The organism is Pseudomonas fluorescens (genome assembly GCF_000967965.1).
In the GTDB taxonomy this organism is placed as follows: Bacteria; Pseudomonadota; Gammaproteobacteria; order Pseudomonadales; family Pseudomonadaceae; genus Aquipseudomonas; species Aquipseudomonas grandcourensis.
Map to the genome: position 1 here is coordinate 1 of NZ_LACC01000003.1, position 93,069 is coordinate 93,069.

The 93,069-nt window shown below is 60.2% G+C and carries 90 protein-coding genes, 4 tRNA genes and 1 pseudogene; 17 read left to right on the top strand and 78 right to left on the bottom strand.

Annotation, left to right across the window (positions count from 1 at the left end; translation table 11 throughout):
• Window positions 1-51: 51 nt before the first annotated feature.
• The 10 genes from VC35_RS01885 to VC35_RS01930 form a co-directional block, all read right to left on the bottom strand.
• Window positions 52-2,145 (bottom strand): LTA synthase family protein, encoded by a 2,094-nt coding sequence (locus VC35_RS01885; protein WP_046037439.1) that lies wholly within the window; start codon window positions 2,143-2,145, stop codon window positions 52-54.
• 337 nt (window positions 2,146-2,482) lie between these two features.
• Window positions 2,483-3,088 (bottom strand): START domain-containing protein, encoded by a 606-nt coding sequence (locus VC35_RS01890; protein ID WP_008050362.1) that lies wholly within the window; start codon window positions 3,086-3,088, stop codon window positions 2,483-2,485.
• Between the two features lie 96 nt (window positions 3,089-3,184).
• Window positions 3,185-3,439 carry a YkgJ family cysteine cluster protein gene (locus VC35_RS01895; protein ID WP_046037440.1) on the bottom strand — a complete coding sequence of 85 codons (255 nt, stop codon included), beginning with the start codon at window positions 3,437-3,439 and terminating at the stop codon, window positions 3,185-3,187.
• 166 nt (window positions 3,440-3,605) lie between these two features.
• A complete protein-coding gene (locus VC35_RS01900) occupies window positions 3,606-4,088 on the bottom strand; it encodes a hypothetical protein (protein WP_046037441.1) in 483 nt (160 codons plus the stop codon).
• An 80-nt stretch (window positions 4,089-4,168) separates the two neighbouring features.
• Window positions 4,169-5,608 carry an aminotransferase-like domain-containing protein gene (locus VC35_RS01905; protein ID WP_046037442.1) on the bottom strand — a complete coding sequence of 480 codons (1,440 nt, stop codon included), beginning with the start codon at window positions 5,606-5,608 and terminating at the stop codon, window positions 4,169-4,171.
• A 200-nt stretch (window positions 5,609-5,808) separates the two neighbouring features.
• Window positions 5,809-6,621, bottom strand: a complete 813-nt coding sequence (locus VC35_RS01910) for an OmpA family protein (RefSeq protein WP_046037443.1) — start codon at window positions 6,619-6,621, stop codon at window positions 5,809-5,811.
• Window positions 6,618-6,974 (bottom strand): DUF4398 domain-containing protein, encoded by a 357-nt coding sequence (locus tag VC35_RS01915; RefSeq protein ID WP_046037444.1) that lies wholly within the window; start codon window positions 6,972-6,974, stop codon window positions 6,618-6,620. Before VC35_RS01915 ends, VC35_RS01910 begins: the two co-directional genes overlap by 4 nt.
• Before the next feature lie 9 nt (window positions 6,975-6,983).
• Window positions 6,984-7,823 (bottom strand): substrate-binding periplasmic protein, encoded by an 840-nt coding sequence (locus tag VC35_RS01920; RefSeq protein ID WP_046037445.1) that lies wholly within the window; start codon window positions 7,821-7,823, stop codon window positions 6,984-6,986.
• Between the two features lie 98 nt (window positions 7,824-7,921).
• The gene (locus VC35_RS01925; RefSeq protein ID WP_046037446.1) at window positions 7,922-8,866 is read right to left on the bottom strand and encodes an electron transfer flavoprotein subunit alpha/FixB family protein; all 945 of its coding nucleotides are present in this window, start codon (window positions 8,864-8,866) and stop codon (window positions 7,922-7,924) included.
• Window positions 8,867-8,868: 2 nt separating this feature from the next.
• Window positions 8,869-9,618, bottom strand: a complete 750-nt coding sequence (locus tag VC35_RS01930; protein ID WP_007945693.1) for an electron transfer flavoprotein subunit beta/FixA family protein — start codon at window positions 9,616-9,618, stop codon at window positions 8,869-8,871.
• Window positions 9,619-10,166: 548 nt separating this feature from the next.
• On the opposite strand from VC35_RS01930, the gene VC35_RS01935 reads away from it, so the two are divergent.
• Window positions 10,167-11,831, top strand: coding sequence for an electron transfer flavoprotein-ubiquinone oxidoreductase (locus VC35_RS01935; protein WP_046037447.1), 1,665 nt, complete (start codon window positions 10,167-10,169; stop codon window positions 11,829-11,831).
• 181 nt (window positions 11,832-12,012) lie between these two features.
• Here VC35_RS01935 and VC35_RS01940 read toward each other — a convergent pair whose 3' ends face one another.
• The gene (locus tag VC35_RS01940) at window positions 12,013-12,903 is read right to left on the bottom strand and encodes an AraC family transcriptional regulator (RefSeq protein ID WP_046037448.1); all 891 of its coding nucleotides are present in this window, start codon (window positions 12,901-12,903) and stop codon (window positions 12,013-12,015) included.
• A 203-nt stretch (window positions 12,904-13,106) separates the two neighbouring features.
• Here VC35_RS01940 and VC35_RS01945 point away from each other — a divergent pair, with 203 nt between their 5' ends.
• Entirely contained in the window at window positions 13,107-14,159 is a 1,053-nt protein-coding gene (locus VC35_RS01945) for an NAD(P)-dependent alcohol dehydrogenase (RefSeq protein ID WP_046037449.1), read from the top strand.
• On the opposite strand, the gene VC35_RS01950 is transcribed toward VC35_RS01945, so the two are convergent.
• The 6 genes from VC35_RS01950 to VC35_RS01975 all read right to left on the bottom strand — a co-directional run bounded on the left by VC35_RS01950 (window position 14,156) and on the right by VC35_RS01975 (window position 19,961).
• Window positions 14,156-14,959: an IclR family transcriptional regulator gene (locus VC35_RS01950; RefSeq protein WP_046037450.1), complete on the bottom strand. Its 804-nt coding sequence runs from the start codon at window positions 14,957-14,959 to the stop codon at window positions 14,156-14,158. The two genes, VC35_RS01945 and VC35_RS01950, sit on opposite strands and share 4 nt — an antisense overlap.
• A 60-nt stretch (window positions 14,960-15,019) precedes the next feature.
• Window positions 15,020-16,330 carry an MFS transporter gene (locus tag VC35_RS01955; protein WP_046037451.1) on the bottom strand — a complete coding sequence of 437 codons (1,311 nt, stop codon included), beginning with the start codon at window positions 16,328-16,330 and terminating at the stop codon, window positions 15,020-15,022.
• Window positions 16,331-16,503: 173 nt separating this feature from the next.
• Complete coding sequence (gene dgoD / locus VC35_RS01960) at window positions 16,504-17,652, bottom strand: galactonate dehydratase (protein WP_046037452.1); 1,149 nt, start codon at window positions 17,650-17,652, stop codon at window positions 16,504-16,506.
• Window positions 17,653-17,700: 48 nt separating this feature from the next.
• The gene (locus tag VC35_RS01965) at window positions 17,701-18,321 is read right to left on the bottom strand and encodes a 2-dehydro-3-deoxy-6-phosphogalactonate aldolase (protein WP_046037453.1); all 621 of its coding nucleotides are present in this window, start codon (window positions 18,319-18,321) and stop codon (window positions 17,701-17,703) included.
• A 19-nt stretch (window positions 18,322-18,340) separates the two neighbouring features.
• A complete protein-coding gene (locus tag VC35_RS01970) occupies window positions 18,341-19,333 on the bottom strand; it encodes a 2-dehydro-3-deoxygalactonokinase (protein ID WP_046037454.1) in 993 nt (330 codons plus the stop codon).
• A 145-nt stretch (window positions 19,334-19,478) separates the two neighbouring features.
• Window positions 19,479-19,961, bottom strand: coding sequence for a GNAT family N-acetyltransferase (locus tag VC35_RS01975; RefSeq protein WP_008047047.1), 483 nt, complete (start codon window positions 19,959-19,961; stop codon window positions 19,479-19,481).
• A 199-nt stretch (window positions 19,962-20,160) separates the two neighbouring features.
• Between VC35_RS01975 and VC35_RS01980 the strand changes: the two genes are divergently transcribed.
• Both VC35_RS01980 and VC35_RS01985 read left to right on the top strand, forming a co-directional pair.
• Entirely contained in the window at window positions 20,161-21,366 is a 1,206-nt protein-coding gene (locus VC35_RS01980; RefSeq protein ID WP_046037455.1) for an MFS transporter, read from the top strand.
• An 81-nt stretch (window positions 21,367-21,447) separates the two neighbouring features.
• Window positions 21,448-21,777 (top strand): hypothetical protein, encoded by a 330-nt coding sequence (locus VC35_RS01985; RefSeq protein ID WP_046037456.1) that lies wholly within the window; start codon window positions 21,448-21,450, stop codon window positions 21,775-21,777.
• Window positions 21,778-22,104: 327 nt separating this feature from the next.
• Here the strand turns inward: VC35_RS01985 and araH are convergent, their stop codons facing one another.
• From araH to VC35_RS02095, 22 genes are all read right to left on the bottom strand, one after another.
• Entirely contained in the window at window positions 22,105-23,073 is a 969-nt protein-coding gene (gene araH / locus VC35_RS01990) for an L-arabinose ABC transporter permease AraH (RefSeq protein WP_046037532.1), read from the bottom strand.
• Between the two features lie 12 nt (window positions 23,074-23,085).
• On the bottom strand, window positions 23,086-24,630 hold the full coding sequence (araG, locus tag VC35_RS01995) for an L-arabinose ABC transporter ATP-binding protein AraG (protein ID WP_046037457.1): 1,545 nt from the start codon (window positions 24,628-24,630) through the stop codon (window positions 23,086-23,088).
• Between the two features lie 64 nt (window positions 24,631-24,694).
• On the bottom strand, window positions 24,695-25,699 hold the full coding sequence (locus VC35_RS02000; protein WP_046037458.1) for a substrate-binding domain-containing protein: 1,005 nt from the start codon (window positions 25,697-25,699) through the stop codon (window positions 24,695-24,697).
• Between the two features lie 142 nt (window positions 25,700-25,841).
• The gene (locus tag VC35_RS02005) at window positions 25,842-26,660 is read right to left on the bottom strand and encodes an SDR family oxidoreductase (protein WP_046037459.1); all 819 of its coding nucleotides are present in this window, start codon (window positions 26,658-26,660) and stop codon (window positions 25,842-25,844) included.
• A 273-nt stretch (window positions 26,661-26,933) separates the two neighbouring features.
• The gene (locus tag VC35_RS02010) at window positions 26,934-27,809 is read right to left on the bottom strand and encodes an SMP-30/gluconolactonase/LRE family protein (protein WP_046037460.1); all 876 of its coding nucleotides are present in this window, start codon (window positions 27,807-27,809) and stop codon (window positions 26,934-26,936) included.
• A 45-nt stretch (window positions 27,810-27,854) separates the two neighbouring features.
• Window positions 27,855-28,571: a FadR/GntR family transcriptional regulator gene (locus VC35_RS02015; protein ID WP_046037461.1), complete on the bottom strand. Its 717-nt coding sequence runs from the start codon at window positions 28,569-28,571 to the stop codon at window positions 27,855-27,857.
• 102 nt (window positions 28,572-28,673) lie between these two features.
• Window positions 28,674-29,234, bottom strand: a complete 561-nt coding sequence (locus VC35_RS02020; RefSeq protein ID WP_046037462.1) for a DUF1285 domain-containing protein — start codon at window positions 29,232-29,234, stop codon at window positions 28,674-28,676.
• A gap of 16 nt (window positions 29,235-29,250) precedes the next feature.
• Window positions 29,251-29,859, bottom strand: a complete 609-nt coding sequence (locus VC35_RS02025; RefSeq protein WP_046037463.1) for a DUF4823 domain-containing protein — start codon at window positions 29,857-29,859, stop codon at window positions 29,251-29,253.
• Window positions 29,860-30,030: 171 nt separating this feature from the next.
• Window positions 30,031-30,999, bottom strand: a complete 969-nt coding sequence (locus tag VC35_RS02030; RefSeq protein ID WP_046037464.1) for a GTP 3',8-cyclase MoaA — start codon at window positions 30,997-30,999, stop codon at window positions 30,031-30,033.
• A 137-nt stretch (window positions 31,000-31,136) separates the two neighbouring features.
• Window positions 31,137-31,775, bottom strand: coding sequence for a TetR/AcrR family transcriptional regulator (locus VC35_RS02035; RefSeq protein ID WP_008050425.1), 639 nt, complete (start codon window positions 31,773-31,775; stop codon window positions 31,137-31,139).
• A gap of 343 nt (window positions 31,776-32,118) precedes the next feature.
• Complete coding sequence (locus VC35_RS02040; protein WP_046037465.1) at window positions 32,119-32,904, bottom strand: TatD family hydrolase; 786 nt, start codon at window positions 32,902-32,904, stop codon at window positions 32,119-32,121.
• 72 nt (window positions 32,905-32,976) lie between these two features.
• Window positions 32,977-33,963 carry a DNA polymerase III subunit delta' gene (locus tag VC35_RS02045; RefSeq protein WP_046037466.1) on the bottom strand — a complete coding sequence of 329 codons (987 nt, stop codon included), beginning with the start codon at window positions 33,961-33,963 and terminating at the stop codon, window positions 32,977-32,979.
• Window positions 33,956-34,588: a dTMP kinase gene (gene tmk / locus VC35_RS02050; protein WP_046037467.1), complete on the bottom strand. Its 633-nt coding sequence runs from the start codon at window positions 34,586-34,588 to the stop codon at window positions 33,956-33,958. Before tmk ends, VC35_RS02045 begins: the two co-directional genes overlap by 8 nt.
• Window positions 34,589-34,607: 19 nt before the next feature.
• Window positions 34,608-35,840: an endolytic transglycosylase MltG gene (gene mltG, locus VC35_RS02055; RefSeq protein ID WP_046037468.1), complete on the bottom strand. Its 1,233-nt coding sequence runs from the start codon at window positions 35,838-35,840 to the stop codon at window positions 34,608-34,610.
• 3 nt (window positions 35,841-35,843) lie between these two features.
• Window positions 35,844-36,659, bottom strand: coding sequence for an aminodeoxychorismate lyase (gene pabC, locus VC35_RS02060; RefSeq protein WP_046037469.1), 816 nt, complete (start codon window positions 36,657-36,659; stop codon window positions 35,844-35,846).
• A complete protein-coding gene (gene fabF, locus VC35_RS02065; RefSeq protein WP_046037470.1) occupies window positions 36,659-37,903 on the bottom strand; it encodes a beta-ketoacyl-ACP synthase II in 1,245 nt (414 codons plus the stop codon). Before fabF ends, pabC begins: the two co-directional genes overlap by 1 nt.
• Window positions 37,904-38,012: 109 nt before the next feature.
• Window positions 38,013-38,249, bottom strand: a complete 237-nt coding sequence (acpP, locus tag VC35_RS02070) for an acyl carrier protein (RefSeq protein ID WP_003175607.1) — start codon at window positions 38,247-38,249, stop codon at window positions 38,013-38,015.
• Between the two features lie 196 nt (window positions 38,250-38,445).
• The gene (fabG, locus tag VC35_RS02075) at window positions 38,446-39,186 is read right to left on the bottom strand and encodes a 3-oxoacyl-ACP reductase FabG (protein ID WP_007987168.1); all 741 of its coding nucleotides are present in this window, start codon (window positions 39,184-39,186) and stop codon (window positions 38,446-38,448) included.
• Between the two features lie 16 nt (window positions 39,187-39,202).
• Window positions 39,203-40,141: an ACP S-malonyltransferase gene (fabD, locus tag VC35_RS02080; protein ID WP_046037471.1), complete on the bottom strand. Its 939-nt coding sequence runs from the start codon at window positions 40,139-40,141 to the stop codon at window positions 39,203-39,205.
• A gap of 125 nt (window positions 40,142-40,266) precedes the next feature.
• Window positions 40,267-41,277: a phosphate acyltransferase PlsX gene (gene plsX, locus VC35_RS02085; RefSeq protein WP_080925235.1), complete on the bottom strand. Its 1,011-nt coding sequence runs from the start codon at window positions 41,275-41,277 to the stop codon at window positions 40,267-40,269.
• Window positions 41,278-41,281: 4 nt separating this feature from the next.
• Window positions 41,282-41,464 carry a 50S ribosomal protein L32 gene (gene rpmF / locus VC35_RS02090; RefSeq protein ID WP_003179396.1) on the bottom strand — a complete coding sequence of 61 codons (183 nt, stop codon included), beginning with the start codon at window positions 41,462-41,464 and terminating at the stop codon, window positions 41,282-41,284.
• A 13-nt stretch (window positions 41,465-41,477) separates the two neighbouring features.
• A complete protein-coding gene (locus VC35_RS02095; protein ID WP_008050439.1) occupies window positions 41,478-42,005 on the bottom strand; it encodes a YceD family protein in 528 nt (175 codons plus the stop codon).
• 105 nt (window positions 42,006-42,110) lie between these two features.
• On the opposite strand from VC35_RS02095, the gene VC35_RS02100 reads away from it, so the two are divergent.
• Window positions 42,111-42,689, top strand: a complete 579-nt coding sequence (locus VC35_RS02100; RefSeq protein WP_046037473.1) for a Maf family protein — start codon at window positions 42,111-42,113, stop codon at window positions 42,687-42,689.
• A 54-nt stretch (window positions 42,690-42,743) separates the two neighbouring features.
• Here the strand turns inward: VC35_RS02100 and VC35_RS02105 are convergent, their stop codons facing one another.
• From VC35_RS02105 to rluC, 3 genes are read right to left on the bottom strand one after another with little or no spacing between them, the layout of a single operon-like run.
• Window positions 42,744-43,733 (bottom strand): S49 family peptidase, encoded by a 990-nt coding sequence (locus VC35_RS02105; protein WP_046037474.1) that lies wholly within the window; start codon window positions 43,731-43,733, stop codon window positions 42,744-42,746.
• 24 nt (window positions 43,734-43,757) lie between these two features.
• Entirely contained in the window at window positions 43,758-44,420 is a 663-nt protein-coding gene (locus VC35_RS02110; RefSeq protein ID WP_046037475.1) for an HAD-IA family hydrolase, read from the bottom strand.
• On the bottom strand, window positions 44,407-45,369 hold the full coding sequence (gene rluC, locus VC35_RS02115) for a 23S rRNA pseudouridine(955/2504/2580) synthase RluC (protein WP_046037476.1): 963 nt from the start codon (window positions 45,367-45,369) through the stop codon (window positions 44,407-44,409). The genes VC35_RS02110 and rluC overlap by 14 nt, the downstream gene beginning before the upstream one ends.
• A gap of 702 nt (window positions 45,370-46,071) precedes the next feature.
• On the opposite strand from rluC, the gene rne reads away from it, so the two are divergent.
• A complete protein-coding gene (gene rne, locus VC35_RS02120; RefSeq protein ID WP_046037477.1) occupies window positions 46,072-49,332 on the top strand; it encodes a ribonuclease E in 3,261 nt (1,086 codons plus the stop codon).
• 173 nt (window positions 49,333-49,505) lie between these two features.
• Here rne and VC35_RS02125 read toward each other — a convergent pair whose 3' ends face one another.
• From VC35_RS02125 to VC35_RS02180, 12 genes are all read right to left on the bottom strand, one after another.
• Entirely contained in the window at window positions 49,506-50,102 is a 597-nt protein-coding gene (locus tag VC35_RS02125) for a nucleotidyltransferase family protein (protein ID WP_046037478.1), read from the bottom strand.
• Entirely contained in the window at window positions 50,099-51,082 is a 984-nt protein-coding gene (locus tag VC35_RS02130) for an XdhC family protein (protein WP_046037479.1), read from the bottom strand. Before VC35_RS02130 ends, VC35_RS02125 begins: the two co-directional genes overlap by 4 nt.
• Window positions 51,082-53,403, bottom strand: coding sequence for a xanthine dehydrogenase family protein molybdopterin-binding subunit (locus VC35_RS02135; RefSeq protein ID WP_046037480.1), 2,322 nt, complete (start codon window positions 53,401-53,403; stop codon window positions 51,082-51,084). The genes VC35_RS02130 and VC35_RS02135 overlap by 1 nt, the downstream gene beginning before the upstream one ends.
• Window positions 53,400-53,870, bottom strand: coding sequence for a (2Fe-2S)-binding protein (locus tag VC35_RS02140; RefSeq protein WP_046037481.1), 471 nt, complete (start codon window positions 53,868-53,870; stop codon window positions 53,400-53,402). The genes VC35_RS02135 and VC35_RS02140 overlap by 4 nt, the downstream gene beginning before the upstream one ends.
• A gap of 317 nt (window positions 53,871-54,187) precedes the next feature.
• Window positions 54,188-55,207, bottom strand: coding sequence for a UDP-N-acetylmuramate dehydrogenase (gene murB, locus VC35_RS02145; protein WP_046037482.1), 1,020 nt, complete (start codon window positions 55,205-55,207; stop codon window positions 54,188-54,190).
• Window positions 55,204-55,668 carry a low molecular weight protein-tyrosine-phosphatase gene (locus VC35_RS02150; protein WP_046037483.1) on the bottom strand — a complete coding sequence of 155 codons (465 nt, stop codon included), beginning with the start codon at window positions 55,666-55,668 and terminating at the stop codon, window positions 55,204-55,206. The genes murB and VC35_RS02150 overlap by 4 nt, the downstream gene beginning before the upstream one ends.
• Window positions 55,668-56,432, bottom strand: a complete 765-nt coding sequence (gene kdsB / locus VC35_RS02155; RefSeq protein WP_046037484.1) for a 3-deoxy-manno-octulosonate cytidylyltransferase — start codon at window positions 56,430-56,432, stop codon at window positions 55,668-55,670. The genes VC35_RS02150 and kdsB overlap by 1 nt, the downstream gene beginning before the upstream one ends.
• Window positions 56,429-56,614 (bottom strand): Trm112 family protein, encoded by a 186-nt coding sequence (locus tag VC35_RS02160; RefSeq protein WP_003179363.1) that lies wholly within the window; start codon window positions 56,612-56,614, stop codon window positions 56,429-56,431. The genes kdsB and VC35_RS02160 overlap by 4 nt, the downstream gene beginning before the upstream one ends.
• Window positions 56,615-56,638: 24 nt before the next feature.
• A complete protein-coding gene (gene lpxK / locus VC35_RS02165) occupies window positions 56,639-57,649 on the bottom strand; it encodes a tetraacyldisaccharide 4'-kinase (protein ID WP_046037485.1) in 1,011 nt (336 codons plus the stop codon).
• A complete protein-coding gene (locus VC35_RS02170; protein ID WP_046037486.1) occupies window positions 57,649-58,077 on the bottom strand; it encodes an ExbD/TolR family protein in 429 nt (142 codons plus the stop codon). Before VC35_RS02170 ends, lpxK begins: the two co-directional genes overlap by 1 nt.
• Window positions 58,074-58,709 (bottom strand): MotA/TolQ/ExbB proton channel family protein, encoded by a 636-nt coding sequence (locus VC35_RS02175; RefSeq protein WP_046037487.1) that lies wholly within the window; start codon window positions 58,707-58,709, stop codon window positions 58,074-58,076. Before VC35_RS02175 ends, VC35_RS02170 begins: the two co-directional genes overlap by 4 nt.
• Before the next feature lie 98 nt (window positions 58,710-58,807).
• Window positions 58,808-61,042: a DNA internalization-related competence protein ComEC/Rec2 gene (locus VC35_RS02180; protein WP_046037488.1), complete on the bottom strand. Its 2,235-nt coding sequence runs from the start codon at window positions 61,040-61,042 to the stop codon at window positions 58,808-58,810.
• Between the two features lie 134 nt (window positions 61,043-61,176).
• On the opposite strand from VC35_RS02180, the gene VC35_RS02185 reads away from it, so the two are divergent.
• Window positions 61,177-61,692, top strand: a complete 516-nt coding sequence (locus VC35_RS02185) for a DUF2062 domain-containing protein (RefSeq protein WP_046037489.1) — start codon at window positions 61,177-61,179, stop codon at window positions 61,690-61,692.
• 96 nt (window positions 61,693-61,788) lie between these two features.
• Here the strand turns inward: VC35_RS02185 and VC35_RS02190 are convergent, their stop codons facing one another.
• The 4 genes from VC35_RS02190 to VC35_RS02205 all read right to left on the bottom strand — a co-directional run bounded on the left by VC35_RS02190 (window position 61,789) and on the right by VC35_RS02205 (window position 64,956).
• Window positions 61,789-62,568, bottom strand: a complete 780-nt coding sequence (locus VC35_RS02190) for an ABC transporter permease (protein ID WP_046037490.1) — start codon at window positions 62,566-62,568, stop codon at window positions 61,789-61,791.
• The gene (locus VC35_RS02195) at window positions 62,565-63,497 is read right to left on the bottom strand and encodes an ABC transporter ATP-binding protein (protein WP_046037491.1); all 933 of its coding nucleotides are present in this window, start codon (window positions 63,495-63,497) and stop codon (window positions 62,565-62,567) included. The genes VC35_RS02190 and VC35_RS02195 overlap by 4 nt, the downstream gene beginning before the upstream one ends.
• 132 nt (window positions 63,498-63,629) lie before the next feature.
• Window positions 63,630-64,253 carry a glutathione S-transferase family protein gene (locus VC35_RS02200; RefSeq protein WP_046037492.1) on the bottom strand — a complete coding sequence of 208 codons (624 nt, stop codon included), beginning with the start codon at window positions 64,251-64,253 and terminating at the stop codon, window positions 63,630-63,632.
• 43 nt (window positions 64,254-64,296) lie between these two features.
• Window positions 64,297-64,956 (bottom strand): transglutaminase-like domain-containing protein, encoded by a 660-nt coding sequence (locus tag VC35_RS02205; RefSeq protein WP_046037493.1) that lies wholly within the window; start codon window positions 64,954-64,956, stop codon window positions 64,297-64,299.
• A 249-nt stretch (window positions 64,957-65,205) separates the two neighbouring features.
• On the opposite strand from VC35_RS02205, the gene VC35_RS02210 reads away from it, so the two are divergent.
• The 5 genes from VC35_RS02210 (at window position 65,206) to VC35_RS02230 (ending at window position 71,099) form a co-directional block, all read left to right on the top strand.
• Window positions 65,206-67,653 carry an acyl-CoA dehydrogenase gene (locus VC35_RS02210; protein ID WP_046037494.1) on the top strand — a complete coding sequence of 816 codons (2,448 nt, stop codon included), beginning with the start codon at window positions 65,206-65,208 and terminating at the stop codon, window positions 67,651-67,653.
• A gap of 74 nt (window positions 67,654-67,727) precedes the next feature.
• Window positions 67,728-68,135: a PA2817 family protein gene (locus tag VC35_RS02215; protein WP_007991629.1), complete on the top strand. Its 408-nt coding sequence runs from the start codon at window positions 67,728-67,730 to the stop codon at window positions 68,133-68,135.
• Window positions 68,136-68,754: 619 nt separating this feature from the next.
• Window positions 68,755-69,978 carry a type II and III secretion system protein family protein gene (locus tag VC35_RS02220; RefSeq protein ID WP_046037495.1) on the top strand — a complete coding sequence of 408 codons (1,224 nt, stop codon included), beginning with the start codon at window positions 68,755-68,757 and terminating at the stop codon, window positions 69,976-69,978.
• A gap of 119 nt (window positions 69,979-70,097) precedes the next feature.
• Window positions 70,098-70,811, top strand: coding sequence for a tetratricopeptide repeat protein (locus VC35_RS02225; protein ID WP_046037496.1), 714 nt, complete (start codon window positions 70,098-70,100; stop codon window positions 70,809-70,811).
• A gap of 18 nt (window positions 70,812-70,829) precedes the next feature.
• Window positions 70,830-71,099 (top strand): DUF3613 domain-containing protein, encoded by a 270-nt coding sequence (locus VC35_RS02230; RefSeq protein WP_046037497.1) that lies wholly within the window; start codon window positions 70,830-70,832, stop codon window positions 71,097-71,099.
• Window positions 71,100-71,313: 214 nt separating this feature from the next.
• On the opposite strand, the gene VC35_RS02235 is transcribed toward VC35_RS02230, so the two are convergent.
• From VC35_RS02235 to VC35_RS02285, 11 genes are all read right to left on the bottom strand, one after another.
• A complete protein-coding gene (locus VC35_RS02235) occupies window positions 71,314-72,276 on the bottom strand; it encodes a type II secretion system F family protein (protein ID WP_046037498.1) in 963 nt (320 codons plus the stop codon).
• 29 nt (window positions 72,277-72,305) lie between these two features.
• Window positions 72,306-73,292: a type II secretion system F family protein gene (locus VC35_RS02240; protein WP_046037499.1), complete on the bottom strand. Its 987-nt coding sequence runs from the start codon at window positions 73,290-73,292 to the stop codon at window positions 72,306-72,308.
• Complete coding sequence (locus tag VC35_RS02245; protein ID WP_046037500.1) at window positions 73,289-74,731, bottom strand: TadA family conjugal transfer-associated ATPase; 1,443 nt, start codon at window positions 74,729-74,731, stop codon at window positions 73,289-73,291. Before VC35_RS02245 ends, VC35_RS02240 begins: the two co-directional genes overlap by 4 nt.
• 3 nt (window positions 74,732-74,734) lie before the next feature.
• Entirely contained in the window at window positions 74,735-75,955 is a 1,221-nt protein-coding gene (locus tag VC35_RS02250) for an AAA family ATPase (protein WP_046037501.1), read from the bottom strand.
• Window positions 75,949-76,431 carry a TadE/TadG family type IV pilus assembly protein gene (locus VC35_RS02255; protein WP_046037502.1) on the bottom strand — a complete coding sequence of 161 codons (483 nt, stop codon included), beginning with the start codon at window positions 76,429-76,431 and terminating at the stop codon, window positions 75,949-75,951. Before VC35_RS02255 ends, VC35_RS02250 begins: the two co-directional genes overlap by 7 nt.
• On the bottom strand, window positions 76,431-76,910 hold the full coding sequence (locus tag VC35_RS02260; protein ID WP_046037503.1) for a TadE/TadG family type IV pilus assembly protein: 480 nt from the start codon (window positions 76,908-76,910) through the stop codon (window positions 76,431-76,433). Before VC35_RS02260 ends, VC35_RS02255 begins: the two co-directional genes overlap by 1 nt.
• Window positions 76,911-76,918: 8 nt before the next feature.
• Entirely contained in the window at window positions 76,919-78,268 is a 1,350-nt protein-coding gene (locus VC35_RS02265; protein WP_046037504.1) for a TadE/TadG family type IV pilus assembly protein, read from the bottom strand.
• A gap of 75 nt (window positions 78,269-78,343) precedes the next feature.
• Window positions 78,344-79,162 (bottom strand): Flp pilus assembly protein CpaB, encoded by an 819-nt coding sequence (gene cpaB, locus VC35_RS02270; RefSeq protein ID WP_046037506.1) that lies wholly within the window; start codon window positions 79,160-79,162, stop codon window positions 78,344-78,346.
• Window positions 79,163-79,177: 15 nt separating this feature from the next.
• Window positions 79,178-80,506: an ATPase AAA gene (locus VC35_RS02275; protein ID WP_046037508.1), complete on the bottom strand. Its 1,329-nt coding sequence runs from the start codon at window positions 80,504-80,506 to the stop codon at window positions 79,178-79,180.
• 2 nt (window positions 80,507-80,508) lie between these two features.
• The gene (locus tag VC35_RS02280; protein WP_046037510.1) at window positions 80,509-81,036 is read right to left on the bottom strand and encodes an A24 family peptidase; all 528 of its coding nucleotides are present in this window, start codon (window positions 81,034-81,036) and stop codon (window positions 80,509-80,511) included.
• Between the two features lie 193 nt (window positions 81,037-81,229).
• Window positions 81,230-81,439, bottom strand: a complete 210-nt coding sequence (locus VC35_RS02285; protein WP_046037512.1) for a Flp family type IVb pilin — start codon at window positions 81,437-81,439, stop codon at window positions 81,230-81,232.
• 404 nt (window positions 81,440-81,843) lie between these two features.
• Between VC35_RS02285 and VC35_RS02290 the strand changes: the two genes are divergently transcribed.
• Window positions 81,844-82,713, top strand: coding sequence for an AraC family transcriptional regulator (locus VC35_RS02290; RefSeq protein WP_046037514.1), 870 nt, complete (start codon window positions 81,844-81,846; stop codon window positions 82,711-82,713).
• 58 nt (window positions 82,714-82,771) lie between these two features.
• Here VC35_RS02290 and VC35_RS02295 read toward each other — a convergent pair.
• From VC35_RS02295 to VC35_RS02310, 4 genes are all read right to left on the bottom strand, one after another.
• Window positions 82,772-82,847 (bottom strand) — tRNA-Gly (locus VC35_RS02295).
• 3 nt (window positions 82,848-82,850) lie between these two features.
• Window positions 82,851-82,926 (bottom strand) — tRNA-Glu (locus VC35_RS02300).
• A gap of 104 nt (window positions 82,927-83,030) precedes the next feature.
• Window positions 83,031-83,106, bottom strand: a tRNA-Gly gene (locus VC35_RS02305).
• A 2-nt stretch (window positions 83,107-83,108) separates the two neighbouring features.
• Window positions 83,109-83,184: transfer RNA gene (locus VC35_RS02310), tRNA-Glu, on the bottom strand.
• A 385-nt stretch (window positions 83,185-83,569) separates the two neighbouring features.
• On the opposite strand from VC35_RS02310, the gene VC35_RS02315 reads away from it, so the two are divergent.
• The gene (locus VC35_RS02315; RefSeq protein WP_046037516.1) at window positions 83,570-84,328 is read left to right on the top strand and encodes a hypothetical protein; all 759 of its coding nucleotides are present in this window, start codon (window positions 83,570-83,572) and stop codon (window positions 84,326-84,328) included.
• A gap of 60 nt (window positions 84,329-84,388) precedes the next feature.
• Here the strand turns inward: VC35_RS02315 and VC35_RS30260 are convergent, their stop codons facing one another.
• From VC35_RS30260 to VC35_RS02330, 4 genes and pseudogenes are all read right to left on the bottom strand, one after another.
• Window positions 84,389-85,270 (bottom strand): methyl-accepting chemotaxis protein, encoded by an 882-nt coding sequence (locus VC35_RS30260; RefSeq protein ID WP_371918576.1) that lies wholly within the window; start codon window positions 85,268-85,270, stop codon window positions 84,389-84,391.
• A pseudogene (locus tag VC35_RS30265) lies at window positions 85,250-86,353 on the bottom strand (HAMP domain-containing protein); the annotation flags it as partial. The gene VC35_RS30260 and the pseudogene VC35_RS30265, both read right to left, overlap by 21 nt.
• 108 nt (window positions 86,354-86,461) lie before the next feature.
• Window positions 86,462-87,847, bottom strand: coding sequence for an aminotransferase-like domain-containing protein (locus tag VC35_RS02325; RefSeq protein ID WP_046037520.1), 1,386 nt, complete (start codon window positions 87,845-87,847; stop codon window positions 86,462-86,464).
• 201 nt (window positions 87,848-88,048) lie between these two features.
• Window positions 88,049-88,810, bottom strand: coding sequence for an SDR family oxidoreductase (locus tag VC35_RS02330; RefSeq protein WP_046037522.1), 762 nt, complete (start codon window positions 88,808-88,810; stop codon window positions 88,049-88,051).
• A 236-nt stretch (window positions 88,811-89,046) separates the two neighbouring features.
• Here VC35_RS02330 and VC35_RS02335 point away from each other — a divergent pair, with 236 nt between their 5' ends.
• Entirely contained in the window at window positions 89,047-90,051 is a 1,005-nt protein-coding gene (locus VC35_RS02335) for an NADP-dependent oxidoreductase (protein ID WP_046037524.1), read from the top strand.
• A gap of 141 nt (window positions 90,052-90,192) precedes the next feature.
• On the opposite strand, the gene pyrF is transcribed toward VC35_RS02335, so the two are convergent.
• A complete protein-coding gene (gene pyrF / locus VC35_RS02340; protein ID WP_008016546.1) occupies window positions 90,193-90,891 on the bottom strand; it encodes an orotidine-5'-phosphate decarboxylase in 699 nt (232 codons plus the stop codon).
• Window positions 90,892-91,187: 296 nt separating this feature from the next.
• Here pyrF and VC35_RS02345 point away from each other — a divergent pair, with 296 nt between their 5' ends.
• Together VC35_RS02345 and VC35_RS02350 are read left to right on the top strand one after the other, a co-directional pair.
• The gene (locus VC35_RS02345; RefSeq protein WP_046037528.1) at window positions 91,188-91,946 is read left to right on the top strand and encodes a response regulator; all 759 of its coding nucleotides are present in this window, start codon (window positions 91,188-91,190) and stop codon (window positions 91,944-91,946) included.
• On the top strand, window positions 91,946-92,995 hold the full coding sequence (locus VC35_RS02350) for a sensor histidine kinase (RefSeq protein ID WP_046037530.1): 1,050 nt from the start codon (window positions 91,946-91,948) through the stop codon (window positions 92,993-92,995). Before VC35_RS02345 ends, VC35_RS02350 begins: the two co-directional genes overlap by 1 nt.
• Window positions 92,996-93,069 lie beyond the last annotated feature (74 nt).

Consider the following 93,069-nt stretch of genomic DNA (forward strand, 5'->3'; position numbering starts at 1 on the left):
TTAACTGACTGGCATTACCCTTGAAGGGCCTCTTTACTATTGCGTCACAACTTAGTCCGGCTTGCCATCAACGACACCAGCGGTGTTGTCCAGCAGGCTCTTGGTCGCTGTTTGCAGGAACGCTTCGAGCTTGAGTTTCAACTCGGCGGTACGCGGCGCATCAGCAATGATTTCGGCGTGAGGGTTGGCACCCAATTCATACTGATACAACTTCGGCGCCATGTCCTTGTCCTTCGGCAGGACCAGAATCTGGTCTGCGGTGAGGATGGCCGTGGTCTGCTCGCTGCCCGACGGCTTGATCACACCAATACCGGCGTCGCCTTCCGGCAGGTTGAGCAGGTCGCGTCCCCAGCACTGATGACGCACTTCGCCACCGATGCGGCCCATGATGGTCGGCACGATGTCGATCTGAGTGCCCACAGTGTGGTCACGCTGGCCGAATTTTTCCTGGATGCCCGGCGCGATCATCAGCATCGGCACGTTGAAGCGACCCAGGTCCATTTCGGTGATCTGCTGTTCGTTACCAAAACCGTGGTCACCGACGATGACAAACAGGGTTTCCTTGAAGTAAGGCTCCTTGCGGGCCTTTTCAAAGAACTGGCCCAGCGCCCAGTCCGCGTAACGCATGGCGGTCAGGTGTTCGTTCAGGCTGCCACGATCGGTCACGCGCTCGACCGGCAATGGCGTCGGCAAGGCGTAAGGCGTGTGGTTGGACAGGGTTTGCAGCAAGGCATAGAACGGCTTGCCGTTTTCCCGCGCCTTGAGCTCGACCAGGCCACGGTCGAACATGTCCTGGTCGGACACGCCCCAGGTCGGATCAGAGAACACCGGATTCACGAAATCGTTACGACCGATGAAGTTGGTCATGCCCTGGTTGCTGAAGAAACCCGACTGGTTGTCCCAGGCGAAATCGCCGTTGTAGACATACACGTCGTCGAAGTCACGGGTGCTGAGCAACTGCGGCAGACCGGACAGCTTGTGGCTGCCTTCCGGGGTCTGCATCAGGTATTCGAAACCCGGCAGGTTCGGGAAGCAGGCCATGGTGGCGAACATGCCCTGGTGGGTATGGGTGCCGTTGGAGAAGAAGCGGTCGAACAGCAAGCCTTCCTTCGACAGTTTGTCGAGGTACGGCGTGATGTTGCCCGGCCCACCCAGCGCCCCCACCGAGTGACCGGCCATGCTTTCCATCAAGATCACGACGACGTTCTTGATCGGCAGGGTCTTGTCGGCTGGCGGGGTGTAATCGCGACGTACCGCCGCGGTGTCGGCATCCACCAGTTTTTCGGCCGGCAGCACCAGCATGTCACGCACCACTTGCTGGGCTTGTGGCTGTGGCAGGGTCGCCTTCCAGATATTGTCGCGTTCTTCGGACATCCGGCTCTTGGCTGCGGCTACCAGCGACAGCGTGCCGTTGAGGCCCAACTGGTTGGCGAAATTCGAGTCGGTGGTATAGACGTCACCCCAACGCAGCGGCGGGCCCTGACGCAGGGTGCCACGGGCGGCGACTACGCAAACCAGCAGGCACACCACAAACACCGCGATACGCGCGTACCACGGCGCAACCTGGCGTGTGCCGATGCTGCCGCCACTGAACGGGCCACGAGGACGGGTCGCACGGTCGGCGCCCTTGAATGCCAGGCTCAGGATCCAGGTGCCCACAGCCCATGCCAGCAGGTAACGGACCACCGGGAAACCGTACCAGAGCATGCTCATCACGGTTTTCGGATCTTCCTTGACGTACTGGAAGACCAGGCCGTTGAGGCGTTGGTGGAATTCACGATAGAAGTCCATCTCCATCAGGCCCAGGAACAGCGCAATGCTGGAGACCACCGTCAGCCAGAGACGGAACAGCCCGCGTGCCGCCATGGCCCGGGCGCTGAACAGTGCCAGCAGCAACGGAATGCTGAGATAGACCACCAGGCGCAGGTCGAAACGCAGACCGTTGGCGAATGCCTCGAGGAAGGTCGAGGCCGGCGTGTCGAGGATCATCGAGCGGTTGTAAACCAGCAGCGCGACGCGCAGCAGGCTGAACATGACCATCATGACCAGGGCACACAACAGCGTGTAGGACAGATGCGATTTGACGGTCGGTTGCAGCAGGCGACTAGAAGCTCGCTGCTGATTCAGGGCGTCCGGGATTGCCATGTCGTTTTAGGACCCATTGGAAGTTGAAGTTTCAAAAATACAGCTGCGCCTTGCCCTCTTTTCGGCCCGTACCAGGCCTGGGGGTTTGCGCGGTGCGCAAATGTTGCACGATCAACGGCAGCATTGCCATTGATAACTACCCTCATCCCGACTCTTTCATCCTGCATCCAGCAATACGCAACGCGTGACGGGAGAGCCGGCGAATTGTCTTGGAGACTTGGTGAAAATTTCGTGCAACGCATATCCGGAAACAAATTAAAGCCTGCGCACCGTTCAAAAACGCAAACGCCCCGATCGAGTCGGGGCGTTATGAAGTCATCTCAAAAGAGCGACACAGTTACTTCTCGGCGCGTTCCTTGAGGGCTTTCAAGGTATTGAACGGGGCATCCACCACGAACTTGTTGGCCACCATCGACGGCACGCTGCCGCCCGGCTCGGTGTGCACCTGATAGGTCACTTCGATCTGGTCGCCCTTGGGTACGAACTTCCAGAAACCGTCGACCTTGGCGACCCGGACGAAGCCTTTTTCTTCAGGAATGTATTTCGGTACGCCTTCGAGCTTGCGGGTCAGGCTGCCATCGGCGCCTTCGATGGTGGTGACGTGCAACACCGAATCTCGGGGAGTAACCGGCCACGGGGTGTTGAACTGAGTGTAGGTCCAGCTCTGGTCACCTTCGTGCTTGAGCAGCTTCTGGGTTTTGCATTCGTGAATCCAGGCGCAGGCTCCAGGCACGTCTTCCTGCAACGCACGCAGCTTGGCCATGGTGGTCTTCATCAGCGTGACGCCCTGATAGGCCTTGTAGTCGGAGCCGGCCACTTCACTCAGGGAGATCTTGATGCCGTCTTCGTCTTTCTTGACTTTCCAGTCTTCGGCCTGGGCCGTCGAGGTAGCCAGCACAACCGTCAAACCACACAGCACAGCCATACGATGCAGCGAACCCATAATTTTATTCCTTATTGTTGAAGTTCCGTTCGTTGGGCTTGCACCTCCGATCACCTTCAGGTTTTTCGGAGGTGATCGGAGGTGCAAGCCCACACATCACGCCGCCGTCATTTGCTCCCACCAGCCAATCAGCCGAATGGCTTCTTCGCTGCTGCTTCCGCACACCTCGGGGTCGGCCTCGAAGGCAGAACACACCGCCGGCCGTTCCGGCTGGCCGAAAATACTGCACAGGTTATCGGAGGAAAGTTGCAGGCAACGCTGCCCCGCGGCCTTGCCATTGGGCATACCGGGAATCGGTGAACTGATGGAAGGGGCTATGCAACAAGCGCCACAGCCCTCACGGCATTTCATGACGACAAGCTCCTCGCGACGAGCGATGTGTTAAAGGACGGGGCACAGAGTACCCGCTAAAACAGTTGTTTTAAATTACCTGCGAGCGGGTTTTTCAACTCAACCGAGCATGACCGAGCAGTCTCCGACAAAGCGTCTGGTCTGCGGTTCGCGGATCGGGATGAAGTTACTGCTTGAACTCGAAATCCAGTGCCGCACCTTCGACCTCGCGGCGCTCTTCATTTCGCAGTTGCAGCTGCATTTCATTGCTGATCAGCCGGCCGTTGAGCTGGAACTGGCTGCTATCGCTTTTGTCACCGAACATCTGGGGTAACAACGGCTCGCGCCTGACCAACGGCACCGTTCCGACCGGCTTCAGTTCCTGAACCATATCCTTGGGCAAGCTCAGGTCCAGCCTGGCAGATGGAAGCTCGGCCTTTACCACCTCGCTGGCCGGTTTCGATTTGGAGGCAATGGGCGGATGTTTTTTCACGGGCGCAGCCTGCTTACTGATCGCCGAGGCTTTTTTCGCAGGTGCGGCTTCTATCGGTGCGACATGGAAACTGCCGGTGGTCCGCTGATCCTGTTCGGTAGCGGCCACGACGGATGCCGGCTGAATACTCGCAATCAGGCAGAGCAAAAGCCAGGCGGCAGGAAAAGTCGGTTTCATGTATCCCACGGTGGGTGCAAACGGCAGAGATGCATATGCTCGCCTGTTGCAGCCCACAAGACAAGCGCAGTAGCAGCCCGTTACAAACCGCCAGCCATCTCCTGGCAGATTTGGGTGGCCAGCATGCCCAGGGTCATCAATGCGCGCTCGGCTTCACGGTTCCACGGGATGCCGCAGTTGAGCCGGATGCAGTGATTGAATTGCTCGGTATTACTGAAGATCAGTCCCGGCGCGATACTGATGCCCTGCTGCAATGCCCGCACGTGCAACTCTTGCGTGTTGACCCGCCCCGGCAGACTGACCCACAGAATGAAGCCGCCGGTAGGCCGGGTCATCTGCGTGCCTTCAGGGAAATACTGCTGCACGGCCAGCTGGAAGGCACTGAGGTTTTTCCGGTACTCCTGACGGATGAAGCGCAAATGCCGGTCATACCCGCCATTTTCCAGGTAAGCGGCAATGCCCATCTGGGTCACGCTGCACGCGGAATGCGTGCTGAAGGTCTGCAAGCGCTGGATCTCCTGCTGATACTTGCCGGCAATCATCCAGCCGATCCGCACGCCAGGCGACAGGGTTTTAGAGAAGCTTGAGCAATAGATCACCCGGTCCAGCCGATCGTAGGCCTTGAGGGACTTGGTGCGCCCCTGCTCGAACATCAGCTCACCGTAGATATCGTCTTCGACAATCTGGATATCGAAGTCCGACGCCAGGCGCAGCAATTGTTTCTGCCGCTCCTCTGGCATGGTACCGCCCAATGGATTGCTCAGACGGGTGGTCAACACCAACGCCTTGATCGACCATTGGTTGGCCGCCAGTTGCAGGGCTTCCAGGCTCATGCCCGTGGCAGGATCGCTGGGGATCTCGATAACCTTGAGGCCTAACAGATCGGCCAGTTGCAGCAACCCGTAATAGGTCGGCGACTCGGCCGCGATCAGATCGCCCGGACGGGTCAGCACACGCAAGGACATCTGCAGCGCATCGACGCAGCCGTGGGTGATCACCACTTCCGACGGATCGACCACCACGCCGGCATCGCGCATGCGGATCGCCACCTGTCGGCGCAACGGTTCGAAACCGGGGCTGAACATGTAGCTGAAGGCCCGCGGGCTATGGAAACGGGTGACCTTGGCCAATTGCTGATGCAGTGCCCGCACCGGCAAATAGTCGACACTCGGCACCGCAGCGCCCAGCGGAAAGACACCTTCACGACGGGATTCGACCAGGACTTGCTGAATGATGCTGCTGCGGGTGACCAGGCCGGGGCGCTCGACCCGGGCGATGTCCGGCGTCGGCGCGGTGAGTGCCGGCGTCTGGTGCACGTAGTAACCCGACTGCGGCCGGGCGCGGATCAGCCCCTGATCTTCGAGATTGGCATACGCCTGCAACACCGTCGCATGGCTGACATTGAGCTGCGAGCTCATCTTGCGCACCGAAGGCACGCGCTCTCCCGGTTGATAGACCCCACGGCGGATGTCTTCGGCCAGTTGTTGAGCAATACGTTGATAGAGCAAAAGATTGGTCATGACGCAGCACTCGATTTCACGGGCATTTTATTCTTGTGTGAAACAATACCGGAACAGTTTAGAAGTGTACGGGGACAGTTGCCACAATAGTCGACCGTACAGTGCGGTGTCAGCAAAATCTGTACTGTTTTGTGCGGTGATCGGCAGGCAAAAAAAACCCGGCGCTGCATGGCAGGCCGGGCTTTCCAGCGACGCAACCCTTAGCGGGCAGCGCCGAGCTGGCCCTTTTCGTCGGAAAACACAATTTCCACCCGACGATTCTGCGCCCGACCCCGTTCCGACGCATTCGCGTCCACCGGATACTCGTCGCCATAACCCTCGACCTGGATGCGCTTGTCGTCGATGCCCAGGTCCATCAGCACGTCAGCCACCGATTGTGCGCGGTCGCGGGACAGCTTGAGGTTTTCCTGCTTGCCCCCGGTACTGTCCGTATAACCTTCGATCCGCACCACACGCTTGGGGTTGAGTTGCAGGAACTGCACGATCTTCAACACCACACGGTTGGCGGACGGTTTCAATTCCGCTTCGCCCGTGTCGAACAGCATGTCGCCCAAGGTCATTACCAGCCCGCGGTCGGTCTGGCTGGTGGTCAACGCCAGGATCTGCTCTTCGAGCCATTTGCCTTGCTGCTGCACGCTGAACAGTTTGGATTCACGCAGTGCCAGTTGCAGACGCTGCCGTTCCAGTTCGAGTTTCGCCGCTTGCTCTTCGTTGAGCACCTGATTGGTGTGTTCCCGGGCAATGGCGCTATAGCGCTGGCTCAGGTAGGCGTAATGCACCACGTCCGAACCGCTGCCCCAATAGCTGGACAGGCGATCGGCACGGGCCAGGGACTCACCGGCGCGAATCACGTCCTTGGGGGCGATTCGCAGCACATTGGAGTCTTCCTTGACCTTCTGAAAGTCGGCACCGGCCTGCTGCAATGCAGTCTCGCTGTGCTGGCTGGCGCAGCCAAAGAGGCTCGCGCAGCCTGCCAGGATCAAACCGCCGAGGGCTTTGCTCTTGAGGTTCATTCGGCATCTCCCAGTTGCTTGCGCAGGCGGGCGATGCGGGTGTTGAGCACGTTCAACTGTTCCTCGCTCTTGGCCGTCAACACCTTGGCTTCAGCCAGGCGCGCATCGAGTTCGGCCTGTTCGGCCCGCATGCGTGCGTTTTTGAAGGATTGATCGGTCATGTTGCCCTTGGCGCGGTTGAACTTGTCTTCGGCCAGTTTCATTTCCGGCACATCGTCTGCCGTGGCGCCCACGGCCTTGGCCTGTTCGAGTGCCTGTTCGGTCAGGCGAATCTGTTCATTCGGCGCAGGATCGGTTGCACAACCCGCCAGGGCGGCAAAGGCCACGGCAGCGAAAAGAAGTCGAATACTCACTGAAAATCCTTACTGTTTTGGGGTACTGACGGGTTGTTGCGGGGGGATTGGCTGTGGTTGTGAGCGTTGTGATTTCCAGCGCTCGATATTGCGCATCAGCACGGCTTCCGTCAGTCCGGACGCGGGCAATTCTGTCATCTTTTTGGCCAACTGTCCGCGCAACCACGGATCGTTGCAGGCCGAGTCATGGGAAATCGCCAGGTACAGGCCAGGCTTGTCGACCGGTTGCGAGCGAGCGATCAGGTCAGCGGCCATGCCCAGTGTCTGTGCAGTCGCCATGCCCGAGTAACGCCCTGCCAGTACAAACTCGACCTCGCCCAACAAAAGCTTCTGAAAGGCCTGGGTCAGGTTGGACGTGTGCGTGAGGGTCAGTTGCTGTCCGGCAAAGGTGCTGAATTGCGGGGTCAATCGGGCCTTTTCCGACACGGCACCGGGATGGCCGTGCAGGTCCTGCACTTCGTTGTAGACCAGCGTCGAGTCCTTGCGAGTCCAGACCAGATAGTCGTTTTCCAGCAAGGCTGGATGGATGTAGTCCAGCGTCTCCAGTTCGCTGACGGTCAACGTCGCGTCCGCCAGCATGTCCATGCGCCCGCTGCCCACTTCGTCCAGGGCCTGGCTGCGTTTTCCGGCATAAAGCAGTTCGACCTTGAGCCCCAACTCCCCCGCCACTTGCTGCAGCAAATCGGCGCTGGCACCGATCAAGTATTTGGGATTCTGCGGGTCTTGCCACAGGTACGGCGGCGCGTCCGGGCTGCCGGTGACCACCAGGCGTTCGCATTTGCCTGCGGCGACAGACAGCGCCGGCAATAGCGTCAATCCCAGCAAGCTCCACACAAAGCGCAGATCCATGGCTACACACTCCACTCATACCCGGTTATGCCACCAGAAAAAACACAAAAAAAAAGCCCGACCAAAAGGCCGGGCTCTTTATAAGTGAAGCAGCCGGATTAGACCAGCTTCTCCAGCTCTGGGATGGCTTCGAACAGGTCCGCCACCAGGCCGTAATCGGCCACCTGGAAGATCGGCGCTTCTTCGTCCTTGTTGATCGCAACGATCACTTTGGAGTCTTTCATGCCGGCCAGGTGCTGGATCGCGCCGGAGATACCGACGGCGATGTACAGCTGTGGAGCAACGATCTTGCCGGTCTGACCGACCTGCATGTCGTTGGGAACAAAACCTGCGTCGACCGCGGCGCGCGATGCTCCGACGGCAGCGCCCAGCTTGTCGGCCAGGGCGTACAGGTGTTTGAAGTTGTCGCCGTTCTGCATGCCGCGGCCGCCGGAAACGACGATCTTGGCAGCGGTCAGTTCCGGACGATCGGACTTGGCCAGTTCTTCGCCAACGAAGCTGGAGATGCCAGCGTCGTGGGCAGCAGCAACGGCTTCAACGGCAGCGGAGCCACCTTCAGCGGCAACCGGGTCGAAACCGGTGGCACGCACGGTGATCACCTTGACCGCAGCGTTCGACTGAACGGTAGCGATGGCGTTACCGGCGTAGATCGGACGCTTGAAGGTGTCAGCGCTTTCTACCGAGATGATCTCGGAGATCTGGTCAACGTCCAGGGCAGCGGCAACGCGCGGCAGGATGTTTTTGCCGTTGGAAGTAGCAGCAGCCAGGATGTGGCTGTAGCCCGCAGCCCCTGCTTCCTGGGCAAGAGCTGCAACCAGAGGAGCGACGTTTTCCGGCAGCTGGTGCGCGTAGGCAGCGTTGTCAGCTACCAACACTTTGCTCACACCAGCGATTTTCGCAGCGGCTTCAGCCACGGCACCAACACCCTGGCCAGCAACCAGAACGTGGATGTCGCCACCGATTTTGGCGGCAGCAGCAACGGTGTTCAGGGTGGCAGGAGCCACAACCTTGTTGTCGTGCTCAGCGATTACCAAGATAGTCATGATTAGATTACCTTCGCTTCGTTTTTCAGTTTCTCGACCAGTTCAGCCACCGACTTGACCTTGATACCCGCGCTGCGTGCAGCCGGCGCTTCGACTTTCACGGTCTTGTTGGTGGAGGCGGTGGAAACGCCCAAAGCATCCGGAGTCAGCACTTCGAGAGGCTTCTTCTTGGCTTTCATGATGTTTGGCAGAGACGCGTAGCGCGGCTCGTTCAAACGCAGGTCGGTGGTGACGATGGCCGGCAGTTTCAGGGAAACTGTCTGCGCGCCGCCGTCGACTTCACGGGTAACAGCTACGCTGTCGCCGCTGATTTCGACTTTCGAAGCGAACGTGCCCTGACCGTAACCGCTCAATGCAGCAAGCATCTGGCCAGTCTGGTTGTTGTCGCTGTCGATGGCCTGTTTGCCAAGGATCACCAGCTGAGGCTGTTCCTTGTCGACAACAGCTTTCAACAGTTTGGCAACAGCCAGGGAAGTCAGATCTTCGGCGGACTCGACGAGGATGGCGCGGTCGGCACCCAGAGCCAGCGCGGTGCGCAGTTGCTCTTGAGCGGTAGACGGGCCTACGGAGACGACGACGATTTCAGTCGCAACACCCTTTTCTTTCAGGCGTACGGCTTCTTCCACGGCGATTTCGCAGAACGGGTTCATCGACATCTTGACGTTGGCAAGATCGACGCCGGAATTGTCCGCCTTGACGCGAACCTTGACGTTGTAATCCACAACGCGTTTGACAGCTACAAGAACCTTCATGGATTCCTCGTTACTCTCCGGTGAAAAGAAAGTCGCCTAGGCGAACCTGGCGGTTGATGCTCATCGGGCGCAAGGGCACCTCCAAAAACGCCGGCAAAGCTGTCAAGTGACCATCGCTCATGATCTGGATGACCGTTCGTCAGTGGTGACTGACGAGTCATTCAACATCGCGGCGTGTAAACTGCGTATCAAACCCGCGCAGCGCATCACTCTCTACTGCTATCGCCCTGTCTTTAGAGGTGCTCTTGAAGCCAACAGTCAGCCTACGGCGAGCGCAAAACCGCCCGTATCTTGACCGGAACGCCTATTCCGGTCAATACGCCAAAATGGCCGTTCATAAGGCGCGTGACTTTGATTTCTCTGGCTTTGAGCCAATTCAAACAAACGTTTGTATTGGACGCTGAGAGTGGTGTAGATATAATGCGCCACCAAAAGAGAAAGGTGGTCAATCGATTGTCCTCTTCCGGCGTTGCGCCGGGATTCATGGATGCGACACCCGACTTCCAAATTAGAAAAAAAACTGTTGAGCCTTGAGTAGGAGATAACCTGTGGAACGCGAATACATGGAATTCGACGTGGTCATCGTCGGTGCCGGCCCCGCTGGTCTTTCCGCCGCCTGCCGCTTGAAGCAGAAGGCCGCTGAAGCCGGTAAGGAAATCAGCGTCTGCGTGGTCGAAAAAGGCTCCGAAGTCGGTGCTCACATCCTGTCCGGCGCCGTGTTCGAACCACGGGCCCTGAACGAACTGTTCCCGAACTGGAAAGAACTCGGCGCGCCGCTGAACACCCCCGTCACCCGCGACGACATCTTCGTTCTGAAGAACGCTGAAAGCGCGCAAAAAATTCCAGACTTCTTTGTGCCCAAGACCATGCACAACGAAGGCAACTACATCATCTCCCTGGGCAACCTGTGCCGCTGGCTGGCCCAGCAGGCCGAGAACCTGGGCGTGGAAATCTACCCGGGTTTCGCCGCTCAGGAAGCGCTGATCGACGAAAACGGCGTGGTGCGCGGGATCATCACCGGCGACCTGGGCGTTGACCGCGAAGGCAACCCGAAGGAAGGCCTGTACACTCCTGGCATGGAACTGCGTGGCAAGTACACGCTGTTCGCCGAAGGTTGCCGTGGCCACATCGGCAAGCAGCTGATCAAGCGCTTCAACCTGGACACTGACGCTGATGCCCAGCACTACGGCATCGGCCTGAAAGAAATCTGGGAAGTCGACCCGGCCAAGCACCAGCCAGGCCTGGTGGTGCACACCGCCGGTTGGCCGATGGACATCATGGGCACCGAGAACACCGGTGGCTCGTTCCTCTATCACCTGGAAAACAACCAGGTGGTTGTCGGCCTGATCGTCGACCTGTCCTACAGCAACACCTACCTGTCGCCGTTCGACGAGTTCCAGCGCCTCAAGCATCACCCGGTGCTTGCTCAGTACCTGGAAGGCGGCAAGCGCATCAGCTACGGCGCACGTGCCATCTGCAAGGGCGGCCTGAACTCGCTGCCGAAAATGGTGTTCAAGGGCGGCGCGCTGATCGGTTGCGACCTCGGCACCCTGAACTTCGCCAAGATCAAAGGCAGCCACACCGCGATGAAGTCCGGCATGCTCGCCGCTGAATCCGTGGCTGACGCGCTGTTCGCCGAGAAGGACAGCAGCGAAGAGCTGACCACTTATGTGGACGCGTTCAAGAAGAGCTGGCTCTACGAAGAACTGTTCGCCAGCCGCAACTTCGGCCCGGCGATCCACAAGTTCGGCGCCATCGTCGGTGGCGGTTTCAACTGGCTCGACCAGAACATCTTCGGCGGCAAACTGCCGTTCACCCTGCACGACACCAAGCCGGATTACGCTTGCCTGAAACTGGCGGCCGACTGCAAGAAAATCGACTACCCGAAACCGGACGGCAAGATCAGCTTCGACAAATTGAGCTCGGTGTTCATCTCCGGTACCAACCACGAAGAAGAGCAACCGTGCCACCTGAAGCTGGCCGATCCGAGCATCCCGATCAGCAAGAACCTGCCGCTGTACGATGAGCCGGCACAGCGTTACTGCCCGGCTGGCGTGTATGAAGTGATCACCAAGGAAGACGGCGAGAAGCGCTTCCAGATCAACGCCCAGAACTGCGTGCACTGCAAGACCTGCGACATCAAGGACCCTGCACAGAACATCACCTGGGTGGCGCCGGAAGGTGCCGGCGGCCCGACTTACCCGAACATGTAAGCCGAACCGCGAACATCAAGGCTCCCGAAACGGGGGCCTTTTTGTTGCGTGCAATTCAGGACAAAACACTGCCCCCTGTAGGAGCGAGCCTGCTCGCGATAGCGGCCTGTCAGTCAGCTACGATGTCGGCTGATAAATCGCTATCGCGAGCAGGCTCACTCCTACAGGGTTTATCGGTATATCAGGCTGCGCGCTCGTCTCCGGGATTACGCTCAAAGTACCGCTTGTACTCGCGACTGAACTGCGACGTGCTCTGATACCCGACCCGATGCGCCACCTGCGCCACGCCCAATCCCTCGCCCAGCAACAACTGCTGCGCCCTGAGCAGACGCAATCGCTTCAAATACTGCACCGGCGACAACAAGGTGCTGCGCTTGAAATGCTCGTGAAAGGTCGACGCACTCATGTTCGCGCAACTGGCCAGGGTCTCGACGTTCAGCGGTTCGGCAAAATGCGCATGCAGATGGCTGAGGGACGCCGCGATCCGGGCGAACTGCCCCTGCTGCTCCACCAGCGCTCGCAACACATCGGCTTGCGGACCGCGCAAGGCGACGAACAGCAACTCGCGCAGGCGCGCTTGCCCCATGATCTGGCATTCCAGCGGATCGTGCAGGCAACGCAGCAGCCGCTCGACACAACCACGCATGGCGTCATCGAGCACTGCCGAGGTCATGGACTCAGGTGTTTGCGCCGGAATATGCCGCCCCGGTGCCAGGCCCATCGCCAACACCAGTTCACCCAGCATCACCCGATCAATCGCGACGGAAACACCCAGCATTGGCCCGTCCGGCGCGGCAAAGGTTTCACACTCGAAAGGCACCGGCAGCGCCTGAATCAGATAGTGCCCTGCGCCATATTCCAGGGTGCGCGGCCCCAGGTACGCCAGTTTGCTGCCCTGGGCGATGATCACCAGGCTCGGTTCATAGATCTGCGGCCCACGGGCCACATCGCAACTGGCCCGCAGAACCTGCACGCCCGACAACGAGGTGGGGACGAAGCCGTCGCGAGTGGACAGCGGCTCGATCAGCGAAACCAGGGTGGCATTGGCATCAAGGTGACGGGTTAACAGCATCGGGGGCTCTTCACAAAAAAAGTCACAAAAAAGTCACGGAAAAAGGGACGAAAGCATCATCGCAGATCCGCTGCCCAATACGACGGCTCGCACCCGCATGCCGGAGGAATAGGCATGACACCCGGAGGAATCGCCATGGCCGGTACAGGGTTCGGCGCCCAGAATGCGCCACCTCACCCGTCAGCGCTTTTGCGAGGTTCACCATGTACACCGCCATCGGATACGCCGCCCAGTCGGCCACCACTCCCCTTGCCCCCGTGAAATTCGAACGTCGCAGCCCAAGGCCTGACGACGTTGCCATCGAGATTCTCTACTGCGGCGTCTGCCATTCCGACATCCATCAGGCCCGCAACGAGTGGGGCATTGCCGTTTACCCGCTGATGCCTGGCCACGAAATCGTAGGCAAGGTGACCGCCGTCGGTGCGAAAGTCACCCAACACAAAGTCGGTGATCTGGTCGGTGTCGGCTGCATGGTCGACTCATGCCGCAGCTGCGAAGCCTGCCAGGCCAACCTGGAGCAATACTGCCTCGAAGGCCCGACCCTGACCTACGCCACCCCGGACCGGGTCGACGGTAGCAACACCATGGGCGGTTACTCCGACAGCATCGTGGTCAGCGAGCATTTCGTGGTGCGCATCCCTGAGAAACTGGCCCTGGCCAGCGCCGCGCCGATCCTGTGCGCCGGCATCACCACCTACTCGCCGCTCAAGCACTATGGCGTGAAGGCTGGTGACAAGGTCGGGATTCTCGGCATGGGTGGCCTGGGCCACATGGGCATCAAGTTCGCCAAGGCCATGGGCGCCGAAGTGACGCTGTTCACCCGTTCGGCAAGCAAGGCCGAAGAGGCGCGCCGCCAGGGTGCGGACCACGTGATCGTGTCCACCGATGACGCGCAGATGCAGGCCGCCGCCGGTCACTTCGATTTCCTGCTCGACACCATTCCGGTGCAGCACGACCTCAACCCATACCTCGATACGCTACGTTTCGACGGCGTGCATATCCTGGTGGGGTTGATCGAACCGGTGGAGCCGCCGGTGCATGCCGCCAAACTGGTGTTGGGGCGTCGTGTGCTCGCCGGCTCGCTGATCGGCGGCATCGCCGAAACCCAGGAAGTGCTGGATTTCTGCGCCGAGCACAACATCACCTGCGACATCGAAATGCTCGACATCCGCCAGATCAACGAGGCTTACGCCCGCATGATTGCCGGTGACGTGAAGTACCGCTTCGTCATCGACATGGCGACCCTCAAGGTTTAAACCTTGAGGCCAAGCTCCGCCGACAGCCGGGCCGTGACCCCTTTGATCAGGGGAATCAGCTCGGCCATTTTTTCCAGCGGCATGTAAGGCACGGTACTGGCAATGCTGATACCGGCGACGATGCGTTTGCTGGCATCACGAATCGGCGCGGCTACACAGCGGATCGATGGTTCATTGTCTTCCAGGTCGAAGGCATAACCGCCAGCTACGTACTCGACCATGCGCTGCTCGAACTGCTCCCAGGACTGCTCCAGGTGCTGAGGCCAGAACTGGTTTTTCCCACCCACCGGCAGGCTGACGTCGTACAGGCGCTGCCACTCTTGCGGCGAATCATCGAGCATCAGCGCCTTGCCGATCCCGGTACGCGCCAACGGCATGCGATGGCCGACCCGCGAACGCATTTCCGGGCCATTGCGCCCCGGATTCTTGTGCAGGTACAGCACTTCGTCGCCTTCACGAATCGCCAGGTGAATGGTGTCGCCGGTCAAGGCCGACAACTCATCCAGATACGGCCCGGCCAGGGTCACCAATGGCAACTCTTCACGGGCCTGAAAGCCCAACTCGATCAGTTTCGGCCCCAGCAGATAACCGACTTGCGGCACCACCCGCAGATAACGCTCGTCTACCAGGCAACTGGCCAGCCGATGGGTGGTGCTGCGCGTGGTACCGATCAGCCGGGCGATTTCCTTGAGATCCCGGGCGCCGCTGGCCACGGCGTGAACCACACCCAACCCGCGAAGCAGGGTCTGGGTGCCGGTCGGCGCGGCGTCCTTGGCGATTTTTGGGGCGTCTTCCTGCATATCCAGCCTTTACCGTTGAGCGAGTGAACGGGCGGCATTATGGTCGCCCGCGTGCCACGACTACAACTTGATACGCTCGACCTTGCCCACCAGCAAGATGTAGGACAGTGCGCCAATCAACGCCAGCACCGAGATGTAGGTAATTGCCGGGGCAAAAGAATCACCCGTCGCGAGGAAGCCGATCACGATAGGCGTGGCAATCGCCGACAGGTTGCCGATGAAGTTGAACACCCCGCCGGTCAGCCCGAGCAAGCGCGCAGGAGCCAAGGTCGATACCAGCGACCAGGTGATCGAAGCCAGGCCATTGCCGAAGAATGCCAGCGCGAGGAAGGCAATCACCAATGGCGTCGACTCGACGAAGTTGGCGCCGATGATCGAAGTGGAAATCAGCAGGCCGCTGATGATCGGCAACTTGCGTGCGAAACCAACCGTGTAACCGCGACGGATCAAAAAGTCCGAGAAGAAACCGGAACACAGCACACCGATAAACGCGGCGAGAAACGGCAGCGATGCCAACAGGCCGGACTTGATGAAGTCCATGCCGCGGTACTTCACCAAGTAGGTCGGGAACCATGTGAGGAAGAACCACAGCGTCGAATTGAGACAGAACTGCCCGAGATAAATGCCCCAGAGCTTGCGCTTGGTCAGGACGATACCCAGGTCGGTCCAGCTGAATTTGGCTTTGACCTTGGCCTGTTCGGCCTGGATATCCACCAGCCCGCCGCCCTCGCGGATCAAGTCGATTTCCGCGTCATTGGCACCTTTGAAATCCCGAGGCTCGCGATACACCGCGTACCAGATCACCGCCCACAGAATGCCCACCGCGCCCGTGGCGACAAACACCATGTGCCAGCCGAACTCGTGCTGCAGCCAGGCCAGCACCGGCGTCAGGAAAGCCAGGCCGACGAATTGCCCGGAGGTGTAGAAACCGATGGCCGTGGCGCGCTCGCGCTCCGGGAACCAGGTGGTGACCACGCGGCTGTTGATCGGATAGGCCGGCGCTTCCAGGGCACCGACGGCCATGCGCAACACGAACAGCGCGATGAAGCTGCCGGCGAAGCCGAGCATCACCGTGGCCACCGACCACAGCAGCAAGGCGACGCTGTACAGAATCCGTGGCGGCACACGGTCCACCAGCCAGCCGCCGGGGATCTGCATGGCAGCGTAGGTCCAGCCGAACGCGGAGAAAATAAGGCCGACGTGGATCGGGTCGATGCCCAGGTCACTGGTCAATGCCGGGGCGGCAATCGACAGGTTGCTGCGGTCCAGGTAGTTGATCACCACGGTGATGAACAACAGCACCATGATGAAAAAACGCTTGCGGCTGGGCGTCACCAACGACGCCTGCCCGGTGAGGGTTTGCGGTTGCATGGGGGGGGTGCCTCTTCTTATGGTTATTGAGGTCGTTCTAAAGACTGACGCAGCCCCCTTGTGGGAGTGAGCCTGCTCGCGATAGCGGTGTGTCATTCAGCATTGATGTCGACTGACACACCATCGCGAGCAGGCTCGCTCCTACAGGGGATTTGTGGTGGATCAGAGATCACTCACCACTCGGCAAAACTGCCATCGGCATGGCGCCAGATCGGGTTGCGCCAGCGGTGGCCGATGGCGGCGCGTTCGATCACGTATTCCTCGTTGATCTCGATGCCCAGGCCCGGGCCGTTCGGGATCTTCACGAAGCCTTTGTCGTAGTCGAACACCCGTGGGTCTTTGACGTAGTCGAGCAGGTCGTTGCTCTCGTTGTAATGGATGCCCAGGCTCTGCTCCTGGATGAACGCGTTGTAGCAGGCCGCGTCCAGTTGCAGGCACGCCGCCAGGGCAATCGGGCCCAGCGGGCAATGCAGCGCCAGCGCGACGTCGTAGGCTTCGGCCATGTTGGCGATCTTGCGGGTTTCGGTGATGCCGCCAGCGTGGGACGCATCCGGCTGGATGATGTCGACGTAACCTTCGCTGAGCACGCGCTTGAAATCCCAGCGCGAGAACAGCCGTTCGCCCAAGGCGATCGGCGTACTGGTCAGCGGCGCCAACTCTTTCAGCGCTTCGTAGTTTTCGCTCAGCACCGGCTCTTCGATGAACATCAGCTTGTACGGATCAAGCTCCTTCATCAGCACCTTGGCCATGGGCTTGTGCACCCGGCCATGGAAGTCCACGCCTATGCCAACGTTCGGGCCGACGGCATCGCGCACGGCGGCGACGTTGGCCAGAGCCTGGTCGACCTTGTCGAAGGTATCGAGGAATTGCAGTTCTTCGGTGCCGTTCATTTTCACTGCGGTGAAACCACGCTCGACCGCGTCTTTCGCCGCGCGCGCGGTGTCCGCCGGACGGTCGCCGCCGATCCACGAATACACACGAATCTTGTCCCGCACCTGGCCACCCAGCAGGTCGCTGACCGACACCCCCAGCGCCTTGCCCTTGATGTCCCACAGGGCCTGGTCGATACCGGCCAGGGCGCTCATGTGGATCGCGCCGCCACGGTAGAAGCCGCCGCGGTAGAGTACGGTCCAGATGTCTTCGATGTTGCGCGGGTCTTTGCCGATCAGGTAGTCGGACAATTCTTCAACGGCAGCCGCAACCGTGTGGGCGCGGCCTTCGACCACGGGCTCGCCCCAACCGGTGACGCCCTCGTCGGTTTCGACCTTGAGGAAGCACCAGCGCGGCGGAACGATGAAGGTGGTCAGTTTGATGATTTTCATCTTTTGGCTCTCTTATTAGATGCAGCGCGCTCGGCGCTCAAAGAAGTCTTAGCGAAGGGCTTTCCAGGCAGCGACGTAGGCCTTGGCATTGGCCGCCACTTGCGCGGGTGTCATGCCCGGTTTGAACAGACCGGAGCCGAGGCCGAAACCTTTGACGCCGGCGTCGATGAACGACTGCATGTTGTCCGGCGTGATCCCGCCGACCGGCGCCAGAAGGGTTCCGGCCGGCAGCACCGCGAGCCAGGCTTTGACGACTGCCGGGCCCATCTGCTCGGCCGGGAACATCTTCAGCACATCCGCGCCTTCAGCCAGTGCCGCGAAGGCTTCGGTCGGCGTGGCGACACCCGGCGACAGGTACAGCCCCGCCGCTTTCGCCGCGCGCAAGACCTTCGGATCGCTATGGGGCATGACAATCACCTGGCCGCCCGCGGCTTTCACCTGCTCGACCTGTTCCGGCGTCAGCACCGTGCCGGCACCGATCAGGCAATCGGCGGGCAAGGTACTGCGCAGGATGCGAATACTTTCGTACGGCTCAGGGGAATTGAGCGGCACTTCGATGACGCGAAATCCGGCGGCGTACAGGACTTCGCCGATGGCCACCGCTTCCTGCGGGCACAGGCCGCGCAGGATCGCGATCAGGCCGTTTTGCGCCAGGGCTTGTTTGAGCATGTCAGGACTCCAGTCAGGTTTAACGGGATGCGGTGCACGTGACCAGGCCGGCAGCCAGTGCCAGTTGCCACAATCCGCGTTCGGTGGCCTGTTCGGCCAGGGTCACCCGGGCAAAACCGCAGGCGTCGAGCGCACGGCTGTAGCGGGCACAGAGTTGGGGGTTGCCGATGAGGATGATCGAAGGCAGGTGCACGCTGTTGCGCCGGTGCCGCTGGACATTGGCCAGGGCCGCCAACTCATGGCCGATCAGCAGGCCGGACAGATAGTCCGCCTGGGCGGTGGCGCTCAAATCGCCGGTCAGCCCGAGACTGCGGGCACTGAACATCGTCGACAGCGGACCGATTTCACCGTCCGCCGACAACGCGACCTTCACGCCGCGATCAAACGCATCGCCATCGAAGGACCCGCCACATTGTTGGGTGCGTCCGAGAATGCTGTGTTGACTGAGCACAGCGAAGACTTCGCCAGTCATGAAAGTGTCGAAATGCATGATGCAGCCGTCGGCCACTTCCACCCATTTCGAATGGCTGCCCGGCAGGCCGATCAGCAGATCAGCGCCCGCCTCGCTCTCCAGGTTTTGCAGCACGCCGAGCACCTGGGTTTCTTCGCCGCGCATCACGTTCGGCAAAGGCGAACGCTCGATGACGCCGGGCACGATGTGCACATCGACGCCGCGCAGGCTGCGCACGGTTTGCAGGGAAGTACTGAGCGTGGCGACGTTTGCCGGGGTGTCGCGGTAGGCCGCTTCGCTCCAGCCCTGGGCGCTGCCGACCATGCCGCAGGCAATCACCGGCAAATCCGGCTGGGCATCGAGCCAGTCGCCGCAGGCCTCATCGAAGGCCAGTTCAAAACCATCGGCGCATTCCCGGCCGCCAATGATTCGCGGCGCTTTCGGCAGCTGCATGATCCCCGACGACAGCGAGCGCTGTTCGAGCACTTGGCCACCTTCAGCCAGTTTGTAAGCACGTAATGAGGTTGTCCCCCAGTCGAGCGCGATCAATTGCGCCTGCATCGCTTCACCTGTTTTGGTTTTTGGCAGTGAGTGAGCGGGACTATAAACCTTGGCGCTACAAAATCTCAATATATAAATATCAATCCCATATTATGAGACAAGACAAAAAAATCGCAGCCCGAAGTCTGCGATCTTTTAAAAGCGATCAGTTACCCGCTGCGAAATCCCGCAACACTGCCCCATCCATCCGATAGCGCACCCACTCCTCCTGCGGCTGCGCGCCCAGGGATTTGTAGAAATCGATGGCCGGCGTATTCCACTCCAGCACGCTCCACTCAAACCGCCCGCAATCATTGGCGCAGGCGATTTTCGCCAGATGCCGCAGCAGGGTCTTGCCCGCACCGCCGCCGCGCTGTTCCGGAGTGATGTAGAGGTCTTCGAGGTACAGGCAGTTGCTGCCAAGCCAAGTGGAATAGCTGAAGAAGAACACCGCGAAACCGATGGGTGCACCGTCGCGCAGGCAGATCAGGCCATGGGCGGTGGCGCCTTCGCTGAACAGGCTGCGCTCGATATCGGCAACGCTGGCGATGACTTCATGGCGGGCACGTTCGTAGTCGGCCAGTTCAGTGATGAACGCGAGGATTTGCGGTGCGTCACTGGGGGTCGCCGGGCGGATTTCGATCGTCATGGACGTGCCTTGTCAAAAGTGGAAAACGCCATACTAAGTCGGCGCGTGACGTGTGGCGAGAGAGCTTGCTCACTGGCCACAAATGCGCTCATTACTCCGGCCAACACTAACCCTGGAATCGATAACCTCAGACCTAACATTCGGTCACTGCGTGGTTAGATACCTGCGCTGCTCATTCAGCCGGTCAAGGAACCGCGTCATGTCTACCGCAACATCCCCAGTTTCAAGCAAGCTGTTCGGCCTGTTCTGCCTCGCCAGTTACCTGTTGTCGTTGTCCTACGGTTCGACCTTTTTGCTCTCATTGCTGATCGGTTCTCGCGGCGGTAACGAACACGACGCCGGAAGTGTGATTTCGGCGGCGATGCTCAGCACCTTTGCGGCGGTGATTGTTTCCGGTCATTTGTCCGACCTGCTCGGCGCCGCCCGATCGGTGGCGCTGTTCGGAGTGTTGCTGGTAGCAGCCAGCCTGGGCTTCGCCCTGACCCCGGGCTTCGGTCACCTGCTGTTGTTTTTCGGACTGCTGCTGGGCCTGGGCTGGGGCGTGTTCTACACCCTTGGGCCGATCATCGTGGCGAGCCTGGTGACACCCGCACAGCGCGCCAAGTACTTCGCCCTGCTGTCGGGCAGCATGATGACCGGGATCGGCAGCGGCCCGTTGCTCGGTCGTGCGGCGAGTGCGCTCGGTTATCCGGTGACGGCGGCGTTTTACCTGGCGGCGCTGGCCAGCCTGATCGGCGTATTGCTGTTCTGGCGCCTGGATCGACAACTGAAACAGACGCCCGCGCAATCTGGCAGCGTGTCGCGGATTTCCTGGCGTGCAGCAGCTCAGGTGCTGTCGTCCAGGGCCGTGCTCCCGATCATCATGGTCGGTCTCGGCGGCTGCGTGTTCGGTGGTCTGTCGAGCTTTCAAACCAGTTACGCGGCGGCGCACTCACTCGACTATTCGCTGTTCTTCCTCGGCTTCATGAGCGCGGCGATCAGCGGCCGCATGCTGGTTGCCGGGTTCGTGGTCAAGCGCGATCCATTCCGTACGTCGTGCGTGCTTTCGGGGTTGATGCTGGCATCGATCGTGATGTTCGGTTTTATCGTCGACAGCAGCTTCAGCTACGTACTCGCGGCGGTGATGCTCGGAATCGGTTATGGCCTGACCTACTCGGTGATCAACGGCCTGGCCGCCAACGAAGCGCCGAACGGCACCACCGCACAATCCTTGCTGTTGTTCAGCTTGTCGTACTTCATCGGCGTGTTCGGCTTTCCATTGCTGGCCGGGAAAATCATCGTCGAGCAAGGCATGCCCACACTGTTGCTCACGGTGTTGGCGGTTGCCTCGCTCAACTGGCTGATCACCGTGGGCCGACTGATCTGGCGTAGGGCCACAGCGGTTAGCGCATTGGAGCAGGCCTGAGCCGTTCGTCGCCAACAGTGCACCCATCCGGGTCGAGGGCGTACTAATCAGGTAAGGACTCTACTCGTTGGAGACACCGCCATGATCCTGTCCAGGTTGACCGCCCTCGCTCTCACTGCGCTTTTGTCCGCTGCCTCCTTCGCCGAAACCATCGGCCCGAGCACCGGCCCGACCAATCCGGTGGAAAAACCCAGGGCCCCCGCCATCAAGAGTGCCCCCGGCATGAATACCGATGGCACCACGATCGACCACAACCTGCCGCCCTCCACCGGCACTGCCCCGCGGGTTCAGGGCAATGACGCGGGACGTCAGGGCGGTATAAATTTGCCAGGCAGCAAAACACCCAGCAGCGGCGGACTCGGCTCGACCACTAGCGGCAGCTCGGGTGATGACGACGATGACAGTCAATAGTTGCCAATTTGAGGACAGAAGCTGGAACGAAGAATTTTGCGCTATCAGGAATGTGCAGGCAGGAATTGATTGAGGCGCTGCGCAAGGCAAGTGAGTGCCGGATCATGTGTTGAGTTTAAGGGCCTCTTCGCGGGCAAGCCCGCTCCCACAGGATCTGTGCCAGACCACAATTCGATGTGTGAATGCAGAACCCTGTGGGAGCGGACTTGCTCCGGGCGGCGATCCGACGAAGACATCAGCACATCCAACATCGATGTGACCGACAGATCGCATTCGCGAGCAAGCCCGCTCCCACAGGAGATCACCTGCACCGTCAGACTTCGGTGGTCAGCGTTGTTTCAGTCGGTCTATGACCACCGCCAACAACAAAATCGAACCCCGGATCACATACTGATAAAACGTATCGATGTTCTTCAGGTTCATCGCATTCTCGATGATCGCCAGAATCAACACCCCGGCGATCACATGCCGGATCATGCCGATCCCGCCACTCAACGACACCCCGCCCAGCACGCAGGCCGAGATCACCGTCAGCTCGAAACCCTGACCGATCATCGGTTGGCCGGAGGTCATGCGCGAAGCCAGGATCACCCCGGCCAACGCGCCGATCACGCCATGCACGGCGAAGATGATGATCTTGGTCCGGTCGACATTCACACCGGCCAGCAGCGCCGCTTCCTGGTTGCCGCCGATGGCCATGGTGTTGCGCCCGTAGGTGGTGTAGTTCAGCAGCCAGCCGAAGAACAGGAAGCAGACGATGGTGATCAGGATCGGCACCGGTACGCCGAACAGCTGGCCGTTACCGAACACAAAGAACGATTCCTGGGACACCCCCACCGCTTTGCCGTTGGCGAAGATGTAGGCCAGGCCACGCACGATCTGCATGGTCGCCAGCGTGGTGATCAGCGCGTTGACCCGCAGCTTGGCGATCACTATCCCGTTGATCAGCCCGACGATCAGGCCCATCACCAGCGCCGCACAGACACCGAGAAACACGCTGTTGGTGTCGCGCATCACCACCGCCGCGACTACCCCGGCGCAGGCAATCACCGAGCCCACCGACAAGTCGAAATGCCCGGACGCCAGGCAATACAACATGGTGCATGCAGCGATCCCGGTGGTGGAAATCGCCAGGCCCAGGCCACGCATGTTCAGCGGTGAAAGGAAGTTGTCGATCAGCAAGGTGCAGGCGATAAAGATGCCGACGGCCGCCAGCAGCATCACCCAGTCATCGAGGAAGCGTCGCAGGTCCAGCGGTTTGCGTGGGGTCGGCAGGGTGTTGTTTTGGGTTGTCATCATAGTCACCTCTCAGTTCGCCACGCCGTCGGCGCGTTGGCGCGGCAAAGCCAGTTGCAGCAGGTTGGATTCGTTGGCCTGTTCGCGGCTCAGCTCGCCACGCAGGGCGCCTTCGCACAGCACCAGGATGCGATCGGAAATGCCCATGACTTCCATCAAGTCGCTGGACACCACAATCACCGCGATCCCCTCGGCGGCCAGGTTATGGATGATCTGGTAGATCTCGGCCTTGGCACCGATGTCGATGCCACGGGTGGGTTCGTCGAGCAGCAGCACTTTCATCGGCATCGACAGCCAGCGGCCGAGAATGGCCTTCTGCTGATTGCCACCGGACAGGTACATGATTTTTTGCGCCGCGTTGGGCGTCTTCACTTTCAGCGCCTTGATCTGCTGCTCGGCATTGTCCTTCTCCCACAGGCCGCGCAACAGGCAACCGAAGGTGGAGTGAGCGCCGCGCGCGCTGATGTTGATGTTCTCGGCGACGCTGGCCAGCGGCAAGATGCCTTCCTTCTTGCGGTCCTCGGGGCACAACAGGATCCCGGCGGCAATCGCGTCCCGGGGTGAACGCAGCTTCAGTTCATGGCCACGAAGTTTCAGCTGTCCGGCGCTGTTGCGCGCCAGGCCGCTGAGCAGGCGCAACAGCTCGGTGCGACCGGCACCGACCAGCCCGAACAGCCCGAGGATTTCGCCTTTGTGCACCTCGAAGCTCACCGGCTCGCGCAACCCCGGCCCGAGCAGACCATCGACCTTGAGTGCCACCGCGCCGCGCTGGCGCGGGCGGTAATCGTAAATGTCCTGGATGTCGCGCCCGACCATGCAGGTGACCAGTTGATCGTGGGTCAGCTGGCTCATGTCGTCGAACGTGCGTACGTAACGCCCGTCCTTGAACACCGTCACCGCGTTGCAGATGCGGAACACTTCTTCCATGCGGTGGGACACGTAGAGCACCACTTTGCCCTCGTCCCGCAGCCGGCCGATGATCGCCATCAAGCGGTCGATCTCCCGCGCCGAAAGGCTGCTGGTGGGTTCGTCGAAGGCAATCACGTGGGCGCCACGGGACAACGCCTTGGCGATTTCCACCAATTGCCGCTGGCCAAGGGACAGGCGCCCGACTTTCTCCTGCGGGTCGATTTCATCGGCCAGGCCCTTGAGGCAGGCCAGTGCCTGCTGGCGCAGGGTACTGCGATTGATCAGGCCGAAACTGGCGGGCAGATGCCCGAGAAACAGGTTCTCGGCCACGGTCATTTCCGGCACCAGATGCAGCTCCTGGTGGATCACCGCGACACCACTGCCGATGCTGTCGGCGGTGGACTTGAAGTCCATCGTCCGCTCGCCGATCTGCAACGCACCGCTGCAAGGCGTGTAGGCCCCGCCGAGGATTTTCAGCAGCGTCGACTTGCCAGCGCCGTTCTCGCCCATCAAGGCGTGAACCTGCCCCGGATGGGCGACGAAGCTGATGTTGTCCAGCGCCCTCACACCGGGAAAGGTCTTGCCAATTCCGTTGAAGCGCAAGCTGCCGGTAAGGCTGTGTTCGTGTTGGATTGTTTGCGCGTGCATAACCACCTCTTCACACCGATCAGGCAACCCCGCCGCCGGGGCCGCCGCTGAAATCAAACGGCCGTCAGTTCCACAGGCCGATCTTTTCCAGCTCCTGCTTGAAGTTGTCACGGGTGATCAGCGTCACGTCGTCCATGGCGGTGAACTTTGCAGGTTCTTTGCCGGTGGTGACCCAGTCGTACATCATGCTGGCGGTGTTGTAGCCCTCGATGTGCGGGCTCGGCAGCATCGAACCGTAGAAGCCGCTGTCGGGTTTCTTCAGCTCGCCGATGGCGTCGGTACCGTTGATGCCGATGCCGATCACGTTGGCCGCGGCGAAACCGGCGCTCTCGGTGGCGCGCACACCGCCCAGGACGGTGTTGTCGTTCATGCCGCCGATGATCAGGTTCTTCGCCGCCCCCGGCAGTTTCACCAGGGCCGAGTTGGTGGCGTCCATGCTGCCCGGCACGTCGAGGGTCTTGAGGGCCGCGAACAGGATGTGGTCTTTCGGCATGCCGGCATCTTCCAGCGCTTTGACCGAACCGTCGGTGCGCTTCTTGCCGGTGTCGAGTTCGTTGTAGGTGTTGATTACCGCATAGGTATCTTTCCATTCCCAACCGCGTTTCTTCGCTTCGGTCGCCATGGCATTGCCTTGCTTCTGGCCGACTTCGAACGCAGCCATGCCGAGGTACGGCACGTCTTCCATGAACTTGCCGCCGGCATCGACGAAACGGTCATCGACGGCAATCACTTTCAACCCGTTGAGCTTGGCCTTGGCCATGATCGCAGGGCCGAGGGACACGTCCGGCGGGCAGATCACGAACCCCTTGGCGCCGTTGGCCGCGAGGCTGTCGATGGCCGAAAGGGTTTTCTCACCGTCCGGCACGGCGATCTTGATCAGGGTGAAGCCCTTCTCTTTCCCGGCCTTTTCGGCAAATGCCCACTCAGTCTGGAACCAGGGTTCTTCCGCCTGCTTGACCAAGAAACCGATCTTCACTTCCTCGGCTGCCAGCAGCGTGCTGTTCAGGCTGAACGCCGAGACCGCCAACGCGGCACAGCACAGGGAACGGATAGCATGACGACGATTCATAAGCTGACTCCTTGTTATTTTTCTTGAGCGTTCTTTGAAAGCGTTCTTTGTTAACCAGCGGGCGGTAAAAACATACTGCCAATAGTCATATCGTATGATGATTGGATTTCAGGCGTAGCAACGCGCCTGAAAACCCGATCACTCAGTCGTGGTACATCACCGAGCGCCCACCATCGATGGTGATGCACGAGGCATTGATGAACGGCGCTTCATCACTGGCCAGGAACACGGCGGTCATTGCCACTTCGATCGGCTGCCCGATACGGCGCGGCGGGTGCAGGTCAAACGCGCGCTGGCGTTCGGCGTGGGGGTCGGCAAAGCCGTTCCAGTAATCGACGTTCAACTGGGTTTCGATGTAGCCCGGCGCAATCGCGTTGACGCGCACACCCTTGGGCGCATATTCGATGCCCAGCGCGCGGGTCAGGCCGAGCAGGCCATGCTTGGCCACCGGGTAGGGGAAGCAGCCAGGGATGATGTGGGAGGAATGGGTGGACGCGATATTGATGATGCTGCCGATGCCCTGCTCGATCATCTGCGGCAGTACCGCCTTGCAACCGTACCAGGCGCCATCGAGGTCGATGGCGAAGCAGCGACGCCAGTCTTCCTCGGTCATTTCCAGCGGATCGCGGAACACGTTGACCCCGGCGCAGTTGACCAGCACATCGATCCGGCCGTGCAGGTCGATCGCCAGCCGGGCCATGGCGTGCAGATCCTGCTGACGCGACACGTCAGCCTTGATCGCCACCACATCGGCGCCCTGGTCCCGCCAGTGCGCCGCGACCTTCTCGATTTTTTCGGCCTGAATGTCGCTGATGATCAGCCTGGCCTGCTGGGACGCGAAGGCCGCCACAATCGCTTCGCCGATACCCTGGGCGGCACCGGTCAACAATACGACCTTGTTTTTCAGGCGTTCGCCCTTGGGCGGTTCCGGCACCGGTGGCAATGACAGTGGTTCAGCCATGGATCAAGACTCCTGTTCGAAGACACGACGAAAACCGGGCATCTGTCGATGTCCGGTCAAAAGGCGCTGGGTAGGAAACAGGTGAGTGCGAAAACGTTTCAGCTCGGAAACGTTCTGAGGCACAGGCTCCGCAAGGGAGCACGGGGGAACTTCGCTGCATCACTTCACCTGTTTTGTTTTTTTAAGTGTGAGTGCATGTAACTCGTGAGGCCGACTATAAACCCGGCTCGCGATAAATCTCAATATATATATTTACATCCCATATTTTGGGATTTATCCGGCAAAACGCGTGCAGTGCTTTCCAGGCACATCCACTGCAATCGACAACACAGCCCCATCCAATGGATGGCCCAGCGGACTCGCCGCGCTCGTGATGTACAGGGTTTTCAGGTCTGCACCGCCAAACACACAGCTGGTGGGGCGACTGACCGGCAGCTCGATGATCCGATCGACCTTGCCGTCCGGGCTCAACCTGAGCAGGCAGCTGCCGTCCCAACGGGCATTCCAGATAAAACCTTCGGCATCCATCGCCGAACCGTCCGGGCCGCCACGCCAATGCGGACCAAACCAGACCTGCGGCGTATCGAGAGCACCGTCGGTACGGATGAAATGCCGATACAAGGTGCCGTCGAGGCTGTCGCCGAAATACACGCTGGTGGCGTCATCGCTCCACAGCAGCGTGTTGGGAATGCCCAGATTGCGCAGCAACGGCGTAACCCGCCCGGCGCGATCGATGCGAAACAGTCCACCGCAACGGCGGACGATGGGCAGGTCTTCGCCGTGTTCTCCGATGTTGTTTTGCATGGTGCCGAGCCAAAGTCGGCCCTGGGCGTCGCAGCGGGCTTCGTTGGGGCGGTTGCCCGGTTGTGGATCGGCCACGCAGAGCAACGTCAGGCGCGGTTCCAGGCCAGGAGAGTCGAGGTCGAGGCGATACACCCCGCTGCTCAGTGTCACCAGCGCGTCGCCGCTTTCGCAGGGAATGAACGCCGACACGTGCTCCGGCATCTGCCAGATCTGCACGTTGGCGCCAATCAATCGCAGCGCCTGTTTACCGGCGATGTCCACCCAGTACAGGGCTTGGGTGGGCGCATCCCAGAACGGACCTTCGCCCAGTTGTGCCCGATGTCCGGTCACCGCAGTCCACGCCATGAAACCTCCTGCATTGTTCTTGTTTTTATGTGGGGATTTTCGTTGTCAGCTGGCCTTTTTATCGGCCATGACTTGCGGGTAGTAGCGCTTGATCGCCAGGTCCGCGTTATCGATCAGGGTCATGCAGGCCCAGACACCCCGGGCGGTATCACGGGCCGCGATAGCCTCGGCCAGGTCCCGGTGAATCGGCAAGGTGCGACGCAGTTCATCCGGGTCGGCGGCGGACACTTCAAAGGCCACCGCCAACAACGCGCCGAGAGCGGGAACCATTTGTTCGATGAATTGATTGTGGCTGGCAGCGAGAATGCACTCGTGGAAGAGCTGGTCGGCACGGTTGTAATCGATGCCGCTGTCCACCGCCCGTTCCAGCGCGTTGCAGGCCAACAGGATCGCATTTACCTGTTCGCCGGTTGCGCGCTCGCAGGCCCAGCGCACGGCCATCGGTTCGATGGTACGGCGCAGGTCGAGCAGATCGTCGACGAAGTTTTCCGGCAAGCCGCTGCGTGACAACCAGCCGACGACTTGTGGATCGAAGAGGTTCCAGCGCCGCACCGGCAACACCCGCGTGCCGACTTTCGGCCCGACCTCTAGCATGCCTTTGGCAACCAGGGTCTTGATGGCTTCACGGATGACCGTGCGGCTTACACCAAGCTGTTCGCCTAGGTCGGCTTCGACCTTGAGTGACTCACCCGGCTTGACCTGCCCCGTGGCGAGCCAGCAACCCAGCCAGTCAACCGTCGATGCATGAAAGCTGCTGGACATGGACACCTCAAAGCCGTTCGCATTGGAGGCCCACGCTAATCATCATATGATTGGAAGTCAATTTGATTCTTTGGGGAAAATCAGAAATCCAATGTGGGGGTGTCAGGGTTCGAGGCCGATGGGGAAAAACTCGCCGCCACTCCATACACCGAGCCAGCGCTGGCCGTCGATCTCGCGACTCACCGCCAGCTCCACCAATTGATAGAACACGTTGCGATGGATCAAGGCTTCAAGATTGCTGCGCACATGCACGTAAGGGGCTGGCTCCTGCGTTACCGGGTCGATGATCACGCGCACCGGATGATCGGCGCCGGCCTCGGTGGCTTCATCGACGTTGGTGGTAAAGCGCAACAGCTGCGCCTCGCCCTCACCTTCCACGTCCACTGCAATCGCCACGAACGGCGCATCGTCGACCTTGATGCCGACCTTTTCCACCGGAGTGATCAGGAAATAATCATCGCCGTCGCGGCGAATGATGGTGGAGAACAGTTTGACCATCGGTTTGCGCCCGATCGGCGTGCCCAGGTAAAACCATGTGCCGTCGCGGGCGATGCGCATGTCGATGTCGCCGCAGAAATCCGGATTCCACAGGTGCACCGGCGGCAAGCCTTTGGTCTTGGGGATTTGCCCCAGCAGGTCGTTGGCTTTTTGCGGGCCACTCATGGCGTTCTCCTTGGCATTACTGGTCGCTGAGGCCCAGCAGGCTGCGCGCATATTGTTCCAGCGGCGGGCCCATCAGGTCTTCGGGTTTTTTATCGTGGAACGTCAGTAAACCGCCACGACTCTTGATGGTTGCAGTATCAATCAAATACTGGGTGCTGGTCTCGATCAACATGATCTGAATCATACCGCTGTCGATGCCGAGACGATCCAGGGCTTCCTGGTCCAGCCACTCGTCCGAGTTGCCGATACGGTCGTCGGATTTGGCAAACCGGGTGTAGAGCAGATAGTGCGCACCGGCGGCACGGGCGTCGCCCATGGCCTGGTCGAGGCCTTCCGGCGTACGGGCACGGCGGACCATCGGGAAGTATTCGACGAAGCCATCGAACGCAACTTCGGCAATCACGTTGGGCCGCGGGTAAACGTCGCTGCCTGGCGGCATGAAAGCGCCCTGGGCGATGTAGACGAACGAGTCCGGCTGAATGCGCAGGTTGTTTGCGCGACGGCTATCACTGTGGTCGAGTAACCCCGCATCGCTCATATGGTAACGAGTCCCTTCGGCCATATCGCTGACGTTCATGCAGCCACCAAGTGCCAAAACGGCCAGCAGCAAAACCAGGCTACGCATCCTATCCTCCAGAGGCCGGTGTCGGAAAACCGGCGAATGGCCGTAGGATGCAGCTTCCGCGCCAGCTCAAGTTGCGCTTTGCCTGATCAAACGCAATCGCGGGCAAGCCACGCTCCCACAGGGTTTGGCGTAAACCCTGTGGGAGCGTGGCTTGCCCGCGATGAGGCCAGTTCAACCGCCGATAATTTTCATGACAGTCGCGCCACCGGAGAACGCCACTTCCTGCTTGTCCCCCAAGGCTTTCACCAGCAGTCGCTGCAAGGCTGGCAGCGCCTGATGGCGCGGCTTGTCCAGCAGGTCGCCGATGTAATGGCGATTGCTCGACGACAGGCAGCCATGCAGCCACCCGGTAGAGGACAAACGAAGGCGCGAGCAGGTACGGCAGAACGGCACACTTTCGTTGGCGATCACGCCGAAATGGCCTTGCCCCGGAATTTCATAGCGCACCGCTGTCGCATCGACGGGGGCGTCGGCTTGCAGATACTCGTAGCGCTCGCCGATCAGGCTCAGCAATTGCTGGAGGCTGACGAACTGTTGCAGAAAGGCATTGGAATCGTTGGCCAGGTGGCCCATGCGCATCAGCTCGATGAAACGCAGTTCATAACCGCGCTCCAGGCAGTAGTCGAGCAGCGGCATCACCTGATCAAGGTTCTGGCCGCGCAGCGGCACCATGTTGACCTTGATCTTCATGCCGGCCGCACTGGCCTCGTTCATGCCATTGAGCACGGTGGCCAGGTCGCCGCCCCGGGCAATGCCGCGGAACGCACTGGCGTCCAGGGTATCGAGGGAAACGTTGAGGCGCCGAATGCCCGCGTTCACCAGCAGCGGCAGTTTCTTCGCCAGCAACTGACCATTGGTGGTCAGGCTGATGTCTTCCAGGCCCATCTGACCGACCGCTGTCATGAACGCTTCGAGTTTCGGGCTGACCAGCGGCTCGCCGCCGGTAATGCGCAGACGCTCGATGCCCGCCGCTTCAATCAGGTAAGCCACGCCGCGCGCCATGGCTTCGGCCGACAATTCATCCTGCGCAGCCACCAGCCGCTTGCCATTGGGCACGCAGTAGGTACAGGCGTAATTGCAGGCTGAGGTCAGACTGATTCGCAAGTTGCGAAAACGCCTGCCTTGACGATCAACGATCATGGTCACTCCGGCGGAAGAATATCGGGCCGCTAAAACTTGACTCAGAAATCAAGTTTTAGCAAGTCCTCTACCTGAGTATATTCCTGCGGTACTGCGCCAAGTAGCGAAATCATGGCGCAATAAGGCAACTGAATGGCTCAGCTGCCGGAAGTGTCGGTGTCGCGCTTGCGCTTGTTGCCCATGCGCACGCCAATATCCATCAGGAACTGGAAGAAACCTTCCTGATCTTCCAGCACATTGCTCCAGAACGGCGAGTGATACAGCGCGACGGCACCGTGCACCAGCGCCCAGGATGCGCAGTAATGGAAGTAAGGTGGCACGTCTTCCAGCTTGCCTTCGCTGATCCGGCCCTTGATCAGCAGGGTCAGGCGTTCGAAGTTCGAGGCACGGATCTTGTGCAGCTCCTCGATCATCTCCGGTACCTGGTTGCCCTTGACCACTTTCTCTTCAAGGCGGTCGAACAGGCGATAGCGTTGAGGATCGCGCATGCGGAATTCGAAATAGGCACGGGACAGGGCTTCCTTGTCCTTGTCGACGTCGGCGGAGTGCAACAGCTCGTTCAAATCGCGCTCGTAGTCGAGCATCAGGCGCAGATAGATTTCCGCCTTGGATTTGAAGTGCTTGTAGATCGTGCCTTTGCCGATACCGACGGCATCAGCAATCATCTCGACGGTGACACTGTCTTCACCTTGTTCGAGGAACAGCTTGAGCGCGGTATCGAGAATTTCCTGCTCGCGGCGACGGAATTCACGGACCTTACGAGGTTCTTTATGCATAAGAAAAGGTCTGTCGGGGGTCAAAATTCGAAGCCGCGTATTATGCCTAACTTACGCAAAAATGCACGGATCATCCGACCATATCTGCGCTTTCTGGTCATTCCGCGTACGTTTACAGGGTGATGAGAACTCTTCCGAAGCGCACGTATTCCAAATTTGTTTAAAAACCCTGGCCGCTAAACTGGACGAGGCGCAATCCTGATCAATACTTGAACTGTCGGCGGGGCATCTCCCCCAAGTGTCACGCCGATATTGGTACCAACGGACCGTGTGCCATTGTTTTACTCCTAATGGTCTTAACCCGGATTCACCCCCCAGAACCCGGGTTTTTTTTGCCTGCGATTTAACCTTTTACATGTGCCAGCGGGAACAGCCGCTTGAAATTCGCCGTAGTTTGCTCGGCAAATCGCTCGTAGGACTCACCACGCAACATTGCCAGAAATTCCGCAACTTCACGCACGTACTGCGGCAGGTTTGGCTTGCCGCGATAGGGAATCGGTGCCAGATACGGCGAGTCGGTTTCCACCAGCAACCGGTCGGCCGGTACCTTGCTGGCCACATCGCGCAACGCGTCGGCATTGCGGAAAGTGACAATCCCGGACAGGGAAATGTAATAGCCCATGTCCAGCGCGGCCTTCGCCATCTCCCAGTCTTCGGTAAAGCAATGCAGCACCCCCGCCTGGGGCAGCGCCGCCTCACGCAGCAAGTCCAGGGTATCGGCGCGGGCGCCACGGGTATGGATGATCACCGGCTTGCCGGTCTGTTGCGCCGCTTGCAGGTGCAGGCGGAAGGACTCCTGCTGCAACTCTGCCGCTTCCGGCTCGTAGTGATAGTCCAGACCTGTTTCGCCAATCGCCACCACACGCGGGTGATTGAGCTCCCGCAACAGCCAGTCCAGCGCTGGCGCGGCGCCCGGCTGCACATCCAGAGGGTGCACGCCCACCGAGCAGTCGACGTCGTCATAACGTTCGGCCAGGGCTTTGACGTCGGCCGCGTTGTCCGCGCTGACACCGATACACAGAAAGTGCCCTACCCCGCGCTGCCGGGCCGCATCAAGGGCTGCATCCAGGGAGCCGTCGTGGACAGTCAGGTCGAGGCGATCAAGGTGACAATGGGAATCTACGAGCATAAAGGGCTGCAACTTGTATCGAATGGGTGGGACGGTCGGATGTTCTGATACTCAGAGTCTAGGCGCAGACAGTCATCGCTGGGTAGGCAACGACACCCATTGCACCAGCAATGCCTCCAGCAGCAAGGCCGGATTGAGGTTGGCCTTGCTCAAGACTTTCTGTCGCTGGGCGAGGATCCAGTCCTGAATATCAAGGACTTTGCCCTGGGCGCTTTTCTGCGCCAGGTATTGCACGACCTTGCGCATGTCGGTCAGGCCGAGGCCGGCTTCATCCTGGGTCAACTGATAACGCAGGATCAGGCTCGACCAATCGCAGAACCAGTCGAACAGGCGCAACATCGGAATGTTTTTCCATTCTTCGGCCAGTTGCGTCGGCGACTGCTGTTGCTTGAGGAGTTTCTTCACCCCCTCCACCACTTGCGCGCGCTGTTCACGCACGCCCTGGGCCTGGAGATTGACCGCCGCCAGTGGCGAACCAGCGGCCAGCGTCAGCAGTTCGACGCGCTCTTCTTCGGAGCACTCCGGCAACGCCCGGGCCAGCCACTTCAAGCTCATGGCCTCGCCCGGCAGCGGACAGGCCTGCTGCACGCAGCGACTCTTGATGGTTGGCAACAAACGGCTCGGCTGATGGCTGACCAGCAACAACACTGTATCGCCGGACGGTTCTTCAAGGCTTTTGAGCAAGGCGTTGGCGGCGTTGATGTTCATCGACTCGGCCGGCTCGATCAGCACCACCTTGCGACCGCCCAACTGCGCGGTCTGCACCACGAAACCGACCAGATCGCGAACCTGGTCGACCTTGATCGCCTTGTCGGCCTCTTCCGGCTCCAGGATGTAGTTATCCGGGTGGCTGCCAGCCTTGAGCAGCAGGCAGGACTTGCACTCTCCGCAGGCTTCCAGCGCGTTCGGGCGCTTGCACAGCAAGCTGGCCATCAAGCGCTCGGCCAGTGCCCGCTTGCCGATCCCGGCCGGGCCATGCAGCAGGTAGGCGTGGGCATGCTGGGCGCGACCGGCCAGTTGCTGCCAGAGGTTTTCCTGCCACGGATAGGCCTCAGCCACGGCTCAACTCCAGCAGGCGCGGCAGCAAGGTATCCAGTGATTGCTGAACCTGTGCCAACGGCTGGGCAGCATCGACCAGCACATAACGCGCCGGATCCGCCTCGGCCCGCTTGAGGAAGGCACTGCGCACGGCATCGAAAAAGGTCCGGCCTTCGAGCTCGAAGCGATCCAGACGACCACGAGCGCTGGCGCGGGCCAGGCCGACCTCGACAGGCAGATCGAAAATCAGCGTCAGGTCCGGGCGCAGATCGCCCTGGACGAAGGTTTCCAGAGTCGCGATGCGCTCCAGCGACAAGCCGCGACCGCCACCTTGGTAGGCGTATGTCGAATCGGTGAAACGATCACACAAGACCACGGCATCGCGAGCCAGCGCCGGGCGAATCACCTCGGCCAGGTGCTGGGCACGCGCCGCGAACACCAGCAGTAACTCGGTATCCGGGTTCATGACTTCATCGACCGGGGCCAGCAGCACTTCACGGATGCGCTCGGCCAACGGCGTGCCACCCGGCTCGCGGGTCAGCACCACCTCGATGCCGGCGGCGCGCAGGCGCTCGGCCAGGTATTCGCGATTGGTGCTCTTGCCGGCGCCTTCGGGGCCTTCCAGAGTAATAAACAAGCCGGTCACAGGCAGTCCTTAATCAGAGTCATTGCGAGCTTTTCGGTGCGTTGGCATCGAGTTCGGGCGTTTCAGGGGCTGGCGCAGGATCTTGCGCTGGCACTTGCGGCAGCGCCTCGGGAGCCGCGTTCGGCGAAGCGGCCGGGATCGGTGCCAGCTCCTGCGAGGCCTCGGCCTCCTGCGTACCGTTTTGTTCAGCCTGGGTCGGCGCTGTCTCTGGCGTGGTAGCGGGTGCCGGGCTGGAGCGGTAATCGGCGCGACGCTTGAGCTGGAACTCCTTCACGGCATTGTTATGGGCATCCAGGTCATCGGAGAACACGTGAGTGCCATCACCACGCGCCACGAAGTAAAGGCTGTTGCCCTCCACCGGATTGAGCGCTGCATGGATGGCTTCGCGACCGACCATGGAAATCGGGGTCGGCGGCAGGCCCGCATTCATGTAGGTGTTGTAGGGCGTCGATTCCTTGAGGTGAGCCCGGGTCAGCTTGCCGCTGTAGCGGTCGCCGAGGCCGTAGATCACCGTCGGGTCGGTCTGCAGCAGCATGCCTATCGCCATGCGGCGCACAAACACGCCGGCAATCTGCCCACGCTCCTGCGGTACGCCGGTTTCCTTTTCCACCAGCGAAGCCATGATCAGCGCCTGGTAGGGCTCGGTGTACGGCACATCGGAAGAGCGCTGCTCCCACTCCTTGGCCAGCACTTCGTCGAGGCGGTCGTAAGCGGTTTTCAGCAGCTCGACATCGGACATGCCCCGCACGTAACGGTAGGTGTCAGGGAAAAAGCGCCCTTCCGGAAAAATCCCGGTGTGGCCGAGCTTGTCCATGACCTGGCTGTCGCTCAAACCGTCGAGACTATGGTCGAGCCTCTCTTCCTTGGCCAGCGCTGCGCGGACCTGACGGAAATTCCAGCCTTCGACCAGGGTCAGGCTGTACTGAACCATGTCCCCGCGCTTCCACAGGTCGATCAGGCCTTCAACGGTCATGCCCGGTTTCATGCGGTATTCACCGCTGTGCAGGGGTTGTTTGGCGAGGTTGAAGCGCCAATATACCCGCAGCCAGAATGCGTCCTTGATGACGCCATTGGCTTCGAGTCGGTAGAAGGTGCGGGTCGGCGTGGTGCCCTTGGGCACATCCAGCAATTGTTCCTGGGCAATGTTCAGCGGCTGTACCAGCGCCGAATGAATTTTCCAGGCTGAAGCACCCAGCAGCAGCCCTGCCAGAACCACTCCGGTTTCCAGCAGCAGCAAGAGTTTACGTCTCACGTATCAAGCATCCAGTAGCACACGGGCAATGGTTTGGAGTTTACGGGTGAGCGGCCCAACCGGCCAGTGAAGAGCAGCATAGGCGCGCACCGGCCAAATACCATACACGCTGTTGCAGACAAAGACTTCGTTAGCCCATTGCAGCTGTTCGAGGGGGATATCGGTGATTTGCGTGGGGATTCCCAGCGACTTGGCCTGAAACAATATTTCGGCACGCATCACGCCTGCCACGCCGCAGCGCTTGAGGTCAGCGGTGATGAGCACGCCATCACGCACCAGGAACAAGTTGCTGAACACACCTTCAATCACGCGCCCGGCCTGATCGAGCATCAAGCCTTCGGCATGCTCGGTGTCCTGCCATTCGGCACGGGCGAGGACTTGTTCAAGACGATTCAGGTGCTTGAGGCCGGCCAGCAATGGCTGCCTGGACAATCGCGTGGTGCAAGGAAACAGGCGAACACCCTGCTCACCGTGCGCGGCAGGATAAGCCGCAGGTGGATTGCCTTGCAGAATGCGTCGGGCCTGGGCCGAAGGATCGGGGGCGTAACCGCGCAGACCATCGCCACGGGTGAGGATGAGCTTGAGCACCCCGTCACCCAGTGCCGCCGCATAGGCCAGCAACTCGCTGCGGACCAACTCATGATCGGCAGTAATTGCCAAACGCGAGCAGCCGTCCACCAGACGCGACAGATGCCGGTCCAGCAACACGGGCTGCCCGTTGCGCACGGCGATGGTCTCGAACAGGCCATCGCCATAAGCCAGGCCGCGATCCTTCAGCGACAAAGCGTCAGCCGGCTGACCGTCGACCCAGCTGTCCATCAGCCTGCGAACCGGCGGAACACCAGCGAGCCATTGGTGCCACCAAAACCGAAGGAGTTGGAAACGACCACATCGATATCCATGTTGCGCGCCGTGTGCGGCACGAAATCGAGGTCGCAGCCTTCATCCGGCTCATCGAGGTTGATGGTCGGCGGTGCTACCTGGCTGTTGATCGCCAGCACGCTGAAGATCGCCTCGACCGCGCCCGCCGCCCCCAGCAGGTGGCCGGTCATGGACTTGGTGGAACTGACAGCCAGCTTGTAGGCGTGCTCGCCGAACACCGACTTGATCGCATTGACTTCAGCCAGGTCGCCTGCCGAAGTCGACGTGCCGTGGGCATTGATGTACTGCACTTGATCGCCATTGATTTTGGCATCGCGTAGCGCATTGGTGATGCAGCGCGCAGCACCCGCGCCATCGACTGGCGGCGAAGTCATGTGGTAGGCGTCGCCACTGGTGCCGAAGCCGATCAGCTCGGCGTAGATGGTCGCGCCACGCGCCTTGGCGTGCTCGAGCTCTTCCAGTACCAGCGCACCGGCACCATTGGACAATACAAAGCCATCGCGGCCCTTGTCCCATGGACGGCTGGCGCGGGTCGGCTCGTCGTTGCGGGTCGACAGCGCGCGGGAAGCACCGAAGCCGCCCATGCCCAAACCGCAGGCCGCCATCTCGGCACCGCCGGCAATCATCACGTCGGCTTCGTCGTACATGATGTTGCGGGCTGCCATGCCAATGCAGTGTGTACCGGTGGTACAGGCCGTGGCGATGGCGTAGTTGGGTCCTTGTGCACCGAGGTGGATGGACAGGAAACCGGAAATCATATTGATGATCGAGCCTGGCACGAAGAACGGAGAGATCCGTCGTGGGCCGGTCTCGTGCAGCGTGCGGGCGGTTTCTTCGATATTGGTCAGACCGCCAATACCCGAGCCCATGGCCACGCCGATACGCTCACGGTTGGCGTCAGTGACTTCCAGACCGGAATTGCGTACCGCCTGAAACCCTGCGGCCAGACCGTATTGAATGAACAGGTCGAGCTTGCGGGCTTCCTTGACCGACAGGTATTCCTCGACATTGAAGTCCTTTACCGAGCCGCCAAAACGGGTGGAATAGGCAGAAAGGTCGGCGTGTTCGATCAGACCAATGCCACTGCGGCCAGCCAGAATGCCCTGCCAACTGCTCGGCACATCCGTGCCCAGTGGCGACAACATACCCATACCGGTGACTACGACGCGTCTACGCGACACAGCACTCTCCTTTTTTCAAATGACGACTTTGCATCAGGCCTAAAGAAAAAACCGCACGCCATGATGGCAGTGCGGTTTTTCCATGACAGCGAGCAACGATTACAAACTATTACGCCTGGTGGCTAGTAACGTAGTCGATTGCAGCTTGTACAGTAGTGATCTTCTCGGCTTCTTCGTCAGGGATTTCGGTCTCGAATTCCTCTTCCAGAGCCATCACCAGCTCAACGGTGTCAAGGGAGTCGGCACCCAGGTCTTCAACGAAGGAAGCAGTGTTGACCACTTCTTCTTCTTTAACGCCCAGTTGCTCAGCAACGATTTTCTTGACGCGCTCTTCGATGGTGCTCATACCTTGTTTTCACTCCTAATGGACAAATTCAGGCAGCTGGCCAGTGGGTAAGTGTATAGAAAGACTTTTCAGCTTTTCAACTGAAAGCTTCACTCCTCGAACCCGGTGACCCTCTGCCTATAAATAGATTGCAGCTTTATAACGGATTTTAGACAGCTCGTATGACATTTTTTTGAAGCAATCCGTCACATTTGAATTACATGTACATCCCGCCGTTCACCGGGATTGTAGCTCCGGTAACGTAAGCCGCACCGTCCGACGCAAGAAAAGCGACCACGGACGCGATCTCTTGAGCCTGCCCCAGGCGACCCAGCGGAATCTGCGTCTGCAAGGCTTCACGCTGCGCCTCGGGCAGTTCACGGGTCATATCGGTATCGATGAACCCAGGGGCCACCGAGTTTACCGTAATCGAACGCGAACCGACTTCACGCGCCAGTGCACGGCTGAAACCTTCCAGACCGGCCTTGGCGGCAGCGTAGTTTACTTGGCCTGCGTTGCCCATGGCACCCACAACCGAGCCAATACTGATAATTCGGCCCCAACGGGCTTTGGTCATGCCACGCAAAACGCCTTTGGACAGGCGGAACAGACTGTTCAGATTGGTATCGACAACGTCGTGCCACTCGTCGTCTTTCATGCGCATCATCAGGTTATCGCGGGTGATACCGGCATTATTGACCAGAATCGCCGGCGCACCGAACTGCTCCTGAATGCTCGCCAGAACACTTGCCACGGACTCGTCGCTGGTGACATTGAGTTCCAGGCCAGTGCCTTGAATACCGTTTTCCTTCAGGGTTGCGGCAATGCGTTCAGCACCCGACGCGGAGGTCGCGGTACCAACAACGATGGCGCCCTGACGACCCAGTTCCAGGGCGATGGCCTGGCCGATGCCACGGCTTGCACCGGTGACCAGTGCAACTTTACCTTGCAGACTCATGCAAGCTTCTCCTGATTCAGGCCAACGCTGCACGGGCGGCAGCGAAAGCGTCTGGGGTATTGAGGTTGGATGTCGACACGCCTTCGGCGCAACGCTTGTTCAGACCGGCCAGCACTTTGCCCGGACCACACTCGACCAGGTTGGTCGCACCCTTGGCGGCCAGCGCCTGGACCGATTCAACCCAGCGTACTGGCTTGTACAGTTGCTCGAGCAGATCGCGCTTGAGGGTTTCCAGATCGGCCGACACCTGGGCACTGACGTTCTGCACCACGGGAATCTGGGGCGCCTGCCAGTCGATCGCAGCGATCGATTCGGCGAAACGCTCGGCAGCCGGACGCATCAGCTCGCAGTGCGACGGAACGCTGACCGGCAACGGCATGGCGCGCTTGGCACCACGCGCCTTGCAGCCTTCGATGGCGCGCTCGACTGCAGCCTTGGCGCCAGCGATGACCACCTGGCCCGGCGAGTTGAAATTGACCGCGCTGACAACTTCGCCTTGCGCCGCTTCGGCACAGGCTGCCAGTACGTCGGCATCGTCCAGGCCCAGGATGGCAGCCATGCCGCCCTGACCGGCCGGAACGGCTTCCTGCATCAGTTGGCCACGACGCTCGACGAGCTTCACCGCATCGCCCAGGCTCAGACTGCCTGCCGCAACCAGCGCGCTGTATTCACCCAGGCTGTGCCCGGCAACGTAAGCCGGGCGCGCGCCACCTTCGGCCAGCCACAGACGCCACAGGGCGATAGAGGCGGTCAGAATGGCCGGCTGGGTTTTATCGGTTTGATTGAGTTGCTCTTCCGGCCCTTGCTGGGTCAGTGCCCACAGGTCGTAACCCAGTGCATCGGAAGCTTCTTTGAATGTTTCAAGGACAACCGGATGTTGCGCGCCCAGCTCGGCCAGCATGCCGAGGGACTGCGAACCCTGTCCTGGAAAGACAAATGCGAGGGAAGCAGACATGTAACAAGCCCCTAATGATCTTGTCGTCGGAGAGTTGGCGCCCCGCTCTGGGGACGCAAGAAACTGACAGTTGGATGGCCCATCGAACCAAGCGGTCACATTTAAGCATTGTCCGACGAAAACGCCTAAAGCAACAAATCCTCCAGACGACCGTGCAGGCGCTCGGGAAGATTCTCCTGAATCTCGATCAAGGCGCGCGCAATGGCACTCTGAAACCCCTGGACCCCGGCAGAACCGTGGCTTTTCACCACAATGCCCTGCAAGCCGAGAAAGCTCGCGCCGTTGTGCCGTGCAGGCGCCAGATCCGCCTGCAGACGCTTCATCAAGGGCAGCGCCAGCGCGCCAACCACGCGAGTGGCCATGTTCTTCCTGAACAACGCCTCGATGCGCCCGGCAATCATGATCGCCAGACCTTCACTGGATTTGAGCAGGATGTTGCCGACAAAACCGTCACACACCACCACATCCGCTTCGCCACGGTACAAGCCGTCTCCCTCGATAAAGCCGATGTAATTGATGCCACGGGCGCCTTGCAACAAAGTCGCTGCCAACTTGACCTGCTGATTACCCTTGATGTCTTCGGTGCCGATGTTCAGCAACGCCACCCGAGGACGCGCTATGCCCAGGGTTTCAGCCGCAACCGACCCCATGACCGCAAACTGCAACAGATGCTCGGCACTGCAATCGACGTTGGCGCCCAGGTCGAGCAATTGGCAGTAACCCCTCTGCGTCGGAATCGCCGCCACCATGGCCGGACGGTCAATGCCCGGCAGGGTCTTGAGCACGAAGCGCGACAACGCCATCAGCGCGCCGGTATTACCAGCACTGACACAGGCCTGGACCTTGCCGTCACGCAACAACTCAAGCGCCACGCGCATCGACGAGTCGGGTTTGCCACGCAGGGCCTGGGCGGGCTTTTCGTCCATGGTGATGACTTCGGACGCCGGCGTAATCGACAGGCGCGCGCGATCCACAGCCGTATGGCCAGCGATCAATTCTTCAAGTAGGGAGGGTTGACCGACGAGGGTCAGGTGCAACGAGGGTGTAGCAGACAGGCAAGCAAGGCTGGCCTGTACAATGCTGCGGGGACCGAAGTCCCCGCCCATTGCGTCAATCGCGATGACTTGAGCGGACAAGTGATTACTCGTCAGCGCCCTTGTCGATCACTTTACGGCCACGGTATACGCCTTCTGGCGATACGTGGTGACGCAGGTGAACTTCACCGGTGGTTTTTTCTACAGACAGGGTGCTAGCCTCGAGAGCGTCGTGCGAACGGCGCATGTCACGGGCAGAGCGGGATTTTTTGTTCTGCTGAACAGCCATAATTGATTAACTCCTAAACGTTTGGGTCACGCTTTAACTGCGCCAATACACTGAACGGGTTGGACCGCGTTACCTCGTCCTCGCTCGGTTCGGGCTCATCGAGACCCGCCGGCTGCTGGCATTCTTCCGGATGATGAGCAGGCACAATGGGCAAGGCGAGCAGAAGCTCCTCCTCGATCAGTGACTGCAGATCCAAAGGATCTTCGCCCAGTTCCAGCACGTCATAACCTTTCGGCAACGACTGGGTATTCGCACCCTCCTTCACCACAGCGTAACTGCATTCGCTATGGATCGGCAGGGTGACCAGCTCAAGACAACGCTGGCAAACCATTTTGACTTCAGTGTCGATAAAGCTGTGGATGACCACAGATTTACGTTCATCTCGTTCAAAAACGAATTTAGCCTGCACCGTACCGACATTGTCGGAAAGCGGGTCGCAGAGTCTCTCCAAATCGGCCAGCAGCATTTCACCTTGAAGGGTGGTGCCACGATCAGCCAATTTGCGCGGGTCAACGTGAGGTGGAATCGGGTCATTCAACATAGGCGCAGCATTATAGGGATGCCCCCGCCCATGTCAAAGGAAATTCAGCCCTGTCCGTCACTTGGAAGCCTCGCTAGAATTCGCACACGCCTTATGGAGTTGCGCATGCTGCCTTTATTACTCGCTTCCAGCTCGGCCTATCGCCGGGAATTGCTGACCCGCCTGCAGCTGCCTTTCACTTGCAGCTCGCCGGATATCGACGAAAGCCATCGCCCAGGTGAGTCCGCCATCGAGCTGGTCAAACGCCTCGCCGAAGAGAAAGCGCGCGCCCTGGCCGACAGCCATACCGCTCATCTGATAATCGGCTCCGACCAGGTCGCCGTGCTGGGAGACCGGATTATCGGCAAGCCCCACACGTTCGAAAAGGCCCGCGAACAGCTGCTGGCGGCCAGCGGTGCCAGCGTGACATTCCTGACCGGCTTGGCCCTGCTCAACAGCCAGACCGGGCACTGCCAGGTCGATTGCGTGCCATTCACCGTACACATGCGCACACTCGACGCGCCCCGCATCGAACGCTACTTGCACGCCGAGCAACCCTACGACTGCGCAGGCAGCTTCAAGGCCGAAGGCCTGGGGGTCAGCCTGTTTCGCAGCACCGAGGGGCCCGACGCCACCAGCCTGATCGGCCTGCCGCTGATTCGCCTGATCGACATGTTACTGGCAGAAGACGTACAGATTCCTTGAATCTCAATACTAAAAAACCGGCCACGCAGGCCGGTTTTTCATGCCATTTCAGAATCAGCGCAGCGACGGACCGTTAAAGCCCATCCACATCGCCAAATGCTCAGCCACACTGGCACCGAGTTTTTTCGAGAAGCGATCGAATGGCGACTCCTGAACGGTGAAGTCCACCAGTTCTTTCTCGCCGATCACATCCCGCGCAACCGAACTGGCATTGCCCAGCCCATCGACCAACCCCAACGGCAGTGCCTGCTCGCCAGACCAGACCAGGCCGGAAAACAGCTCCGGATGCTCCTTGTCCTTCAGGCGATCGCCACGCCCTTGCTTGACGCTATTGATGAACTGCTGGTGGGTCGTATCGAGCACGCCCTGCCAGAAGGCGGTTTCTTCCGCCTTCTGTGGCTGGAACGGATCGAGGAACGACTTGTGCTCGCCAGAGGTATAGGTGCGACGCTCGACACCCAGCTTCTCCATGGTGCCGACAAAACCATAGCCGGCCGCCGTCACACCGATGGAGCCGACCAGGCTAGCCTTATCGGCGTAGATCTGATCTGCCGCGCTGGCGATGTAGTAAGCGCCGGAAGCCCCCAGGTCGGAAATGACCGCATACAGCTTGATGTCCGGGTGCAGGCCGCGCAGACGGCGGATCTCGTCATAGACATACCCCGACTGCACCGGACTGCCGCCCGGGCTGTTGATGCGCAGGATGACGCCCTTGACCTTCTTGTCCTCGAACGCCGCGCGCAGGCTGCCAACGATATTGTCTGCGCTGGCCGGCTCCTTGTCGGCAATCATGCCTGTCACATCGATCAACGCCGTGTAATTGGCACTGAGGGTAGCTGCCTTTTCCATATCCATCAGCGGCGAAAACAGGGCAATTGCGCCGAACAGATACACAAAAGTCAGTGATTTGAAGAATATCCCCCAGCGACGGGACCGGCGCTGTTCCTGTATACCGGCCAGCAGCGTCTTTTCCAGCAGCTTCCAGCTTCTGTCGTCACCGCTCTCTGCGCTCGCCTTGGCGGGCGCCTTCCATTCGTCGGTCATACCATCCACCCCAAAAACAACCGGTTAAGCCTGCTGACTCAGCCAGGCATACAATTCTGAAAAATGGTCGATGGCCAGTCGCGGCTCATACAACTTCAACGCATCGATCGATTGAGCGCCATAACTGACGGCCACCGAGCCCATGCCGGCGTTGCGCGCCATCTGCAAATCGAAAGACGAATCACCGACCATCAACGCCTGCTCCGGGCGAACCTCGCAATGCGCGAGTATCTGCTCGAGCATCAGCGGATGGGGCTTGCTGGCGGTCTCGTCGGCGGCGCGGGTGATATCGAAGTAATTCTCCCAGCCATGGGACTTCAACACCCGATCCAGCCCGCGACGGGCCTTGCCGGTCGCAACAGCCAGATGATAGCCCTCGGCACGAAACGCCTCGAGCGACTCGACCACACCCTCGAACAGCGGCGAAGGCACAACCTCTGACGCAATGTAATGCTCAGCATAGTGCTCGCGGAAGGCAAACAGCTCGGCGTCGCCGATTTCGGGGTACAGGGTGCGGATCGCTTCCGGCAAGCCCAGGCCGATGATGCCCTTGACGGCCAGATCATCGCGCAACTCAAAACCGGAACGCTGCGAGGCAACGTGCATCGCCTCGACAATCCGGCCAATGGAATCGGCCAGGGTGCCGTCCCAATCAAAGATCAGCAGCTTGTAATCAGATGGGCGCACTCAATCGCTCCACGGTTTTTGCCCACATTTCGTCGACCGGCGCCTGCAGCTTCAGCTCACCGCCATCGGGAAGCGGCACGGTCAGCATGTAGGCGTGCAGGAACAGGCGCTTGCCACCCAGATCGCGGATTTCCTTACTGAAATCGTCATCGCCGTACTTGGTGTCGCCGGCAATGCAGTGCCCGGCGTGCAACGTGTGGACGCGGATCTGGTGAGTGCGGCCGGTGATCGGCTTGGCTTCAATCAGGGTGGCAAAGTCGCCAAAGCGACGCAGGACCTTGAACACGGTCACAGACTCCTTGCCCTCCTCCTCGTCGACCTCGACCATACGCTCACCGGAGCGCAGATTGCTCTTGCCGAGCGACGCTCGAACTTGCTTGATCGAGGATGCCCAGTTACCGCGAACCAGCGCCATATAGCGCTTGTCAACGCCATCACCGCGCAAGGCAGTGTGCAAGTGACGCAGCATGCTGCGCTTCTTGGCGATCATCAGCAGGCCGGAGGTGTCACGGTCGAGACGATGAACCAGTTCGAGTTCCTTGCAATCGGGACGCAACTGACGAAAGGCTTCGATGACTCCGTAATTCAAGCCGCTGCCGCCGTGAACGGCGATGCCGCAAGGCTTGTTGATCACGATCAGCGCCTTGTCTTCGAAGACAATCGAGGCTTCGAGCCGCTGCAGCAGGCCTTGTGCCAGCGGTACCGGCTCGTCACGCTCAGGCACCCGAACCGGCGGCACGCGCACGATATCGCCCGCCTGCAGCTTGTACTCGGGCTTGATCCGACCTTTGTTCACACGCACTTCGCCCTTGCGCAAAATGCGGTAAATCAAGGTCTTGGGCACGCCTTTGAGTCGGGCGAGAAGGAAATTATCAATACGTTGGCCGGCATATTCCGGCGAGACCTCAAGCAGTTGTACGCTTGGAGTCGGGGGGGTAGTCGTCGTCATGGCGCGGATGATAACAATTTTTTATGGAATTGAAGCACTTAATCATTGCTGCTATAGTCGCGAACGTCGCCAAAAGCGGCCTGGACAGCGGACCAACGGTCAAAAACCGGCCCTGACCAACGCAATTCACCAGGACGCGAGGCCGTCCTACGGGGCTTTCGCTACGTAACGGTGGAGTTTGCAGGTGTAACGAGCGCAGGTGACATGAGGCCTGAATCACGCCACAAAGCAGAGTTTTCCACTCGTTTTGCGCGCCATATTCACGGCCAGTTCACAAAGTGCAGTCAGCTGCGAATGACCCCGAGCGAAGGCATCGGAAACAACGCCTAAATTAGCCATGATGCGTGACCTCCCCTTTCGGAGCTCACGGTAAATGCCAACCCGCTGCGGATTCTGCGCGCGGCAGCACCCGAATTATCAGGGATACGTGTAGGGTGGAGATGCACAACCGCCGGACTGTGTAGCAACAGGCTTACTCAAGACGCTTCATCTCGTCCACAGCCGCTGGTTGATTCCTCCTCCTGACTGAGTGCTTAAGTAGCCACAGCAAGCAGGACGCGTACGTCGCGATGAAGGCCCACATTGGCCGGACTTCGCTGGACACGGGAATTGGCCAACCACTCCCGACGCACCTGACACCGACCGTGAGAAGTCGTGTGTGCCGAACGCCGTTTCCGGCAGCCCGGAAACCGACGGTACTACATGAAAAGAATGCTGATTAACGCAACTCAACCCGAAGAGTTGCGCGTTGCACTGGTAGATGGCCAGCGCCTCTACGACCTGGACATCGAATCCGGTGCACGCGAGCAGAAGAAGGCCAACATCTATAAAGGCCGGATTACTCGCATCGAACCAAGCCTCGAGGCTGCCTTTGTCGATTTCGGCTCTGAGCGCCACGGCTTCCTGCCCCTCAAAGAAATCTCCCGCGAATACTTCAAGAAAGCCCCGGAAGGTCGCGTCAACATCAAGGACGTCCTGAGCGAAGGCCAGGAAGTCATCGTTCAGGTCGAAAAAGAAGAACGTGGCAACAAGGGCGCCGCCCTGACCACCTTCATCAGCCTGGCCGGTCGTTACCTGGTACTGATGCCGAACAACCCGCGTGCCGGCGGTATCTCCCGTCGCATCGAAGGCGAAGAGCGCAACGAACTGCGTGAAGCCCTGAACGGCCTGGTTGCCCCGGCCGACATGGGCCTGATCGTGCGCACTGCCGGCCTGGGCCGCAGCAGCGAGGAAATGCAGTGGGACCTCGACTACCTGCTGCAACTCTGGACCGCTATCAAGGAAGCTTCGCTGGATCGTTCCGCGCCGTTCCTGATCTACCAGGAAAGCAACGTGATCATCCGCGCGATCCGCGACTACCTGCGCCAGGACATCGGCGAAGTGCTGATCGACAGCGTTGAAGCCCAGGACGAAGCCCTGACCTTCATCCGCCAGGTGATGCCGCAGTACGCCAGCAAGATCAAGCTGTACGAAGACAGCGTTCCGCTGTTCAACCGCTTCCAGATCGAAAGCCAGATCGAAACCGCCTTCCAGCGCGTCGTCGAACTGCCTTCCGGCGGCTCCATCGTTATCGATCCGACCGAAGCCCTGGTGTCCATCGACATCAACTCGGCGCGCGCCACCAAAGGCAGCGACATCGAAGAAACCGCACTGCAGACCAACCTTGAAGCGGCCGAAGAAATCGCCCGTCAGTTGCGCCTGCGTGACATCGGCGGCCTGATCGTCATCGACTTCATCGACATGACTCCTGCCAAGAACCAGCGCGCCGTGGAAGAGAAAGTCCGCGAATGCCTGGAAGCCGACCGCGCTCGCGTGCAAGTCGGTCGTATCTCGCGCTTCGGCCTGCTGGAAATGTCCCGTCAGCGCCTGCGTCCGTCCCTGGGCGAAAGCAGCGGCATCGTCTGCCCGCGTTGCAACGGCACCGGCATCATCCGTGACGTTGAATCGCTGTCCCTGGCGATCCTGCGCCTGATCGAAGAAGAAGCCCTGAAAGACCGTACCGCCGAAGTTCGTGCACAAGTGCCGATCCCGGTGGCCGCGTTCCTGCTCAACGAAAAACGCAACTCGATCACCAAGATCGAACTGCGCACCCGTGCCCGCATCGTCATCCTGCCGAACGATCACCTCGAAACGCCGCACTTCGAAGTGCAGCGCCTGCGTGATGACAGCCCGGAAGCCGCGACCAACCAGTCCAGCTACGAAATCGCCGCTGCCGCTGCCGAAGTCGAAGAAGTCCAGCCAGCCGCTGCGACCCGCACCCTGGTTCGCCAGGAAGCTGCGGTCAAGACGGCCCCGGCCCGCGCCAACGCTCCGGTTCCGACCGAAGTGGCCGCTCCGGCCCCTGCCCCGGTCGCCGTACCGGAGCCAAGCCTGTTCAAAGGCCTGGTGAAGTCGCTGGTGAGCCTGTTCGCCACCAAGGAAGAGCCTGTTGCTCCGGCCGTGGTTGAAAAGCCTGCGACCACCGAGCGTCCGGCCCGCAACGAAGAGCGTCGCAACGGTCGCCAGCAGACCCGCAACCGTAACGGTCGCCGCGATGAAGAGCGTAAGCCTCGCGAAGAGCGTGCACCGCGTGAAGAACGCGCACCACGTGAGCCGCGTGAAGAGCGTCAGCCACGGGAAGTGCGCGAACCTCGCGAAACCCGTGAGGAAACTCCAGCGGTAGCCCGCGAAGAACGCGCACCACGCGCGCCTCGTGAAGAACGTGCACCGCGCGCTCCGCGTGAAGATCGCAAGCCACGTGGCGAGCGTGAAGAACGCGTTCGTGAACTGCGCGAGCCTCTGGATGCCGCTCCGGCTGTTCCGGCTGTTCCGGCCGCCGCTGCTACCGCTGAAGAGCGTCCAGCTCGCCAGCCACGTGAAGAGCGCGCTCCACGCCCACCGCGTGAAGAACGTCAGCCACGTGCCGAACAAGCCGCTGCTGCCGCAACTGAAGAAGAACTGGTCACCAACGAAGAGCAACTGCCGGAAGACGGTCAGGAAGGCGCCGAAGGCGATCGTCCACGCCGCCGCTCCCGTGGCCAGCGTCGTCGCAGCAACCGTCGCGAGCGTCAGCGTGACGCCAACGGCAACGTGATCGAAGGTTCGGAGGAGTCCGAGTCCGGCGAAAACGCTGAAGCGCCAAGCACTGCCGATCTGGCCGCCGGCCTGGCTGTCACTGCAGCCGTTGCCAGCAGCGTGATCAGCGCTCCAGCCGAAGCTGAAGCCAATGTGCAAGCCGAACGCGCCACTGCCGCGACCCTGGAAGCAGCTCCGGTTGAAGCGCCAGTCGTTGAAGCGACCACACCGGTCGAAGTCACCGCCTCGCCGGAAATCGAAGTAGCGCCAGCGCCAGAAGCTCAGCCAGCTGTTGAAGCGGCTGCCGAGCCAGCGCCAGTGGTGGAAGCACCTGCCGTGGTTGCAGAAGCGGTTGTTGAAACCGTGACTGAAACCGTGCGTGAAGTTCGCGAAGAGCAAACCGCATTCAACTGGGTTGCCGAGCCAGCCGTCGCTGAAGTCGCTGCACCTGCCGCTGAGACCCCAGTGGCTGAAGCCATGGTTTCCGAGCCGGTGGTTGCCGCCGCAGAACCGGCTCCAGCGCCTGTGGTTGAAGCGCCAGCCGTTGAAGCTCCGGTCGTTGCCGAAGCACCTGCTCCGGTAGTCGAAGCTGCTCCTGCCAGCGCCCTGACGCCAAGTGGCCGTGCGCCTAACGACCCGCGTGAAGTGCGTCGTCGCAAGCGTGAAGCCGAGCGTCTGCAGAAGGAAGCTGAACTGGCTGCTTCTGCGGCTCCAGCTGAAGCAGCTGTCGCTGCCGAGCCTGCACCGGTTGTTGCTGAAGTGGTTGAGGCAGCTCCTGCCCCAGCCGCTGAAGTGACTGCCGAGCCGGTTGAGTCGGTGATCCACGAAGCGCCGCGCTCCGTTCAGGAAGCGGTAGAGCAACACGAGCAAGCCCAGGAAAAAGAACACGAGCCTAAACCTCTCGTCTGATTCCATCGGCCACTAAAAAGCCCCGCCTGGTGAACCCAGGCGGGGCTTTTTTACATCTATGAAATCACACCAGTCCCCTGTGGGAGCGAGCCTGCTCGCGATAGCGGAATGACATTCAACATTGGTGCTAGCTAATCCACCGCTATCGCGAGCAAGCTCGCTCCCACAAGGATCTATGTTGGTCTGAAGGTTAGTGCCTCAGGCACATCCACATCCCAGACCACACCGGGATCATCCACGGTCACTTCAACCACCCGCCCCTGAGCAAACAGCGGTTTGGCGCCGCGATCCCCCGATAACGCCATCAACCCCGCCGAGAAGTCCCGTCCGAACCCGACCGGATGCCCATACTCGCCGCTCTGCACGGGCACGCTGATACTGTCACCGCCAATGCCCGCCACCACTTGCCCGATACTGGATGGCAGGATGAACGGCATATCCCCCAGCACCATCAGCCAGCCATCGAGTTGCTTGCAGGCAGCGACTCCCGCGGCAATGCTGTCACCCATTCCCGTCGACTCGATCAATACAATCTCGCAGCCATAGGCCTGAGCCATGCGAATCACTTGCGGGCGGTCAGCAGTGGTCACCAGCACGCGTTTGTCCAGCGCCGCCGGCAGGTTGACCAACGTGTGCTCGATGACGAACCGCACCACGCCGTCACGCCCGGTGCAATCGGCCACCAATTTATCCTTTTCGGCGCCCGCAACCTCACGAAACCGGCTGCCCTGCCCCGCCGCCAGTACGACGACGCCAATGGACTCGCTCATACGCTCTCCCGCAAGACTTTCTTCTGCTTCAGTTCGATGCCATTTTTGACCGCCACGATTTCCGCCATGAGCGACAAGGCAATTTCCGCTGGATTATGACTGCCGATGTGCAAACCGATCGGACCATGCAAGCGGTCAATCGCCGGTTGCGACAAACCCAGTTGAGCCAGGTTTTCCCGGCGCTTCTGGCTGTTGACCCGCGACCCCAGCGCCCCGACGTAGAAAGCCCTGGAATCCAGGGCCGTGAGCAGCGCCATGTCGTCCAGACGCGGATCATGGGTCAAAGCCACGATGGCCGTGCGTTCATCGGTCTGGATGTTCAATACCGCCTCATCCGGCATGCCCGAAACGAATCGTCCATGCTGCTCCTCCCAGCCATAGACGAACTCGCTACGCGGATCGCAAATCAGCACCTCGAAATCCAGTAGCCGGGCCATTTCCGCCACATAGCGCGACAGCTGCCCCGCGCCGATCAGCAGCAAGCGCCAGCGCGGGCCATAGATCGCCCGCAAGGTCTGTCCGTCGAACGTCAACACGTCAGCTTTACTGGCCGGCTGCAAAAGCACCTCGCCGGTGGTCAGGTTCAGTTCACGGGCAACGATTTCATGGGCCTCGCAACGCACAAGCAATTGCTCGACCCAATCCCCATCGTCGATGCGCTCCTCGGTCAAGCGCAAGGTGCCTCCGCAGGGCAAGCCGAAACGTGAAGCTTCCTCGCGGGTCACGCCGTAGGTGATCAGTTGCACCGGCGGCCCGTCAAGCTCAAACCGCCCGTCGTGCAGCCGGGCGATCAAGTCATCTTCGACACATCCGCCGGAAACCGAACCAATCACCATGCCGTCCTCGCGCAAGGCCAGCATGGCGCCGGGTGCCCGGGGCGCAGTGCCCCAGGTTTCGACCACGCTGTACAACACCACCCGCTGACCGGCGCGATGCCATTGCAACACACTGCGCAGGACGTTCAGATCGGCGCTGTCCATCAGGCGCCAGCCTTCTGCCAGCCCGACAGCTGATAACGAACCGGTAGGTTGCGGATGCGTTTGCCGGTGGCAGCAAAGATCGCATTGCACAGTGCCGGCGCAATCGGTGGTACGCCTGGTTCACCCACACCGCCCAACGGCACGTTGCCCGGCGGCGTCACCAGATGCACGGCCACTTCTTTCGGTGCCAGGGACATGCGCGCCACTTCGTACATGTGGAAGTTATCCTGCTGGACCTTGCCGTCCTTGAAACTGATCTCCCCCAGCACCGCATTACCCAGGCCCATGACGCAGGCACCCTCGAACTGCGCGCGAATCCGCTCGGGATTGATCTGCGGTCCGCAATCGACGGCAATGTCAGCCTTGTGCACTACCAACGTACCGTCGTCCTTGACCTCCACCTCGATCACCGCCGCCACATAGGTCACGAAGCTGTAATGCACCGCCAGGCCCAGGCCGCGCCCCTTGGGCAACTCACGCCCCCAACCGGCAGCTTTGGCGGCGGTCTCCAGTACCGTGCGCAGGCGCGCGGTATCGATCGGATAACGCTCCGGGGATTCACCGTAGTTCCACTCTTCACTCAAGGTGCGCGGATCGATCTGACGGTCCGGGCCGAGCAATCTGATCTGGTACTTCAGCGGATCCTGCCCGGCCTTGTGCGCCAGTTCATCGATAAAACTCTGGATCGCAAAACCATGGGGAATGTTCGACACCGAGCGATACCAACCCACCCGGGTATGCACCGTTGCCTCGGGGTTTTCCAGGCGAATGTTGGGGATCGCATACGCCATGTTGGTGAAGCCCATGCCCAGCTCGAACGCCGCCTCATGGTTCATGCCCAGCGCAAACAACGCGGTGATGCTCGGCGCCACCGTACGGTGCAACCAGCCGGACGGCAGGCCGTCCTTGTTCAGGCTGGCCTTGAGGTATTCGGCCGACACGGTGTGGAAGTAGGAACAGTGGATGTCGTCTTCACGGGTCCATTGCACCCGCACCGCTTTGCCGGGGAACTCCTTGGCGAGGATGGCGGCCTCGATGATGAAGTCAGGCTTGGACTTGCGCCCGAATCCGCCCCCGAGCAGGGTCACGTTGAACGTGACGTTGTCGAACGGCAGGCCAAGGCGCTCGCCTATCCGTTCCCGGGTGACCTGCGGTGCCTGGCTTGGCCCCCAGGCTTCGCACGCACCGTCCTTGAACCGCGCAATGGCGACCATCGGTTCCATCGGCGACTGTGACAGATGCGGCAAATAGTAGGAGGCTTCCAGGGTGCTATCGGCGCTGGCCATGGCCTTTTCGAGGTTGCCGGTATTGCGCACCACCTTGCCGGGCTTGAGCGAGGCCGCTTCAAGTTCCTTGCGATAGGCAATCGAGTCGTAGCTGGCGTTGGGGCCGTCGTCCCACTCGATTTTCAGTGCCTCGCGGCCCTTGATCGCCGCCCAGGTATTGCTCGCCACCACGGCGATACCGCCGAGCGGTTGAAATTCTGAGGGCAACGGACGACTTTCGATCTGTACCACTTTGACCACGCCGGGGACTTTCATCGCCGCGCTGCCATCGAAGCTTTTGACTTTGCCGCCATACACCGCGGGCCGCGCGATGGTCGCGTACAGCATGCCGTCGAAATGCACGTCGGCGCCGTACACGGCGCGACCGTTGACGATGTCCTCCCCATCGATGGCCTTGGTGCCTTCCTTGCCGATGTAACGGAACTCAGCGGGTTGCTTGAGCTTCAGGCTGTCGCGGGTCGGAACCGGCAACGCGCCTGCGGCGGAGGCCAGGGCGCCATATCCGAGCTCGCGGCCGGACGGCTCATGGACAACCTTGTGCAATTGCGCATGGCATTCACCAACCGGCACTTTCCATTGCGCGGCGGCAGCCTGTTCTAGCATGGTCCGCGCGGCGGCACCGCAGCGACGCATCGGCTCGTACCAGTGACGCATGCTGCGTGAGCCGTCAGTGTCCTGGTTGCCGAAGCGCACTTCATCGCCGGGGGCCTGCTGCACCTTGACCAGAGCCCAATCGGCTTCCAGTTCATCGGCCACCACCATGGTCAAGCTGGTGCGCACGCCCTGGCCCATCTCCGAGCGGTTGCAGATCACGGTCACTGTGCCATCAGCGGCGATGCTGACATACACCTTGGGATCATCAACCCAGCCGTGAGGCATGCCGTCGGCGCCGAACTTCTTCTCTTTCTCGTCGGCAAACGCGTCCTGCCAGCCCCAACTCGCGGCAACCACCAGCGCACCGGTCGCCCCCACGCCCTTGAGAAAACCACGGCGACTGAGGTTGCTCAGGGCGAAATCATTCGGTAACCGGCTCATGCCTTGACCTCCTTCAGGTGAGTGGAGGCCTGGCGGATCGCGGTCTTGATGCGGTTGTAGGTGCCGCAGCGGCAGATGTTGCCAACCATCGCTTCTTCGATCTGCTCGTCGCTCGGATTCGGATTGGTCTTGAGCAGCGCCGTCGCCGACATGATCTGCCCGCCCTGGCAGAAGCCGCATTGGGCGACTGCCGTGTCGAGCCAGGCTTGCTGCACGACTTTGCCGATCGGGTCGGCATGCAGGTTGTCGATGGTGCTGACATTCTGCCCGGCGACTGAACCGATGGGCGTGATGCAACTGCGTGCCGGAGCCCCTTCGATATGAATGGTGCAGGCGCCGCACAGGCCCATGCCGCAGCCGAATTTGGTGCCGTTGTAACCGGCCACGTCGCGGATCGCCCAGAGCAGCGGCATGTCCTCGGTGACGTCGAGTTGATGGTCTTGACCATTGAGTTTCAGGGTAATCATGGGCACGCCCGCATAGGTCTTGAGTTATGGGGTCGAGCAATCTGCCGCTGGATCTCGGTGGGTCGCACGCAGATCGACTCAGGCTAATGGGCTCTCTTGTGCGGACGCAAACGGTCTGCACCGGGCCTTTGGTGGAGCAAGAGTGTGCATCGTTAGCTGACTAAGTTAACCGAGCATTAACAAAAAAGCCCTGCTGAGACAGGGCTTTTTAGCTGCAAGCTTTAAGCTGCAAGCTTCAAGTAGAAGCAAAACAGCGAAAAACCTGAATTTAAGGATTGTAGCTTGCCGCTTGAAGCTTGTAGCTTGCGGCTGCTTCATCAATACCGGTTCGGCTCCATTTCCAGATCGACATGGAAACGCTCGAAAATGTCTTTCTGGATACGCTGCGCCAGGTTCAGCAATTGCAGACCCGTCGCGCCGCCATAGTTGACCAGTACCAGCGCCTGCAATTTATGCACGCCAGCATCAGCCTCGCGGAAACCTTTCCACCCTGCCCGCTCGATCAGCCATCCGGCGGCCAGCTTCATCTGCCCGTCGGGTTGCGCATAGGCCACCAGGTCCGGGTATTCGCCCTTGAGCCGTGCAGCCAGCACCGTCGATACCAAAGGGTTCTTGAAAAAGCTGCCGGCATTGCCGAGTACGGCCGGGTCCGGGAGTTTTTCGTTGCGGATGCTGCAAATGGCCTGACTGACATCGCTGGCGGTCGGATGCTCGATACCCTGCTCGGTCAGGCGCTGGCGCACCGGGCCGTACTCCAGGTGCAGATGCGCGGCGCGGTCGAGGGCGAAACGCACACGCAGGATCAACCAACGCCCCAGCTCCTGCTTGAACAGGCTGTCGCGGTAGGCGAAGTTGCACTCTTGCAATGTGAAGTCACGCAGTTCGCCGGTCTGGCGATCGAGGGCGGTCAGGCCGGCGAACACGTCCTTGATTTCGACACCATAAGCGCCAATGTTTTGCATCGGTGCCGCACCGACGGTGCCGGGAATAAGACTGAGGTTTTCCAGGCCGGACAACCCCTGGGACAGTGTGTGTTGCACAAAAGGATGCCAGGGCTCGCCCGCCTCGGCCTCGATCACCACTTTGCCGCCTTCATCGCTCAGCACGCGAATCCCGCGCGTGGCCATGCGCAGCACCAGCGAATCGATGTCCGCCGTCAGCAGCAGGTTGCTGCCGCCGCCGATCACCAGCACCGGGACCTTGTGTTCCAGCCCGTAGGCCAGGGCTTCGCGCACATCGGCGTCGCTATGGGCCTCGGCAAACAACCGGGCCTGGACATCCACGCCAAAGCTGTTGAACGGCTTGAGCGAAACCTGCGATTGAACCTGCAAACTCATAACCGTCCCTTCAATTCGATCACCAGCAAATCGCTGGCGTGCTCGATCAGGTCGAGCACCTGCTCGAAGCCTTGCTCGCCGTCGTAGTACGGATCCGGCACTTCATCGACCGGCGACTGGTAGCGACGCAGGAACAGGTCGAGTTCGGCCTTGCCCTTGGCCGGTTGCAAGGCCTTGAGGTTGCGCAGGTTGCTGTTGTCCATCGCCAGGATCAGGTCGTAGGTGGCGAAATCGGCACGGCTGACTTGCTGGGCGCGCTGGGTGGACAAGTCATAACCGCGCAGCTTCGCCGCGGCCTGACTGCGCTTGTCCGGCGCCTTGCCGACATGCCAGTCGCCGGTGCCGGCGGAGGCCACTTCAACCTGATCGGCCAAGCCGGCCTCGCGCAGCTTATGCCGCAGCACGCCTTCGGCCGTGGGTGACCGGCAGATGTTGCCCAGGCAGACAAACAGAACCCGCATCACGCCTCCAGCAGGCGACGAACGCGCTCAAGGTCTTCAACGGTATCGACACCGGCTGGCGGCGCGATCAGAGCGTCGGCGACGTGGATTCGCACGCCGTGCCACAGGGCACGCAGCTGCTCCAGGCACTCGGTGTTTTCCAGCCAGCATGGGCCCCAGCTGACGAAATCCTGCAGGAAACCGGCGCGGTAGGCATAGATGCCGATATGGCGGCGATACGGCACACCTTCCGGTAACTGCTCAGGGTTCACGGCAAATGCATCCCGCGCCCAAGGCAAGGTGGAACGGCTGAACGTCAGCGCCAGGCCATTGAGGTCGCTGACGACCTTGACCACGTTGGGATTGAACAGGGTGCCCGCGTCTTCGATCGGCTCGGCCAGGGTGGCCATGCGCGCTTCGGCGTGGGCCGCCAGGTTGGCGGCGACCTGATCGATCACGCTCGGCGGGATCAGCGGTTCGTCGCCCTGGACGTTGACCACGATGGCGTCGGGCGCCAGGCCCAGCTTCATCGCGACTTCGGCCAAGCGATCGGTGCCGGAGTTGTGATCTTCACGGGTCAACACCACTTCGGCACCAAAGCCTTTGCAGGCCTCGACGATGCGCGCGTCGTCGGTGGCCACCACCACCCGCTCGGCGCTGCTTTTGCTCGCCTGTTCCCAGACGTGCTGGATCATCGGTTTGCCGGCGATCAGCAGCATCGGCTTGCCCGGCAGGCGGGTGGAGGCGTAACGCGATGGAATGACGACGGTAAAGGCTGTGGTCATTTATCCAGGCGCTCGTCGGTGGTCAGGGTGCGCGCTTCGGATTCGAGCATCACCGGGATGCCATCGCGAATCGGGTAGGCCAGGCCTGCGCCCTTGCTGATCAGCTCGGTCTTGTCGGCGCTGAGCTTGAGCGGGCCTTTGCAGACCGGGCAAGCGAGGATATCGAGCAATTTGGTGTCCATGAGCATTCCCTGGAAAAAACGGAGTTAAGGCAACAAACGATCCGGCAGCAGGCGCATCAGCTGTGTGTCGAACCAGGCCACGAAGGCCGGCGACGGCACGGCATCGACCGCCAGGTACCACCAGTCGGCGGCGGCAAAGGCACGGCATTTCACCGCGTCCTTTTCCGTCATCACCAACGGCAATGACGGCGTGAAATTCAACACCTCCACGCTGTATTCGGCGTGGTCGGCAAACGCATGTGGAACCGGCTGCCAGTGTAGCGTTTCGAGGGCCTTGAAGAAACGTTGCGGATTGCCGATGCCGGCCACCGCGTGCACAGCCTGGCCTGCGCCGAAGTGGTCAAGGGGACGTCGTTCGCCGCTGCGCAGGTTGACCAGCGCGGTGGGGCGCAATTGAAAGGCAAATCCATCATCGCGGTCAGCCACGGCACCGTTGTAGAGCACCGCGTCGACGCTTTGCAGGCGCTCGGCCGGCTCACGCAATGGCCCGGCGGGCAGGCATCGACGGTTTCCCAGGCCGCGGGCGGCGTCGATCAGCACCAGTTCCAGGTCACGGGCCAGGCGGTAGTGCTGCATGCCGTCGTCGGACAGGATCAGGTCCAGCGGCTCACTGGCCAGCAAGGCTTTGACGGCATTGCTGCGATTGGGGTCGATCATCAGCGGCACGCCCGTACGCTGGACGATCAGCAACGGCTCGTCACCGGCGACGTCGGCACCCTGCTCGGCCTCGACCCGCCACGGCAACTGCGGCGGTTTGGCGCCGTAGCCACGACTGACCACGCCGACGCGCAGGCCGCTGCGCTGGCAGTGTTCGATCATCCATAGAATCAGCGGCGTCTTGCCAGTGCCACCCACGGTGATGTTGCCGACCACGATCAGCGGCACCGGTGGTTGATAGATCTCGCCCTCACCCGCCAGAAAGCGCTTGCGCTTATTCATGACCACGCGCCGGTACAGCCATTCCAATGGCCGCAACAGCTTCAGGGCCGGATGACCTGCGTACCACGCGGCGAGCAATCGATCGGACATGGCCATCAGGGCGCCGGGGGCGCCGCCTCGATGGTGGTCATGCGCAAATGACTGAAGCCGAGTTTGCCGGCCGCATCCATGGCAGTCACCACGGACTGATGCTGAGTCTTGCCATCAGCGCTGATGGACAGCGGTCGGTTGGTGTCGCCGTTGGCTTCTTTTTGCAGCGCGTCCATCAGCGAAGCCAGGTCGCTTTTCGGCAAAATCTGGTTGTTCACCGAAAACACGCCGTCGGCACTGATGGCGATGTCCAAAGGTTTGCTCTGATCGTCGGCCGGCGTGCCGCTGACGGCTTCCGGCAGATCGACTCGCAACTGGGTTTCACGGGTGAAGGTGGTGGTCACGACAAAAAACAGCAGCAGGATGAACACCACGTCGATCAGCGACGCGAGGTTGATGTCCACCGTTTCCCGTGGTTTGCGGCGGAATTTCACGCTTTGCTCCCGGTCAGGTCCACATCGCGATCGCCCTGCACCACTTCGACCAGCTTGATCGCTTCCTGCTCCATGCCCACCACCAGCTCATCGATCCGGCGTTGCAGGAAACGGTGGAAGAACACCGAAGGGATACCCACCATCAGGCCCGCAGCCGTGGTGATCAGGGCCTTGGAAATACCACCGGCCAGTACCGAGGCGTTGGTGGTCATGCCATTGCCTGTGAACGCACTGAAAATATCGATCATGCCCAGCACCGTACCCAGCAGGCCCAGCAACGGCGCCATGGCGGCGATGGTGCCTAGGGCGGCGACGTAGCGTTCGAGCTCATGGATAACCCGCTGTGCGGCCTCTTCGATGCACTCCTTCATGATCTCGCGACCATGCTTGGAGTTGGCCAGGCCGGCCGCCAGGATCTCGCCCAACGGGGAGTTGGCGCGCAGTTCCTTGAGTTTTTCCTTATTGAGCTGTTTGTCCTTGATCCAGACCCAGACCTGCCCGAGCAAGTGCTCCGGGGTCACGCGGCTGGCCCGCAGGGTCCACAGACGCTCGGCAACGATCGCCATGGCCGCGATGGAACTCAAAATGATCGGCAGCATCATCCAGCCGCCGGATTTGACCAATTCCCACACAGTGACAGCCCCCTCGAAAAAGTGCGCCACTCTAACATAGGGGGTGCAAGCACCGAAGACCGTGATGTCGCATCCGGTCGGGCTTTGATAATGCTCGGTTATGGGCTCAAGGGTGGCGGATCGCGCCAGAAACGCCGCTCCTGGCGCATTGACCACGGTGGCTCGAAGCGTCCCAGTTGCAGACGAATGGCTCCGTGTTCGACGCTGTCGTAGATCGCCATTCCACGTTTTTGATAACGCGCAATGACCGTCGCATGCGGATGGCCAAACGAATTGCCCTGCCCGCGGGAGATCAGCGCCCCTTTAGGTTGCAGGACATCCAGCAGGGCCATGGACGACGAACTGCGACTGCCGTGGTGTGGCGCCTGCAGCCAATCGGTGGGCACGGCCAGCGGACTGTCCAGCAAGGCCCTCTCGGCGGCGACATCAATGTCGCCACTCAACAGCAACCGCTCACCACTGGCCTCGATCAGCAGGACACAGGAGTTCTGGTTACTGTCGCCGGCCAATGGCCAGTGCCAAAGTTGGAAATCGACTTCATCCCAGGTCCATTGCCGACCGCTCTCACACTTCTCGGCCTGCAACTCCATAGGCAAGTCTGACGGCTCACCACTGACCACCTGTTCCACCGGCAAGCCCTTGGCAATCGCCCGGGCACCGCCGGCATGATCGGCGTGGGCGTGGCTGATCAGCATCAGGTCGAGCCCCTTCACCCCCAGTTTGCGCAATGCCGGCAGCACTACCCGCTCCCCTTGGTCGAGTTCACCGAAACGCGGTCCGGCGTCATACAGCAACGTGTGATGCCGAGTGCGCACCAGGATCGCCAAGCCCTGCCCCACATCCAGTTGCCAGACTTCGGCCATGCCCTCCTGCAACATCGGCCTGGGCGAAAAAACCAACATCAACAGCATGGGCCACCCCAACGGGCGCATCGGCAAGCCTCGCGGCAGTAATAGCAAAAAAGCACCAATGGCACCGATTACCCAGGCCCATAGCGGGACTGCCGCGGGCACCCACGCGGGAATCTGGCCGGAGACGACCCCCAGCCCCCTGAACCACCATTCGATCAGGCCGCCCGCCAGCCACAGCAATTTTTCACCCAGGTAAGGCACCGGCAGCAACAGTGTCCCGAGCAACGCCGGTGGCAGGACCACCAGACTGATCCAGGGCACCGCGAACAAATTGGCCAGTGGCCCGCTGAGACTGATTGGTAACCCCAGTGCCAGTAACAACGGGCACAGTCCGATTGCAATCAGCCACTGGGCACGGGTCCAGGTCTGCCACCAACGCCAAGGCCCCAATCGTCCGCCGAAGGTCAATATCAAGACTGCCACGGCCGCGAAAGACAGCCAGAAACCAGGCTGAAGACTCGCCAGCGGCTCCAGCAGCAAAATGCCGTCGAGTGCCAACAACAGTGGCCACCATGCACCAAGATGACGGAACCGCAGACGCCACAACAACACCATTGCAATCATCAGGCAGGCCCGCCGCACCGGCACCTCGAAACCGGCCAGCATCCCGTAACCGAGTGCAGCGGCGAATGCCAGGCCACACGCCCAGGGCAACCATGGTAGACGGCTCGGCCATAACCCAAAGCGGGCCAGGCCGGCGATCAGCAGATACACGACGCCCGCCAATAATCCGATGTGCTGCCCGGAAATCACCAACAGATGCACCGTGCCGGTGTCCTGCAATACCTGCCAGTCTTCACGACTCAGCCCGGCGCCGTCCCCGAGTACCAACGCCGTCAACGCGCCGCTTCGCCCTTGGGCATCCACCGCCAGCAAACGCTGACGGATTACATCGCGCCAAGCCCATCGGGCTGGCGCAAGGCGCTCGCCCTGCTTGACCGTCCCGGTCGCGCCAATGCGTTGTGCCAGCAACCAGGCCTGGTAATCGAAGGCCTGCGGATTGAGGAGCCCGACCGGGCGCTTCAACTTGACCGCCAGGCGCCAGCGTTCACCACTGTTCACCGGCGGCCCGCCATACCAGGCCAAACGCATTTGCCGCGGCAGCCGGGTACGTCGGGACTGTATGTCGGTCAATTCGAATCGCACGACACCGTCGTCATGCCGGGGCAAGCCCGTGACCCGCCCTTCGACCCAGCGGGTTTCTCCGTCCAGCGCCGGCGGCAACCGGTCATCCAGCGCCCACTGCGCATTCACGCAGGCCCAACTCAAGCCGAACAGGTAAAACGCCACCGGATAGGTCCTGAACGGCAGCAACATCAAACCCGCCACCGGCATCGCCAGCCACAACCAGACCGGCGGTAATGCCGGTAAAAAACGCAAGGTCAACAGACCCAACGCCAGCGCCATCATCCCTGTGCGCATAAGCCCGTCCTTGAGAGTACCCTCAAGGCTTAGCCCGCCCTTCGCCTGGGCGTCGTCAATAATTGTCACAAAGTCTGAATGGGCAGTTCATAGAATCCAGACATACTTGCCGCCTTGACCGACCGAGAAGCCTTATGCCCCGGCGCTTATTCAAACGTTACATGCCAGATCCGATGAGCATCAGGGATCACAAATCCTTACGCTTTCTCGGCACGCTGTTGCATGACCCGAACCTGTGGCACCTCAACCGCCACTCCGTTGCCCGCGCCATGGCGGTGGGCTTGTTCGCCGCGTTCCTGCCGATCCCGCTGCAGATGCTGCTGGCGGCAATCCTCGCCATCATCGTGCGCGGCAACATGCCGATTGCCGTGAGCCTGGTCTGGCTGACCAACCCGATCACCATGCCCGCCGTGTTCTTCTGCACCTATCAGGCCGGAGCCTGGCTGATGGACGTTCCCGCCCGGCAGTTGCCGGACTCACTGACCTGGGAATGGATCAGGGGTGAGATCTCGACCTTGTGGCAACCGTTTCTGCTGGGCTCGGTGGTAACGGGGCTGGCACTCGGTGCGCTGGCCTACTTCCTGGTGATGATGTATTGGCGCTGGTGGGTGGCCAGGCAATGGAAGCGGCGCAAGAAGAGCCGGATGTGAGAATGCAAAACGGCCTCCACTTGGGAGGCCGTTTTTTTCGGTGTCTGGGCTGACGCCATCGCTGGCAAGCCAGCTCCTACAAAGGTTTGCTGCGGGTCAGGTACGCATCCCACGCCCGCTGACCAGCAACCGCGCACTACCGAGATACAGCACTGCGGTCGCGACCAGCATGAAGGCGATGGCCACGCTGATGCGGATATCCGATACCCCGAGGATGCCGTAACGGAACGCGTTGACCATGTGCAGCACCGGGTTGGCCAGGGACACGGTCTGCCAGAACGGCGGCAGCAAGGTGATCGAGTAGAAGACCCCGCCCAGGTAGGTCAGTGGCGTCAGCACGAAAGTCGGAATAATCGAAATGTCATCGAAGTTGCGCGCAAACACGGCGTTGATGAAGCCCAGCAGCGAGAAGATCGTTGCGGTCAGCACCACCACCAGAATGGTCACGCCCAGGTGATGCACCTGCAAGTGAGTGAAGAACAGCGACAGCAGGGTCACGATGATCCCCACCATCAACCCGCGCAGCACACCGCCCAGGGTGTAGCCGATCAGAATGGTGTGCGGCGACAGCGGCGAGACCATCAGTTCTTCGATGGAACGCTGGAACTTGCTGCCGAAGAAGCTCGACACCACGTTGCCGTAGGAGTTGGTGATCACCGACATCATGATCAGCCCCGGCACGATGTACTCCATATAAGTGAAGCCACCCATGTCGCCGATCTGCCGACCGATCAGATTACCGAAGATCACGAAGTACAGGACCATGGTGATGGCCGGCGGCAGCAAGGTCTGCGGCCAGATCCGGGTGAAGCGCCGGACTTCACGGTAAACGATGGTGTTGAGGGCAACAAGGTTGGGGCGCAGCTCGGAACTCATACCGCCACCTTCGACAGATTTTTCTCCACCAGGGACACGAACAACTCCTCGAGGCGATTGGTTTTGTTGCGCAGGCTCAGCACTTCGATGTTCTGCTGCGCCAACTGGGTGAACAGCGCGGTGATGCCCATGGACTTCTCCACCTGGACTTCCAGGGTGTGGCTGTCGATCAGCCGGGACGGGTAGCCGAGCAACTGTGGCGCCACTTGCAACGTGTTCTTCATATCCAGCAGGAACGTTTCCACATGCAATTGGCCGAGCAACTGCTTCATGCTGGTGTTCTCGACAATGGTGCCGTGATCGATGATGCCGATGTTGCGGCACAACTGCTCAGCCTCCTCCAGGTAGTGGGTGGTGAGGATGATGGTGATGCCTTTCTGGTTCAGCTCGGTGAGGAAGCTCCACATCGAGCGACGCAGTTCGATGTCCACCCCGGCAGTCGGTTCGTCGAGGATCAGCAGGCGCGGTTCATGTACCAGCGCGCGGGCGATCATCAGGCGACGCTTCATGCCGCCGGACAGCGAGCGCGACGGCACGTCCTTCTTGTCCCACAGGCCGAGCTGGGTCAGGTACTGTTCGGCGCGTTCCTTGGCAATTTTCGCCGGGATGCCGTAGTAGCCGGCCTGGGTCACGACGATGTCGAAGGTCTTTTCGAACTGGTTGAAGTTGAATTCCTGAGGCACCACGCCGATGGAGCGCTTGAGCTGCGCAGGATTCCTGTCCAGGTCGTGACCGAAGATATTCACTGTGCCGCTGGTCTTGTTCACCAGGGTCGAGAGAATGCCGATGGTCGTGGATTTGCCGGCGCCGTTGGGGCCGAGCAAAGCGAAAAAGTCACCTTCGGCGACATCCAGATCGATACCACTCAAGGCCTGGAAACCGTTGCCGTAGGTTTTGGTTAGCTGCCGGATGGACAGAGCGGAACTCATATCTGATTTACGCACCAAGAAGGGAAGAAAGGGGTAAGTATGGGCGGCGGCGAACAATACAACCGCAGCGACCTGGCACAATGGTGCTTGTCGCCGCCACACAAGTACAGTCAAGCGTGTCGATAGTGAGTATTAAGTCAACGCGGTCATGACCGCCTTTTGATACGCCGGACGCTGTTTCAACCGGGCATACCAGGCTTGCAGATGAGGTTGCGGCGCACGTTCGATCGGCATCTCGAACCAGGCATAAATGAAACTGCCCAGGGGAATATCACCCATGCCGATCTCGTTTCCGGACAGGTAGGGCTTGTTCGCCAACGCCTGATCGGCCATCGCCAGCAGCGTGTCGCATTCCTTGATCGCCGCCTTGATGGCGGTCCAGTCCTGCTGGTCTGCCGGGGTACGCAGCACACCCCAGAACACAGTACGGAACGGGCCGGCAAAGCTTGAGGTGGTCCAGTCCATCCACTTGTCGGCAGTGGCGCGGGCCTTGAGATTGTTCGGGTACCAGGCCGTGCCGTCGGCATGCAAGGCCATCAGGTAACGCACGATGGCGTTGGATTCCCACAACACAAAACCGTCGTCTTCAATGACAGGCACGCGGCCATTGGGATTCATGGCGCGGTATTCGGGCGTATCGACGACACCAAAGGCGCCACCGGCATCAATCGCCTCATAGGCCAGTCCCAGTTCTTCGGCGGCCCACAATGGTTTTCTGACATTCGATGAGTTTTTCCGACCCCAGATCTTCAGCATGACCGCCTCTTTTTCGGTAAGTGGGCAGGCAGCATACGCCGGATCAGGCGCGACTCAAATCGCTCTGCATGTCGCCCAGCAACGGTTGCTGCTGCTCACCGAACAGGTGCGGATAGCATTTTTCCAGGTGTTCGAAAAAGAACACTTCAGGTACGTCGGCGAACTGGCCGTGATCGACGAGGTACTCCATCAGCTTCGCGCCATCGCGGTTGAACGGATGAAAAACGCTGTCGTTGACCCCGTCGAATTCCAGCGGCGCCACATTGAACAGGTCGCAGAGTTTGCGGTTGAACGCTGGCGTCGCCTTGACCCAACGATCCCGCAGATAAAACTCGGTGTAGCCGTGCATGGCGAACATGTCGCTCTTGAGCAACTCAAGCAGCCGTGGCGTCGACAGATGATTGCGCACATCCGCCAGGCCGATCCGCGCGGGAATCCCGCAATGCCGTGCTGCACCTGCCAGCAACGTGGCCTTGGGCACGCAGTAACTCTCCCCGGCCGCCAGCGCATAACTGCCGCGCAGGGTCTGCGGATCGCGACTGAAGGTGTACGGGTTGTAGCGCACCGCTTCGCGCACGGCGTAATAAAGACTGATCGCCTGCTCCAGCGGATCGCGACTGGCGCCACGGTGCTTTTCGGCGAACTCCACCACGGACGGATGGTCACTATCGATGAAGCGGCCGGGACTCAGATACTCGTGCATGAGAATAATCTCCTGGGGAAGCCCCGAGTCTAGCGAGAGCTTCAGCACAGAGATAACGACGTTTCGGCCAAACTTGGGCGCTTTGCCGCTCGCTCGATGAACGCTTTTCCCACGTGTGCGGCCCATTTGTCGCACGAAAATCATCCGGGGTTTCCCACGATTCCAATCACATCGTTCCAACCAGCCTGTTTCGCGGATGCCGTCTAAGCTCTGTGGGCTGGTTCGCCCTGGTTTCACGGAGGAATGAATATGCTGTTGTTGTGGATACTGGTTCTGCTGGTCGGGATTGCCTATTTGGCCCACCGCCGCATCGCCCCGCTGCCCGCCTTGGTCATCGTGGCCATCTATGTCGTGGCCATGGGCGCTTTCAGCCGCGCGCCGGGCTGGTTGCTGCTGGTTTACTGGGTACTGATCGCCGCCGTCGCAGCCCCCCTGCTGCTGCCCGACCTGCGCCGCAAACTGTTCAGCGCGCCGATGTTCAACTGGTTCCAGAAAACCCTGCCGCCCATGTCGCAAACCGAACGCGATGCCATCGACGCCGGCACGGTCTGGTGGGACGGCGAACTGTTCAGCGGCCGTCCGGACTGGAGCAAACTGCTGTCCTATCCCAAGGCGCAATTGAATGAAGAGGAACAGGCTTTCATCGATGGGCCGACCGAAACACTCTGCGCCATGGTCAGTGAATGGCAGCTCGGTCAAACCATGGACCTGCCGCCGCAAGCCTGGACCTTCATCAAGGACAACGGCTTTTTCGCCCTGATCATCCCCAAGGAGTTTGGTGGCAAGGGCTTCTCCGCCTACGCCCACTCGCAAGTGGCGATGAAACTGGCGAGCCACAGCGGCGACCTCGCCTCCACCGTGATGGTCCCCAACTCCCTCGGCCCGGCCGAACTGTTGCTGCATTACGGCACCGACGAACAACGCAATCATTACCTGCCTCGCCTGGCGCGCGGCGACGACATCCCGTGCTTTGCACTGACCGGTCCGCTGGCCGGCTCCGACGCCGGCGGCATGCCGGACTCCGGGGTGATCTGCAAAGGAGAATGGGAGGGCCAGGAAGTCCTCGGCCTGCGACTGAACTGGGAAAAGCGCTACATCACCCTCGGCCCGGTGGCCACCCTCCTCGGCCTGGCTTTCAAGGCCTACGATCCGGATCACCTGCTGGGCGACAAGGAAGACCTGGGCATCAGCCTGGCGCTGATTCCAACTGACATCGCCGGTGTCGAGATCGGCCGCCGGCATCTGCCGTTGGGCGCCGCATTCATGAATGGCCCGAACTCCGGCAAGGACGTGTTCGTCCCGCTGGAGTTCCTCATCGGCGGCCAGGAAATGCTCGGCAAAGGCTGGATGATGCTGATGAATTGCCTGTCGGTCGGGCGTTCGATTTCCCTGCCGGCGGTGGGCACCGGCATGGCCAAGTTCACCAGCCTGGTCACGGGCCAATACGCTCAGGTTCGCGAGCAGTTCAATGTGCCAATTGCTTCGTTCGAAGGCATCCAGGAAGCCATGGCACGCATTGGCGGCAACGCCTGGATGATGGACGCCGCCCGCATGCTGACCGCCAATGCGGTCGATCTGGGCGAGAAACCGTCGGTGCTGTCGGCGATTCTCAAGTACCACCTGACCGAACGCGGCCGCGACTGCATCAGCGATGCCATGGATGTGCACGGCGGCAAGGCGATCATCATGGGGCCGAACAACTACCTTGGTCGCAAATGGAACGGCGCGCCGATTTTCATCACCGTCGAAGGCGCGAACATTCTTTCACGCAACCTGATGATCTTCGGCCAGGGCGCGATTCGCTGCCATCCCTTCGTGCTCAAGGAAATGGCCCTCGCCGGCCGTGAAGACAAGGATCAGGCGCTCAGAGAGTTCGATGAGCTGCTGCTCAAGCACATCGGTTTCGCCGTGGGCAACGCCGCCAGTACGCTGGTGCTCAATCTCGGTTTCGGGCACCTGGAACACACCCCGGGCGACAAACTCAGCCAGGGTTATTTCCGCGCCCTCAACCGTCAGGCCGCTGCATTCGCTCTGCTCGCCGACCTCAGCATGATGTTGCTGGGCGGCGCACTGAAACGCCGCGAACGCCTGTCCGCACGACTGGGCGACGTACTGAGCAACCTTTACCTGGCGTCCGCCGCACTCAAGCGCTACAACGACCTCGACTCACCGCAGTACATGACACCACTGGTGGCCTGGGCCATGGAAGAAAGCCTCGGCCAAGCGGAACGGGCCATGGATGAACTGCTGAGCAACTTCCCGAACAAAGTCGTCGGCTGCCTGTTGCGAGTGATCGTGTTCCCGTTCGGTCGCCGACACAAAGGGCCATCGGACAAACTCGGTGCCGAAGTCGCTGGGGTGATTGGCCGCGCCAAGGGCGACCCGGCACTGGAGGAAGTGCTCCTGGGTTGCTACCGCCCGCAAGGGAGCGACGATCCGGTCGGCGCATTGCAACACGCCTGCAATCTGTTGAGCGCCGCACAGCCGTTGCAGAAGAAGTTGCATGTGGCACTCAAGAGTGGCCAGGTCAAACCGGTGGCCGGCGAGTCGGTGATCGATGCTGCCCTCGAAGCTGGCGTGTTGCAACCGGTGGAAGCCCAAACCCTGCGTGAAGCCGAGGCGGCCCGGCGCAAGGTGATCGATGTCGATGACTTTGACCAGGAGGCCTTGGTACTGGCCGAGGGAAAAGTCCGCTGATCCCTTCAAACATGTAAAAACGGGCGCGGGCGCTTTATACTCCCGCGCCCGTTTTGCTCTTGAGGACTTATCTCGTGTCCAACATCGTTGCCGATCATCTCGTTTTACTCGACCACCTGCGCAGCATCCTGGTCGCCGTAGGTGAGGCCGAGCAGGTTCCCGAAGAAAGCCATGCCTTGTTCCTTGAGCGCTTCGACGAGCTGCTGGCGTCACTGCCGATCGATCCGATCGAAAGCCAATACCTGGGCCAGGACATCCTGACTCAAGTCATTTCCCGTTATCCGCAAATCGCCCACCTGATTCCACGGGATCTGCTGTGGTATTTCGCCGGTGACTGCCTGCACTACTTGTCCGATGAAGAAATCGACCTGTATCAGGCACTGGAAGAGCGCCGCTTCGAAGCCGAACAGAACGACGAACCTTTCGACTGGAACCAGGAAAAGCAGCTGCTGGCGCTTTCGAACCAGGACAGCAAGCACTGATCTTCAATCAGTGATGCCAAAGGCCCGCATGCTTGAGCATGCGGGCCTTTTTTTGTTTATTGCCTTCAACGCAACCCGCCAGTTTCAGGCAACCGCACTGTGCTGCGACCTTGCCCGCCCCCTCCGCCCGCCCGCCTGATTCGAGCCTTTGCACCAATAGTTTTCTCTCTAACTCATGGCACTTTGGTTTGATTGAACTACCTTCAAACTACAAGAAGTCATAACGGCTCGAGTTTCCACGTTAGCTTCAGTGATCAGATAGCGGATTGGCAAAAGGAGTTACCTCACCATGATCCTGACAGGCGTTTTCCGGCTCTGTACCTGCATTGCCGATTACTTTCAGGGGGAACCAGGACAGCGGACAGCGCCGTCCATAGCCGCGAGTATCGCTCTTGCCGGCAGTCCAGGTCACCGGATCACTGAAAACCGTTTCAGCAAAGGTCGCTCGCTATCCAGCCGGATCAGCGAATTGCGCCCGCTCGTGTGTAGCACGCAAGGAATAACGCCTGGGCCATGGATGAGTGGTCTGGCGCATTGGGGGGGATAGTCCGATCCCCATGAAGTGATCCGAGACAACTCGGCCTGACTAAAGATGGCCTATCCAGCGAGGATGTACTCAATGAGCTTTCGTACCGAGCCCGCTTTCAAGCGAATTATCCATGGCCTGTTCTGGATGGGCCTCAGCGTGGAAGCGGCTCAGGCCGCGCCGGCCAATTGCCCGCAACTGGACAATTGGCCGACAACGTACGAGGTCGGTCAGGGACTGCAGAATGAACTGCGCAGCCCCGTTCCGGTCACGCAACTGGCGGTGGGTGACCCGAAAATTGCCGACGTGCAACCCAGCGGCAGCAACGCCTTCATACTCACGGGCATTGCGCCGGGGACCACCAGCCTGATGGTCTGGACCGCCTGTTCGAAAACGCCGCGCCAAAGCATGGTATTCGTCAAGGGCAAGGCCACGTCAGCGCTGACCAGCGCGCCGACGGTGCCTTCCGACGACCCGCTGCTGCCTAGCCAGGTGCAGACCGATATCCGCTTCGTTGAAGTCAGCCGGACCAAGCTCAAGGAAGCCTCCGCCTCGATTTTCGGCATCCGGGGCAACTGGCTGTTCGGCTCGCCGAGAACCTTGCCCACCATCGGCGGCATTGTCACGCCGGCGATACCGGTGAACAACGACAACTTCAACCTCACGTTTGCTACCGGCAATACCCTGGTGGCGATCAACGCGCTGGAAGGCAGCGGTTTCGCCTACACCCTGGCGCGACCAAGCCTGGTAGCGCTCAGTGGGCAGAGTGCGAGCTTCCTGGCCGGCGGTGAAATACCGATTCCGGTGCCCAGTTCAGGCAGTGATAACGTGTCCATCGAGTACAAAGAATTCGGTATCCGCCTGACTCTGACGCCGACCATCATCGGGAAAAACCGTATCGCACTGAAAGTAGCGCCGGAAGTCAGTGAACTGGACTTCACCAACGCCGTGAGCATCGCCGGCACGGTAGTCCCGGGCCTGACCGTGCGCCGTACCGATACCAGCATCGCCTTGGCCGACGGCGAAAGCTTCGTCATCAGCGGCTTGATCAGCTCCCGCAACAATTCCCAGGTGAACAAGTTTCCGGGGCTGGGCGATATCCCGGTTCTGGGCGCGTTTTTCCGCGACAACACCATCAACCGTGAAGAGCGCGAACTGCTGATGATCGTTACCCCCCATCTGGTCCAGCCACTGGCTGCCAATGCACAACTACCGTCATTGCCTGGCGAGCAGCTGCGCAATTACGACCCGAACTTCTACCGCATGTTCTTCCTGGAAAATGGCGACTTCGACAGTCTCAGTGGGCTCTCGCAATGAGCCGAAACCTGAACCGGACTGACCTCGCCCTCACTCGTAACGGTGACTTTGAACGCTTGTCAGGCCAGCTATATTGCCATTGGCCAGGCGTTCAACGTGTTGTAGCCAGAGGACCTTCGATGAAAGCAGTCATTGCAATTGCGGCGACATTAATGCTCGCAGGTTGTGCCAGCAATGGCATTTCTTCGCGACCGGCCAGCTGTGCCAAGCCTGGTTCGGAGCAAGAACTGGCCCTGAACCTGGCCGACAACATGGCCGACGAAGGCCGTTTGTATGCCAGCCTGGCGAATCTGGAAGGATTGCCCGATGACCTGGTCCAGGTTCGCCTGCGCAAGGCTCGGGTGCTGCGCTTGATGGGGCGTAGTGGCGACGCGCAGCCGTTGTATCAAAGCTTGCTCGGCACCTGTCTGGCGGCTGAAGGGGAACATGGCCTGGGCCAGTTGGCCGCCGCCAAAAATGATAACGCCAGCGCTGCCACTCACCTTGAGCGTGCGGTGAAGATGGCCCCCACCGACGACAGAATGCGAAATGACCTGGGAGTCGTCTACCTCAATCAGCGACGGATCCCTGAAGCACGCTTTGAGTTCATGACCGCCATGGAGCTCAAGCAGGCAAACACACTGGCGGCACTCAATATGGTGACGCTGCTGATCTACCAGGATAACTGGAAGGCGGCGGCCGACCTCGTGACCCGCGCCGATTTGAGCCCCAAGCAATTCGCGGAGGCTCAAACCCGCGCGGAAAAACTCAAGGCCTCCGCCAAAAAAGTGGTGGCTACCGATGGGAATCGCAAGACTGAGGTAGCCGATGCCTCTACCAGTGCGAACAAGTAGAACGTACGAGGAGTCGAGATGAATACCAAACGGCTGTTGATCGTGTGCACGGCTTGCCTGTCAACCACTGCCTGGGCCATTGAGCCGGGGCCCACTTCGCCGTATCAACAAGGCACCGAGCAGTGGTTGCAACTGCAGATCCGCGGTGTGGTTGCCTCCCCTCACCTGCAAACCGCTTCGGCCACCGAACGTGACCTGGCTATGCAGCGCTGGCTCAATAGCTTCAACTACCCGATTCCGGAGTTTTATGACCAGGATGCAGCGGGACAAATGACCATCGGCAACTGAGTCGTGTCGATGGGTGATCAGCCTCTGGCGTAGTTCAGAGTGGCCTGGCTGAAAAGCCGGGCTTGATGTCGTGTGCAGGAAAGCAGTGGTATCTATACAGTATCCAACCCTGACCGGATTACCCCGTAGTAGCTGTGTGAACCTATGGCAGGAAAGTGCAGGTCAGACTCGGGTGGCAAGGCTGTCGCACTCGACAGCCTCAAGCCGTTTGAGCTCACCTGAATGCTCTCAACACCCCGATCAGGGCTGGGCCGATGGCTACCAGAAAGAAGCTCGGCCACAGGCAGAAAATCAGCGGAAATATCAGTTTGGTACCGATTTTCGCCCCTGCCTCTTCGGCGGCCTGGGTGCGCCGGTCACGGAATTCATCGGCATAGATACGCAGGGTGTCGGCCACGCTGGTACCAAAGCGGATGCTCTGCGCCAACAGACTGACCAACCCTTGTACGTCATCCAGACCAGTGCGCCTAGCCAATTGCTTGAGGGCCTCGGTACTGCTAATACCCGCGCGGATTTGCGCATTGACCAAGGCCAGTTCTTCGGCCAGTTCGACCTGACTGACCGACATTTCCTCAGCCACCCGTTCGATGGTCGTGGGCAAGGCCAGGCCCGACTCCACGCACACCACCATCAGATCCAGCGCATCCGGAAACGCGGCACGCAGCCGGCCTTGTCGCAACTCTTTGCGCTTGGCGACATACAGTGCTGGCACCAACCATCCAATAGCGGCCACCATGGCCACCAACAGCAACCCCATGTTGAGGGACACCTTGGGAATCATCGGCAACAGCAGCAACGCAATACCGATCAATAACAGCGGCAATATCAAGCGTACCGCCCAGTACATCTGCACTGCCGACGAGGAGCGGTATCCCGCATGCATCAACAGGGTCTGGGTGACGGACGTCTGAGCCGACTCGGCCGAGGCAAAACGCTGGCCGACCCGCTCCAGCAACAGTTGCAGGTTACCCGGAGCTTCCTGTCCGGTCGTGTTGCCTAAATGGCCACGCTTGATCAGCGCCAGACGCCGCTGCACCGGGTCCTGAAGACCCTGCATCAGCAAGATCACGGCGGCGACTGCAAGCACCGTACTCAAACCGATCGCGCCAAGGAACAACAGGCGCGCCATCTCCTCGTTCCCCGTGACCCGACTGAACAACCCGAGCAAAAAGTCCATGACCTGTACCTCCCGGTAGCGAACACCGCTTAAACTTGAATCCGGATGATTTTGCGTATCCAGAAAATCCCGATCAACATGGCGCAGAACGCCCCGATGATCAGCTTGTGACCGGTGGGATCATTGATCAGCACAGGCAAGTAACTGGGAGTGGTGAGTATGATCGCGATCGCCAGTACGAAGGGAATCGCCACCAGCACCCAGGCCGACATGCGCCCTTCCGCCGACAGGGTTTTGACTTTGCGCTGAAAGCGGAAGCGTCCGCGAATCAGCCGACTCAGACGCTCCAACACCTCAGTCAGATTACCGCCGGTCTCGCGATGGATGAGGATCGAGGTCACCAGCATCATCACCGTCATGCTCGGTATGCGCTCCAGCAGGCCGAGCATGGCCCGGCGCACATCGTTGCCATAGTTGATATCGGCGAAGGTCAGGCCGAACTCATGAGCGACCGCCCCCCTGTGTTCCTCGGCCACCAGGCGCAGGGTTTCGTTGAAGGGGTGCCCGGCGCGCAGAGCGCGGCACATGGCATCCAGCGCATCCGGCAGGCCTTCCTCAAACTCAGCGAAACGCTTGCCACGGTCGTGAGAGATTTTCAGTATGGGAAACCAGAAAATCGCGAAACCCGCCACCAGCGCCATCCACCAGACTGACGAGACCATCCAGATCAAGATACCCACCCAGAGACTCAGCACCAGCCCGAGTAGCAATACGCGGTAGGCCCGGTATTCGTGCCCGGACTGCTCAATCATTTGCGTCAATGCCTCCATCAAGGGCAGCTGCTCAAGCCTGGCCTCCAGGGGCGACAAACGCGTCAGGTACTTCTGCCGCAACACCGTCTGCATGTTGGGCAAATTATTGGCTTTCTCCAGTACATGCAGGCGGCCACGGATGCGCTTGCGCATCTTGCCGGCCTCGCCAAACACCGGCACAGCCACACTCTGGGACAGGAGGAAGACGGCGATAAACACCATGCCGAGGAACATCAGAATGAATTCACCAGGAATACTGTTCATGACTGCCGTGCCTCCATCCACTCAGGCCTGAACATCGTCAGCGGCAACTCGATGCCGCGCTTGGCCAGTACATCGCGGAAGGCGGGGATCATGCCGCTGGGTCGATAATCACCCAGCACTTCGCCGTTTTCGCCCATGCCATGGCGCGCGAAGGAGAAGATTTCGGTCATGGTGATGATCTCGCCTTCCATGCCGTTGATCTCCTGCACGCTGACCAGCCGGCGCTTGCCGTCCTCCTGGCGTTCCAGCTGGATGACCACATCGATAGCCGATGCGATCTGCTGACGCATGGCCTTGATCGGGAAGGTCGCCCCGGTCATCGACACCATGTTCTCGATCCGCCCCAACGCATCGCGTGCGGTGTTGGCGTGAATCGTGGTCAGCGAGCCGTCGTGACCGGTGTTCATCGCCGTCAACATGTCCAGCGCCTCGGCGCCGCGCACTTCGCCGATCACAATGCGGTCCGGACGCATCCGCAGGCTGTTGCGCACCAACTCCCGCTGGCTCACCTCGCCGCGCCCCTCGATATTCGAAGGCCGGGTTTCCAGGCGCACCACGTGGGGCTGCTGCAGTTGCAGTTCGGCCGAATCCTCGATGGTGACGATCCGCTCGTTTTGCGGAATGAAACTGGACAGGACATTGAGCATGGTGGTCTTGCCGCTGCCAGTACCGCCGGAAATCAGCACGTTCAAGCGCCCACGGACAATCGCCTTGAGCAGCAGGGCAATGGCCGGGGTCAACGTCCCTACCTGAATCAGGCTGTCGGTATTGAGCAGGTCCACCGCAAAGCGCCGGATCGACATGCTCGGGCCATCGATGGCCAACGGCGGGATAATCGCGTTGACCCGCGAACCGTCCTTGAGCCGGGCGTCCACCAACGGCGAAGACTCGTCGATACGCCGACCCAGGCTGGAAACGATGCGGTCAATGATGTTCAGCAAATGCTGATCATCGCGAAAACGCACATCGGTGCGTTGCAACTTGCCAAAGCGCTCGACATAGACCGAGGCAAAGCCGTTGACCAAAATGTCGGACACGCTGTGATCGGCCAGCAACGGTTCCAGGGGGCCAAGACCGAGCACCTCGTCGGTGATCTGCTTGATGATCAACTGGCGGCTGGAAGTACTCACCGGTGCCGAATGCTCATCGAGCAGGCGCTGGCAAATATCGCGAATCTGTCGCGCGGCCTCAGCCTGTTCAAGGGAGTCCAGCAAGGACAGGTCCATGACCTTGAGCAATTGCTGGTAGATCTTTTCTCGCCATTCGGCCTCCACCGGGGTGACCTGACTTCTGGTTTCGTAAAGAACGTCCGGCGTTGCACGCTCCCACGCCATTATTTCCTCTGCCGGATCCTGCAGGTCGTCACCCGGCTGGTTAGCCGACGATGAGGCGGTTTTAGCGGACTGTTTGCGCAAGCGGTTACGAAAGTCGCTGATCATGGGTCATCCCCCGAAAAAACGGTTGAAGGCGCGTTTGAGCAAGCCTTTGTTTCCAGCTATCTGGTTGCCGACCAACTCCTCGGTCATGTCGCGCAGGGCAGCGGTGATCGCCGCCTTCGGCGCATGCAGCCCCAACGGCACGCCAGTGTTCTGACTCTGGCTGACCAGATTGAAGTCATTGGGTAATTTCGACAGGTTCGTGCAGCGCAGCGCCTCGCCGATATCCTTGAGACTGACCGCTGCCGCCTTGTCAAAGCGATTGACCACTATCTGCAACTGATCCCCACGCACGCCCAGGTCTTCGCGAAGAATCCGCACCAGAGAGCTTGCATCCCGAAGATGGCTGACGCTCTGCTGCACCACCACGTACACCCGGTCCACCTGTTCCAGCACGGAGCCGGTGAGGTGGTCGATTTGCCGTGGCAGATCGATCACTACCCAGTCATAGCTGGCGCGGGCCAATTGCAACAGGGTGTCAAGTTGCTCAGGCTGGGCATCCTGCGGCAGACACAGCTCACCGGCCCGCCCCCCCAGCACATGCAAGGTCGGGCTGAAGTGGCTGCAAAATCCCCGTAGCGCGACACTGTCCATACCGTCGATCTGATGCAACACCTCCAGGTGGCTGTGGGTTTGCGCCACATCCAGGTAGTGCGTCACGCTGCCAAATTGCAGGTCCATATCCAGCAAAAGGGTACTGCCACCCTTCATGCTCAACTGCTGAGCCAGGTTGCAGGCCAGCATGGTGCCGCCGGATCCGCCCTTGGAGCTGATCACGGCGATCAATTTCCCTTCTGCCCCGCTGCCGGTCCGAACCTCCATGACCAGACGATTCAAAGCGGCAACCAGTTCTGTCTCGGCGACGGGCTCGGGCAGCACGTCACGGGCGCCGGCCTGCATCGCCAGACGCATGCCTTCCTGTTCGCTCAGCAGTCCGCACACCAGCATCGGCGGGCGCTCATGGGCCGGGCGCTGCAACAGTGCCGCCAGCTCTTCACGCCACAGGTGGCTGACGCGCAACAGCAGCAGATCGGGCATCCGGTCCAGGCCGTAGAGCGGGTCGACATGCCCATTGCTCACCAGGCGAGTGCTCACCTCCAGGCTGGGCATGCGTTGGCAGACGCTCTGCAGGTCGCGCAACGACGGGGCATCACGGCTGCTGATCAGCAACCTGAGCCCGGCTTTGCCGGTCGAACTGGAGAGTGGAGTGTCCTTGGTATTTAACATGGCGTGATCTCCCCGGAATCGGAATGACGCCCGAGGCTTTCGCGTGGCAACGTTGCCTGGAATGTAGGCAGGGTAATAGACACGCCGAACCCGGGAATGAACAATTTGAATACGTAGTCTGGCAGACTCAACCGGACATAGCGGATGGCACGAAAGCCGCTGGTAGTGGGGTTGGCTACCAGGTCACCCTTTACGTCCAGGTAGGTCAACTCCAGCTTGGTGGTTGCCAGCCCGCCAATCAGCCGGCTATTACCTGTATCGCCCGCCGCGTTGAAGATCGCCCGCCGCAACACCACCACATCGCCGATATCGCACACCGCGGCCAGTCGCGTACCACGGCGCACGACTTCATCCAGCGCATTGACCGTGAAGTACAGGCGGCCCATCTCCAATACGCCGAACAACAGCGTGAATACCAGCAGACCAATGAAGGCGAACTCCACCAAATAGGCGCCGCGCATGCGTTTGCGATTCATCACAGAGCCCTCATGACGGTAGTGGCGACCAGCGGAATATTCAGTGCAATCCGATTACCAAAAAAACCGGGAAGCGCTCCAGTGCAAATGCTTACGCCAATCACCGGGCAGAACGTGTAAGTGATGGTGACCCGCACATGGTCGGTGTCCACCGGGGCGACGACCACGTTATCAGTCGTCAACCCTGACACCACAGCGGTCCCGGTGTTGGCAGGCACACCATAGACTGCAACGTTTTTCGTCTGGATCTGCAGCGTATCGCTCAGAACGACCTTGCCAAGCGTTGAGTCCCAAGCCTGACCGGCGACGAAACGGTCGGCATCGCGGCTGGCTTGCAGCAGCAGGTTGTACTGGTAGAGCATGCGACCGAACTCACCGAAGGCCAGCAACAGCAGGAGCAACACCGGCAGGACCAGGGTGAATTCCACTATGGCCAGGCCTTGCTGGCGCTGCGGATGTTTAAATCCGTGAAGTCTCATGACGCCTCCTACGAGTCAGTGCTCGGAGTGGGAGTGCCGCTGTCGTTGCGATAGGTTTTGTAGAGCTGAATGATCTGCGGGCCGGCATCGGTTGACGGTGAGGGGCCGGCCACGTTGTCGCCTTCGCACTTCTTCACGAACTGGCCGAAGATCGACGCATCTCCGTTAGTGGCTGGCTGAATCACGAAAAAACAGCCAAAACCAAGAACTGGAATCGAACCGGCCCCATCATTTTTCCCGGAACAGTCGCCAATCACGACTTTCAGAACTCGCCGTTCGAACGCGCCATTGCGCTGACAGTCAGTACCCGAGCCAGCAACACAGGCAGCAGAGCTGGCAAGCCAGTCGTTGTAACCGAGCAACGGTTTGCCGCCGGCGTAGAGATTGCCGTCGCTCACGGTGACTGGCTGGCCACCGGACTCCACCTGCGGCGGGTCCTGACCTTTCGCTTTGTTGGTCATCAACGGCGTGCTGTAGCTAATCACCAGATCCGACGGATAGGTGCTGGCGCTACCCCCGAGGGGACCGGAGTAATCGCCGAAGCGAGTATTCAAGCCTTGAACAGCAGGGCCAGCCGTATTGCCAGGCTTGGTGAGAACTTCGTCCCCTACATTCCGGCATTTCGAGATTTCTCCGGCCAGGTCCTCCCTGACCGTACTGCCGCCCGAACCAAAATCGAGCAATTGAAAGTTTCCTGGTCCAATTGAGTCGTTTTTGTTTTGGGCGGTCTTCAATACCTGCAAATCACCGAAGTTGAAGCCGAACGGGCTGCTCTTGGTCGCGTCGCCACAGACCATCAAAGGTGTAAGATCACAGGGGCTTGCAGGGCTGGGACCTGCAGTGGCGATCGCCGCCACCGCTTTGTTCCCCACACCGCCAGAGCCGAATGCCTGGGCGAAGTTCCAGAAAAATCCTCTCAGGCTATAGTTCGGCACCGATACCCGAACATATTTGGCATTCGCCGGCCCGGGAAAGGCGAACGGGCCATAGACGCTGCTTGCCAGTTCCACCACTGCAAATGCACCGGCGTTGCTGCCGACAGCCGTGGCCAATTCTTTGTTACCTGTAGCAATGGCATTCTGTGTCAACGTGTGGAGCGCGGCGGTACGCGTCGCGTCGGCCGCGCTGACACTGTTGATGCCACCCGTCACCTGACTCAGGGTTTTGGCGCCACTCAAGGCGGCGGCGTCCACCGCATTCTGCAGGCGTGTCTTGTTCAGCAACATGTGTCCGCCGTCCAAAGCCAACGCCGCCATCATGGCCATCGCCGCCAACGCGATCACCATCAATACACTCACCGATCCTTCCTGGCGCCTTGGCGTCGAAGTGAACGGCCGCTGAATACGAAGATTCATCATCAAGCCCTCGATTGCCGATACTGATCCGGATCGGTTCCGCCAATACCTGGGTGCCCAGGTGCCCCTACCGCCCTGTCAACGCATGTTCACTACACTGGCCTCGACTCCACGGATAATGGTGACGGCTCTGCCACCCTCTCCATTGCCACGCGGCACCACGTGTTTTGACTCTGTGGCGGTAGCCATCGCCATGACCGGTGCGGCAGGTGCGGCAGGTGCAACGGTCGCGATTTTTCTTTCGGTGTTCAGCGGGTTGCGCAAAGTCAATTGCAATTTCCCTTCCGATTGCGCCGTGACCAGGGTTTCAGCCTCTGCGGTCGTCATCTCCAGCGTCACTGCACGCACCACCACCGGTTGGGTTTTGTCGGTACCTGCAGTCTGATCCACCGCCAACACCCGCAAATTTTCGAGGATGGTCTTGGACACGGCGTTGTTGCCGGCACTTTCCGAGCGTTTGGTCGCCAGTACGTCGACCCGGTTACCCGGCAACAGGAATCCGCCCACGCCGACCACATCGTCCACCCGTACCGATATCGCGCGTTTGTCAGGCGCAATCAAAGAGGCCAGGGTGCTGCCACCCAAGTGCTCGCTCAGACGCGCACCGCGCACGATGTCGCCCCGCAGAATGTCGAACGTTGCAATCTTGCCCACGGCTTTTTCGCTGGCATCGAAGGCATCGTCCGGGATCGTATCCATGGGCATGCGTACGGTCGTGACCTGCTGGGCCTCGACCATCTGCCCGAATGGAATCTCTACCGTGGCGACCACCACGCTTCGAAGGTGGTCATCCGGGCTGGCATTGAGCCGCGCGCTCAGCCAGGAGTCGGCCATCCATGCAGCCCCAAGGCCCATGGCCAGAGAAACACCTATCAGGGTAAGCGTACGAGAGCTCATGTCATTATCTCCGTATCAAAGAAAGTCGAGCTGGACGAAGTAGTTGTGCCAGGCCCATTCCAACTCTTTCGGTGACAGTGGTCCGGAACCGCCCATATAACGCTGGCGATCGAGTGCCATGTTCAGGAGATCGCGGGGATGGCAAGGCACCAGGGGCATGCCTTCACTTGCATACAGCCTTTGCAGCACATAACGCAGCAGCAGCGGGTCATAGGAAATGCCCAAACGCTCGCTTTCCTGACGCCAGATCTTTTCGTACTGCTCGGGCTTCAGGTAACCGAATTGCAGCTTGTAGCCAATCCGGCGAAGGAAGGCCTCATCGGCCAGCTCCAGGGGATTGAGGTTGGTGGAAAACACCAGGATCAGATCGAAAGGCAGCTCGCAATGCCGACCGCCGCCCAGGTTGAGGAAATCGCGTTTCTCTTCCATCGGGACGATCCAGCGATTCAGCAGCTCGGCGGGTGCCATGCGCTGGCGCCCCATGTCGTCGATGATGAACAGGCCATTGCTGGCCTTGAGCTGCAAGGCGGCCTGGTATTGACGGGTGAAAGGGTCATAGCGAACGTCCAGCTGCTCCATGCTCAACTCACCGCCCGTGATGACGATCGGGCGTTTGCAGCACAGCAGTCGGCGATCGACCCCTTCGTTGAGCATCAGATTATTCTGTTGAGCGTTATCATCGAGCCGCTGATGCACCTGCGGGTCATAGATCTCGATCACCGACTCGTTGATGACGATGGCATAAGGGACCCATATGGCCTCGGCGAACAGACGGATCAACCGACTGCTGACATAAGTCTTGCCGGTACCCGCGGGGCCATAAATCATGATCGCGCGCCCGGAGTTCATCGCCACACCCAACTGATCGAGCATCTCCTCCGTGAGCACTACACCAGCAAGGGCATTGCGCATATCGTTGGCGTTGATGCGACCATGGTGAATGGTCTGTAGCTTGATCAGGGACCGGTAGGTACTCACCGGGAACGGTGCCGCACCGATATAACCACTGCGCGACAGGGCATCGCGGGCGGCACTGCGGCCACGTTCGGTCAGGCCATAACGCAGCATCTGTCCGCCCGTTTGACTCGCCTGGCCCAGCACTTCGACACGGCCATCCTTGCGCAGAAACGCCAGGACCTCTTCAAGTACCGCGCCGGTCAGCGCCAGGCGCTCCACCAGCCGCGACATGTCCAGCACACCGGCATCAAACAAATGCTTGCACACCAACTCGCCGAGAAAACTGTCGGTCAGGCCAGTTTCGCGGATAGTGCAGGGCTGAGGAGCCAGGCGTTGCACCGCGTTCCGATCGCTGGGGTAGGCATCACTATCGACGATGACGTGCATGTCTAACCTCCGAATCCACCGGCAGTGAGTTGCCAGTAGATGGTGTTCAAAGTGCCGATCAATATTGCAATCGAATAGGGGAAAGGCTTGCCGGCTACTTCATCTGAAGTTGGCGCCAGATAAGCGTGCGCCCTTAGAATCAACCAATAGCGTCCCAGGGTCTGACGCAATTGACCGCGAAACAGCACTATTAATAAACCGCATACACCACCGGCTATCAGGCTGAACATTGCAGCCCACAATGCATAATGGAACGGTAGAAAACTGCCGACCATGGCCATCAACTTCACGTCACCGGCAGCCATGCCACCGAAGGCGTACATTGGCAGAAACAGCGCAAAACAGATCAAGATGCCCAGCAGGCTGTCACCCAATCCGCTGACACCACCTGAATACATTTGACCGATCAATCCCAAGGCAAGCCCCAACAGGACGAGCATGTTGGGAATACGGTGACGAAGCAGATCGCTCACCACCGCCACGCCCAAAAGTCCTATCAGTAAAACCATCGATAGCAGTTCCGTGGACATGGCATGTCTCCCTACAGGTGTTAATCGTTAGCACGCAACGTTGTTATTGGTGGCCTTGAACAGCGCAGTGATTTGCGCTCTCTACGCAAACTGACGGGGACAACGCGAAGTCCATTAAGAAAGCTGCCGGCGCCCTATTAGAAATAATGGCAACTGGCTATCCCATGGACATCGACGCGTCCCCCAGCGGGAATTACGGTGCGGCGGGGGGAGTGCAAGCGGAACCCTTAATCGCATCGCACAGCGCCTGTATTTTGTCCTTAACCTCTAATCCAAGGGTCGAGAACAATCCGACGACAAGCGCCGTAACCAACCCTCCGGCTACCGCGTATTCCACAACGGTCAGGCCATCTTCGTCTTTGACGAACTTCACTACCGAAGCCTTGATTGTTTGCATGATCATTTTGCCCACCTCACTCGAATGTTGTTTTTTCTGAGGCAGTACTTTCTGCGCTGCCTGATGCAACACTAGTCAGGGGCAAGGCATAGGCGTTAGGAGGATTTTGCACATCGTTAGGACTTTTTTGCGGGGCGGCCAAATACGGAACATTGGCCTTTGCAGAAGTAACGAGGGGTAAACAATGCATTGAAACGCAAAGGCAATTGCCATTGATTCACAAGCGACAGGCGGCTCAACCCGGGTTTGCCGACAACACACAAGCAAACACTCGCCCAGGGCAGCCTTCCAGAGGACTCATAGAGCGAAAAGAACTAAAACTCGCCTGTTCTATCGGGATTAAATCTGCAAAGTGATAGCACATTGGCAATACTGGCGATGAGAGTCACTAGAACCCCCAGAGTAGAGACATGACGTCCAATTTGACCAAAAGGCCATCGCTCCTATGGTTCGATCTGACTCATGATCGGTCCACGAAAGAACTCGTCACGCAGTTCGAGGACGCCTGCGACTGCAAACTGGCAAAAAACTCCGTGTTGCCCATCGGGGAACACGCAGACATGATCTGCATCCATTTTGATCGCCCCGACACGCCAGGTTTGCGGCTATTGCTGGAGATCAAACGCACCTCCCCCACCATCCCAATTACCATGTTCACCGTGCAACACTCGGAGGAACTGGCTGTATGGGCCATGCGCTCCAGCGTCTGGGAATACATGGTGCTCCCACTCTCGCCCAACGAGAAGAAGCGTTACCTGGCGGCGGTGGTGCAGCTCTGCGAGCTGCGCCGAAATTTCAACGGCCTGGACAAGTCATCGCAGATCGACCATTCCCCGACGCTGCCGGACAGCATCCGGCTGACCTCAGGACACCAAAAACACCAGGCGCTGAACAGCGTCATGCTGTACATCGAACAGCACTTTCGAGACAGCATCGATCAGAGGGATCTGGCGCAGCGCTGCGGCATGACGACATTTCGCTTCAGCCGCCTGTTCAAGGAAGCCAATGGACTGGGCTTCACCGATTACATCCTGGACAAGCGCATGAACTTCGCCAAAGACCTGCTCGACAACAGCCAGATGCCGATTACCAGCATCGGCTATGAGGCCGGCTTCAAGGATCCTTCCTACTTCGCCCGTGCCTTCAAGCAGTTCGCAAATTGCACGCCCAGCGAATACCGCCTTGTACGGCAAATCAGGGCGACCGCAGCTGCGCAACAGGTGCTGGATGAGAAAACCACTGAGACGCTCGAAAGCCTGGTACAAACCCTCAGCGGTTGATCTGGTTTTTTACGCACAAACAAAAACGCCGCTCAATGAGCGGCGTTTTCGTTAAATATGGAGCGGGAAACGAGACTCGAACTCGCGACCCCGACCTTGGCAAGGTCGTGCTCTACCAACTGAGCTATTCCCGCAAATGGCGTCCCCTAGGGGACTCGAACCCCTGTTACCGCCGTGAAAGGGCGGTGTCCTAGGCCACTAGACGAAGGGGACACGCTACCCGAAACACATGGTGTGTGTTTCGGTGTCCAGAGCCGCATCCGAAGACTTGGTTCTGGTTTCACTCAGCCCTGCCCGAAAGCAACGCTGTTTAAAATTGGAGCGGGAAACGAGACTCGAACTCGCGACCCCGACCTTGGCAAGGTCGTGCTCTACCAACTGAGCTATTCCCGCATTGGCGTCCCCTAGGGGACTCGAACCCCTGTTACCGCCGTGAAAGGGCGGTGTCCTAGGCCACTAGACGAAGGGGACACACGTACAACATTCACTCCCTGCTTCGTTTCGCTGTGTGCTTTACGCTGCAAGTGGCGCGCATTCTATGGATGGATTGAGAGGTCGTCAACCCCCTGATATAAATTTATTTAAATCAATGACTTCACCCTGCTTTTGGGAGCCGTTGCGGTTTTTCCGCTGCCCGGCGTTTGACGCCTATATTCTGGCACCCGCCAAGACGTTATAGTCCACCGGGTGATGGCAATCTGTATATCGAGTGCCATCATTTATAGATGCGGGGCTCCGGCCGATATAAGTACAAGCATGTCCGATCCAACCCGTCGTGCGGGCCTGGGCGCTCAAATGCCAAGCCACCAGACTCGCATGCGTAACCTATAAAGAGGTCTTACCGGTGACGCCACTCATGATCACCCTGCTAGTCGTAGCCGGGATCGCACTGTTGATCGCCATTGGCTACATGAACCATGTGGTGGAAAACAACAAGCTGGAAAAGGCCCGTACCAAGATCGAGCTCAACGATCGCCTGCGACGCTGCGGCGAAATCACCGAGACGTTCCCCGGCCAGCTGATGACCCCGGCACTCAAGCTACTGTTGGCCCGCCTGGAACTGAACGTCTGCCAGCGCCTGCTCAACCTGGAAAAATCCAGCGCCAACCTCAAGGCACGGATCGCCGAACTGGAGGCCCTTGTCGGCCAGGGTGAATCCATCCCGGTCAACAATCCGCCAGCACCGATCCAGACCGAAGCCAAGGCCAAGGATGTACGCTTCCTGCTCGAAGCCCTGCACGGCCAGATTACCCGTGCGGCACAGGACGGCTTCTTGCCCCCCAACGAAGCCAAGCGCTGGATTCGTGAAGTGCGCCACATCCTGGTGCTGCTGCACATCGAGTTCTTCAACAACCTCGGCCAGCATTCCCTGCAACAGAACCAGCCCGGGCAGGCTCGCCTGGCATTCGAGCGCGGCGTGCAATACCTGCGCAAACAACAGGACCCACAGGTCTACGCCGAGCAACTGGAGTACCTGGAAAAACTCCTGGCCCGCGCCAACGATCAGGTCATGGATCGCATCGCGCCGGTCGAAGGCGAGGTCAACCAGTTGACCGAAGGCCTCAAGGACGTCGAGGCTGACGCGGACTGGAAGAAAAAAGTGATCTACGACTGATCAGCGAAAATGAAAAAAGCCACCGAGAGGTGGCTTTTTTTGGTCTGACCGATGATCAGTTCAAAGCCTGAAATGCCCCACCATCCCCTTCAGTTCAACCCCCAGTTGTGCCAGCTGAATACTGGACGCTGCATTGCCCTGCATCGCCAGCGATGACTGATCGGCACTGGCGCGAATACTGGTGACACTGCGATTGATCTCCTCGGCCACCGAGCTCTGTTCCTCGGCCGCCGCGGCGATCTGCTGGTTCATCTGCTGGATCAACGACACCGCCGCCGCAATGCTTCCCAGCGCACTCTCGGTCTGCAAGGCATCACTGACCGCCAGCTTCACCAACTCACCACTGCTCTGGATCTGCTGCACCGACGACTGCGCCGCCGAGCGCAAAGCGCTGACCAGGCGTTCGATTTCCTCGGTCGATTGCTGGGTTCGCTTGGCCAGCGCACGCACTTCATCGGCCACCACCGCAAAGCCCCTACCCTGCTCGCCGGCCCGGGCCGCCTCGATCGCCGCGTTCAATGCCAGCAGGTTGGTCTGCTCCGCCACGCTCTTGATCACACTCAAAACCGTGCCGATGTTCTGGATTTCCGCACTCAGGCTTTCGATGCTCGAACTGGCCGAGGTGGCCGAGTCCGCCAGTTGCTCGATCCGCGCCATGCTCTGGCGCACCACCTGCTGACCACTTTCAACCTTGCCGTCAGCCGTTTGCGCTGCCAGGGCCGCCTCCTCTGCATTACGTGCGACATCATGCACCGTGGCCGTCATCTGATTCATTGCGGTGGCGACCTGTTCGGTTTCCTCTTTCTGCGTGCTGACTTCGAGATTGGTCTGTTCAGTCACCGCCGACAGCGATTGGGCGGAAGTCGCCAACTGCTCGATACCCGACTGCAAGCCGCTGACTATATGGCTGAGTCCCGCGCCCATTTGTTGCATTGCCTGCATCAACTGGCCAATTTCGTCACGGCGGGTCACGTCAATGGTCGCACTCAAATCCCCCGAGGCAATCTGCTGCGCCACCTGAATCACGCTGCGCAGCGGTGCCACGATCAACCGGGTGATGAACCACGCGGCAACCAGCCCGACCAGCAAGGCCAGGGCGGAAGAGCCAATGATCAGCAGCGAGTTCTTTTTCAGCTCGGCCTGCATCGCCAGGTCTTGCGCGACATAAGCCTGATCCACCCGCTCGACCACTTGGGCCGCGCGCTGATGCAATTGTTGATAGACGGTTTTTTCCTGCTCCAGCAGGCCGGTGTACTCGGCAAGCTTGTCACTGAAACTGGTGATATGGCCCATCACCTCATTGAGGACGGTCTGGTACCCCTCGTCCTTGACCGTGGTCTTGAGCTGCTCGGCCTGGGTCAGTGCCTGGCTGGCCTGTTCGATCTTGCCCTGCCCGGCGCTGTCGTCGCCTTTACGACTTTGATCCAGGCGCACGCGAGCTTCATTCATGGCTTGCAGCATCAAGCGTGAAACCTGGCCGACCTGGCTGGCCTGATCGATGAATTGCGCACCATCTTTGCCTTCGGAATCTTTCAGCGTATAGGCGCCGTCATCGGCGAGCCCGGACTGCAATACATCAAGATTATTGGCCACGCTGGACACCGACCAACTGGCCATTTCCAGGGCCAGGTCCTTGGCCTGGGTGAGCGAGACAAACTCGTCGAAGGCCTTGCGATAGGCCCCCAGGGACTGTTCGACATCATTCATCACCGGCACGTTGGCCGCAGACGCGGCCTTGAGCTGGCCGGCCAAGGCGATCAGGCCATCGACGCCCTCGTGCAGAGCATCGACGGTTTTTGGGTTGCCGTGCAGGGCGTACTCCTGCTCCAGCAGCCGCACCTTGAGCAGACCGCTGTTGAGCGATGACATTTGCTTGAGCCCGTCGAAGCGCTGGCTGATGGTTTGCAGGGACCAAACACCAATGCCTGCCACCAATGCAGTCAACAACAGCACCAGGACAAACCCGACACCCAGTTTTTTCGCCATACCGAGGTTGGCAAAACGTCCTTGCACGGCCGAATTCATTGCACTTAGTCCCCTGCCAAAGTCTGTAGACGCAGATTCGCAACGGGCCAGTGGCAACACAAGGCTCTGGCGCCGGAATAATGGCAAAAAGCTACGCCAACGTCGTTTTCAGAACGCTTGAGGTCGATCCCGGGCAGTGGCCTGAAAGAACGCCCGGGCACGCGGGTCACAGGCATATGCCACGTTGATACGCTGCCAGTCACTGGTCTCCCCCGAGGGGTTGAAGGCGGTCTTCGATGACAGCAGTACACCCAGGCGCCGAGCGTGGGTCCGCACCTGATCGTAGTCGGACATTCGTGATCGCGCCCAGATGAACAAGCCTCCTGCCGGCTTGCCGAAAACTTCCCATTCGACATCTTCGAGCAATTGCAGCACCGCCAGCCGGTCGCTGCTCAAGCGTTGGCGCTGACGCTGTACCAGTTTGCGGTAGGCACCGTTAGCCAACAGGCACGCCAGCACCGACTCGCAAAATCGCGAGGCGCCCATGCCACTGATCATCTTGACCTCGGCCAGGCGCGTAATCACTTCGACACCGGCCACCACAAATCCGACCCGCAAGGAACTGCTGAGGGTCTTGGAAAAGCTGCCCACGTAGATCACGTTGTCGTCCACCGCAGCCAGACGCATACCGGAACCGCTGTGCAAATCCGCATAAACGTCGTCTTCGATCACCTTCACGCCAAAGGTCCTGGCCAGCTGCAGTACGCGGCGCGCCACCACCGGTGCAAGGCTGCTGCCGGTCGGGTTGTGATAGAAGCTATTGATCAGCAACCCTTGAGGCCGGTGCTTGACCAGCACCGATTCGAGCACGTCCAAGTCCGGCCCGCGCGGTGTTCGCGGCACCTCGACCATGTGGATGCCATGCAACCTGAGCAGATCGAACAGCACCGGATAACCTGGACTCTCCACGACCATACAATCACCGGCCTTGAACAGTGTCCGCACGATCAGGTCAAGCCCCTGGCTGGCACCCGCCGTGGTCATGATCCGGTTGTCCTGCGCCCGGATATCCAGCTGCCTGAGGTGTTTGAGGATCTGTTGTCGCAAGGCTGGCAAACCCAGCGGCGTGCTGTAGTTGAACAGGCTGGCCGTGTCGGTACGACTGACTTGCCGAATCGCGTAAATCAGATCGTCTGTCTCGCGCCAGCTTTCAGGCAGCCCGCCACAGCCCAGCCTCAACTCAGTCGAACAGGGCCCGATCTCGGGCTCAGCTCCCTCGAACCACACCGGCTCGTGCTTTGCGCCTGCGGCCAATATCGGGTCGGCAACCGTATAGCCGGCCCCATGACCTGACACCAGCATCCCCTGCGTCACCAGGCGTTCACAAGCCTGGGCGACGCTTACCTGACTAAGCAAATTGGTCCGCGCGATCTGTCGCACCGAAGGCAGGCGTGTACCGGGCGATACCCCACTGGAATGAAGCCAGCAGGTCAGCGCATCAACAATTTGCTGTACGACGGGCACCAGCGCCTGTCGGTCGATTCTCAATTCCATGAGCAAGCAAACTCCTGTTGATTTTGCGAGAAGCAGTTAATCACAGGAGTGTTCGAAGACATGTGCGACAACGCCGCCAAAACCCTTTGTTCTAATCATTTGAAACACATTGCCTGGCCCTTCAACGGAACCCAAACACCTGTGGGAGCGAGCAGGCTCGCTCCCACAGGTTGCAACTCTTCTTTGGTAGAGATGTTTGCTTTAAAACGCAGTAACCCCGCCATCCACCGCCAGCGAATGGCCAGTCGTGAACGCCGCGCCATCGCTGCACAGGTACAGCACCGCGCTGGCGATCTCTTCAACCTTCCCGATGCGACCGACCGGATGCATGGCGTTGGCAAACTCGCCTTTTTTCGGGTCGGCTTCATAAGCGCGACGGAACATGTCGGTGTCGATCACCGCCGGGCACACCGCGTTGACCCGGATCTTTTTCTTGGCGTACTCAATGGCCGCCGACTTGGTCAGGCCGATCACTGCGTGTTTAGAGGCTGCGTAGATGCTCATTTTCGGCGCGGCCCCAAGGCCGGCCACCGATGCCGTATTGACGATCGCGCCGCCCCCTTGCGCCAGCAGCAGCGGCAACTGGTACTTCATGCACAGCCAGACGCCTTTGACGTTGACGCCCATGATCGCGTCGAACTCGTCGAGCGTACCTTCGGCCAACTTGCCTTTTTCGATTTCGATGCCGGCGTTGTTGAAGGCATAGTCAAGGCGACCGTAAGTGTTGATCACCTCCTCCATCAGATTTTTCACATCGCTTTCCAGGGTAACGTTGCAACGCACGAAGGTCGCTTCGCCGCCGGCTGTACGAATCAGCGCCACCGTGCCCTCGCCGCCCGCCACGTCCATATCGGCCACCACGACCTTCAGGCCCTCGGCGGCAAATGCCTGGGCGGTCGCGCGGCCAATACCGGCCGCCCCGCCTGTCACCACGACCACCTGGCCGGAAAACGTCATGCTCATTGTTATGTCCTCGAATAGAAGAATGCGGGGAATCGCGTGTGACCAGTCTAGCCATGGAGGTCTTGAACACGGCAGCACTATCAAGGCTCCGGTTGGACATCCATGAGTTGCAGTGATGGAACTGTCGTACCAACTATCACTGCACTGGATCAACCTGCATTCGCCGCATCAGCCGAACTTGCGGCATCGTCGCTGACCGGCTATCAACAAAGCTTCATTCATCTTGAGTGCCTGCCATGACCTCCCAGACCAATCGCCAATTCCTGCTCGCCAAACGTCCGGTTGGCGCGGCGACCCGAGAGACATTCACCTACCAGGAAGTACCGGTCGGCGAGCCGGCGGCGGGTCAGATCCTGGTTCAAAACGAATACCTGTCCCTGGACCCGGCCATGCGCGGCTGGATGAACGAGGGCAAGTCCTACATCCCGCCGGTCGGGCTCGGCGAAGTCATGCGCGCCTTGGGTGTGGGCAAAGTCATTGCCTCGAACAACCCGGGGTTCGCGGTCGGGGATTACGTTAACGGCGCCCTGGGCGTGCAGGACTTCTTCCTCGGCGAGCCACGAGGCTTCTACAAGGTCGATCCGAAACTGGCACCGCTGCCACGTTACTTGTCAGCACTGGGCATGACCGGGATGACGGCGTACTTCGCCCTGCTCGACGTCGGCGCTCCGAAGGCCGGTGACACAGTGGTGTTGTCAGGCGCAGCTGGCGCCGTGGGCAGCATTGCCGGGCAGATCGCCAAGATCAAAGGGTGCCGGGTGGTTGGCATCGCCGGCGGCGCCGACAAGTGCAGGTTCCTGATCGATGAACTGGGTTTCGATGGCGCTATCGACTACAAGAATGAAGACGTCCTGGCCGGCCTCAAGCGCGAGTGCCCGAAAGGCGTCGACGTGTATTTCGATAACGTGGGTGGCGACATTCTCGACGCAGTGCTCAGCCGCCTTAACATGAAGGCGCGGGTGGTGATTTGCGGTGCCATCAGCCAGTACAACAACAAGGAAGCGGTCAAGGGACCGGCCAACTACCTGTCGCTGCTGGTCAACCGCGCGCGCATGGAAGGCTTTGTGGTGATGGACTACGCCGCCCAGTACGCCAGCGCCGCCCAGGAAATGGCCGGCTGGATGGCCAAGGGGCAGCTCAAGAGCAAGGAAGACATCGTTGAAGGACTGGAGACTTTCCCGGAGACGCTGATGAAATTGTTCAGCGGCGAGAATTTCGGGAAGTTGGTGTTGAAGATCTAAGGCAACCACAAACCAATGTGGGTGCGGCGGTGCGGCGATCCGACTTGCTCGCGAATACGATGTATCAGTCAACATTGATGTCGACTGACACGCCCTCTTCGCGAGCAAGCCCGCTCCCACATTTGGTTCTGCGGTGTCAGATCAGGCCAGTTCAGCCACAACCGAAGCCAATGCCTTGGCCGGATCCGCCGCCTGGCTGATCGGACGGCCGATCACCAGATAGTCGGAACCGGCATCCAGCGCCTGACGTGGCGTCAGGATTCGGCGCTGATCGTCCTGGGCGCTGCCCGCCGGACGAATCCCCGGGGTCACCAGTTGCAACGACGGATGCGCAGCTTTCAGTGCCTGGGCCTCCAGGGCCGAGCACACCAGGCCGTCCATCCCGGCTTTTTCCGCCAGGGCGGCCAGGCGCAGCACCTGCTCCTGGGGCTCGATGTCCAGGCCGATGCCCGCCAGGTCTTCACGCTCCATGCTGGTCAACACGGTCACGCCGATCAGCAACGGCTTCGGACCGGTACGCTGATCCAGCACTTCACGGCACGCAGCCATCATGCGCAGGCCGCCGGAGCAGTGCACGTTGACCATCCACACGCCCATTTCCGCAGCCGCCTTGACGGCCATCGCTGTGGTGTTCGGGATGTCGTGGAACTTGAGGTCCAGGAACACTTCGAAACCCTTGTCGCGCAGGGTACCGACGATTTCCGAAGCGCAGCTGGTGAACAGTTCCTTGCCGACTTTGACCCGGCACAGCTTCGGGTCCAACTGATCGGCCAGCTTCAGTGCGGCGTCACGGGTAGGGAAATCCAGGGCGACGATGATAGGAGTCTGGCAGGCGGACATGAGTGGGCTCTCAGGCAAGTCGAAATCGGCGCGCATTGTAGCGGAACCAGCGCCGCTGCGGGACCCGATGATCGGTAAATCGTCGCGACGGCTCAGGCAAGACTAGCCCTTGAGGCCATTGTGTCGAGCTCGATACAGACACGACACGCCCGCAACACCCCGGCCCGCTACCCTCGGCAACCGCAACAGGTCCCTGCAACAGCACTTCCCGCCTCAGGGCCGGACGCCTATGCTGGAACCACAACCTCGCAGCCTATCTTTGTGGTTGGCAGCCTACCTGGCAGATGAACGCACGCATGCACAACACCCAAGCACCCGTGAACGACGACCAAAAAACGCCCGGTGACGACAAACGCTGGAGCATTCGCGCCCTGATCGTCGACGATGACGTCCCGATCCGCGAATTGATGATCGACTACCTGGCCCGGTTCAACATCCATGCCAGCGGCGTCACCGATGGCGCCGCGATGCGCCTGGCGATGCAGGCGGAGCATTTCGACGTGGTGGTGCTCGACCTGATGCTGCCCGGTGAAGACGGTCTGTCGCTGTGCCGCTGGCTGCGCGCCGAGTCGGACATCCCGATCCTGATGCTCACCGCCCGTTGCGAACCCACCGACCGGATCATCGGCCTCGAACTCGGCGCCGACGACTACATGGCCAAGCCGTTCGAGCCCCGCGAACTGGTGGCGCGGATCCAGACCATCCTGCGCCGGGTGCGCGATGACCGCAGCGAACAGCGGGCGAACATTCGTTTCGACAATTGGCGCCTGAACAGCGTGCTGCGGCAACTGATTGCCGACAATGGCCTGGTGGTGCCGTTGTCCAACGCCGAATTCCGCCTGCTCTGGGTGTTTATCGAACGTCCGCGCCGCGTGCTCAGCCGGGAACAACTGCTGGACGCCGCTCGTGGTCGTTCGATCGAAGCCTTTGATCGCAGCATCGACCTGCTGGTGTCGCGCCTGCGCCAGAAACTCGGCGACGACCCCAAGGCTCCGCAGTTGATCAAGACCGTTCGCGGTGAGGGTTACCTGTTCGATGCCCGAGACATCGGCTGATGCGCGGGCGCTTCGATACGCTGTTCGGTCGCCTGTTTGGCGTACTGTTGCTGGCGATTATCCTCGCGCACCTGCTGGCCTTTGCCTGGTTCCACCATTACGGCCCGCCGCCTCCGCCGCCTCCACCGGAGTTTTCCGAAGGCCTGGACGGGCCACGCCCGCCACTGGACCCACGTTTCGAGAAACGGCCGCCTCGACCGTGGTTTGGCGGTCCGTTGGTGCCCCTGACGTTTCAATTGGTCTCGCTGATCATCGCCGCCTGGTACGGCGCCAAACTGCTGAGCCGGCCGATCCAGCGCCTGAGCGACGCGGCCGAGCGCTTGAGCGAAGACCTCGACAGCCCACCACTGGATGAATCGGGACCACGGGAAGCACGGCAAGCGGCGCACACGTTCAACAAAATGCAGCGCCGAATCCTGGAACAGGTCAAGCAGCGCTCGCGCATGCTTGGTGCCGTGTCCCACGACCTGCGCACGCCGTTGTCGCGGCTCAAGCTGCGGCTGGAGAAAATCGACGACGAGAAGTTGCAAGGCCAGATGCGCCAGGACCTCGACGACATGATCAGCATGCTCGACGCCACGCTCACCTATCTGCATGAACAGCGCACCAGCGAAGCCCCGCAGTGGATGGACGTGCAGGCGTTGGTGGAGTCCTTGAGCGAAAATGCCCAGGACCAGGGTGCGAACGTCCAGGCCAGCGGCCACTGCGCTCCCCTGCAGGTGCAGCCAATGGCCTTGCGCTCCTGCATCAACAACCTGATGGACAATGCCCTGCGCTATGCCGGACAGGCGCTGATTACCCTGCAAGACCATCGTGAACAGTTGGTGATTCGGGTCATCGACCATGGCCCGGGCATCGCCGCAGAACAACGCGAAGCAGTGTTCGAACCCTTCTTTCGCCTTGAAGGCTCGCGTAATCGCAATTCCGGCGGCGTTGGCCTGGGCATGACCATTGCCCGGGAGGCCGCGCAACGAATGGGCGGGCAGCTGACACTGGAAGAAACCCCCGGTGGCGGCCTGACGGCGGTGATTCGCCTGCCGCGCGCCTGAAAGCAAAACCGGCCCAATGTGGGAGTGAGCCTGCTCGCGATGAGGCCCTGTGCCGATCGAGTAGGAGGCGGGGT

Bases quoted from the DNA above. Each gene is read 5' to 3' on its own strand.
- VC35_RS01885 (WP_046037439.1), bottom strand. From the start codon at position 2,145: ATGGCAATCCCGGACGCCCTGAATCAGCAGCGAGCTTCTAGTCGCCTG.
- VC35_RS01890 (WP_008050362.1), bottom strand. From the start codon at position 3,088: ATGGGTTCGCTGCATCGTATGGCTGTGCTGTGTGGTTTGACGGTTGTG.
- VC35_RS01895 (WP_046037440.1), bottom strand. From the start codon at position 3,439: ATGAAATGCCGTGAGGGCTGTGGCGCTTGTTGCATAGCCCCTTCCATC.
- VC35_RS01900 (WP_046037441.1), bottom strand. From the start codon at position 4,088: ATGAAACCGACTTTTCCTGCCGCCTGGCTTTTGCTCTGCCTGATTGCG.
- VC35_RS01905 (WP_046037442.1), bottom strand. From the start codon at position 5,608: ATGACCAATCTTTTGCTCTATCAACGTATTGCTCAACAACTGGCCGAA.
- VC35_RS01910 (WP_046037443.1), bottom strand. From the start codon at position 6,621: ATGAACCTCAAGAGCAAAGCCCTCGGCGGTTTGATCCTGGCAGGCTGC.
- VC35_RS01920 (WP_046037445.1), bottom strand. From the start codon at position 7,823: ATGGATCTGCGCTTTGTGTGGAGCTTGCTGGGATTGACGCTATTGCCG.
- VC35_RS01925 (WP_046037446.1), bottom strand. From the start codon at position 8,866: ATGACTATCTTGGTAATCGCTGAGCACGACAACAAGGTTGTGGCTCCT.
- VC35_RS01930 (WP_007945693.1), bottom strand. From the start codon at position 9,618: ATGAAGGTTCTTGTAGCTGTCAAACGCGTTGTGGATTACAACGTCAAG.
- VC35_RS01940 (WP_046037448.1), bottom strand. From the start codon at position 12,903: ATGCTGTTAACCCGTCACCTTGATGCCAATGCCACCCTGGTTTCGCTG.
- VC35_RS01945 (WP_046037449.1), top strand. From the start codon at position 13,107: ATGTACACCGCCATCGGATACGCCGCCCAGTCGGCCACCACTCCCCTT.
- VC35_RS01950 (WP_046037450.1), bottom strand. From the start codon at position 14,959: ATGCAGGAAGACGCCCCAAAAATCGCCAAGGACGCCGCGCCGACCGGC.
- VC35_RS01955 (WP_046037451.1), bottom strand. From the start codon at position 16,330: ATGCAACCGCAAACCCTCACCGGGCAGGCGTCGTTGGTGACGCCCAGC.
- dgoD (WP_046037452.1), bottom strand. From the start codon at position 17,652: ATGAAAATCATCAAACTGACCACCTTCATCGTTCCGCCGCGCTGGTGC.
- VC35_RS01965 (WP_046037453.1), bottom strand. From the start codon at position 18,321: ATGCTCAAACAAGCCCTGGCGCAAAACGGCCTGATCGCGATCCTGCGC.
- VC35_RS01970 (WP_046037454.1), bottom strand. From the start codon at position 19,333: ATGCAGGCGCAATTGATCGCGCTCGACTGGGGGACAACCTCATTACGT.
- VC35_RS01975 (WP_008047047.1), bottom strand. From the start codon at position 19,961: ATGACGATCGAAATCCGCCCGGCGACCCCCAGTGACGCACCGCAAATC.
- VC35_RS01980 (WP_046037455.1), top strand. From the start codon at position 20,161: ATGTCTACCGCAACATCCCCAGTTTCAAGCAAGCTGTTCGGCCTGTTC.
- VC35_RS01985 (WP_046037456.1), top strand. From the start codon at position 21,448: ATGATCCTGTCCAGGTTGACCGCCCTCGCTCTCACTGCGCTTTTGTCC.
- araH (WP_046037532.1), bottom strand. From the start codon at position 23,073: ATGACAACCCAAAACAACACCCTGCCGACCCCACGCAAACCGCTGGAC.
- araG (WP_046037457.1), bottom strand. From the start codon at position 24,630: ATGCACGCGCAAACAATCCAACACGAACACAGCCTTACCGGCAGCTTG.
- VC35_RS02000 (WP_046037458.1), bottom strand. From the start codon at position 25,699: ATGAATCGTCGTCATGCTATCCGTTCCCTGTGCTGTGCCGCGTTGGCG.
- VC35_RS02005 (WP_046037459.1), bottom strand. From the start codon at position 26,660: ATGGCTGAACCACTGTCATTGCCACCGGTGCCGGAACCGCCCAAGGGC.
- VC35_RS02010 (WP_046037460.1), bottom strand. From the start codon at position 27,809: ATGGCGTGGACTGCGGTGACCGGACATCGGGCACAACTGGGCGAAGGT.
- VC35_RS02015 (WP_046037461.1), bottom strand. From the start codon at position 28,571: ATGTCCAGCAGCTTTCATGCATCGACGGTTGACTGGCTGGGTTGCTGG.
- VC35_RS02020 (WP_046037462.1), bottom strand. From the start codon at position 29,234: ATGAGTGGCCCGCAAAAAGCCAACGACCTGCTGGGGCAAATCCCCAAG.
- VC35_RS02025 (WP_046037463.1), bottom strand. From the start codon at position 29,859: ATGCGTAGCCTGGTTTTGCTGCTGGCCGTTTTGGCACTTGGTGGCTGC.
- VC35_RS02030 (WP_046037464.1), bottom strand. From the start codon at position 30,999: ATGATCGTTGATCGTCAAGGCAGGCGTTTTCGCAACTTGCGAATCAGT.
- VC35_RS02035 (WP_008050425.1), bottom strand. From the start codon at position 31,775: ATGCATAAAGAACCTCGTAAGGTCCGTGAATTCCGTCGCCGCGAGCAG.
- VC35_RS02040 (WP_046037465.1), bottom strand. From the start codon at position 32,904: ATGCTCGTAGATTCCCATTGTCACCTTGATCGCCTCGACCTGACTGTC.
- pabC (WP_046037469.1), bottom strand. From the start codon at position 36,659: ATGGACAGCTGGGTCGACGGTCAGCCGGCTGACGCTTTGTCGCTGAAG.
- acpP (WP_003175607.1), bottom strand. From the start codon at position 38,249: ATGAGCACCATCGAAGAGCGCGTCAAGAAAATCGTTGCTGAGCAACTG.
- fabG (WP_007987168.1), bottom strand. From the start codon at position 39,186: ATGAGTCTGCAAGGTAAAGTTGCACTGGTCACCGGTGCAAGCCGTGGC.
- fabD (WP_046037471.1), bottom strand. From the start codon at position 40,141: ATGTCTGCTTCCCTCGCATTTGTCTTTCCAGGACAGGGTTCGCAGTCC.
- rpmF (WP_003179396.1), bottom strand. From the start codon at position 41,464: ATGGCTGTTCAGCAGAACAAAAAATCCCGCTCTGCCCGTGACATGCGC.
- VC35_RS02095 (WP_008050439.1), bottom strand. From the start codon at position 42,005: ATGTTGAATGACCCGATTCCACCTCACGTTGACCCGCGCAAATTGGCT.
- VC35_RS02100 (WP_046037473.1), top strand. From the start codon at position 42,111: ATGCTGCCTTTATTACTCGCTTCCAGCTCGGCCTATCGCCGGGAATTG.
- VC35_RS02105 (WP_046037474.1), bottom strand. From the start codon at position 43,733: ATGACCGACGAATGGAAGGCGCCCGCCAAGGCGAGCGCAGAGAGCGGT.
- rluC (WP_046037476.1), bottom strand. From the start codon at position 45,369: ATGACGACGACTACCCCCCCGACTCCAAGCGTACAACTGCTTGAGGTC.
- rne (WP_046037477.1), top strand. From the start codon at position 46,072: ATGAAAAGAATGCTGATTAACGCAACTCAACCCGAAGAGTTGCGCGTT.
- VC35_RS02125 (WP_046037478.1), bottom strand. From the start codon at position 50,102: ATGAGCGAGTCCATTGGCGTCGTCGTACTGGCGGCGGGGCAGGGCAGC.
- VC35_RS02130 (WP_046037479.1), bottom strand. From the start codon at position 51,082: ATGGACAGCGCCGATCTGAACGTCCTGCGCAGTGTGTTGCAATGGCAT.
- VC35_RS02135 (WP_046037480.1), bottom strand. From the start codon at position 53,403: ATGAGCCGGTTACCGAATGATTTCGCCCTGAGCAACCTCAGTCGCCGT.
- VC35_RS02140 (WP_046037481.1), bottom strand. From the start codon at position 53,870: ATGATTACCCTGAAACTCAATGGTCAAGACCATCAACTCGACGTCACC.
- murB (WP_046037482.1), bottom strand. From the start codon at position 55,207: ATGAGTTTGCAGGTTCAATCGCAGGTTTCGCTCAAGCCGTTCAACAGC.
- VC35_RS02150 (WP_046037483.1), bottom strand. From the start codon at position 55,668: ATGCGGGTTCTGTTTGTCTGCCTGGGCAACATCTGCCGGTCACCCACG.
- kdsB (WP_046037484.1), bottom strand. From the start codon at position 56,432: ATGACCACAGCCTTTACCGTCGTCATTCCATCGCGTTACGCCTCCACC.
- VC35_RS02160 (WP_003179363.1), bottom strand. From the start codon at position 56,614: ATGGACACCAAATTGCTCGATATCCTCGCTTGCCCGGTCTGCAAAGGC.
- lpxK (WP_046037485.1), bottom strand. From the start codon at position 57,649: ATGGCCATGTCCGATCGATTGCTCGCCGCGTGGTACGCAGGTCATCCG.
- VC35_RS02180 (WP_046037488.1), bottom strand. From the start codon at position 61,042: ATGCGCACAGGGATGATGGCGCTGGCGTTGGGTCTGTTGACCTTGCGT.
- VC35_RS02185 (WP_046037489.1), top strand. From the start codon at position 61,177: ATGCCCCGGCGCTTATTCAAACGTTACATGCCAGATCCGATGAGCATC.
- VC35_RS02190 (WP_046037490.1), bottom strand. From the start codon at position 62,568: ATGAGTTCCGAGCTGCGCCCCAACCTTGTTGCCCTCAACACCATCGTT.
- VC35_RS02195 (WP_046037491.1), bottom strand. From the start codon at position 63,497: ATGAGTTCCGCTCTGTCCATCCGGCAGCTAACCAAAACCTACGGCAAC.
- VC35_RS02200 (WP_046037492.1), bottom strand. From the start codon at position 64,253: ATGCTGAAGATCTGGGGTCGGAAAAACTCATCGAATGTCAGAAAACCA.
- VC35_RS02205 (WP_046037493.1), bottom strand. From the start codon at position 64,956: ATGCACGAGTATCTGAGTCCCGGCCGCTTCATCGATAGTGACCATCCG.
- VC35_RS02210 (WP_046037494.1), top strand. From the start codon at position 65,206: ATGCTGTTGTTGTGGATACTGGTTCTGCTGGTCGGGATTGCCTATTTG.
- VC35_RS02220 (WP_046037495.1), top strand. From the start codon at position 68,755: ATGAGCTTTCGTACCGAGCCCGCTTTCAAGCGAATTATCCATGGCCTG.
- VC35_RS02225 (WP_046037496.1), top strand. From the start codon at position 70,098: ATGAAAGCAGTCATTGCAATTGCGGCGACATTAATGCTCGCAGGTTGT.
- VC35_RS02230 (WP_046037497.1), top strand. From the start codon at position 70,830: ATGAATACCAAACGGCTGTTGATCGTGTGCACGGCTTGCCTGTCAACC.
- VC35_RS02235 (WP_046037498.1), bottom strand. From the start codon at position 72,276: ATGGACTTTTTGCTCGGGTTGTTCAGTCGGGTCACGGGGAACGAGGAG.
- VC35_RS02240 (WP_046037499.1), bottom strand. From the start codon at position 73,292: ATGAACAGTATTCCTGGTGAATTCATTCTGATGTTCCTCGGCATGGTG.
- VC35_RS02245 (WP_046037500.1), bottom strand. From the start codon at position 74,731: ATGATCAGCGACTTTCGTAACCGCTTGCGCAAACAGTCCGCTAAAACC.
- VC35_RS02250 (WP_046037501.1), bottom strand. From the start codon at position 75,955: ATGTTAAATACCAAGGACACTCCACTCTCCAGTTCGACCGGCAAAGCC.
- VC35_RS02255 (WP_046037502.1), bottom strand. From the start codon at position 76,431: ATGAATCGCAAACGCATGCGCGGCGCCTATTTGGTGGAGTTCGCCTTC.
- VC35_RS02260 (WP_046037503.1), bottom strand. From the start codon at position 76,910: ATGAGACTTCACGGATTTAAACATCCGCAGCGCCAGCAAGGCCTGGCC.
- VC35_RS02265 (WP_046037504.1), bottom strand. From the start codon at position 78,268: ATGATGAATCTTCGTATTCAGCGGCCGTTCACTTCGACGCCAAGGCGC.
- cpaB (WP_046037506.1), bottom strand. From the start codon at position 79,162: ATGAGCTCTCGTACGCTTACCCTGATAGGTGTTTCTCTGGCCATGGGC.
- VC35_RS02275 (WP_046037508.1), bottom strand. From the start codon at position 80,506: ATGCACGTCATCGTCGATAGTGATGCCTACCCCAGCGATCGGAACGCG.
- VC35_RS02280 (WP_046037510.1), bottom strand. From the start codon at position 81,036: ATGTCCACGGAACTGCTATCGATGGTTTTACTGATAGGACTTTTGGGC.
- VC35_RS02285 (WP_046037512.1), bottom strand. From the start codon at position 81,439: ATGATCATGCAAACAATCAAGGCTTCGGTAGTGAAGTTCGTCAAAGAC.
- VC35_RS02290 (WP_046037514.1), top strand. From the start codon at position 81,844: ATGACGTCCAATTTGACCAAAAGGCCATCGCTCCTATGGTTCGATCTG.
- VC35_RS02315 (WP_046037516.1), top strand. From the start codon at position 83,570: ATGATCACCCTGCTAGTCGTAGCCGGGATCGCACTGTTGATCGCCATT.
- VC35_RS30260 (WP_371918576.1), bottom strand. From the start codon at position 85,270: ATGCAGGCAATGCAACAAATGGGCGCGGGACTCAGCCATATAGTCAGC.
- VC35_RS02325 (WP_046037520.1), bottom strand. From the start codon at position 87,847: ATGGAATTGAGAATCGACCGACAGGCGCTGGTGCCCGTCGTACAGCAA.
- VC35_RS02330 (WP_046037522.1), bottom strand. From the start codon at position 88,810: ATGAGCATGACGTTTTCCGGCCAGGTGGTCGTGGTGACAGGCGGGGCG.
- VC35_RS02335 (WP_046037524.1), top strand. From the start codon at position 89,047: ATGACCTCCCAGACCAATCGCCAATTCCTGCTCGCCAAACGTCCGGTT.
- pyrF (WP_008016546.1), bottom strand. From the start codon at position 90,891: ATGTCCGCCTGCCAGACTCCTATCATCGTCGCCCTGGATTTCCCTACC.
- VC35_RS02345 (WP_046037528.1), top strand. From the start codon at position 91,188: ATGCACAACACCCAAGCACCCGTGAACGACGACCAAAAAACGCCCGGT.
- VC35_RS02350 (WP_046037530.1), top strand. From the start codon at position 91,946: ATGCGCGGGCGCTTCGATACGCTGTTCGGTCGCCTGTTTGGCGTACTG.